This window comes from Winogradskyella sp. PG-2, assembly GCF_000828715.1.
Classification (GTDB): Bacteria; Bacteroidota; Bacteroidia; order Flavobacteriales; family Flavobacteriaceae; genus Winogradskyella.
The window spans coordinates 1775759-1891101 of sequence record NZ_AP014583.1; the positions used below are offsets into that span (position 1 = coordinate 1775759).

121 protein-coding genes, 1 tRNA gene and 1 pseudogene (2 of these 123 running past the window's edge) are annotated in these 115343 nt (G+C 31.9%); 81 read left to right on the forward strand and 42 right to left on the reverse strand.

All coding sequences use genetic code 11. From position 1 onward, the window contains the following. From WPG_RS07855 to WPG_RS07870, 4 genes are all read left to right on the forward strand, one after another. A protein-coding gene (locus WPG_RS07855) for a DUF3575 domain-containing protein (protein ID WP_144374438.1) crosses the window boundary here: on the forward strand, nucleotides 1-37 show its end. The gene continues 551 nt to the left of window position 1, outside the view; 37 of the gene's 588 nt are visible here — the last part of the coding sequence; the start codon falls outside the window, past its left edge; its stop codon occupies nucleotides 35-37. 94 nt (nucleotides 38-131) lie between these two features. Beyond that, the gene (locus WPG_RS07860; RefSeq protein ID WP_045471088.1) at nucleotides 132-470 is read left to right on the forward strand and encodes a hypothetical protein; all 339 of its coding nucleotides are present in this window, start codon (nucleotides 132-134) and stop codon (nucleotides 468-470) included. A 65-nt stretch (nucleotides 471-535) separates the two neighbouring features. Next, nucleotides 536-1810, forward strand: a complete 1275-nt coding sequence (locus tag WPG_RS07865) for a hypothetical protein (protein WP_045471090.1) — start codon at nucleotides 536-538, stop codon at nucleotides 1808-1810. Nucleotides 1811-1824: 14 nt separating this feature from the next. Continuing rightward, entirely contained in the window at nucleotides 1825-2427 is a 603-nt protein-coding gene (locus WPG_RS07870) for a DUF6705 family protein (RefSeq protein ID WP_045471092.1), read from the forward strand. Nucleotides 2428-2543: 116 nt separating this feature from the next. Here WPG_RS07870 and WPG_RS07875 read toward each other — a convergent pair whose 3' ends face one another. Next, on the reverse strand, nucleotides 2544-4082 hold the full coding sequence (locus WPG_RS07875) for a glycine--tRNA ligase (protein ID WP_045471094.1): 1539 nt from the start codon (nucleotides 4080-4082) through the stop codon (nucleotides 2544-2546). A gap of 62 nt (nucleotides 4083-4144) precedes the next feature. Continuing rightward, nucleotides 4145-5029, reverse strand: coding sequence for a hypothetical protein (locus tag WPG_RS07880; RefSeq protein WP_045471096.1), 885 nt, complete (start codon nucleotides 5027-5029; stop codon nucleotides 4145-4147). Nucleotides 5030-5111: 82 nt separating this feature from the next. Here WPG_RS07880 and WPG_RS07885 point away from each other — a divergent pair, with 82 nt between their 5' ends. Further along, nucleotides 5112-5777 (forward strand): ComF family protein, encoded by a 666-nt coding sequence (locus WPG_RS07885; RefSeq protein WP_231850272.1) that lies wholly within the window; start codon nucleotides 5112-5114, stop codon nucleotides 5775-5777. Nucleotides 5778-5832: 55 nt separating this feature from the next. Beyond that, nucleotides 5833-7443 (forward strand): Ig-like domain-containing protein, encoded by a 1611-nt coding sequence (locus WPG_RS07890; protein ID WP_045471100.1) that lies wholly within the window; start codon nucleotides 5833-5835, stop codon nucleotides 7441-7443. On the opposite strand, the gene WPG_RS07895 is transcribed toward WPG_RS07890, so the two are convergent. The 3 genes from WPG_RS07895 to WPG_RS07905 all read right to left on the reverse strand — a co-directional run bounded on the left by WPG_RS07895 (nucleotide 7427) and on the right by WPG_RS07905 (nucleotide 9911). Beyond that, complete coding sequence (locus WPG_RS07895; protein ID WP_045471102.1) at nucleotides 7427-8221, reverse strand: amidohydrolase; 795 nt, start codon at nucleotides 8219-8221, stop codon at nucleotides 7427-7429. The genes WPG_RS07890 and WPG_RS07895 overlap by 17 nt on opposite strands. Nucleotides 8222-8412: 191 nt before the next feature. After that, nucleotides 8413-8712, reverse strand: a complete 300-nt coding sequence (locus WPG_RS07900; RefSeq protein WP_144374439.1) for a hypothetical protein — start codon at nucleotides 8710-8712, stop codon at nucleotides 8413-8415. A gap of 56 nt (nucleotides 8713-8768) precedes the next feature. After that, nucleotides 8769-9911, reverse strand: a complete 1143-nt coding sequence (locus tag WPG_RS07905) for a methionine aminotransferase (protein ID WP_045471106.1) — start codon at nucleotides 9909-9911, stop codon at nucleotides 8769-8771. 188 nt (nucleotides 9912-10099) lie between these two features. On the opposite strand from WPG_RS07905, the gene WPG_RS07910 reads away from it, so the two are divergent. The 4 genes from WPG_RS07910 to WPG_RS07925 all read left to right on the forward strand — a co-directional run bounded on the left by WPG_RS07910 (nucleotide 10100) and on the right by WPG_RS07925 (nucleotide 14795). Next, nucleotides 10100-12907 carry a TonB-dependent receptor gene (locus tag WPG_RS07910; protein WP_084221549.1) on the forward strand — a complete coding sequence of 936 codons (2808 nt, stop codon included), beginning with the start codon at nucleotides 10100-10102 and terminating at the stop codon, nucleotides 12905-12907. Continuing rightward, a complete protein-coding gene (locus WPG_RS07915) occupies nucleotides 12885-13910 on the forward strand; it encodes a phytase (protein ID WP_045471110.1) in 1026 nt (341 codons plus the stop codon). The genes WPG_RS07910 and WPG_RS07915 overlap by 23 nt, the downstream gene beginning before the upstream one ends. A gap of 102 nt (nucleotides 13911-14012) precedes the next feature. Then, nucleotides 14013-14489, forward strand: coding sequence for a hypothetical protein (locus tag WPG_RS07920; RefSeq protein WP_045471112.1), 477 nt, complete (start codon nucleotides 14013-14015; stop codon nucleotides 14487-14489). 57 nt (nucleotides 14490-14546) lie between these two features. Beyond that, complete coding sequence (locus tag WPG_RS07925) at nucleotides 14547-14795, forward strand: hypothetical protein (protein ID WP_045471114.1); 249 nt, start codon at nucleotides 14547-14549, stop codon at nucleotides 14793-14795. A gap of 1 nt (nucleotide 14796) precedes the next feature. Here WPG_RS07925 and WPG_RS07930 read toward each other — a convergent pair whose 3' ends face one another. The 4 genes from WPG_RS07930 to ahcY form a co-directional block, all read right to left on the reverse strand. Further along, nucleotides 14797-15270, reverse strand: a complete 474-nt coding sequence (locus WPG_RS07930) for a hypothetical protein (RefSeq protein ID WP_045471116.1) — start codon at nucleotides 15268-15270, stop codon at nucleotides 14797-14799. A gap of 317 nt (nucleotides 15271-15587) precedes the next feature. Beyond that, nucleotides 15588-15968 (reverse strand): hypothetical protein, encoded by a 381-nt coding sequence (locus WPG_RS07935; protein ID WP_045471118.1) that lies wholly within the window; start codon nucleotides 15966-15968, stop codon nucleotides 15588-15590. 98 nt (nucleotides 15969-16066) lie between these two features. Beyond that, a complete protein-coding gene (locus WPG_RS07940; RefSeq protein ID WP_045471120.1) occupies nucleotides 16067-16255 on the reverse strand; it encodes a hypothetical protein in 189 nt (62 codons plus the stop codon). Nucleotides 16256-16364: 109 nt separating this feature from the next. Continuing rightward, a complete protein-coding gene (gene ahcY / locus WPG_RS07945) occupies nucleotides 16365-17681 on the reverse strand; it encodes an adenosylhomocysteinase (protein WP_045471122.1) in 1317 nt (438 codons plus the stop codon). A 133-nt stretch (nucleotides 17682-17814) separates the two neighbouring features. Between ahcY and WPG_RS07950 the strand changes: the two genes are divergently transcribed. From WPG_RS07950 to WPG_RS07985, 8 genes are all read left to right on the forward strand, one after another. Continuing rightward, nucleotides 17815-18444, forward strand: coding sequence for a 4'-phosphopantetheinyl transferase family protein (locus WPG_RS07950; RefSeq protein ID WP_045471124.1), 630 nt, complete (start codon nucleotides 17815-17817; stop codon nucleotides 18442-18444). Continuing rightward, a complete protein-coding gene (locus tag WPG_RS07955; RefSeq protein ID WP_045471126.1) occupies nucleotides 18441-19166 on the forward strand; it encodes a geranylgeranylglyceryl/heptaprenylglyceryl phosphate synthase in 726 nt (241 codons plus the stop codon). Before WPG_RS07950 ends, WPG_RS07955 begins: the two co-directional genes overlap by 4 nt. A gap of 1 nt (nucleotide 19167) precedes the next feature. After that, nucleotides 19168-19428 carry a hypothetical protein gene (locus WPG_RS07960; protein WP_045475326.1) on the forward strand — a complete coding sequence of 87 codons (261 nt, stop codon included), beginning with the start codon at nucleotides 19168-19170 and terminating at the stop codon, nucleotides 19426-19428. After that, nucleotides 19412-20044 carry a nicotinamide riboside transporter PnuC gene (pnuC, locus tag WPG_RS07965; RefSeq protein WP_045471128.1) on the forward strand — a complete coding sequence of 211 codons (633 nt, stop codon included), beginning with the start codon at nucleotides 19412-19414 and terminating at the stop codon, nucleotides 20042-20044. The genes WPG_RS07960 and pnuC overlap by 17 nt, the downstream gene beginning before the upstream one ends. Further along, a complete protein-coding gene (locus WPG_RS07970; RefSeq protein ID WP_045471130.1) occupies nucleotides 20005-20583 on the forward strand; it encodes an AAA family ATPase in 579 nt (192 codons plus the stop codon). The genes pnuC and WPG_RS07970 overlap by 40 nt, the downstream gene beginning before the upstream one ends. Further along, entirely contained in the window at nucleotides 20570-22126 is a 1557-nt protein-coding gene (locus WPG_RS07975) for a DUF4301 family protein (protein WP_045471132.1), read from the forward strand. Before WPG_RS07970 ends, WPG_RS07975 begins: the two co-directional genes overlap by 14 nt. Nucleotides 22127-22128: 2 nt before the next feature. Beyond that, a complete protein-coding gene (arfB, locus tag WPG_RS07980) occupies nucleotides 22129-22533 on the forward strand; it encodes an alternative ribosome rescue aminoacyl-tRNA hydrolase ArfB (RefSeq protein ID WP_045471134.1) in 405 nt (134 codons plus the stop codon). A gap of 339 nt (nucleotides 22534-22872) precedes the next feature. Continuing rightward, nucleotides 22873-25089: a TonB-dependent receptor gene (locus WPG_RS07985; protein ID WP_045471136.1), complete on the forward strand. Its 2217-nt coding sequence runs from the start codon at nucleotides 22873-22875 to the stop codon at nucleotides 25087-25089. On the opposite strand, the gene WPG_RS07990 is transcribed toward WPG_RS07985, so the two are convergent. Next, nucleotides 25086-25526 carry a hypothetical protein gene (locus WPG_RS07990; RefSeq protein ID WP_144374440.1) on the reverse strand — a complete coding sequence of 147 codons (441 nt, stop codon included), beginning with the start codon at nucleotides 25524-25526 and terminating at the stop codon, nucleotides 25086-25088. The genes WPG_RS07985 and WPG_RS07990 overlap by 4 nt on opposite strands. Before the next feature lie 138 nt (nucleotides 25527-25664). On the opposite strand from WPG_RS07990, the gene greA reads away from it, so the two are divergent. Further along, nucleotides 25665-26138: a transcription elongation factor GreA gene (gene greA / locus WPG_RS07995; protein ID WP_045471138.1), complete on the forward strand. Its 474-nt coding sequence runs from the start codon at nucleotides 25665-25667 to the stop codon at nucleotides 26136-26138. Nucleotides 26139-26235: 97 nt separating this feature from the next. Beyond that, nucleotides 26236-26628, forward strand: a complete 393-nt coding sequence (locus tag WPG_RS08000) for an HIT family protein (protein ID WP_045471140.1) — start codon at nucleotides 26236-26238, stop codon at nucleotides 26626-26628. A gap of 3 nt (nucleotides 26629-26631) precedes the next feature. Here WPG_RS08000 and WPG_RS08005 read toward each other — a convergent pair whose 3' ends face one another. Beyond that, on the reverse strand, nucleotides 26632-27654 hold the full coding sequence (locus WPG_RS08005; protein ID WP_231850273.1) for a sensor histidine kinase: 1023 nt from the start codon (nucleotides 27652-27654) through the stop codon (nucleotides 26632-26634). 260 nt (nucleotides 27655-27914) lie between these two features. Here WPG_RS08005 and WPG_RS08010 point away from each other — a divergent pair, with 260 nt between their 5' ends. From WPG_RS08010 to aat, 3 genes are all read left to right on the forward strand, one after another. Further along, nucleotides 27915-28784 (forward strand): flavin reductase family protein, encoded by an 870-nt coding sequence (locus tag WPG_RS08010; protein WP_045471144.1) that lies wholly within the window; start codon nucleotides 27915-27917, stop codon nucleotides 28782-28784. 43 nt (nucleotides 28785-28827) lie between these two features. Beyond that, a complete protein-coding gene (locus tag WPG_RS08015) occupies nucleotides 28828-29205 on the forward strand; it encodes a DUF3127 domain-containing protein (RefSeq protein WP_045471146.1) in 378 nt (125 codons plus the stop codon). 294 nt (nucleotides 29206-29499) lie between these two features. Further along, on the forward strand, nucleotides 29500-30123 hold the full coding sequence (aat, locus tag WPG_RS08020; RefSeq protein ID WP_045471148.1) for a leucyl/phenylalanyl-tRNA--protein transferase: 624 nt from the start codon (nucleotides 29500-29502) through the stop codon (nucleotides 30121-30123). Here the strand turns inward: aat and WPG_RS08025 are convergent. From WPG_RS08025 to WPG_RS08035, 3 genes are read right to left on the reverse strand one after another with little or no spacing between them, the layout of a single operon-like run. Then, complete coding sequence (locus WPG_RS08025; protein ID WP_045471150.1) at nucleotides 30120-30806, reverse strand: DUF2490 domain-containing protein; 687 nt, start codon at nucleotides 30804-30806, stop codon at nucleotides 30120-30122. The two genes, aat and WPG_RS08025, sit on opposite strands and share 4 nt — an antisense overlap. After that, nucleotides 30787-31371 carry a hypothetical protein gene (locus tag WPG_RS08030; protein ID WP_045471152.1) on the reverse strand — a complete coding sequence of 195 codons (585 nt, stop codon included), beginning with the start codon at nucleotides 31369-31371 and terminating at the stop codon, nucleotides 30787-30789. Before WPG_RS08030 ends, WPG_RS08025 begins: the two co-directional genes overlap by 20 nt. A 2-nt stretch (nucleotides 31372-31373) precedes the next feature. Continuing rightward, nucleotides 31374-31937 carry a DNA-3-methyladenine glycosylase I gene (locus WPG_RS08035; protein ID WP_045471153.1) on the reverse strand — a complete coding sequence of 188 codons (564 nt, stop codon included), beginning with the start codon at nucleotides 31935-31937 and terminating at the stop codon, nucleotides 31374-31376. Nucleotides 31938-32024: 87 nt separating this feature from the next. On the opposite strand from WPG_RS08035, the gene WPG_RS08040 reads away from it, so the two are divergent. Then, nucleotides 32025-32642, forward strand: coding sequence for a thioredoxin family protein (locus tag WPG_RS08040; protein ID WP_045471155.1), 618 nt, complete (start codon nucleotides 32025-32027; stop codon nucleotides 32640-32642). On the opposite strand, the gene WPG_RS08045 is transcribed toward WPG_RS08040, so the two are convergent. The 3 genes from WPG_RS08045 to WPG_RS08055 form a co-directional block, all read right to left on the reverse strand. Continuing rightward, the gene (locus tag WPG_RS08045) at nucleotides 32639-33373 is read right to left on the reverse strand and encodes a hypothetical protein (RefSeq protein WP_045471157.1); all 735 of its coding nucleotides are present in this window, start codon (nucleotides 33371-33373) and stop codon (nucleotides 32639-32641) included. The two genes, WPG_RS08040 and WPG_RS08045, sit on opposite strands and share 4 nt — an antisense overlap. Nucleotides 33374-33456: 83 nt before the next feature. Beyond that, nucleotides 33457-34152, reverse strand: a complete 696-nt coding sequence (gene truB, locus WPG_RS08050) for a tRNA pseudouridine(55) synthase TruB (RefSeq protein WP_045471159.1) — start codon at nucleotides 34150-34152, stop codon at nucleotides 33457-33459. After that, nucleotides 34152-34943, reverse strand: coding sequence for an undecaprenyl-diphosphate phosphatase (locus WPG_RS08055; protein WP_045471161.1), 792 nt, complete (start codon nucleotides 34941-34943; stop codon nucleotides 34152-34154). Before WPG_RS08055 ends, truB begins: the two co-directional genes overlap by 1 nt. Before the next feature lie 154 nt (nucleotides 34944-35097). Between WPG_RS08055 and WPG_RS08060 the strand changes: the two genes are divergently transcribed. Genes WPG_RS08060 through WPG_RS08070 form a run of 3 tightly spaced genes read left to right on the forward strand, consistent with a single transcriptional unit; the run spans nucleotide 35098 to nucleotide 39249 of the window. Continuing rightward, entirely contained in the window at nucleotides 35098-36414 is a 1317-nt protein-coding gene (locus WPG_RS08060) for an amylo-alpha-1,6-glucosidase (RefSeq protein WP_045471163.1), read from the forward strand. Then, a complete protein-coding gene (locus WPG_RS08065) occupies nucleotides 36411-38117 on the forward strand; it encodes a sodium:solute symporter family transporter (RefSeq protein ID WP_045471165.1) in 1707 nt (568 codons plus the stop codon). Before WPG_RS08060 ends, WPG_RS08065 begins: the two co-directional genes overlap by 4 nt. 7 nt (nucleotides 38118-38124) lie before the next feature. After that, nucleotides 38125-39249, forward strand: coding sequence for a glycerate kinase (locus WPG_RS08070; protein ID WP_045471167.1), 1125 nt, complete (start codon nucleotides 38125-38127; stop codon nucleotides 39247-39249). Between the two features lie 2 nt (nucleotides 39250-39251). Here WPG_RS08070 and WPG_RS08075 read toward each other — a convergent pair whose 3' ends face one another. From WPG_RS08075 to WPG_RS08085, 3 genes are all read right to left on the reverse strand, one after another. Beyond that, entirely contained in the window at nucleotides 39252-39506 is a 255-nt protein-coding gene (locus WPG_RS08075) for a DUF3098 domain-containing protein (protein ID WP_045475328.1), read from the reverse strand. A gap of 1 nt (nucleotide 39507) precedes the next feature. Further along, nucleotides 39508-39867 (reverse strand): hypothetical protein, encoded by a 360-nt coding sequence (locus tag WPG_RS08080; protein WP_045471169.1) that lies wholly within the window; start codon nucleotides 39865-39867, stop codon nucleotides 39508-39510. Nucleotides 39868-39944: 77 nt separating this feature from the next. After that, entirely contained in the window at nucleotides 39945-40823 is an 879-nt protein-coding gene (locus WPG_RS08085; RefSeq protein ID WP_045471171.1) for a cell division protein FtsX, read from the reverse strand. 126 nt (nucleotides 40824-40949) lie between these two features. On the opposite strand from WPG_RS08085, the gene WPG_RS08090 reads away from it, so the two are divergent. The 5 genes from WPG_RS08090 (at nucleotide 40950) to WPG_RS08110 (ending at nucleotide 47306) form a co-directional block, all read left to right on the forward strand. Further along, nucleotides 40950-43988, forward strand: coding sequence for a leucine--tRNA ligase (locus WPG_RS08090; protein WP_045471173.1), 3039 nt, complete (start codon nucleotides 40950-40952; stop codon nucleotides 43986-43988). A gap of 8 nt (nucleotides 43989-43996) precedes the next feature. Beyond that, the gene (locus tag WPG_RS08095; protein WP_045471175.1) at nucleotides 43997-44266 is read left to right on the forward strand and encodes a SemiSWEET family sugar transporter; all 270 of its coding nucleotides are present in this window, start codon (nucleotides 43997-43999) and stop codon (nucleotides 44264-44266) included. A gap of 217 nt (nucleotides 44267-44483) precedes the next feature. After that, nucleotides 44484-45584, forward strand: coding sequence for an alanine dehydrogenase (gene ald, locus WPG_RS08100; RefSeq protein WP_045471177.1), 1101 nt, complete (start codon nucleotides 44484-44486; stop codon nucleotides 45582-45584). 113 nt (nucleotides 45585-45697) lie between these two features. Beyond that, nucleotides 45698-46393 carry a zinc metallopeptidase gene (locus WPG_RS08105; RefSeq protein WP_045471178.1) on the forward strand — a complete coding sequence of 232 codons (696 nt, stop codon included), beginning with the start codon at nucleotides 45698-45700 and terminating at the stop codon, nucleotides 46391-46393. An 82-nt stretch (nucleotides 46394-46475) separates the two neighbouring features. After that, nucleotides 46476-47306, forward strand: a complete 831-nt coding sequence (locus WPG_RS08110; RefSeq protein ID WP_231850274.1) for a DMT family transporter — start codon at nucleotides 46476-46478, stop codon at nucleotides 47304-47306. Nucleotides 47307-47311: 5 nt separating this feature from the next. Here the strand turns inward: WPG_RS08110 and WPG_RS08115 are convergent, their stop codons facing one another. Next, the gene (locus WPG_RS08115; protein ID WP_045471182.1) at nucleotides 47312-47782 is read right to left on the reverse strand and encodes an Lrp/AsnC ligand binding domain-containing protein; all 471 of its coding nucleotides are present in this window, start codon (nucleotides 47780-47782) and stop codon (nucleotides 47312-47314) included. A gap of 80 nt (nucleotides 47783-47862) precedes the next feature. Next, nucleotides 47863-49227 carry a saccharopine dehydrogenase family protein gene (locus WPG_RS08120; protein WP_045471184.1) on the reverse strand — a complete coding sequence of 455 codons (1365 nt, stop codon included), beginning with the start codon at nucleotides 49225-49227 and terminating at the stop codon, nucleotides 47863-47865. Nucleotides 49228-49308: 81 nt separating this feature from the next. Here WPG_RS08120 and WPG_RS08125 point away from each other — a divergent pair, with 81 nt between their 5' ends. Next, nucleotides 49309-49698 carry a DUF423 domain-containing protein gene (locus WPG_RS08125; protein ID WP_045475331.1) on the forward strand — a complete coding sequence of 130 codons (390 nt, stop codon included), beginning with the start codon at nucleotides 49309-49311 and terminating at the stop codon, nucleotides 49696-49698. A gap of 64 nt (nucleotides 49699-49762) precedes the next feature. Beyond that, nucleotides 49763-51379, forward strand: a complete 1617-nt coding sequence (gene pckA, locus WPG_RS08130; RefSeq protein WP_045471186.1) for a phosphoenolpyruvate carboxykinase (ATP) — start codon at nucleotides 49763-49765, stop codon at nucleotides 51377-51379. Between the two features lie 74 nt (nucleotides 51380-51453). Here the strand turns inward: pckA and WPG_RS08135 are convergent, their stop codons facing one another. Both WPG_RS08135 and WPG_RS08140 read right to left on the reverse strand, forming a co-directional pair. Next, the gene (locus WPG_RS08135) at nucleotides 51454-52203 is read right to left on the reverse strand and encodes a uroporphyrinogen-III synthase (RefSeq protein ID WP_045471187.1); all 750 of its coding nucleotides are present in this window, start codon (nucleotides 52201-52203) and stop codon (nucleotides 51454-51456) included. Nucleotides 52204-52218: 15 nt separating this feature from the next. Continuing rightward, complete coding sequence (locus tag WPG_RS08140; protein ID WP_045471189.1) at nucleotides 52219-52869, reverse strand: DUF4271 domain-containing protein; 651 nt, start codon at nucleotides 52867-52869, stop codon at nucleotides 52219-52221. A gap of 146 nt (nucleotides 52870-53015) precedes the next feature. On the opposite strand from WPG_RS08140, the gene WPG_RS08145 reads away from it, so the two are divergent. Genes WPG_RS08145 through WPG_RS08155 form a run of 3 tightly spaced genes read left to right on the forward strand, consistent with a single transcriptional unit; the run spans nucleotide 53016 to nucleotide 55583 of the window. Then, entirely contained in the window at nucleotides 53016-53738 is a 723-nt protein-coding gene (locus tag WPG_RS08145; protein ID WP_045471191.1) for a polyprenol monophosphomannose synthase, read from the forward strand. A gap of 5 nt (nucleotides 53739-53743) precedes the next feature. Continuing rightward, nucleotides 53744-55090, forward strand: coding sequence for a dihydroorotase (locus WPG_RS08150; protein ID WP_231850275.1), 1347 nt, complete (start codon nucleotides 53744-53746; stop codon nucleotides 55088-55090). A 1-nt stretch (nucleotide 55091) separates the two neighbouring features. Further along, nucleotides 55092-55583, forward strand: coding sequence for a DUF4296 domain-containing protein (locus tag WPG_RS08155; RefSeq protein WP_052471190.1), 492 nt, complete (start codon nucleotides 55092-55094; stop codon nucleotides 55581-55583). On the opposite strand, the gene WPG_RS08160 is transcribed toward WPG_RS08155, so the two are convergent. Continuing rightward, nucleotides 55580-56593 (reverse strand): SDR family oxidoreductase, encoded by a 1014-nt coding sequence (locus WPG_RS08160; protein ID WP_045471195.1) that lies wholly within the window; start codon nucleotides 56591-56593, stop codon nucleotides 55580-55582. The two genes, WPG_RS08155 and WPG_RS08160, sit on opposite strands and share 4 nt — an antisense overlap. An 83-nt stretch (nucleotides 56594-56676) precedes the next feature. Between WPG_RS08160 and tyrS the strand changes: the two genes are divergently transcribed. Next, entirely contained in the window at nucleotides 56677-57975 is a 1299-nt protein-coding gene (tyrS, locus tag WPG_RS08165) for a tyrosine--tRNA ligase (protein ID WP_045471197.1), read from the forward strand. Between the two features lie 235 nt (nucleotides 57976-58210). Here the strand turns inward: tyrS and WPG_RS08170 are convergent, their stop codons facing one another. The 3 genes from WPG_RS08170 to WPG_RS17380 form a co-directional block, all read right to left on the reverse strand. Continuing rightward, nucleotides 58211-59191: an acyltransferase gene (locus tag WPG_RS08170; protein WP_045471199.1), complete on the reverse strand. Its 981-nt coding sequence runs from the start codon at nucleotides 59189-59191 to the stop codon at nucleotides 58211-58213. A 74-nt stretch (nucleotides 59192-59265) separates the two neighbouring features. Next, nucleotides 59266-60180 carry a T9SS type A sorting domain-containing protein gene (locus WPG_RS17375; protein WP_052471191.1) on the reverse strand — a complete coding sequence of 305 codons (915 nt, stop codon included), beginning with the start codon at nucleotides 60178-60180 and terminating at the stop codon, nucleotides 59266-59268. 172 nt (nucleotides 60181-60352) lie between these two features. After that, on the reverse strand, nucleotides 60353-62389 hold the full coding sequence (locus WPG_RS17380; RefSeq protein WP_084221550.1) for a T9SS type A sorting domain-containing protein: 2037 nt from the start codon (nucleotides 62387-62389) through the stop codon (nucleotides 60353-60355). Nucleotides 62390-62619: 230 nt separating this feature from the next. Here WPG_RS17380 and WPG_RS08185 point away from each other — a divergent pair, with 230 nt between their 5' ends. Further along, nucleotides 62620-63306, forward strand: coding sequence for a response regulator transcription factor (locus WPG_RS08185; protein ID WP_045471201.1), 687 nt, complete (start codon nucleotides 62620-62622; stop codon nucleotides 63304-63306). Continuing rightward, the gene (locus WPG_RS08190) at nucleotides 63306-64349 is read left to right on the forward strand and encodes a sensor histidine kinase (RefSeq protein ID WP_045471203.1); all 1044 of its coding nucleotides are present in this window, start codon (nucleotides 63306-63308) and stop codon (nucleotides 64347-64349) included. Before WPG_RS08185 ends, WPG_RS08190 begins: the two co-directional genes overlap by 1 nt. On the opposite strand, the gene WPG_RS08195 is transcribed toward WPG_RS08190, so the two are convergent. Beyond that, the gene (locus WPG_RS08195) at nucleotides 64332-65339 is read right to left on the reverse strand and encodes a glycosyltransferase (protein ID WP_231850276.1); all 1008 of its coding nucleotides are present in this window, start codon (nucleotides 65337-65339) and stop codon (nucleotides 64332-64334) included. The two genes, WPG_RS08190 and WPG_RS08195, sit on opposite strands and share 18 nt — an antisense overlap. Nucleotides 65340-65497: 158 nt before the next feature. Here WPG_RS08195 and trmB point away from each other — a divergent pair, with 158 nt between their 5' ends. The 7 genes from trmB (at nucleotide 65498) to WPG_RS08230 (ending at nucleotide 70113) form a co-directional block, all read left to right on the forward strand. Further along, complete coding sequence (gene trmB, locus WPG_RS08200; protein WP_045471207.1) at nucleotides 65498-66172, forward strand: tRNA (guanosine(46)-N7)-methyltransferase TrmB; 675 nt, start codon at nucleotides 65498-65500, stop codon at nucleotides 66170-66172. A 3-nt stretch (nucleotides 66173-66175) separates the two neighbouring features. Then, nucleotides 66176-66805, forward strand: a complete 630-nt coding sequence (locus WPG_RS08205) for a lysine transporter LysE (protein WP_045471209.1) — start codon at nucleotides 66176-66178, stop codon at nucleotides 66803-66805. Between the two features lies 1 nt (nucleotide 66806). Then, entirely contained in the window at nucleotides 66807-67136 is a 330-nt protein-coding gene (locus WPG_RS08210; RefSeq protein WP_045471211.1) for an MGMT family protein, read from the forward strand. Nucleotides 67137-67270: 134 nt separating this feature from the next. Next, nucleotides 67271-68410 (forward strand): Mrp/NBP35 family ATP-binding protein, encoded by a 1140-nt coding sequence (locus tag WPG_RS08215; RefSeq protein ID WP_045471213.1) that lies wholly within the window; start codon nucleotides 67271-67273, stop codon nucleotides 68408-68410. Beyond that, nucleotides 68411-68650 (forward strand): NifU family protein, encoded by a 240-nt coding sequence (locus WPG_RS08220; protein WP_045471215.1) that lies wholly within the window; start codon nucleotides 68411-68413, stop codon nucleotides 68648-68650. 66 nt (nucleotides 68651-68716) lie between these two features. Beyond that, nucleotides 68717-69778 carry an NAD(P)/FAD-dependent oxidoreductase gene (locus WPG_RS08225; protein ID WP_045471216.1) on the forward strand — a complete coding sequence of 354 codons (1062 nt, stop codon included), beginning with the start codon at nucleotides 68717-68719 and terminating at the stop codon, nucleotides 69776-69778. Continuing rightward, nucleotides 69778-70113, forward strand: a complete 336-nt coding sequence (locus WPG_RS08230) for a 2Fe-2S iron-sulfur cluster-binding protein (RefSeq protein ID WP_045471218.1) — start codon at nucleotides 69778-69780, stop codon at nucleotides 70111-70113. The genes WPG_RS08225 and WPG_RS08230 overlap by 1 nt, the downstream gene beginning before the upstream one ends. On the opposite strand, the gene WPG_RS08235 is transcribed toward WPG_RS08230, so the two are convergent. The 6 genes from WPG_RS08235 to WPG_RS08260 all read right to left on the reverse strand — a co-directional run bounded on the left by WPG_RS08235 (nucleotide 70114) and on the right by WPG_RS08260 (nucleotide 75023). After that, nucleotides 70114-71010, reverse strand: a complete 897-nt coding sequence (locus WPG_RS08235; protein WP_045471220.1) for a metallophosphoesterase family protein — start codon at nucleotides 71008-71010, stop codon at nucleotides 70114-70116. A gap of 29 nt (nucleotides 71011-71039) precedes the next feature. After that, nucleotides 71040-71735, reverse strand: coding sequence for an SGNH/GDSL hydrolase family protein (locus tag WPG_RS08240; RefSeq protein WP_045471222.1), 696 nt, complete (start codon nucleotides 71733-71735; stop codon nucleotides 71040-71042). Between the two features lie 116 nt (nucleotides 71736-71851). Next, on the reverse strand, nucleotides 71852-73030 hold the full coding sequence (locus tag WPG_RS08245) for an acyl-CoA dehydrogenase family protein (protein WP_045471224.1): 1179 nt from the start codon (nucleotides 73028-73030) through the stop codon (nucleotides 71852-71854). A 63-nt stretch (nucleotides 73031-73093) separates the two neighbouring features. Beyond that, complete coding sequence (locus WPG_RS08250; RefSeq protein ID WP_045471226.1) at nucleotides 73094-73807, reverse strand: tRNA1(Val) (adenine(37)-N6)-methyltransferase; 714 nt, start codon at nucleotides 73805-73807, stop codon at nucleotides 73094-73096. A gap of 107 nt (nucleotides 73808-73914) precedes the next feature. Continuing rightward, nucleotides 73915-74442, reverse strand: a complete 528-nt coding sequence (gene rimM, locus WPG_RS08255; protein WP_045471228.1) for a ribosome maturation factor RimM — start codon at nucleotides 74440-74442, stop codon at nucleotides 73915-73917. A gap of 65 nt (nucleotides 74443-74507) precedes the next feature. Next, a complete protein-coding gene (locus WPG_RS08260) occupies nucleotides 74508-75023 on the reverse strand; it encodes a 30S ribosomal protein S16 (protein WP_045471230.1) in 516 nt (171 codons plus the stop codon). A 215-nt stretch (nucleotides 75024-75238) separates the two neighbouring features. Between WPG_RS08260 and WPG_RS17385 the strand changes: the two genes are divergently transcribed. The 6 genes from WPG_RS17385 to WPG_RS08290 all read left to right on the forward strand — a co-directional run bounded on the left by WPG_RS17385 (nucleotide 75239) and on the right by WPG_RS08290 (nucleotide 83795). Continuing rightward, entirely contained in the window at nucleotides 75239-76528 is a 1290-nt protein-coding gene (locus tag WPG_RS17385; protein WP_052471193.1) for a DUF6252 family protein, read from the forward strand. A 136-nt stretch (nucleotides 76529-76664) separates the two neighbouring features. Then, entirely contained in the window at nucleotides 76665-81050 is a 4386-nt protein-coding gene (dnaE, locus tag WPG_RS08270) for a DNA polymerase III subunit alpha (RefSeq protein ID WP_045471232.1), read from the forward strand. Between the two features lie 32 nt (nucleotides 81051-81082). Continuing rightward, nucleotides 81083-82231 carry a serine hydrolase domain-containing protein gene (locus tag WPG_RS08275; RefSeq protein ID WP_045471234.1) on the forward strand — a complete coding sequence of 383 codons (1149 nt, stop codon included), beginning with the start codon at nucleotides 81083-81085 and terminating at the stop codon, nucleotides 82229-82231. 119 nt (nucleotides 82232-82350) lie between these two features. Continuing rightward, nucleotides 82351-82668 (forward strand): thioredoxin, encoded by a 318-nt coding sequence (gene trxA / locus WPG_RS08280; RefSeq protein WP_045471236.1) that lies wholly within the window; start codon nucleotides 82351-82353, stop codon nucleotides 82666-82668. A gap of 67 nt (nucleotides 82669-82735) precedes the next feature. Continuing rightward, the gene (locus tag WPG_RS08285) at nucleotides 82736-83665 is read left to right on the forward strand and encodes a DUF58 domain-containing protein (RefSeq protein ID WP_045471238.1); all 930 of its coding nucleotides are present in this window, start codon (nucleotides 82736-82738) and stop codon (nucleotides 83663-83665) included. A gap of 56 nt (nucleotides 83666-83721) precedes the next feature. Beyond that, a tRNA-Asp gene (locus WPG_RS08290) sits at nucleotides 83722-83795 on the forward strand. Between the two features lie 180 nt (nucleotides 83796-83975). Here the strand turns inward: WPG_RS08290 and WPG_RS08295 are convergent. Continuing rightward, nucleotides 83976-84431: pseudogene (locus tag WPG_RS08295) on the reverse strand (hypothetical protein); the annotation flags it as partial. Between the two features lie 7 nt (nucleotides 84432-84438). Further along, nucleotides 84439-84615 carry a hypothetical protein gene (locus WPG_RS18385; RefSeq protein ID WP_197539939.1) on the reverse strand — a complete coding sequence of 59 codons (177 nt, stop codon included), beginning with the start codon at nucleotides 84613-84615 and terminating at the stop codon, nucleotides 84439-84441. A gap of 481 nt (nucleotides 84616-85096) precedes the next feature. Here WPG_RS18385 and WPG_RS18195 point away from each other — a divergent pair, with 481 nt between their 5' ends. From WPG_RS18195 to WPG_RS08305, 3 genes are all read left to right on the forward strand, one after another. After that, entirely contained in the window at nucleotides 85097-85270 is a 174-nt protein-coding gene (locus WPG_RS18195) for a hypothetical protein (protein ID WP_171817167.1), read from the forward strand. Between the two features lie 287 nt (nucleotides 85271-85557). Continuing rightward, entirely contained in the window at nucleotides 85558-87432 is a 1875-nt protein-coding gene (locus tag WPG_RS08300) for a tetratricopeptide repeat-containing sensor histidine kinase (protein WP_144374442.1), read from the forward strand. After that, on the forward strand, nucleotides 87429-88097 hold the full coding sequence (locus WPG_RS08305; RefSeq protein ID WP_045471242.1) for a response regulator: 669 nt from the start codon (nucleotides 87429-87431) through the stop codon (nucleotides 88095-88097). Before WPG_RS08300 ends, WPG_RS08305 begins: the two co-directional genes overlap by 4 nt. Nucleotides 88098-88351: 254 nt before the next feature. On the opposite strand, the gene WPG_RS08310 is transcribed toward WPG_RS08305, so the two are convergent. Beyond that, entirely contained in the window at nucleotides 88352-88849 is a 498-nt protein-coding gene (locus WPG_RS08310) for a DUF456 domain-containing protein (RefSeq protein WP_045471245.1), read from the reverse strand. Between the two features lie 119 nt (nucleotides 88850-88968). Between WPG_RS08310 and WPG_RS08315 the strand changes: the two genes are divergently transcribed. The 4 genes from WPG_RS08315 to WPG_RS08335 are packed head-to-tail and all read left to right on the forward strand — an operon-like array spanning nucleotide 88969 to nucleotide 93454. After that, nucleotides 88969-89328, forward strand: a complete 360-nt coding sequence (locus WPG_RS08315) for a BlaI/MecI/CopY family transcriptional regulator (RefSeq protein WP_045471246.1) — start codon at nucleotides 88969-88971, stop codon at nucleotides 89326-89328. 2 nt (nucleotides 89329-89330) lie between these two features. Continuing rightward, the gene (locus WPG_RS17390; RefSeq protein WP_052471194.1) at nucleotides 89331-91793 is read left to right on the forward strand and encodes a M56 family metallopeptidase; all 2463 of its coding nucleotides are present in this window, start codon (nucleotides 89331-89333) and stop codon (nucleotides 91791-91793) included. A gap of 12 nt (nucleotides 91794-91805) precedes the next feature. After that, nucleotides 91806-92936, forward strand: coding sequence for a tetratricopeptide repeat protein (locus tag WPG_RS08330; protein WP_045471247.1), 1131 nt, complete (start codon nucleotides 91806-91808; stop codon nucleotides 92934-92936). Nucleotides 92937-92977: 41 nt separating this feature from the next. Continuing rightward, nucleotides 92978-93454, forward strand: a complete 477-nt coding sequence (locus WPG_RS08335) for a hypothetical protein (protein WP_045471248.1) — start codon at nucleotides 92978-92980, stop codon at nucleotides 93452-93454. Nucleotides 93455-93456: 2 nt separating this feature from the next. Here the strand turns inward: WPG_RS08335 and WPG_RS08340 are convergent, their stop codons facing one another. From WPG_RS08340 to WPG_RS08355, 4 genes are read right to left on the reverse strand one after another with little or no spacing between them, the layout of a single operon-like run. Continuing rightward, complete coding sequence (locus WPG_RS08340; protein ID WP_045471249.1) at nucleotides 93457-94194, reverse strand: Bax inhibitor-1/YccA family protein; 738 nt, start codon at nucleotides 94192-94194, stop codon at nucleotides 93457-93459. Then, nucleotides 94194-95057, reverse strand: a complete 864-nt coding sequence (locus tag WPG_RS08345) for a hypothetical protein (protein ID WP_045475346.1) — start codon at nucleotides 95055-95057, stop codon at nucleotides 94194-94196. The genes WPG_RS08340 and WPG_RS08345 overlap by 1 nt, the downstream gene beginning before the upstream one ends. Nucleotides 95058-95109: 52 nt before the next feature. Then, nucleotides 95110-96258, reverse strand: a complete 1149-nt coding sequence (locus WPG_RS08350; RefSeq protein WP_045475349.1) for a glycosyltransferase family 2 protein — start codon at nucleotides 96256-96258, stop codon at nucleotides 95110-95112. Nucleotides 96259-96260: 2 nt separating this feature from the next. Continuing rightward, the gene (locus tag WPG_RS08355) at nucleotides 96261-97229 is read right to left on the reverse strand and encodes a lysylphosphatidylglycerol synthase domain-containing protein (RefSeq protein ID WP_045471250.1); all 969 of its coding nucleotides are present in this window, start codon (nucleotides 97227-97229) and stop codon (nucleotides 96261-96263) included. A 27-nt stretch (nucleotides 97230-97256) separates the two neighbouring features. Here WPG_RS08355 and WPG_RS08360 point away from each other — a divergent pair, with 27 nt between their 5' ends. The 21 genes from WPG_RS08360 to WPG_RS08460 form a co-directional block, all read left to right on the forward strand. Then, nucleotides 97257-97895: a hypothetical protein gene (locus WPG_RS08360; RefSeq protein WP_045475351.1), complete on the forward strand. Its 639-nt coding sequence runs from the start codon at nucleotides 97257-97259 to the stop codon at nucleotides 97893-97895. After that, nucleotides 97896-98450, forward strand: coding sequence for a crossover junction endodeoxyribonuclease RuvC (gene ruvC / locus WPG_RS08365; protein ID WP_045471252.1), 555 nt, complete (start codon nucleotides 97896-97898; stop codon nucleotides 98448-98450). 66 nt (nucleotides 98451-98516) lie between these two features. Then, nucleotides 98517-99662 carry a leucine-rich repeat domain-containing protein gene (locus tag WPG_RS08370; RefSeq protein WP_045471254.1) on the forward strand — a complete coding sequence of 382 codons (1146 nt, stop codon included), beginning with the start codon at nucleotides 98517-98519 and terminating at the stop codon, nucleotides 99660-99662. Continuing rightward, a complete protein-coding gene (gene hemW, locus WPG_RS08375) occupies nucleotides 99663-100796 on the forward strand; it encodes a radical SAM family heme chaperone HemW (RefSeq protein WP_045471256.1) in 1134 nt (377 codons plus the stop codon). It begins immediately after the preceding gene. Next, entirely contained in the window at nucleotides 100793-101542 is a 750-nt protein-coding gene (locus WPG_RS08380) for a cyclase family protein (protein WP_045471258.1), read from the forward strand. The genes hemW and WPG_RS08380 overlap by 4 nt, the downstream gene beginning before the upstream one ends. A gap of 47 nt (nucleotides 101543-101589) precedes the next feature. Next, the gene (locus WPG_RS08385) at nucleotides 101590-102201 is read left to right on the forward strand and encodes a DUF4230 domain-containing protein (RefSeq protein WP_045471260.1); all 612 of its coding nucleotides are present in this window, start codon (nucleotides 101590-101592) and stop codon (nucleotides 102199-102201) included. Nucleotides 102202-102301: 100 nt separating this feature from the next. Further along, nucleotides 102302-102577: a GNAT family N-acetyltransferase gene (locus WPG_RS08390; protein WP_316929986.1), complete on the forward strand. Its 276-nt coding sequence runs from the start codon at nucleotides 102302-102304 to the stop codon at nucleotides 102575-102577. Between the two features lie 16 nt (nucleotides 102578-102593). Continuing rightward, on the forward strand, nucleotides 102594-102956 hold the full coding sequence (locus tag WPG_RS08395; protein WP_045471262.1) for an MmcQ/YjbR family DNA-binding protein: 363 nt from the start codon (nucleotides 102594-102596) through the stop codon (nucleotides 102954-102956). A 265-nt stretch (nucleotides 102957-103221) separates the two neighbouring features. Then, nucleotides 103222-103410, forward strand: a complete 189-nt coding sequence (locus WPG_RS08400) for a hypothetical protein (protein ID WP_045471264.1) — start codon at nucleotides 103222-103224, stop codon at nucleotides 103408-103410. Between the two features lie 170 nt (nucleotides 103411-103580). Further along, nucleotides 103581-103991: a response regulator gene (locus tag WPG_RS08405; RefSeq protein ID WP_045471266.1), complete on the forward strand. Its 411-nt coding sequence runs from the start codon at nucleotides 103581-103583 to the stop codon at nucleotides 103989-103991. Then, entirely contained in the window at nucleotides 103991-104530 is a 540-nt protein-coding gene (locus WPG_RS08410) for a heme NO-binding domain-containing protein (protein WP_045471268.1), read from the forward strand. The genes WPG_RS08405 and WPG_RS08410 overlap by 1 nt, the downstream gene beginning before the upstream one ends. Beyond that, a complete protein-coding gene (locus tag WPG_RS08415; RefSeq protein WP_045471270.1) occupies nucleotides 104530-106119 on the forward strand; it encodes a sensor histidine kinase in 1590 nt (529 codons plus the stop codon). The genes WPG_RS08410 and WPG_RS08415 overlap by 1 nt, the downstream gene beginning before the upstream one ends. 1 nt (nucleotide 106120) lies before the next feature. Next, nucleotides 106121-107218: an FIST signal transduction protein gene (locus WPG_RS08420; protein ID WP_045471272.1), complete on the forward strand. Its 1098-nt coding sequence runs from the start codon at nucleotides 106121-106123 to the stop codon at nucleotides 107216-107218. A gap of 90 nt (nucleotides 107219-107308) precedes the next feature. Next, nucleotides 107309-108475, forward strand: coding sequence for a sensor histidine kinase (locus WPG_RS17395; RefSeq protein WP_231850279.1), 1167 nt, complete (start codon nucleotides 107309-107311; stop codon nucleotides 108473-108475). Further along, nucleotides 108462-108779, forward strand: a complete 318-nt coding sequence (locus WPG_RS08430) for a histidine kinase (RefSeq protein ID WP_045471274.1) — start codon at nucleotides 108462-108464, stop codon at nucleotides 108777-108779. Before WPG_RS17395 ends, WPG_RS08430 begins: the two co-directional genes overlap by 14 nt. Nucleotides 108780-108788: 9 nt before the next feature. After that, entirely contained in the window at nucleotides 108789-109505 is a 717-nt protein-coding gene (locus WPG_RS08435) for a LytR/AlgR family response regulator transcription factor (RefSeq protein ID WP_045471276.1), read from the forward strand. An 819-nt stretch (nucleotides 109506-110324) separates the two neighbouring features. After that, nucleotides 110325-110711, forward strand: a complete 387-nt coding sequence (locus WPG_RS08440; protein WP_045471278.1) for a PleD family two-component system response regulator — start codon at nucleotides 110325-110327, stop codon at nucleotides 110709-110711. A 28-nt stretch (nucleotides 110712-110739) separates the two neighbouring features. Further along, entirely contained in the window at nucleotides 110740-111921 is a 1182-nt protein-coding gene (locus WPG_RS08445) for a sugar transferase (protein WP_045471280.1), read from the forward strand. A gap of 217 nt (nucleotides 111922-112138) precedes the next feature. Continuing rightward, nucleotides 112139-112873, forward strand: a complete 735-nt coding sequence (locus WPG_RS08450; protein WP_045471282.1) for a TolC family protein — start codon at nucleotides 112139-112141, stop codon at nucleotides 112871-112873. Nucleotides 112874-112891: 18 nt separating this feature from the next. Next, nucleotides 112892-115216 carry a GumC family protein gene (locus tag WPG_RS08455; RefSeq protein ID WP_144374443.1) on the forward strand — a complete coding sequence of 775 codons (2325 nt, stop codon included), beginning with the start codon at nucleotides 112892-112894 and terminating at the stop codon, nucleotides 115214-115216. Nucleotide 115217: 1 nt separating this feature from the next. Next, nucleotides 115218-115343, forward strand: partial view of a lipopolysaccharide biosynthesis protein gene (locus tag WPG_RS08460; protein ID WP_045471286.1) — the beginning only. 1227 nt of this gene lie beyond the right edge of the window; 126 of the gene's 1353 nt are visible here — the first part of the coding sequence; it begins with the start codon at nucleotides 115218-115220; its stop codon lies beyond the right edge, outside the window.

Sequence of the window (115343 nt, forward strand, 5' to 3'; positions counted from 1 at the left end):
ATTACGATTTGGTGTTAACTTTGGGTATCGTTTCTAGTTATTAAAAAAATGTTGTAGATTTAAACTTCTTGCTATTTTAAGACCCTTAAACTAATAACGTTTAAATAGAATATTAATCTAAAACGTTATTCATGAAAAACAAATTTTTATTTGCAATTCTATTACTCGGACTGCTAACTATTTATTTCGCTTGTGAAAAAGACGACAGTATTGTTAAAGAAGAACAAGGCCATGTTTCTTCTTCTTCAACTCAGGTTTTACCGACTGTTAAAACAGTTTCTTATGATAAAGCAGGTGAAATATTTAACCGCTTAACTAATAAGTATCAACTTGGTGAGTTTCTGGACTCTAGTATAGAGAGTAATGTGTTTTCTAGATCTACATTAGATACTTTAGGTATAACCATTTATACAGATAATATTAAAGAGGTAATAGCTGGTGATTATACCTCTTATACTATGCTAATGTAACACCTAATACAACAGATTCTAAGTTTTATAATCTGACTATTGAAGATAAAAATGGTGAACCGGGTATGTTTGTTACCAAATATGTACCGACTCAAGCTAGGTTAGATGATAAGAACAAAGCTTTTGAAGGTAGTGTTTCTACCCAAAGTAAAGATAGTTTTACAACTGTTGGTATTGATGATGGTGGTGGCACTAATGATGATTCTCCTGATATTCACTATAGTGAATATTATCCAGACGATTGTGACGGATGGGTAAATGAAACTACAGTTATAGCAGAATATTCATGTGGTTGTGGTCATTGGCCTGGTGATAGTACTTGCCAAGGATGTATAACTAATGAGCCTCAATGGGCTGGATATGCTTATGTAACTACCTACGAATGTATACCATATGATACAAGTAATCCAAATGACAATGGAACCGATACAACCAGTACAAATCCTGGTGGTGTAACTAATGATACTGGTCCTAGTAATGAGGAAGGTTCTATAGCTGTTTTAGTTCGTGATGAAGACGAACCTTGTGAAAACCCTCCACCAGGTGATTTAAATGGTGATTGTATTGTTAATATAAAGGATTGTGTACTAGCTGGAAATAGTCCACAAATTTGTCATTGTACCTTTAATGGAGGTACAGAAGAGGAATGCGATAAAGGTTGTAAACAACTAAAATATTCTATATCAGACCACCCAACAATAAAAACTAGGCTAAATCAACTGACACTAGCAAGTGGAAACAATGAAAAGGGGTTACGAGTGGATAAAAGACCAACAACAGATGAATATGAACCCACTCCTATTTTAGATAATAGCAGTGGGAGTAACCATATTAATATTATAGTAAATCCATATACTGCAGTAATAGCACATACACATCCAAATGATGTATTCTATAAAATGTTCTCTGCTCCGGATATTCTTAAAATGGCACAAATAGCTAAAAAAATACAAAGTGACCAAAGTATTAGTGCTAGTACTGTAGAGTTTACAGAAATTACACATATCTTAATCTTTGAAAACTCACCTGGACAGCATAGAACTTATGCTTTGCGTTTTGATGATGAAGCTACTGTAAACAAGCTTTTAAATATTTTAAATAACTCAAATCGATCCATGTTATTTAATAAAGAACTAAAGAAAGCTTATGAAAGTGATCATAATTATAATACAGCTCAGCCAGAAACAGACATTTTTAAACAACAACAACATTTATTTAATTTATTAGAGGATTATAATTTGAATATCTCTTTATATGAAGCAAATTATGATGCTAATAATCTAATAGATAATTGGGCTAAAATAAATAAAGATACACTAGAACAAGAACCATGTAATTAACAAAACGCAGAATTATGAAAAACTTAATTAGATTAATATTCATTACTATAGGTCTAGTGTCTTGTAAGGCGCAGACTATTATCAAACCTATGGGGAGTGATGAATTTTGTAGAAGAAATCCGGATTGCTATGAAAAAGATGTCAACAATGAATTTGACAAATTTGTAGGGGAATGGAAATATCTAAGCGGTAATACTGAAATAAATTTCAAATTGAAAAAAGAAGAACATTATAGAATATCTAATGAAACTAATTATGAGGATTTATTAGTTGGTGAATACCAATACATCAAAAATGGCATAGAAAAAATCAACACGTTATCTGACTTTGACAATTCTGCAATTTCTGGTTATGAGCATAATATTAGTGGTGGTGTTTTTGTATATCGTACAATAACAGAATGTATTGATAATAGTAGCAGCCAAGAAATAAAAATTGAGTTAATGATATCTAATCCAATAGACAATTTAATTGAAGGGCGTATTATTTTAAGGTATGTAAATGAAGACAATATAGAAAAGTTACAAGTCTGTATCTATGATTATACAACGCTTGCTGATGATGCAAATGCTAGAATAGATATACCAGATGGGTATTATGAGTTTTTAAAGCAATAAAAACAAAAAGCCTAACTGAAATTTCAGTTGGGCTTTTCTAATAGATATTATTTGATTTTGTTACCATCTTTATAATAAAAATGGTTTAAGAATAAATTTAACACATGTTTTTCTTACTACATCCTCATCAGCCAATGTTTCACATCAACTTCTGCTTTAATTAAATCTTTTAAATCTTCTATTTTTACTCGTTTCTGTTCCATAGTGTCTCTATGACGAATCGTAACAGTATTGTCTTTTAAAGTATCGTGGTCTACTGTAATACAGAATGGGGTTCCGGCAGCATCTTGTCTTCTATAACGTTTACCAACGGTATCTTTTTCTTCATAGATAACGTTAAAATCCCATTTAAGATCTTCAACAATTTTCTTAGCAACTTCTGGTAATCCGTCCTTTTTTACTAAAGGAAATATTGCAGCTTTTGCAGGTGCCAATACAGCAGGTAATTTTAAAACAGTACGTGTTTTACCGTCTTCTAATTCTTCTTCAACTAAAGCGTTTGAAAATACAGCTAAGAACATACGATCTAAACCTATAGATGTTTCTAATACGTATGGTGTATAGCTTGCTTTTTCTTCATGATCAAAATACTGAAGTTTTTTACCAGAAAATTCTTCGTGTTGCTTTAAATCAAAGTCTGTACGAGAATGGATACCTTCTAATTCTTTGAAACCAAACGGGAAATTAAACTCTATATCTGTTGCAGCATCTGCGTAGTGTGCTAATTTTTCATGATCGTGAAAACGGTAATTTTCTTCACCTAATCCAAGAGATTTATGCCATTTTAAACGTGCTTCTTTCCAATAATCAAACCATCCTTTTTGAGTACCTGGTTTAATGAAGAACTGCATTTCCATTTGTTCAAACTCACGCATTCTAAAAATAAATTGTCTTGCTACAATCTCGTTTCTAAACGCTTTTCCTGTTTGAGCAATACCAAAAGGAATTTTCATACGTCCTGTTTTCTGAACGTTTAAGAAATTAACAAATATACCTTGAGCAGTTTCTGGTCTTAAGTATAAGTCCATAGCACTTTCTGCACTAGCACCTAATTTAGTACCAAACATAAGATTGAATTGCTTCACATCTGTCCAGTTCTTACTTCCTGAAACAGGGCATACAATTCCTAGGTCTAAAATGAGTTGTTTAAAGCCTTCTAAATCGCTCTCTTCTTGTACTCTTGTTAATTCAACTGTAATGTCATCTATTTGTTTTTGGCGACGTAGAACATTACCATTCGTAGATCTAAATTCAGCCTCATTAAAAGCATCGCCAAAACGCTTTTCTGCTTTGGTAATGTCTTTATTTATTTTTTGTAAAATCTTTTCTCTAAAATCCTCAACTAAAACATCTGCTCTATAACGCTTTTTAGAATCCTTGTTATCAATTAAAGGGTCATTAAAAGCATCAACGTGTCCAGAAGCCTTCCAAGTTGTAGGATGCATAAAAATTGCGGCATCAATACCTACAATGTTATCATGCATTTGTACCATGGCTTTCCACCAATAGTCAAGTATATTTTTCTTTAGTTCTGCTCCATTTTGCGCATAATCATATACAGCACTTAAGCCATCATAGATTTCACTACTCTGAAATACGTAACCATACTCCTTTGCATGAGAGATTACTTTTTTGAATTTGTCGTCATTTGCCATGGTGCAAAAATAAAAAACCGCTTCAATTAACAAGCGGTTTTTAATAAATTATGAAGTTAGATTTATTTTAATTTAATACTTGTACTTGCTAGCTTTGTATTTTCATGAAACACATTGATAAAGTAATACCCTTTATGAAATGGTTGATCTTCATCATCAGCAATAATCGCAGTGCACATTTCTAAGTTGTCATTGTTATAATTAACGACTTCTTTTTTACTATATATTAAAGAGGTATCTCCAAACATAATTTCTCCTTTATCAGACACAACATTACCTTGTGGACTAACAATTTGAATGTAGATATCTTTTTTTCCTTTTAGAGTTAATGGATTTTCTGTAAGCGTAATACATACATCGATCGCATTGGTACGCTTAGCGCGCACTGTTAATTTCTTTTTACCAGATTTTAATTTATAGGAAACGGCTTTAATATTGCTAGCTTTTAATATCGCAGCATTATCAATCGTTTTGTTTAAAGAAGCATTAGTTTCTTCAAGATCGTTTATAGCTATTGTATTCTTTTTTATGGTATTAAGAGCATAGCGCTTTTCCTTCTGTAATTTTATATTAGCAGAATTAAGAGAGTCTATAGTACTTAATAGTACTTTACTCTTAGATTTTAAAACTATAAGTTGATCTTTAAACCTTGTGATTATTGACAAATCACTTTTTAATAATCTTAATGAATCTAAGGCATCCTTAGTTTCTAGCTTTGCCTCTTGGAGCTGGGAAGCCATTAAATCATAGTCTTGGCTTAAATCGTCATAACTTAATAACATTTCTGATAGCTCTTTTTCTATCAAAATTTTCTCTTGTTTTAAGAATTCTTCGTAGGATTTAATGGATTTATAATTGGTGAAACTATATATTCCTAAAACAGTTAAAACGACTAATAAAGAACTTATAATTAATCGGTAGTTAAATAATTGAGGGTTAACTATCATTATTAATTTTTCTTATTGGTGCGAAATTAAATTATATTGAAGTGTAATTTGTTTTTATTCGATGTAAGTGGTAAAAAATTTGTTGAACTTATTCTTTCCTGAAGTCTGTGAAGCTTGTAATAATAGTTTGTCAGATAATGAATTAGTTATATGTACAAATTGCCGACACCAATTACCAGTAACGAATTTTCATTTTGATAATTCTGAAGCTGTCAAAAAGATAATTTATGGTCGTGTAAAACTAGAAAACGCCACAGCGTTATTGCACTTTTCTAAAAAAGGAATTGTTCAACAGTTGCTTCATAATTTAAAGTATAGAGGTCATCAACAAATTAGTGGGTTTTTTGGAAAATGGTTAGGTGCAGAATTGAGTACTACTAAAGACTATAGAATCATAGATGTTGTAATCCCTGTTCCATTGTATAAGACTAAATTGAGAAAACGAGGTTATAATCAGGTAACAAAATTTGGGATTGAAATTGCGAAAGCTCTAAAAGCAGACTATAATGACACTGTTTTAGTGAAGACAAAATCATCAACAACGCAAGTATTTAAAGGACGTTTAACTCGCTGGAATGATGATGGAGCACTTTTTAGTATCACTGAAAGAGAATCTTTAAAAGGAAAACATATTTTATTAGTAGATGATATTATTACCACAGGTGCAACAGTAGAGGCTTGCGCTTCGGTTTTGTTAAAAATTGATAATATTAAGTTAAGTCTTGCAACGATGGCAATTGCAGATTGATTTTTTCGTTTCTTAGTTTTAAAATTGTTTCTTTGTGCTAAATTATTTTGAGTAGATGCGTATTACATTACTGCGAATTTTAACTTTTATTTTAATTGCAATTACTATTGCAAATTGTGCCAATCGTGGAACAGTTTCTGGTGGAGAAAAAGATGTAGATCCACCAGTAATTGAAAAAGCTTCACCACCTAACTTTACTACTAAATTTAAAGGAGATGAAATTAGAATTTATTTTGATGAATATGTGAAAATAAAGGATGTAAGAAAGCAATTAATCATTTCGCCTCCAATGGATACTGATCCGGTAATATATCCCTTAGGAGGAGCTAGTGAATATATATCTATTAAAATAAAGGATACCTTAAAGGACAATACAACTTATGCCTTTAATTTTGGTGAAAGTATCGTAGATAATAATGAAGGCAATCCTTATCCTTATTATCGTTATGTTTTTTCCACTGGTGATGTTATCGATTCGCTTTCAGTTGGTGGTTATGTAGTTGACGCTTTGCTAGAAAAAGCAGATGAGTTTGTATCTGTAATGTTATATGATGTAGATTCTACTTACACAGATTCTATTGTGTACAAAGAAAAGCCAAGATATGTAACAAATACTTTAGACAGTGTTACTAGTTTTAGTATTGATAATATAAAAGCCGGAACTTATAAATTGATTGCTTTAAAAGATAAAAATGGCGATTTTAAATTTAATCAAAAGGCTGATAAAATAGGTTATAAAGAAGGATTTATAACGGTGCCAAGTGACTCATCTTATAAGCTCAAATTATTTAAAGAAGACATTAATTTTAAGGCGTTGAAACCAAAACAAGATGGTGAAACTAAAATCATATTTCCTTATGAAGGAGATTTTAAAGATATGCTTATTAAAGTTTTAGGAGATATACCAGAAGGTTACCAATCTAGAATTATAAAGCACGATACAAAAGATACTCTATACTATTGGTACAAACCTAAATTTGATATTGACACAACTTTTTTTGTGGTTACCAATAAGAAATCTATAGATACTTTTAAACATCGTTTTAGAAAAGTTAAACCAGATTCTTTGGAAATAAAATCTGGTAGATCTGGTACGTTAACTTTTGACCAAGCGTTTTCAATTAAAGCTAATATTCCATTGGTAGCTATAGATACTTCAAAAATAAAATTGATAGATAGAGATTCATTAGATATAAAGTTTAGTGCTAAATACGACACTATCTATAATAGTTATTCATTTCCTATGAAAATGGACGAAGGACAGAAGTATTTTTTTGAAATGTTACCCGAAGCTTTTACAGATTTTTATGGAGGTGTAAACAAGGATACTTTGAATTTTACGTTTAGGACAAAGAAGAGATCTGAATATGGTAAAATAAGAGTAAATCTTGTAAATGCTAAGTTTCCAATGATAGTGCAACTCGTAAATGATAAAGGGGACGTGCTTTATGAGCGCTATACAACGGAATCTCCCGTAGTAGACTTTGTTGATTTATCACCGAGACAATATGGACTGCGTGCTATTTTTGATGCTAATGGCAATGGTAAGTATGATACCGGAAATTACTTGCTTGGCATTCAGCCAGAACGGGTTAGCTATGCTACAACTCCAGAGGAGGTAAGGCAGAATTTTGATTACATAATAGAGTTTATACTTTTAAATTAAAGTCGTCTCTATCACTTAAGAAATTAAGTTTTTCTCTATATTTTTTGATATGTTCTTTTTCTAAAACTACAATCTCAATAGCTTCTTTATTTGGTGGAATCGAATCCATTCTATGTCCTAAAACATCATAAGAAGCAGAGTGGCCAGGATATTCGTAGTTGTTTCCATCTAGTCCTACACGATTTACGCCAATACAATAACTCATATTTTCAATAGCACGTGCTTTTAAGAGGGCATCCCAAGCATTGATTCTTACTTTAGGCCAATTTGCAACGTAGAGTAGAAGATCGTAGTCTTCAACATTTCTTGCCCAAACAGGGAAACGTAAATCATAACAAACTAAAGGACAAATGTTCCAACCTCTAAAATTAAACATCACTTTTTCTGTACCAGCTTTATAGACTTTATGTTCGCCTACTAGTGTAAAGGTATGGCGCTTGTCGTACTGTGTAATATCACGCGAAGGTTCTACACATACTAAACGGTTGTAATAATTATGGTTTTCGGAAATAACAAGACTACCAATAATTGCAACCTGTTTTTCTTGGGCTTTACTTTTTAACCATGAAATCGTTTCGCCTTGCATTGTTTCTGCAACTGAAGTTGCATTCATAGTAAAGCCGGATGTAAACATCTCTGGTAAAACAATAAGATCAATACCAGTAGTAATAGTATCGATCTTACTATTTAGTAGGCGTCTATTTTCTGTTGGGTTTTCCCAACTTAAATTTGTTTGAATTAAAGCAACGGTGAGGGAGTTAGGGAGGGAGTTAGGCATTGTATACATTTTACGTTTAGCTTTTTCTAGTTTTTCAGTTAGCTTTTCAATTTTTTCAAGCCATTTACCTTCATCTTGTGGAGATAATCAACCTTTCTTTTTTAGCTTTTCGTATTTCTTTTGTCCTTTTTTGAGATTACTTTGGGCTTTCTCAAAATTCTTTTGAAGTTTTTCTTTTTTCTTTAGCTCTTTTACAGCTTTCTTTTGTGCCTTTTCAGCCTTTTTTTGAGCCTTTTCAGCTTTTTTCTTGTCTTTTCCATGCTTTTTGGCTTCTTTTTGAGCTTTTCTTTCATTTTTAGCTTTTCTGAAATTGTAGCAGCTTGACTCAAAACAGCTTCTTTTTTTTCAACATTTAAAGCCTCAGTAACATCTTCACCATTTAAGAAAATTTTCTCTTTTTTAACCTCATAAATCTTTCCGTCTTTCTGAACCTGTTGAGCAAATGATGTCAAAGAAAAGACTAAGAATAAAAGAATAATATAATACTTCATTGTGTTATTAGTTTTTGTGTTCATTCTTTATGACACAGAAATGTACAAAAAGTAACTTAAATTTTGCATAAAATTTCTGCTGCTTTTATTAGAGTTTCATCAGTTTTTGCAAAACAAAACCGTAATACTTTATCGTCTTTTCCGTTTTCATTAAAAACTGATAATGGTATCGAAGCTAGTTTGAAATCTTTAGTGAGTTGCTTTGCAAATTCTACATCACTTTTGTCAGTGATAGCTTTATAATCTAGAACTTGAAAATAAGTGCCTCGTGAGGGTTTAAACTTAAATCTAGAATCTGAAATTAGGTTTAAAAGCAAATCCCTCTTTTGTTGAAAAAAAGAATTCAAATCCAAATATGTATTAGCATCTTGCATATAATCCGCAATCCCTCTCTGAGCAGGATGATTAACAGAAAAGACATTAAACTGATGCACTTTTCTAAACTCAGACATTAAATAATCTGGTCCACAGCAATATCCAATCTTCCAACCTGTATTGTGAAATGTCTTGCCGAAGGAAGCAGTGATAAAACTACGTTGCTTTAGATCTGAAAATAAACAAGCGCTTTGATGTTGTTCTCCGTCAAATACAATATGCTCATAAACTTCGTCACTTAGCACAATAATATCTGTGTTTCTAGTTAGTTTTTGAAGTTGAAGCATATCGTCTTCAGACCAAACCGTTCCACTTGGATTATGAGGTGAATTAATAATCATCATCTTAGTTTTTGATGATATTTTTGAAGCAACCTCTTCCCAATCAACCTTATAGTCTGGTGCAGATAATTGAATGGTTATAGTTTTTCCACCATTAACTTCAACAGATGGTTGGTAACTATCGTAAGCAGGTTTAAAAATGATGACTTCGTCATTTTGTTTTATAAAAGTCGAAATAATGGTAAAAATAGCTTGTGTAGCACCAGCTGTAACAGTAATCTCTTTTTCGGGATGATAACTAGACTTATAGAGTAACTCATATTTATTGGAAATGGCGATACGCAAATCTAAATTTCCAGGCATTGGTGCATATTGGTTGTAACCATTATTCATGGCGTTAGCAACTAAATCATTTAGTTTTTGAGAACTTTGATAATTAGGAAAGCCTTGAGACAGATTTAGTGCATTATGCTCATTAGCTAAAGAGCTCATTGTTGTAAAAATGGTAGTGCTTACATGTGGAAGCTTCGATTTAAAGTTCATTGTTATATGCTAAATAGTTTTATAAATTACAGCATTAAAAGTTACGAAAATGCATATTTAAAGTTAATAGAAAATTAAATCAACACTAAAATGGGTAAAAGCATAAAGATATCGTAAAGAACAGTTAAAGTGATTATGTAATACTATTATTTATTTAGCGGTTAATTAATTAACCAATTTAAATTATTATGAAAAAACTTTGCGTTTTTACGTTATTTTCAATTTTAACCATGTGTTTATCCTTTGGTCAAGAAGGTAATATTCAGGGTGTTATAACAGATGAGCAAGGGCTTTTTGTGCCGTATGCAACAGTATCAATTACGAACTTAAAAAAAGGAACTGTTTCAGATTCTGAGGGAAAGTTTTTATTGTTAAATGTACCAAGTGGCACACAAACATTAAGAATAGAATATTTAGGTTTTAGCGATAAAGAAGTACAATTCGAAGTTAAGACAGATGAGACTGTTGGAGTTAAAGTGATTTTGACTTCGGAGACTGAAGCTTTAGACAGTGTTCTTTTAACAGGTTTTGTGGGTGGACAGGCGAAAGCCTTGAATACACAAAAAAACAAGCAAAATATTACTAACATCGTATCTACAGACCAAATCGGTAAGTTTCCAGATGCTAATATTGGTGATGCTGTAAAACGGATTCCTGGTATTACTATGCAAGTGGATCAAGGTGAAGCGCGTAATATTATTGTTAGAGGTTTAGCACCACAATTAAACTCTGTAACATTAAATGGATCACGTATTCCTTCTGCTGAAGGTGATAATCGTAATATTCAAATGGATTTAATTCCTGCGGATATGATTCAACAAATAGAAGTTAACAAAGCTGTTACGCCAGATATGGATGGAGATGCACTTGGTGGATCTGTAAATTTAGTAACGCGTACAGCTCCTGAAGGTTTTAGACTGTCAACTACTGTAGGTTCTGGTGTAAGCTTTATAACCGATAAAAGAATCTTAAACGGTTCATTTTTATTAGGTGATAGAAGTAAAGATGGTAAGTTTGGATGGATGGTATCCGCTTCTATTTTGGATAACGATTTTGGATCCGATAATATTGAAGCAGAGTGGACCGATGAGTTTGAGTTTTTTGATGGAACTGAAGTTGTAGAAGCTGACGTAAATCCTTACACTAACGTTTTTGAACAACGTACTTACATAGTACAACGTGTAAGACGTAGTTTTTCTGCAAACTTTGATTATAATTTTAATACTAATAACTCTATCTTTTTCAAGTCTATGTATAACTGGAGAGATGATCGTGAAAATCGTTATAGATTAGAGCATGAAATTTTGGATGGAGAAGATATAGAAGTTGGTGATTTTGATATTGTTAATAATTTGCCAACTCGTTTCCCAGTTGAAGTAAAAAGACAAACTAAAGGCGGTATTGACAGTGACAGAATTCAAAATGCTCGTTTAGAAGATCAACGTATGCAAAATTACAGTTTGGGTGGTAAACATTTAGCTGGTGGATTGCAAATAGATTGGATGGCGTCTTATGCAAAAGCATCAGAAGAAAGACTGAATGAACGTTATGCTGAATTTGAATCTGAGTATATTATTAATAATAGAATATCTGATTCTGAATTTCCATTATTTACAGCTGTAGATTCTAACGACTTTAGTAATCTATCTAATTTTGAATATGGAGAAATCACCGAAGAGAATCAGTATACAGAAGAAGATTTAAATGTTTTTGTCAATATTCAATTACCAGCAGATTTCTTTAATGAAGGTGATGGATTTGTGAAATTTGGTTTACGTGGGCGTTTTAAAAATAAGGTTAGAGATAATAATTTCTTCGAATTTAATTTAGAAGACGCTTTTCCAACACTAGCAGACGCGGATTCTAGAGATTATTCGGATTTGGATTATTTAGCTGGTAGTGAATATCAAGCAGGAATTTTTGCAGATGAAGCTTGGTTAGGCAAATTAAGTTTATCTAATGGTGAATTAGTTTTTGATGAGTTCTTAAGAGCAAATTTTGATGTTGAAGAGAATGTATTTGCTGGTTATGCAATGGCAAGTCAAAAAGTATCTAATAAATTAACAGTATTAGCAGGTCTTAGAATTGAGAATACTAGTATTACGGCTAAAGGAAATCAAATTGCAGATGAAGAAGATTTAGAAGGTACAGTAACTGAAGAAAGTTCGTATACAAATGTGTTGCCAAGCGTACATCTAAAATATGATTTAAACCCTAGAACAGTATTAAGATTTGCTTGGACAAATACACTAGCGAGACCAAATTATCAAGATTTAGTTCCTTCAGTAGATGTTGTAGGAGGAGATGAAGAAATATTTTTAGGAAATCCAGAATTAGACCCAACAACATCAATGGGATTTGATCTTATGGCTGAGTATTATTTTAAAAGTGTTGGTATACTTTCAGGAGGATTATTTTACAAAGACATTCAGGATTTTATTTATACTTCTCAATTTGAAGATGCCGATACTGGTTTCGATGTATTTCAACCACAAAATGGGGATGGGGCATCAATTTTTGGTGCGGAAATTGCATTTCAAAGACAATTAGATTTCCTTCCAGGATTTGCTAAAAACTTTAGTATTTATCTAAACTATACGTACCTTACTTCAACTGCTGATGGTATTAGAAATGAGGATGGTGACGAGCGTGGTGATTTAGATTTGCCAGGCACTGCACCTAATATGTTTAATGGTTCTTTAGCATATAATGATAAGAAATTTAATATTCGTTTATCAGCAAATTATTCGGATGCTTATATCGATGAATTAGGTGGAAGTGCTTTTGAAGATCGTTACTATGACGAGCAATTCTTAGTAGATTTTAACGTGAGCTATGCTATTAACCCTAATTTGAGAGTTTATGCAGATTTAAATAATCTTACAGATCAGCCTTTACGATATTTTCAAGGTATTAGCAGCAGAACAATGCAAGCAGAATATTACGGTAGACGTTTAACTTTTGGACTTAAGTATGACCTATTTAAAAGAAAATAATTTATTTCTGATTATTCTTTTTGCGATTGTATTTACCTCTTGCAAAAATAATAATCTTCCGATTATAGAGCCGACTCTTATCACTGAGCAAACACCTCATGATACTGATGATCCTGAGATATGGATAGATAAAACTAATCCCGATAAGAGTATAATTTTCGGTACAGATAAGGATGAGGTAAATGGTGGAGTTTATGCTTTTGATTTAGATGGAAAAATTATCAAAGAAAAATCGTTAACGGGTCTTAGTTACCCTAACAATATTGATTTAGCTTATGATTTTAAATTAAATGATTCTTTGAACATTGATATTATTGGATTTACAGAGCGTGAAAAAAATCAAGTACGCATATTTTCCGTTCCAGATATGAATATGCTAGATAAAGGTGGTTTTAAGGTGTTTGAAGATGAGCAAGACATAGCTTATCAAAGACCAATGGGTATTGCATTTTATACCAGTAAAGATAACTCAACATACTTTATTGTGAGCAGAAAAGAAGGTTCAGTAGATAATTACCTATACCAATACTTGTTAATTGCAGACTCTTTGGGCGTAACATCTAAATTTGTTAGGAAATTTGGTAATTTTAGTGGTAAAAAAGAGATTGAAGCTATTGCAGTAGATCAAGAATTAGGATATGTTTATTATTCTGATGAAGATCATTGTATCCGAAAATATTATGCAGACCCTACAAAAGGAGATGAAGAGATAACATGTTTTGGTTCTGATAATTTTGAACGTGATATAGAAGGCATTGCTATAGCAAAATATCCCAATAAAGAAGGCTACATTATAGTGTCTAATCAGCAAGCGCATAGTTTTTCAATCTTTGATAGAGTTACAAATGTGTTTATAAAAGAGGTAAATCTTGGTACTTCTGAGACAGATGGTTGTGATGTAACAACGCTCTCTTTGGGTACAAAATTCCCTAATGGTTTGTTTGTCTCTATGAATGATAACAAAGAGTTTTATTTTCATGATTTAAAACTTTTGAATCTTTAGAATCTTTAGAAGAGTTATTAAAATTATGATATCGGTAAACCCTTTCTAGAAATAGGAAGGGTTTAATTATAATTAAAACTAAGTTTTAGCGTTAAGCATTTAATGATTAGATCAATACTTTTTCTGTTACTATTTTTAATCTTTGGATGCCAGTCTAAGCCTAAAAATGAAATCGGTTTAACTGAGGTTAAGAGTGGTGTTGAAGATCTTATAATGAAAAATATTGATGAGGAGACAGGGTTAGATTCCTTAAATATAAACTTTAAACCCAAGGGAAATTACACTTCTATCATTAGTAAGATTAAAACTGATAAAGCATATTTTATAAATCTATATGAGATTGATAAAAACAAAGCTATTGATAGCGCTTCAAAATATATCTATTCTAAATTGTTGAATGATATTGTACCACATTGGTATGATACACCTTGGGATTTTAATGGACATACTAGTACACCAAATAATGGTGAGATTGCTTGTGGTTATTTTGTATCAAGTACTTTAAAGCATTTGGGTTTTAATCTCAATCGTTATAAAATGGCACAAGCGGCAGGTTTAAATGAAGCAAAACTTTTATAATCTAAATCGCAACTTAAGATATACTCAAATGTAACTTTTGAGCAACTAAAAGAGAAAGTGAATACAGCTTATTCTGATGGGATTTATTTTGTAGGTCTCGATAATCATGTTGGTTATGTTCTAATAAAAGATAAAGAACTCTATTTTTTGCATTCGAGTTATTGTGATGATAAAGTGGTATTTGAATTGGCTGAAAAAGCTCCTTGTTTTGGTTCCAATTTTTATGTGTTTGCAGAAATTACGACTAATAGAAAGTTAGTGAAAAGTTGGATTTTTGGAGAACGTTTGAGTATACCAATTAATTGAGTTAGCTTTTCAATATACTCTTCATGATTTTTAAATGATGATTTGTATGCGCATCTAAAAACTTAATAACTCTAGCAGTATTTACATTTCCAAAAAGAGGGTGTTTGAAAAAAGCATTTTTATCTAAAGTAGGTATTATTTTTATACGTTCCCTAGCCTCAGCTAGTTGTATTTTAATATCATCTATTAAAATGATTTCATTAGGAATTACAGATTTTGGAGCTTTACCTTTTCCTCTAGGTATATAATTTAGAGCAAAGACAATGCGTCCCAAAAATGAAAAATTATTTATATATTTTGTTGGGTCAGAATTTTCTATGTTCGTCACAACAGCGTTTATGACTTTTAAACTATGATCTAAATGCCATGACACATTAACCTTTGAAACATTTGTATTTACAACTTCACTATTTGGTAAATAACTTTCAATATCATTTAGTGCATTTTGCAAAGTTGTAATATCTAATGTCTTCATTTTGATTTATTTTGTTGAAAGTAAAATTAGGGTGAACCTAATGATTTAATAACTTAATATCCAAACTAAGAAATTAAATTTTACAAGTCTAAATTCTTCATTTTGATATAATTTTCAAGAGTATCTGACCACTCTTGATTTGCTATATGAAATTTTAGTCCACTTTCTTTTTTTCCAAGCCATACAAAAGTCTTTTCTTCTTTAATCTTATCTTTGGTATAAGTGTCTCGGTAGCTAAAACGAAATTTGATTATTGCTTTAGAATAGAAAGAATCAATCTCTTCAAGAGTAAATTTTTCTTGACTATAAACTAAAAGTCATCTTCTATTTTCAATTATCGGGACTTCCAGGCTTCCACTGCTTTTATTCAGTATTACATGATTTATTATTTTTTCATTGTTACCAAAAATAACTATACCTGAAATTTCAAAATCTGTGGCCATTCTTTTTCCTTCATTGCGTAAATCATACAATAGTCTATAATAGTCAGGATCGTTGTATTTTGAATATTCTACACTAATACTAACATTAGGTTTTTCAGATTCAAACCTTTTCTTATCAATTTCTAATTGCATTTGAACTTTTTCTTCAAATATTTTAGTTTGTTTTAAGGTTTTGTTTAATGCTTTGATTTGTTTTTTCACATCGCTTTCAACAGTATCTAAAGTTTTATTATACTTATCTACACTTTTACTCAATTTCAATGTTTTTTCTAAACTTTGATTTAAATTCTCAATAATAGAGTCTGCTTTAGTTTTTAAATTTTCAGTATTAACTAATGTTGTATCAATCTTGGCTACTTTCTTATTTCATCTGTTTCATTTTGTTTTTCAGATTTTATTGAAAAAAACAAACCGGATATAATCAAAAGAGTACCAACAACAGTAATAAAATATTTATCATACTTGTCGTTAGATAAATCTAAGACATATGCTAATATTGCTAGTATTGCAGCTATTATTAAAGTAATGATGACGTATTTCATAACTTAAATATAAGTAAATTTTAAACTATTCTAGAAAAGAAAAACCCTCACATTTCTGCAAGGGTTTATATTTATATTCTAAGATTCTTCGCTTTCGCTCAGAATGACATTAATAACGATAATGCTCAGGCTTATAAGGCCCTTCAACTTTAACGCCAATGTAATCAGCTTGGTAATCTGCTAATTCAGTAAGCTCTACACCAATTTTTGCTAAGTGTAATTTTGCTACTTTTTCGTCTAAAGCTTTCGGTAACATATAAACATCGTTTCCGTATGCTTCAGCGTTATTCCAAAGTTCGATTTGTGCTAAGGTTTGGTTAGTAAATGAATTACTCATTACAAAACTAGGATGACCAGTTGCACAACCTAAGTTGACTAAGCGACCTTCAGCTAAAAGAATAATATCTTTTCCGTTGATGGTGTATTTATCTACTTGAGGCTTAATTGTATCCTTAGTACTACCATGCTTTTCATTTAACCAACCTACTTGTATTTCATTGTCAAAGTGACCAATATTAGCCACAATAACTTTGTCTTTCATAGCTTCGAAATGCTCAGCACGTACAATATCTTTATTTCCTGTCGTTGTAATAATGATATCAGAATTACCAACTACAGTTTCTAATTTCTTTACTTCAAAACCGTCCATTGCAGCTTGTAATGCACAAATAGGATCAATTTCTGTAACTGTTACAATAGAACCAGCACCTTTAAAAGACGCAGCAGTACCTTTACCAACATCTCCATAACCACAAACCGTTACACGTTTTCCAGCTAACATAATATCTGTAGCTCTTCTAATCGCATCTACAGCAGATTCTTTACAACCATATTTGTTATCAAACTTAGATTTAGTAACCGAATCGTTTACATTAATAGCTGGCATTGGTAGAGTTCCATTTTTTACACGTTCGTAAAGTCTATGAACTCCAGTAGTTGTTTCTTCAGATAAACCATTTATTCCATCAGCCAATTCTGGGTATTTATCTAATACCATGTTAGTTAAATCACCACCATCATCTAAAATCATATTTAGTGGTTGTCTATCTTCTCCAAAGAATAAAGTTTGCTCAATACACCAGTCAAACTCTTCTTCAGTCATGTCTTTCCATGCATATACAGCAGTACCAGCCGCAGCAATAGCAGCCGCAGCCTGATCTTGAGTAGAGAATATATTACAAGAACTCCAAGTTACTTCTGCTCCAAGTGCTTGTAATGTTTCAATTAAAACAGCAGTTTGTATGGTCATATGTAAACAGCCTGCAATACGCGCTCCTTTTAAAGGTTGCTCGTTTTGGTATTCTTCACGAAGACTCATTAAACCTGGCATTTCTGCTTCAGCTAATTCAATTTCTTTTCTTCCCCAAGCCGCAAGCGACACGTCTTTTACCTTATTAGGTACATAAGCAATTGTTTTTGTACTCATATTCTTTTTTTCTTTTTATTTTTTAATGAAATGCCTTTGGGATTTAGCACTTAATTTGGTTAAATTCGCTTACCAAAAATGCTAAATCTGCCTAAGGCAGTGCAAAGATAATCAATAGGATTCAGAATATTAAATGCCACTGTATAAATCCATTAGTGTAAACTCACAAACTACTGTTAAAATCTGGAAGATTGAAGAATCTTATACCGAATTAGTGAGACCACTCGATTTAAAACCTCAAAGTTTAGAGCGTGTTTTAGGTATGAAAAGTGAACTACATCAACGAGGATTTTTGAGTGTTAGGCATCTACTTAGAGAATTTGGTTATACAGATCAGGATTTAGATTACGATGATAATGGAAAACCATATTTAAAAGATGGTAAACATATTTCAATTACGCATTCCTTTACCTTTTCGGGAGTCATTATAAGTGATAAAGAAGTGGGTATTGATATTGAAAAACAACGAGACAAAATCGCAGTTATAGCCAAGAAATTTGTAAACTATGAATTCAATTACTTAGATATAAAAGCTAAGGATTATATCAAGAAATTAACGGTGATCTGGGGAATTAAAGAATCTTTATACAAATTATTTGCAACGCCAGGAATGTTATTTAGAGAACACTTTTTGGTGATTCCTTTTATGTTAGAGGATAGTGAGACTATTGCTTGGATAGATTATAAAGATAGAAAATATAGGTATAATACAGCTTTTTTAGAGTTTGAAGATTTTACTTGTGCTTATGTCATTCCGGAATGAAAGGTATATATCAAAATATAATTACTTCAATTTCAAATTCTGAAAAACTATTAGCTGTTTTAATTGATCCAGATAAAATGAAGCCTAAAGTAGTTTCATCATTCATTTCTAAAGTTAATCAATCATTAGCAACACATATTTTTGTTGGTGGAAGTGAAGTTGAAGAAGGATTTACTGATGCTCTAGTTACAGAAATTAAAAAACATACAGGATTACCTATCATTTTGTTTCCTGGAGATGTAACTCAGATTACAGATAAAGCAGATGCAATTTTATTTTTGTCTTTAATTTCAGGAAGGAATCCAGACTATTTAATTGGGAAACATGTTGAAGCCGTTTCAAAATTGTCTAAAATGAATCTTGAAGTGCTTCCAACGGGTTATTTATTGATTGAAAATGGGAAACAAACATCAGTAGAACGTGTTAGTAAAACTAAGCCTATTAAACGAAATCAGATTCAATCCATTATTAATACAGCAAAGGCAGGTGAACTTTTAGGCATGAAACTAATTTATTTGGAAGCTGGGAGTGGTGCTAAAGATTCAATTGATAGTCATACAATTTCAATGGTGAAGCAAGAATTAAATGTTCCTCTTATTGTTGGAGGAGGTATAAGAAGTAAAGTAGAATTAGAATTAGCATTTAAAGCTGGAGCCGATCTAGTAGTTATTGGTACAGCCTTTGAAGAAGATGAATCGTTCTTTAATGAAATTAAAAAATAACATGAATATTTCAGTAGATTTAACCTTATCGCCGTTACAAGATGATTATGAAAAGCATGTCATAAAATTTATAAAACATTTACGAGCTTCAAAATTTACGGTATTAGAGAATCCTTTAAGTTCTCAAGTTTATGGTGATTATGATAGCTTAATGCCATTTTTAACTCAAGAAATAAAGCGTTCATTCAATGATGTCGATATTTCAGTATTGCAAATGAAAATTGTAAAAACAGACAGAAGCGACTATGAACCAGATTTTTGATTTTTTTCTAAATACTTACCAAGGCAGAGAAACCCATCTAATAATTCTCGAGGTAATTGCTTTTGTATTCGGCATTGCGAGTGTAGTATATGCAAAAAGAGAAAATATATTAGTTTACCCAACTGGTTTAATTGCAACAATTATAACAGTTTATTTGTTTTTGCACGATGAATTATTGGGTGATATGATGATGAATTTTTATTATTCCGTCATGAGTATATATGGCTGGTGGAATTGGTCTCGTAAAAAAGGAAGCAAATATGTTGTACCTATTTCTAGAACAAATACAAGAGATAAATTGATTGGATTTGGAATGTTTGTTGCAACTATGGTTGTTACTTATATTGTATATAAAGCTTATGGAACTGAAATTAATTCATCTAACTATATAGATATTTTTACGTCTGGAGTATTTTTTACGGCTATGTGGTTTATGGCAAATAAAAAGCTTGAAAACTGGACACTCTGGATTTTTGCAGATATTATTACTGTACCCCTTTATGCATATAGAGGTTGGGGAATGTTATCACTACAATATCTTATCTTTACAATCTTAGCAATTCAAGGCTATTACGCATGGAAGAAAAGCTTAAACAACAACCAAGTGACTGCATAAAAGTAGTTTTGTTTGGCCCTGAATCTACAGGGAAAACAACACTTTCTAAACAACTCGCAAGACATTATAGTTCAGTCTGGGTACGCGAGTACGCAAGAGAATATTTACAAGACAAATGGAACAATGAACGTAACACTTGTGAGCCAAAAGATCTATTGCCAATTGCTGTTGGACAAATGAAACTTGAAAACGAATTGGCTCAAAAAACAGAGTCAGTTTTAATATGTGATACAGATTTATTGGAAACAAAAGTTTACAGTGAAGCCTATTACTCAGGTACATGTGACCCGATTTTGGAGACATATGCTCTAAAAAATTTTTATGACCTATATTTTTTAACCTATATTGACACCCCTTGGGAAGCTGATGATCTCAGAGATAAACCCAATGAAAGAGAACGCATGTTCAAAGCTTTTGAGTCTACCCTAAAAACATATAACAAACCTTATGTTTTATTAAAAGGGAATAAACAAGAACGACTTAGATTAGCTATTGAGTATATTGATAACCTACTAGAACAAAAAAATGAGTTTTACTAAAAACGACATTAACCAAATCGAACGTAAAGGTTTGACTTTACAACATGTCGAATCCCAAATTGAACTTTTTAAAACAGGAATACCTTTTACAAATATTGCTGAAGCAGCAACAATCGGTAACGGTATTGTTGCTTTAAATGATAAATTAATAAAAGAGTCCACTACTTTTTTTGAAGAAAAAAAGGATGATATATCACTTGTGAAATTTGTGCCGGCTTCTGGCGCTGCAACACGAATGTTTAAATTTTTGTTTCAGTTCATAAAAGAATACAATCCCAGTAAAGAATCAATAAACGCTTTTATAAATAAGAGCAAGCTTAAAGATCTGGCTTTGTTTTCTATTGGATTAGAAAAATTACCCTTTTACAAGTTAGTATTAGAAGATCTACAATCTAAAGATATTGATTTTAACACCTTGTCTATCAGTAAAAAAATATGGCATTTTGTAAAAGCTATGTTAGATGAAGATGGACTAAATTATGGGAATTCACCAAAAGGATTATTACCATTTCACAAATATAAAAGCAACCACATTTCTACAGCTTTTGAGGAGCACTTGTATGAAGCTGCATTGTATGCCTCTGTAAATAATAAAGCAGAACTTCATTTTACAATTTCAGAACGTTTTAAAGATAAATTCAATGAAGAATTTAAACGTATTGAAGAATACGTAGAGAATGGAACAGGAGTTTCTTTTAATATTTCATTTTCATACCAGCATGAATCTACAGATACTATTGCTGTAACTTTAAAAGATGAGCCATTTAGAGAAGATGATCAATCTTTACTATTTAGACCATCTGGTCATGGTGCTTTATTAAAAAACTTAAATACACTTGATGCGGATATTATTTTTGTAAAAAACATTGATAATGTTGTTGTAAAATATTATAAAGAAGAAGTTGCTAAGTATAAAAAGGTTTTAGCAGGAATTTTGCTAAAATTACAAGCAAAGACATTTGATTTTCTACACTATTTAGATGCTAAAGATTCAACACAAGTCGAATTTAAAGCCATTGAAGACTTTTTAAGTCAAGAGATGAGCATAAAAATATCGAGTGAATATAGAAAATATACAGATTATTATAAGATTGAATATTTAAGAGAAAAACTAAATCGCCCAATCCGTATTTGCGGTATGGTTAAAAACGAAGGTGAGCCAGGTGGTGGACCATTTTGGGTAAAGAATAAATATTCTAATCAATCACTTCATATTGTAGAGTCCGCTCAAATTAATTTAAAGGATAAAAAACAAAAAGGCTTACTTAAAAATGCTACTCATTTTAATCCAGTAGATTTAGTTTGCGGTGTGAAAAATTATAAGGGAGAGAAATTTGATTTAGAAAAGTATGTAGATTATAATGCAGCGTTTATTACAATGAAAACTAAAACAGGGAAAGATTTAAAAGCTTTAGAATTACCAGGTCTTTGGAATGGTAGTATGGCCTTTTGGAATACCATTTTTGTTGAAGTACCAATTATTACTTTCAATCCAGTAAAAACAGTTAACGACCTACTTAAAGCACCACACCAAATTAAATAGCTGTGGATGTAGAACTTCTTAAGTCTGAATTATCTTATAAATTTGTTAGAAGCTCGGGTAGTGGAGGACAGCATGTGAACAAAGTGTCTTCTAAAGCGGAATTATATTTTAATCTTCAAGAATCTGCAATTTTCAATGTAGATGAAAAATTAAAGCTTTCTGAATTTTTTAAAAATAGATTAAGCAAAAATCACATTCTAGTTTTGACTTGTGACGAAAGTCGCAGCCAATTTAGAAATAAGGCGATTGTAACGGAACGTTTTTTGGAATTAATTGAAGAAGGTTTAAAGGAGGAAAAAGAAAGAAAACCTACCAAAATTCCTAAATCTATAAAAGGAAAACGCCTTAATAATAAACGCAAAAATTCAGAAAGGAAAGCGAGTCGAAAAAAACCAGAGATTGATTAAAATAAATTATCAATTATCGCTTGTCATTATTTATTTGTAGATTATATTTGCAGCGTTCTCAAAAAAGGGGTGCCTATTTAACGGCTGAGATCATACCCATTGAACCTGCGCAGGTAATGCTGTGAAGGAAACGAGCGTTAAGAAAATGTCAAGTTGACATTTTTAGCGAGTGCGATTAGGTCATCAATGTTGGTTTTTACTTCTGAATCTGATGATTATTCATATTAGGATTCAAAATAAAAATCAGTATATGAAATATTGTATAAGTACTATGCTCAAAAACTAATTATTAACCAAGAATAATGACCTCTTTTTATTCGATTATAAAACTATAGTCGTATGAAAATTTTATTCAGCAATCTGCAAAAAATCAGTAGGCAGAAAGCGACACTTTTCATTTTTTTATTATGTATTTGTTCAGTTTATGGACAAGAAAAAAAACAAGATTCTACAACAACAGAAAAACTAGATGAAGTTTTAGTTAAAGCAGTTAGAGTAGACGCTAAATCACCAATTACGCATTCAAACGTAACTAAGAAGGAAATTGCTAAACGTAATTTAGGGCAAGATATTCCTATCTTATTAAATTTTTTGCCATCAGTAGTTACAACTACAGATGCTGGAGCCGGAGTAGGTTACACAGGTATTAGAGTAAGAGGTGTAAGCCCACAATCTACAAACATTACTATCAACGGTATTCCATATAACGATGCCGAATCTTTAGGAACATTTTGGGTTAATTTAGGTGATTTTGCATCGTCTGTAGAAAGTTTGCAATTACAGCGTGGCGTTGGGACATCAACAAATGGGTCAGGTGCATTTGGAGCAAGTATAAACGTGCTAACAGATGCAGTATCAAAAGAAGCTTCAGGTGAAATTTCTAATTCTTTTGGAAGTTTTAATACTAGAAAACATACGGTGAAATTTAGTACTGGTTTAATGAATAACCATTTCGAAATCGCTGGTCGTTTATCTAATATAGCTTCAGATGGTTACATAGATCGTGCTTCCGCAGATTTGAAATCTTACTTCTTACAAGGATCATATGTCGATGATAACACTTTAATAAAAGCCATAACATTTGGTGGTAATGAAGTAACCTATCAATCTTGGTATGGATTAGAAGATTTGAATACATTAGAAAACGATAGAACTTTTAATGTGGCTGGTATTTATACCGATGCGAATGGAAATACCCAGTTTTACGACAATGAAGTTGATAATTACAGTCAAGATCATTATCAATTACACTGGAATCAGCGTTACAATAGCCAATGGTCAACTACGCTTGGGTTAAACTACACCTATGGCCGTGGTTATTTTGAACAATATAAAGAAGATGAAGATTTTGATGATTACGGATTTACAGAATTGTCCATAGGAGGTGAAACTGTAAATACAACCGATTTAATTCGTCGACGTTGGTTAGATAATGACTTTTATGTTATAAATGCAAACGCTAATTACAAAGACAATAATTTAAACTTAATTTTTGGTGGTTCTTATAGTCATTATAATGGGGATCATTTTGGTGAAGTCATTTGGGCAGAGTTTGCAAGCCAAAGTGAAATAAGAGACCGATATTATGACGGAAATAGTAAAAAGAATGATTTGTCTATTTTTTCTAAAGCAAATTATAGAGTGAATGAGAAAGTAAGTCTTTATGGTGATTTACAAATGAGAAATGTCACCTATAAAACTACAGGAAATACATCTGATTTAGTTGATTTTGAAGTTGATAAAAAGTTTACATTTTTTAACCCAAAAGTGGGAATTACTTACGATTTAAATTCAGATAATAGTTTGTATTTCTCTTATGCTAGAGCAAATAGAGAGCCAAATCGTACAGATTTTGAAAGTAATCCAAATATAGAAGCAGAACAATTAAATGATTTTGAATTAGGTTGGAGACACAATCAAAGTGGCTTTACATTTAATGTAAATGCCTACTATATGTTATACAATCAGCAGCTAGTCCTTTCTGGTCAGTTAGACGATGTAGGCAACCCAATTAGAACCAATAGTGGTAAAAGTTACCGATTAGGATTAGAATTAGAGGCGGTTATCCCAGTAAATTCTAAGTTAACATTACAACCTAATATGACGATTAGTGCTAATAAGAATAGTGAAACTATTATTCCGTTTGATGGTGTTTTACAAAATCTTGGTAAAACAGATATTTCATTTTCACCAAATTTAGTTGCTGCAAATGCGATTGTATATCAGCCAATCAAAAACTTTCAAATATCATTATTAAGCAAGTTTGTTGGTGATCAATTTATGAGTAATACAGAAGCAGAACGTTCTAAATTAGATAGTTTCTTTATTAATGATTTTAATATCAGTTACACGCTAAAAACTAAATTGGTTTTTGATTCGGTAGTGTTTACCGGCTTAGTAAATAATATTTTTAATGTAGAATACATCTCTAATGGATATTACTATACTTATGATGATACTTGGTCTAATCCAGGAACAGTTGCTACAATTGAAGGAGCCGGTTTTTATCCACAAGCAACTCGGAACTTTTTAGTAGGTATAACCTTAAATTTTTAATTACTTACGAGATAAGTATTATTACCAATAGCCTCTACTCTGTATGGTTTTAAAGTACAGGGTGGAGGATTATCTCCAGAAAAAGTACCTGTTGCTAAGAAATAGGTGTTAGCATCTTGGCAACCGCTTGTAGCTGAAACATTATCTGACGAAATAGTTAGAGCTGAGCAACCTGAAGGAGTACGATTAGGATCAGCACCATCCCAAGCTAAGAGAGTGGCAGAAGTTAATCGGTATAAGATAATACCTTCATTACCTTGACCCTCAACTCTTACAGCATTTCCGGGAAATAAAAGTTGATTAAACTGAGGTAGATTAAGATTAACAGTGAGGTTTACACCAACGTTAAGCAAAAAGTTACAGTTGTTATTGTCATCATTTTTATTGCAACCGAAAATTGTAATAAAAGAAGCTAGTAAAAGCAGTTTTTTCATCATTAAATTTTGAAGGGCAATTTACGATTATTTCAACTATACCGTAAATATTTTATATATTTGCATTGTAATCTCGTCAGCGCGAGATTTTTTTTATTCTGAATATACATCAGAATACCTAATAAGTAAAACGAATGAATTATGAGTAAAGTATCTTATTATACAGCTGAAGGATTAAAAAAATTAAGAGACGAGCTAAGTCAATTAAAAGATATAGAACGTCCTAAAGCTTCTCAGGCAATTGCAGAAGCAAGAGATAAAGGTGATTTAAGTGAAAATGCTGAATACGATGCAGCTAAAGAAGCTCAAGGCATGTTAGAAATGAAGATTTCTAAAATGGAGGAAGCTTTAGCAGGTGCGCGTGTTATTGACGAATCTCAATTAGATACGTCTAAGGTCCTTGCTTTATCTATAGTGAAGATTAAAAATCAAGTTAATGGTATGGAAATGACCTATACCTTAGTTGCAGAAACTGAAGCGGATTTAGCATCTGGTAAAATATCAGTAAATTCGCCTATTGGCAAAGGTTTGCTAGGGAAATCTGTAGGTGATGTAGCGGAAATCCAAGTACCAAATGGAACTATGAAATTTGATATTCTTGAGATTTCTAGGTAATTAAATTCTTCCAAGGACAAGAATTCAATACATATATTATTAAAAGATTCTGTTTTGCAAGAATCTTTTTATCTTTATAGTATTTTCAACTTATCATATGGCTACATTATTTACAAAAATAATTTCAGGAGATATTCCGTCATACAAAGTAGCTGAAACTGAAGATTTCTATGCATTTTTAGATATTAATCCAAATTCAAAAGGGCATACTTTATGTATTCCTAAAAAGGAAGTTGACAAAATTTTTGATTTAGATGAGGAAACTTATTTGGCGTTAATGCAGTTTTCGAGACGTGTGGCCTTAGCGATAGAAAAAGCAATACCTTGTGAACGTGTTGGGATTTCTGTTATAGGCTTAGAAGTACCACATGTGCATGTACATTTAATTCCATTACATACCATGGAAAATGCGCGTTTCACATATAAAGAAAAGTTAAATCCTGAAGAGTTTATAAGTATAGCAAATAAAATTTCGTCGTATTTAGACTAAAAATTAAACGGTCTTTAACATAATCTGAATTGTAGTACCTTTTCCAATTTCAGAACTAAGAACTTTTATTTTCCCATTATGATAATCTTCAATAATGCGCCTAGCTAAAGAAAGTCCAAGTCCCCAACCACGTTTTTTAGTGGTATAACCTGGCTCAAAAATTTTATTGAATTGTGGTTTAGAAATCCCTTTTCCGGTGTCTGTAATATTAATTAAAATTTGCTTATCATTTTGAGACAATTCTAATTTTAGATGACCTTTTCCTTTCATAGCATCAATCGCATTTTTCACTAGGTTTTCAATGGTCCAACTGTAAAGTTGAGCATTGAGATTAACATTGATTATACGTTTAGGAATATTACTTTCAAAATTTATAAGTTTAGATGATCTTGCTTTAAGATAATCGTAAGATGATTGTGTAGCTTCAACAATATCTATTGTTTTTAAAGTAGGAGCAGAACCAATTTTACTAAAACGTTCGGTTATGGTTTGTAAACGATCTATATCTTTTTCTATTTCTACAATATAGTCGGGATTCACATTTTCGGATTTCAATATTTCTGTCCAACCAACTAATGAAGATAAAGGTGTTCCGATTTGATGAGCAGTTTCTTTAGCCATACCTGTCCAAAGCTTATTTTGAGTTGCAATTTTAGAACTTCGGTAGAAGAAATAAGCGACTGCGCCAAATAAGAATATGATAAGTAATAAAGCTAATGGATAGTATTTTAATTTATTTAATAATGGCGAGTTACCATAGTAAAGTGTCGATAGAACTTTGTCTTTATAACGTATTACAATAGGTTGATTTTCCCGTTCAAATTTCTTTATTAGGTTCATAACATAAACCGTGTCTTGAGCCTTTTCCTCGTCAATATTATTGTGCTCAAAACTACCATCACTATCAACCTTTATCATTGGAGTGGTAGTGTTACTCTTTAAAATTTCTAGAGGTAATTCTCCAATATCAGCATCTAAATTAGTGGTCTTTTTTAGTTCCTTTTGAGCAAAGGACCAATTCTTCATTTTACTTCGCTCTTCAGCTTTAAAGTTTTGAAAAAACATATACGTATTCCAAAGGATAAGAGAGATGGTGATAAAGGAAGCAATAATAATAATCCAGCGGATTATATTTCGGTTTAAACTCAAGGTCATTGGTTAGTACAATTTCTTTTATACTTTTTAAATATAATGTAAAACTGTTAATAATATTGTGCTCTAATGTTTATAAAATGATTTCGCTTGCAGCTTATTATAATTATATTTGTTGAAAATCAGTTGACTACATGATTTCCTTAAATCCTAAAGACCTTTCTACCGGTAGATTACATGGTTATTTATTAAGTGCTGTAGCGCCTAGACCTATAGCTTTTGCTAGTACAATTGATACGGATGGGAATTCTAATTTGTCGCCTTTTAGTTTCTTTAATGTATTTAGTGCTAATCCACCAATACTTATTTTTTCACCAGCAAGACGAGTTAGAGATAATAGTATAAAGCATACTTTAATAAATGCTGAAGCTGTTAAAGAAGTAGTAATTAACGTGGTGAATTATGATATTGTACATCAAATGTCTTTGTCTAGCACAGAATATCCTGAAGATGTAAATGAATTTGAAAAAGCAGGATTAACCATGTTATCTTCAGATAAAGTAAAGCCATTTAGAGTTGCAGAATCTCCTGTTCAGTTTGAATGTAAGGTTAATGAGGTTGTTCATTTAGGAACTGAAGGAGGTGCAGGTAATTTAGTGATATGTGAAGTTGTAAAACTTCATATAGCTAATGAGGTTATGAATGCAGATAGTACTATAAATCAAGAGGCTTTGGATTTAGTAGCCAGAGCAGGCGGAAGTTACTATAGTAGAGCAAAAAGAGGTTTCTTTGAAATTCCTAAGCCTTTAAAAACTATGGGAATTGGCGTTGATGGTTTACCAGAGCATGTTAGAAATAGCATGATTTTAACAGGGAATAACTTAGGTATGTTAGCCAATGTAGATACATTGCCTAGTGAAGACGAAGTCAACCAATTTATAAAAGATATAAGTGAACGTTATCCTGAAATTGAAAACGCTACACATAGAAAAAAACATAAACTTGCTCAAAATTATTTGAGCTATGGAGACGTAGAAAGTGCATGGAAGTTATTACTTTCGTAGTCTCAAAAAAATACAATTACTAATAATTATAGATTAAGCAAAAATGGAAGTACAAGGACGTATTAAAGTAGTAGGAGAAACACAAACCTTTGGGAGTAATGGGTTTAGAAAAAGAGAAGTAGTAGTGACTACAGAAGAGCAATACCCACAACATATTATGGTTGAGTTTGTTCAAGATAAAACAGATTTATTGAATAACTATCAAGTAGGTCAACAAGTAAAGATTAATATTAACTTAAGAGGAAGAGAATGGGTAAACCCACAAGGAGAGACTAAGTACTTTAACTCAATACAAGGTTGGAGAATTGAAGCATTACAATCTGAAGCTGCTGGCGGAGATATGCCTCCAGTACCACCAACTGAAGCTTTTGAACCTGTAACAGATTTTAAAGATGGTGATCACGACGATTTACCATTCTAATTAAAAAGACTACGATTAAAAGGAAGGCTTGTCTTAATTTAAGGCAAGTCTTTTTTGTTTCTATTATAGTAATTAGAAGACTGCTAAAAATTAAAAAAGTCCTGATGGTTAATCAGGACTTAATATTGTGGTTTTAGGTTTGACCTCTACTAACAAACTTAAAAAAAAGCAATGATGAACAAAATTTATTTCATAAAGGTCATGTCAAATATCAATAAAATTCTTATACTATCAAAGCTAAAAGCCTTATTTAACAGCATAAATGTTAAAAAAATGTTATAGAAATCCAAGTTTATGCACTTTTTAACTCAAAAAATAGAATTCCCTAATGTTACTGAAGCCACAATAGATGGATTGCTAGCGGTTGGTGGTGATTTATCGGCAGAACGCTTACTATATGCCTATTCCAATGGTATCTTCCCATGGTTTGAAGTCGAAGAGCCTATACTTTGGTGGTCACCAGACCCACGATTTGTACTATACCCTAAGGATTTGAAGATTTCTAAAAGCATGAAACAGGTTTTGAGAAAAAATCATTTTAAAGTCACAGAAAATAAAGCTTTTAATAAAGTGATTGAGAATTGTGCCGAGGCAAAACGTCGAGGGCAAAAAGGAACTTGGATTACTGATGACATGTTAGAAGCTTATATTAAACTACATGAATTAGGGTATGCCAAGTCAATAGAGGTTTGGCAAAATAACGATTTAGTTGGTGGTTTATATGGTATAGATATAAAGAATCAAATTTTTTGTGGCGAAAGCATGTTTGCTAAAGTTAGTAATGCCAGTAAAGTTGGGTTTATCACTTTTGTTCAAAATTCTAATTACAAATTAATTGATTGTCAGTTACATACTAATCATTTAGAGAGTCTTGGTGGGAAGCATATTAAAAGGTCAGAGTTTTTAAAATTCCTTTAAATTTTTAAACTTGCTGAAGTTAAAAAGAACAATCTCTCTTCTGTATTTATATTAAAAGCTTCGAAACGATATTCTAGTCCTATTTGAAGTTTTAATTTTTCTGAAATGAGCCAACCAAATTGTGCAGTCGTTCTATGATCTATTTCTGATTTTATTTTAGAACTTTGACTAAGTAAAGCTTCCATGGAAGTTACAAGATAAGATTCACCAACATCTAGTTTTTCACCATTTAGCGGAAAGTCTATAGCAAAACGATATCTAGATCTAAAAATAGTGAGACGCTCTAGAATTCTTTGTTCAAAACGAAACCTATGTGCAAATCTAGTTGCCAAAACTTTTTTGGTATAATTAAATTGCTGTGTTAAGCGCAGTTCATTACTTCCACCATCAAAGGTTTCTCTAAAGCGGTATTGAATCCCAAGACTAAAACTATTATTGTAGTTGAGCTTAAAGGATGAGAATTGAGCTAAGTCTATTTGTCTATTTTCAAAACCAAATTCATTATCTCTATATAAATAATAGCGAGAACGTACAGCAAAGTTGATCTTATAATTCCCGGAAATAGTTTTGTTTATAGCGAATCCAGATTCACCAAGAGTCTCAAAATTATTTTGAGAAAAACTGCAATAGCTATAAATTAAAGCAGCTAAGAATAATAGTCGATTAATACAAGGCGTGCTCATATGAATCAGGATTTATAATCTTAAAACTTAAAAACAAGCCATCTTTATCGAATGTAAATTCTCTGATATCGCGTTTAGAACCTGTTTTTACTTCTGTAATGATCTCGTAATTCACTTCCGACTTACTTTCTTTTGACAGAACTTTGTTTAAGAACTCAGTTGGGTCTTGTGTAGAGTCATAAACATATTGTTTTTGTAGTTTAATATGTCTCGCTTTTTTGTAATTGTTTTTAAAATAGCTTTCAATTTGAGACTTTATATTTTCTTCTAATTGTTTTAATTTTATTGTTAACTCAATATCTTCAATAATTCCTTCAAGATTCAATTCTAAGCTGAAACGTTGCTTTTTGTATTTAAATTTTGCTTCAAAACTTTCTTTGGTACCATCAGTTTCTTTATGATAGCGTAATCGTTTACAATTTTTAGGAAGTGTTTTTATAACAGTGATAGCATCCTTTGGAAACTTATTTAAGTCTACACGCTCCTCTTTCTCATTTTTAGCTTGAGAAAAAGCCAATGATGATAATAGAATACTAAATGTTATAAGTAGTACTTTAGATTTCATATTTAGACTTCGTTATACCTAAAACAAGAGGTCTCATGATCATTTACCATACCTGTAGCTTGCATATGCGCATAGACAACAGTAGATCCTACAAATTTAAATCCACGCTTTTTTAAGTCTTTGCTTAAGGTATCACTAAGAGGAGTATTAGCAGGAGCATCCTTATAATTTTCAAGTTTATTCAGTATTGGTTTTTCATTTACAAAATCCCATATATATTTTGAGAATGATCCAAATTCATCTTGAATCTTCATAAAAGCCTGAGCATTTGTTATAGTTGCTTTTATTTTGAGCTTATTTCTTATAATTCCGGCATCTTGTAACAGTGCATCAATTTTTGCTTGGTTGTAAGATGCAATTGTTTTATAATTGAAATTATCAAAAGCCTTTCTAAAATTTTCACGCTTTCTTAAAACGGTTATCCAGCTTAAACCAGCTTGAAAGGTTTCTAAAATTAAATATTCGAATAAAGTATCGTCATCATAAACAGGCACTCCCCATTCTTCATCATGATAAGCTTCGTATAAAGAGTCGCCAACGCACCAACCACATCTATGTTTTTCCATAACTGTAAGGAATTTAATTTAGTGCTACTAATGTAACAACTGTTGCATAAAAAATAGCAATAGAACCTTAATTTTGTACTAACGACTATGGAAGTTTTAGAAACACCTATGATAAACGATATAATTTCAGATAGCCTTAAAAAAGGCACAACATATTCAGAATACCGCACTTTAGTTTCTGATTTAGTTGAAAATAAAACAACAACAGGAAATGAAAAAACAGAGGTATTAGTAAATTATACTATGCTTAACGATAGACGAATGAAACGTTGGGATAAAACTGTAAAAGTTTCTGATGAGATAAAAGAAAAAATTGAAAAATTCAACAGAAAAACGACTTGGTTAGTGATTACTGAAAGTTGGTGTGGAGATGCTGCACATGTGATGCCTGTAATAAACAAAGTAGCAGAACTTAACGATAAAATTGATTATAAAGTGGTGCTTCGTGATGAAAATGATGCTCTTATGAATCAGTTTTTAACTAATGGAGGAAAAGCAATCCCAAAGTTGATTATGATTGATAATGAAACGAGTGAGGTGATTAACACATTTGGACCAAGGCCATCCATTGCTACTGATTTAGTAAATAACTATAAAGCAGAACATGGGAAATTAACACCAGAGTTTAAAGAGGATTTACAGCGCTGGTATAATAAAGATAAAGGTAAATCTACACTCGAGGATTTAGTAAATCTATTAGATTAACGCTTACCTTTAAATAAAAATGTAATGGTTCCTATTTGGTCTTTTCTTGTGGAGGCATCAAACTGAACTGATTTTGCGTACTGAATAGCGGAATCAATTAAACATTGATTATTAGAATTGGAAGATCCGTTGATGTAGGCTTCAAACACATTTCCGGTTTGGTTTACTCGTATGCTAACGACAATTTTGCCTCCTTTTTCGCATAAGTATCGTGGTATTTCGTAATAGCCAAGTGTTCTACCTTTTAAAGAATAAGTAAGCGTACTTTTTGACTTAGCATGCTCACCAGCTATTTTCTTATTCTCTAATCTTTTATTTAGTTCTTTTTGAAGCTTTTTATAAGATTGGGTCTCCTCAGAGTTTAATGCATAAGCATTACCATTAGCATAAGATTTATTAAGATTAGTTTCTTCTTGTACTTCACTTGATTTAGCTTCAGCTATAGCTTTTGTGGTACGTTCAAAATCATTTGCACTAACGGTTTTGAAGTTACGCATCATTTCTTTGTATTCCTGGTCTTCATTAAAGGCTTTGTTAGTGGACTCTGCTTTTAAATCTTCAATTTCTTGGAGTTCTTTTTCTGTCTTTTCAGATTCTGGTTCTAGTAGATAATAACTTTCAGTTATGAGTTTACCCTTTAGTTTTAATTGCATGCTGAATAAACCTAAAACAACAATACCTGTTACAAAAAATGTAATTATAGCTGCTTTATGTTGTTCAATCCAATTCAATTAGGTCATCTTTTATCTGAATGTTATATACGAATATAACAACGAAATAGTTTAAAATAAAATCTTAAACGCGTGTTAAATGCCTATTTAGAAGGGAGATTTTCTATAAAAACTTCTGGAGTCATGGCACTTTCAACTTTAAAATCACCTATCCTAGTGCGTCGTAATTCTGATAAATGTGCACCAGAATTTAAAGCTTTGCCAAAGTCGTGAGCTAGCGAACGAATGTATGTACCTTTACTACAAGCGACTCTAAATCTTAACTCTACACCCTTTATTGAAGTGATTTCAAACTCGGTAATCTCAACTTGTCTAGACTTAATTTCAACTTTTTCACCTGCTCTAGCAAATTCATATAAACGTTTTCCATCTTTTTTAATGGCAGAGAACAATGGTGGAAATTGCTCAATCTTACCAATAAATTGATCCGTAGTTTTATGAATCAATTCTTCAGAGATATGCTCAGTTGAGAAAGTCTCGTCTATTTCAGTTTCTAAGTCAAAGGAAGGAGTTGTACTGCCTAAAACAAAAGTGCCTGTATATTCTTTTTCTTGACCTTGAAACGTATTAATTTGCTTTGTCATTTTACCAGTACAAATCACTAATAAACCAGTGGCTAAAGGATCTAATGTGCCAGCATGTCCTACCTTAATTTTTTTAATTGAGAATGCCTGCCTTATGGCCCAACGTAATTTATTAACAGCTTGAAAAGATGTCCATGTTAGGGGTTTGTCAATTAATAAAACTTGACCGTTTTTAAATTCTTCTTCGGTTGTCATTAGAGTTGTGACCAGATTATAGCAATAACACCTACAATGATACAATAGATGGCGAAGTAGCTAAGTTTGCTTTGTTTTACGAGCTTAATCATCCAAGTACAAGCAATTAAGCCAGATACAAATGCCGCAATAAAACCAAAACTCAATGCTGTAAAATTGGAGCTGTCATAGGTTAAATCTCCACTAAGAATATCTTTTGCAATTTTCCCAAAAATTAATGGTACCACCATTAGAAATGAAAAGCGAGCGGCTTTGGTTTTATCATTTCCTAAAAGAACGGAAGTGGAAATTGTAGCGCCAGAACGTGATATACCTGGAAGCATAGCAATGGCTTGAGAAATACCAATTATAAATGCATTAGAGAACGATACTTTTTTTTCTGTATTTTTTGCTCTGTCAGCCAAGAATAATAAAACTGCTGTTACAATAAGCATACAACCTACTAATAGAATGTTCCCGCCGAAAAGTGCTTCTAGTTGTTCTTCAAAAAATAAACCAACTATAACGGCAGGTATCATAGATATCGCAATTTTAGAAATAAACTGCAAATCTTCATTCCACTGAAACTTAAAAACACCTTTTAGAATTTCTAAAATGTCTTTTCTAAAAACTACAATAGTGCTTAATGCAGTGGCAAAATGTAGTACTACAGTAAACATTAAACTTTCTTCTGGTACTGAGTTATCACCAAGAATTGCTTTTCCTAGTTCTAAGTGTCCGCTACTAGAAACAGGTAAAAACTCAGTTAAACCTTGAATAATTCCTAATAATACTGCGTCTAAAATTTCCATAGCACAAAAGTAGCATTAATAAGAAACGATAGACAAAAAAATATTAAAAATCATTTTATACCCAAGATTAATATTTGTCTATAATTAAATTCGATTAATATATTTATTCTAATTTTAGAAAACTTTCAGACGACTAAGGATTCAATTAGAATATATGATAGATAAAAATTTAGTAAAAGGAGCAATAAATGTTCTCAATTCTAATTTTAATGACCAACAAGGATTTACAATTCCTTGCGAAGGTCTATACCCTTTTCAATGGCATTGGGATTCTGGTTTTATTTCTATCGGTTTTGCACATTATGATCCAAATAAAGCTAAAAGAGAAATTGAAGCTTTGTTAAGTGGGCAATGGGCTAATGGTTTTATTCCGCATATTGTTTTTCATAACGATAGTGACACGTATTTTCCTGGTCCAGATTATCATCGCACAGATTTGCATCCAGATTGCCCAAAGAATGTGAAAACAACTGGAATTACACAACCTCCTGTGACTGGGTTTGTACTAAAAGAACTCTATGATATAGTAGAGGACAAAGCTGATATGTTAACCTTTATAAAGCAAAACATAGATAAGATTTATAAGAATCATGAGCATTTTTATAGGCATAGAGATCCAAATAAAGAAGGTTTAGTTTATATATATCATAATTGGGAATCTGGTACAGATAATTCACCAATTTGGGATGAAATATGGGAAACCATGGATCCTCCAAAATATAAATACGAGAGAAAAGATACAACACATGTAGATGCTGCTCAGCGACCAACCAATAGAGAGTATGATAATTATATCCATCTTTTAGAGATTGCAAAAGCACATAATTATGATGATGCTAAAATTGCAGAATTATCACCATTTTTAGTGCAAGATCCTCTTTTTAACGCGATGCTTATAAAATCTAATACAGCATTAATTGAGCTCTATGAATTGATAGGTGGTCACGAAGAGAAAAGAACCACTTTAAATCAATGGCAAACAAAAGCAAAAGCAAGATTTAATGAGAAGTTGTTTAATAAAGACTTAAATGCTTATGTGCATTACGATTTACGAAATGAGAAGCAATTATCTCACATAACTTCATCATCCTTTACGCCACTTTTTGCTGGTATACCAAGTAAAGAACGTGCCACTCTTTTGGTAAATACTTTAATGACTAAATTTGGAGAAGAAGAAAGTTATCTATGCGCTTCTTTTGATCCGCAAAGTGATAAGTTTAATCCTGTAAAATACTGGCGAGGTCCGGTTTGGATTAATTTAAATTGGCTACTTTTTAGAGGATTGAAATCCTATGATTTTATAGACATTGCAAAACGAATAAAAGCCGACACATTGACTTTAATTGAAGAACACGGTTTTTACGAATATTTTGACTCTAGGAAATTGGAAGGTAAAAATGGCGCTTATGGCGGCAATAATTTTTCTTGGAGTGCCGCATTAACAATCGACTTATTAAAAGACAAATTATGAATTGGCTAGACTACACAGTAATTGCAGTTTACCTTATAGGCTTTATGGCTATTGGTTACTTTTTTAAAGAGAATAAAAATTCTGAAGATTACTTTTTAGGAGGAAAAAGTTTAGGCTGGTTTCCTCTAAGTTTATCCACAATGGCAACACAATTATCAGCCATTAGTTTTATTTCTGCACCAGCTTTTGTAGGCTTAAAAGCTAATGGGGGTATGAAATGGTTAACCTTTGAGTTTGCTGTTCCGTTAGCGATGATTGGAATTATGTTTTTTATAATTCCACCATTATATAAGTCTGGGATTGTAAGTATCTACGAATATTTGGAACGTCGTTTTTCTAAATCTACTCGAAAACTTATCAGTGTTGTTTTTCAAATTAGTCGTGCTTTAGGAACAGGTGTTATGGTATTTACTATGGCATTAATTATACAAGCTGTTGCTGGTATAAGTTTTCACTGGACCCTTCTAATTATTAGTGTTGTAACTTTAGTCTATTCTTATCAAGGAGGAATGAAAGCCGTAGTTTGGGGTGATGCTATACAAATGATAATTTTGTTTGCTGGGCTTATTATTTGCTTAATTATTGGATATGGTTTATTAAAAGATACCGGAACTTTCGAAGGTTTCGATGCTGACCGACTTCAAGTGATTGATTTTTCTAATCTAGGTTTATTTAGTGGTGAGGATTATGGATTTTGGCCAATGTTTATTGGTGGATTGTTTTTGTATTTATCGTATTATGGTACTGATCAAACACAGGCGCAACGCTTATTATCAGCGAAGAATGAAGGTACTATTAAAAAACTATTACTAGCTAACGGTCTGCTGCGATTCCCTGTAGTTTTAGTCTATTGTATTATGGGACTAATTATTGGGTATTTAGTAACCAGCATACCTGAATTTTATGAAAGTATACAGCAAACAACGAAGGTTCATTATCCAGCAGAATTTGCTAAAAGCGGTTTGAAGCCCGATTTAATGATTCCTGTTTTTATTACTAATTATCTCCCAAATGGACTTATTGGAATTCTGATGGTAGGTATTATGTCTGCAGCGATGTCTTCATTAAGTTCAACTATAAATTCATTAAGTGCTGTTACTATTGAAGATTTCTTTAATAGTGGTGAAGAGAAGTTATCTGAGAAAAAATATATGTTCCTATCAAAAGGGTTAGTAGTTTTTTGGGGAACTATCTGTATAGCTGCAGCTTATCTTTTTGGTAATAGTCAGAGTACAGTAATAGAATTAATAAATGCTATATCATCCTTGTTTTTTGGACCAATATTAGCAGCCTTTATAATTGCAATTTTCTTTAAGAAGGTCAATCATATAGGAATGAATTGGGCAATTGTAACAGCAGTAGCTGTTAATTTGATTTTCAAATATCTACCAGAGATAGTGTACTTTTTTAGCCAAGGTAGTTTTTATTCTGGAGAGGGTTCAATTCATACAGCGCTTGTAGAAATAGGAATTAATAATGTGCCAGATTTATTTTGGATTTGGTATAACTTCACTGGGTTTATTATTGCTGTTATTGTTGCCATTATAGTTAGTAAACTCACTAAAAAAGTACCTACGAAACAAATGGAACTATCGTATAGTTTTAATCATAAGGACCTCTTACAAAAAGAGAGTGTAATTCTCATTTTCTTTTTTGTTTTCATATTCATTTTTAGTTATTTCCTTCCAAGTATTTTAGGTTAGTTAGATTATGAAAATCATTCTGGCACCAGATAAATTTAAAGGTTCACTAACAGGTATTGAGTTTTGTAATATTATAGAACCTATATTATCGTCTAACCTAAATGCTGAGGTAATTAAATTACCATTAGCTGATGGAGGTGATGGTACTATAGAAGTCATAAATTATTATTTAGATGGGAAAACGATTCAAGCTAAGGTCAATAATCCCATTTTTGAATCCGTATTAGCCTCTTATTTGTATTCAGAAAACTCTAAAGTAGCTTTTATAGAAATGGCTGAAGCCTCTGGCATGAAGCTTCTCGATTCTAAGCATCAGAACTGTATGTATACATCAACCTATGGTACAGGCGAATTAATACTAGATGCCATAGATAAAGGAGCAGAATACATTATTTTAGGATTAGGCGGCAGTGCTACCAATGATTGTGGTATAGGTATGGCAACGGCTTTAGGTTATCGCTTTTTAGACGAGGAAAACAAAGAGGTTAAACCTATCGGTAGTCAGTTAATTAGTATTAATTCCATTGACAATACTTTGGTAGATAAACGATTAAAATCAATTAATTTTCAAATAGCCTGTGATGTTACCAACCCTTTGTATGGGGAAGAAGGTGCTGCATACATTTACGCCAAACAAAAAGGGGCGAACGATTCAGAAATTGAATATTTAGACAATGGATTGCAAAATATTTCAAAGGTATTAGACCATCATTTTAATATAGTAACTCAAAAAATAAAAGGAGCAGGTGCAGCTGGAGGTATGGGAGCAGGTTGTGTCACGTTTTTAAATGCCGAATTATCACCAGGTATAGAATTAATAAAGGAGATGGCACAGTTCGATTCTAAAATTAAAGGAGCAGATTGGATTATTACAGGTGAAGGTCAATTCGATGATCAAACACTATCAGGAAAAGCGCTCAGTGGTGTTATAAACTCTGCAAAGAATGATGGAATTAATGTTGCTGCTTTTTGTGGTAATATAGATTTAGAACGAGATCAGATAAACCAAATGGGTATAACGTATTATGCTGCTATAATGGATAAAGCCAAAAATTTCGAAGATGCTATTCTAAACACAAAGTTATATCTAAAGGAAATCACAGAAGTATTTACTCAAAAAATTAGTCTGTAATATTATTTCTTATTTGGGTTTAAAAGAATAGCATAGACCTGAATACCAAAACCAATTAAAACTAAGGTTGGAGCTAAACGAATACGTCTCCAACTAAAAATAGAAGGGTCAAATACATTTGGGTCGTCACTTCCACCACCAGCCATCAAAATGAAGCCGATAACAATAAATGCTAATCCAATAAATAGCCATTTGTAGTTTTTCTTGCCAAATATAAATTCAACTTTATTATTGTCTTTACGTTTTTTTTCTCCCATCTTAATTAAATTCTGTAAAAATAATCTCATCACCTAAAGCCATTTGCGAAATATGCTCTGAAGTGATACCACCCATTATCTTAGCTAAATGCAAAGTAACGGTTTTATTTAAAACTTTTGTCTTAAGAGAATCTAAATTTAAGCCTTGCTCTAATCCTCTATTAATATAATAGAAATCACTACCATCATCGTAAAAAACAATATCGTAGCTCGTACCTTCTTTAATTTTGGTGATTTTCACTTCAATGGTTTTACAATCTTCTGGCTTCGTATTTTGAATAACACAGGATCTTAGTAAAAAAAACAAAGCTAAGAGTAGAGTTAAGCTTATAGCTACTGTAGTAATGGTTGATTTTTTCATCATTGGTGGTTTTAAAGGCTAACGAAAATCAACATAATTTATTTTACCCAAAATGGTTACGAAGTTTGAGGAAGCAGTTAATAATACAACTGATCCGTTTTCAAATTCAAAAAACGTTGTGTCGCAATAAAGGTGCTAATCGAAGTGATTATAATACCAAGTAAGAAAATACCAATAAATAAAGCCACAATTAAAACGGTATTTGTCAATAGTTCTAATTCCAGAAATGTAAGATCCAAATAATATAAAACTAAAGCCATTCCAATTAAAGCTATAATGGCTCCTATGATTCCTAGTTGTACACTTTTCCAGACAAAAGGTCTACGAATAAAGGTTTTTGTAGCACCTACCATTTGCATTGTTTTAATAATAAAGCGCTTTGAATAAACGGCTAACCGAATAGAACTATTAATTAGTAGAACAGCAATTAAAGTGAATAATGCACTAATAATTAACACCCAAAATGTAATTTTTTTTACATTATCATTCATTAATTCTACCAAATCATTATCATATCTAATCTCTTCAATAAAAGCTTTGTTAGATAGACTTTCTGTGATTTCTGTGAGTTGCTCAGTAGTGACATAATCTGCTTTTAAATGCAAATCAATAGAGTTTTTTAATGGGTTATAACCCACAAAATCCATAAAGTCTTCACCAGTTTCAGCTTTCATAAAGTCAGCAGCCTCTTCTTTAGAAACATATTGTGCCACTTTAGTGTAATCTGCCATCGCTAAACTCTTTTTTAGCTGATTGACTTCAACTTCCTTAGCGGTATCATTTAAATAAATAGTCATCACTACTTGTTCCTTAAAGTGATCCGCTACCTTTTTAGAGTTAATAACTAGCAAACCTAAGCAACCTAAAAGAAATAAAACCAAAGCAATACTAATCACTACTGATACATAGGATGATATTAGTTTGCGTTTTTGGTAATTGTCAAAAGATGATGCCATGGATTAATGCTAATTAGTGCTGTAAAAATAATAAAGAATTTACATCTGTGCAGTATTACAGCGTTTAGTTTTTTATTGTGTTGTAATACCTTTAAATTTGCACCTTATTTCAAGGAAAATATAACGATGAGGTACGATTTCAATCAAATCGAAAAGAAGTGGCAAGACTACTGGGCAAAAAACGAAACGTTTAAAGCATCTAATACAAGTGACAAACCAAAATATTATGTTTTGGACATGTTCCCTTATCCATCTGGTGCAGGTCTGCACGTTGGTCACCCATTAGGCTATATTGCTAGTGATATTTATGCACGCTACAAACGTCATAAAGGTTTTAATGTCTTACATCCTCAAGGTTATGATAGTTTTGGTTTGCCAGCTGAACAGTACGCTATACAAACGGGTCACCATCCAGCTATTACAACCGAAACTAACATAGCGACTTACAGAAGACAATTAGATCAAATTGGGTTTTCTTTTGATTGGAGTAGAGAAGTACGTACATCTAATCCTGAATATTATAAATGGACACAATGGATTTTTATTCAGTTGTTTGAATCTTGGTACAACAATGACTCTAATAAAGCGGAACACGTTGACACCTTAATTAACGTTTTTAAAGTTGAAGGAAATGCAACGGTTAATGCAGCATGTGATGATAATATTGAACCATTTACAGCTGAAGATTGGAATAGTTATTCTTCTGAACAACAACAAGAAATCCTTTTAAAATATAGACTGACTTATTTAGCAGAGACTGAAGTAAACTGGTGTCCTGCATTAGGAACGGTTTTAGCTAATGACGAAATTGTCAATGGAGTTTCCGAACGTGGAGGTCACCCTGTTGTGCGTAAAAAAATGACCCAATGGAGTATGCGTATTTCTGCTTATGCAGAACGTTTATTGCAAGGACTTGATACGATTGATTGGACAGATGCTTTGAAGGATATTCAGAAAAACTGGATAGGAAAATCTGTAGGAGCAAGTGTTACTTTTAATGTTATTCCAGCTGTCTCGTCGAGCGCAGTCGAGACGTCTCATAAGATTGATGTCTTTACTACAAGACCAGATACCATTTTCGGAGTTTCATTCATGACCTTAGCTCCAGAACACGAACTGGTTTCAAAAATTACAACTGAAGCACAAAAATCAGACGTTGAAGCCTATATAGAAAAAACAGCTAAGCGAAGTGAACGCGATCGCATGGCAGATGTAAAAACCATATCTGGAGTCTTTACTGGAGCTTATGCTGAGCATCCATTTTCTAAAGCACCCATTCCAATCTGGATTGGTGATTATGTATTAGCAAGCTACGGCACAGGAGCAGTAATGGCTGTACCATGTGGTGATCAACGTGATTATGATTTTGCGAAACATTTTGGTATTGACATTCCTAATATTTTTGAAGGAGTAGATATTTCTGAAGCAGCTTTTGCTTCTAAAGACAATGTAAAAATTGCAAATAGTGATTTTCTAAACGGAATGAACTACAAAAAAGCAACCAAACGCGCCATTTACGAATTAGAACAAATAGGCCAAGGCGAAGGAAAAACCAATTATCGTTTGCGTGATGCCGTATTTTCTAGACAGCGTTATTGGGGAGAACCATTCCCAGTGTATTACGTTAATGGGATGCCACAGATGATTGACAAAGCACATTTGCCAATTGTATTACCCGAAGTTGAGAAGTATTTGCCAACCGAAGAAGGTGAACCACCTTTAGGTCGCGCAGATGTTTGGGCTTGGTGTACAGAAACAAACATTGTTGTCAGCAATGATAACATAAATAATACAACGATTTATCCTTTAGAACTGAACACCATGCCTGGTTGGGCAGGTAGTTCTTGGTATTTCTTCCGTTATATGGAAGATGCAACCAATAGAGGAGAAGCTTTCGCAACAGAAGATGCATTGAAGTACTGGGAAAATGTAGATTTATATATTGGAGGAAGCGAGCATGCTACTGGCCATTTATTATACTCACGTTTTTGGGTGAAATTACTTAAAGATAGAGGATTTGTAAATGTGGAAGAACCTTTTAAAAAGTTGATTAACCAAGGGATGATCTTAGGGGAAAGTGCTTTTTTATATATAGTTGAAGGTCGTTTAATTAATGAAAGTGATAATGAGTTTTCTTTTTGTCAAATTATTATTAACAAAGAATTCTTTGATTGTCTTCATCAAAAAGAAGGGTCGCTTGAAAAATTACAGAATACTTTAAGTGATTTTCTGAATGAAAAAGTAAATATTCACCAAGAATTTAATACAACATATAAAGATTATTCAAAAGCATATAGAGCTTTTAAAACAACAAATATTGATGTTAGTTATGTTAATATTCAAAATGAAATTGATTTAGTTAATCTTTCTAAAGATAAGAGATTCGATGCACTGCAAGGAGCACATTTTTATAATGGTGAAATAGTTGTTGAAAATCAAGATATTACAATTGACACAAAAATTAAAGTCTCTCGAGAAGTAGAAAAAATGTCTAAATCTAAATACAATGTTGTCAATCCAGATAATATCGTTGCAGATTATGGTGCAGACAGCTTAAGACTTTACGAAATGTTTCTTGGGCCATTAGAGCAATACAAACCATGGAATACAGCTGGTATAACAGGTGTACACAATTTCCTTAAGAAGATGTGGAAACTATATGTTGGTCAAGAGGCTTTAAATGTAAATGATACAGAGCCAACAAAAGACAATCTAAAGACATTACATAAAACCATAAAGAAAGTAGAGGAAGATATTGAGAACTTTTCGTTTAATACGTCTGTGTCTACCTTTATGATTGCAGTTAATGAATTAACGGCTCAAAAGTGTACAAGTAAAGACATTTTAGAACCATTATTGGTTTTAATATCTCCTTATGCTCCACATATTGCAGAAGAGTTATGGTCGCAATTAGGAAATAATGAGACTATTTCCACTGCAGCATTCCCAACATTTGAGGCAAGTCATTTAGTAGAAAGTAGTAAAAATTATCCAATCTCGTTTAATGGTAAAATGCGTTTTACAATGGAGTTGCCAATGGATATGAGTAAAGACGCTATAGAAGCTGCAGTTATGGCTAACGAAAAAACTATAGCGCAATTAGATGGCAGAACTCCGAAGAAAGTCATTGTAGTTCCTGGTAAAATTGTAAATATTGTTGGTTAATAAGAAATATGGAAAACCTAGATTATATTGAAATAATTGGACTATGTGCAGCAGTATTAACTACAGCTGCTTTTTTACCTCAAGTCTATAAAACATGGAAAACAAAAGACGTTTCTAGTTTATCGCTACCTATGTTAACTATGTTCTTTATAGGAGTTGTTCTATGGCTTATTTACGGCTTTTTATTAAACAGACCAGCATTGATTTTTGCAAATAGTATTACATGTGTTTCTGCTTTCTTGCTATTTTATTTCAAAATTAAATATAGAAACAGGTAGAACTTTTATATATCAGATTTCATTTTATCGAATCTATTTATCGTTCGTCTAATACTATATTCTTCTATAAGTGAGAGTTTTATTATGGAATATTCAAAAATGATATTTCAAAATAATAATTCCATAAAAATGATGACAACTTTATATCCAAATTTGGATTGCTAATTTTTTTAATGGTATTTGTATGAGTTATTAACCTCAATAAAATCTACTAGAAATGAAAATTGGAGTCCCAAAGGAAATCAAGAACAACGAAAATAGAGTAGGAATGACACCTGCTGGAGTTTTCGAGTTAACAAGGAATAATCACACTGTATTTGTACAAAAAGATGCTGGCTTTGGCAGTGGCTTTTTTGACCAAGATTATAAAGATGTTGGTGCAACTGTATTAGATACTATAGAAGAGGTCTATACGGCTGCAGATATGATTGTAAAAGTAAAAGAGCCTATTGCAGAAGAATATCCTCTAATAAAGTCGCATCATGTAGTATTTACTTATTTCCATTTTGCTTCTAGTGAGCCATTAACAAAAGCTATGATTAAAAGTGAAGCCGTTTGTATTGCGTATGAAACGGTTGAAGATAAAGATGGCTCTTTACCATTATTAACACCTATGTCTGAAGTTGCAGGTCGTATGGCAATTCAACAAGGTGCAAAATATTTAGAAAAGCCAATTAAAGGTCGTGGAGTCTTACTAGGCGGTGTTCCAGGTGTACCACCAGGTAAAGTATTAGTACTAGGAGCAGGTGTTGTTGGAATTCAAGCCGCTAAAATGGCAGCAGGTTTAGGTGCTCATGTAACGATTATGGATATTAACATGAAGCAGTTACGTTATGTCAATGATGTTATGCCAAGTCATGTAGTTACAGAATTTTCAAGTGAATATAATATTAGAAAACGTATTAAAGATCATGATTTAATTATTGGTGGTGTATTGGTTAAAGGTGCTAAAGCTCCAAAATTAATCACTAGAGATATGCTTAAGGATATGCGACCAGGGACTGTATTGGTAGATGTCGCAGTAGATCAAGGTGGTTGTATAGAAACTACAAAAGCAACTACGCACGAAAATCCTACATTTATTATTGATGATGTGGTGCATTATTGTGTAGCAAATATGCCAGGCGCTGTACCTTATACATCAACATTAGCATTGACCAATGTTACCTTACCATATGTATTACGATTGGCAAATCAGGGCTGGGAAAAAGCATGTGAAAAAGATGAAATGCTGGCAAAAGGTTTAAATATTGTTAAGGGTAAAATTGTCTATGAAGAGATAGCAGAAGCCTTTAATTGGTCAGTAGATGCCATGTAAACTGCAGTTCTGACATATAGAATATGACAAAAGCCAAATTTTAGCTCTTAACTATAATTTGGCTTATTTTTTGCTATTCATTTAGTACATTTACAATAATAAAAATTAAAATTATGGGAGGATATTATATACTAATAGGAGCAATAGCATTAGTAAGTTGGTTGGTTAGTAACCAATTAAAACGCAAATTTGCTAAGTATTCTAAGATACAATTACGTAATGGATTATCAGGTCGTGAAATAGCGGAAAAAATGCTAGCTGATAATGGTATTTATGACGTTGAGGTGATTTCTACACCAGGAAAATTAACAGATCATTACAATCCAAAAAACAAAACTGTAAATTTAAGTGAAGCTGTATATAATCAGCGAAATGCAGCTGCCGCTGCCGTAGCAGCACATGAAGTTGGCCATGCTGTTCAACACGCACAAGCTTATAGTGCATTAGGGATGCGTTCTGCATTAGTACCTATAGTTAGTGTAACATCTGGTATGTCTACATGGGTAGTATTTGGTGGATTGATATTAGGTGCGGCTGCAGGAGTTGGATTTGGATATTGGGTTGCTATTGCTGGTTTGGCGATGATGGGATTTGCTACCTTATTTAGTTTTATTACTTTACCAGTAGAGTACGATGCAAGCAACAGAGCATTAGCTTGGTTAAAGAATAAAAACATGTTGTCACAAGAAGAATATAAAGGTTCTGAAGATGCATTAAAATGGGCAGCTAGAACGTATTTAGTTGCAGCTATTGGATCTTTAGCTATGTTATTATATTGGGGATTACAAGTCTTTGGTGGAAGTGACTAAAACTTAAAATGTATTAAGCATAAAGCTCTGAGTACTCAGGGCTTTTTTTATTGTAATTTTGTGCTGTTAATTTCTTAGTGCTGTGAATAGAGGAATCATCTTCATGCTTATTGCTACATTCGCCTTTTCGTGGATGAATTTAATGGCAAAATACTTACAAGATTTTCACCCAATCCAAGTTGTTTTTTTTAGAACTTTTGGAACCTTTATTTTCATTTTCCCGTATATGGTTTATAAAAAAGTTCCTATTGCTGGAAAGTATGTGTTTTGGTTGAGCATAAGAGGCATATTGAGTTTTATCTCGCTGGCTTTGTTTTTTAAAGTTGTTCAAGATATTCCGCTAGGCTCTGCTGTGGCTTTGCGTTATACGGCTCCAATCTTTAGTGTTATACTGGCTTTTTTCTTCTTAAAAGAAAAAGTAAAGTTTTGGCAATGGATTAGCCTAATTATAGCTTTGATTGGAGCTTTTATAATGAAAGGAGTTGATTTTAGGATAGATACAAGCAGTTTTACCCTAATTATGCTATCTTCTTTATTTGTAGGAGGTGTATTTGTTATAATCAGATTTTTAGGGCCAAAAGAGCATTATCTAACCATCATTAATTATTTTATGGTTTTTTCTATAATAGGAAGCCTTTTCTTTATCAGTAAATGGAGAATGCCTATTGGCGAAGAATGGTTATGGATAAGTTTAATTGGGACCTTGGGTTTAGTAGGACAAGTATTTTTAACAAAATCCTTTCAACTTGCAGAGACAAGTGCAGTTGCACCGCTTAAGTATATGGAGTTAGTGTATGCCTTGCTTTTTGGTTTTTTATTATTTGGTGAAACCTATGGTTTATGGCCAATAATTGGGATGCTATTAGTTGTCCTTGGAATGCTTCTTAACATTATAATTAAACGTAATAAATAAACACGTTATATCTTAATCTGTCGATTAATCTGTTGTTGTAATGAAATAAAAGTTTCAGTCCTAGAAACTCCTTTTATACTTTGAATTTCAGAATTTAGCACATGCATCAAATGCTCGTTGTCCTTGGATAAGATTTTAATAAATATACTCCACTCACCAGTAGTATAATGACATTCTATAACCTCTGGCACTTTCTGTAGCTGTTTTACAGCCTCAGGATTACTTACAGCCTTATCTAAATAAACACCTACAAAAGCCATAGTGTTATAGCCTAATACCTTTGGATTAACAATGAATTTTGAACCTGCTAATAGGCCAGATTTTTCAAGTTTTTTAAGACGTTGATGAATTGCAGCTCCTGAGATTCCTACATTTCTAGCAATTTCTAGAATTGGAGTTCTAGCATCTGCCATTAAGGCTCTAAGTATCTTTTTATCAATACCATCAATATAAATGCCTTTATCATTAACCTTCATGAGTAATTCTATTTAGAATTTGAAAGTTAAAAATAAGAAAACGATTTCAAATTGAAGTTTTAATGCATTAAAACTTCAGTTCAAATGTTTAAAGGGTTGTAACCTAAATAAGGGACTTCATGTTCAGAGAAATTAACACCATAGGTTTTAAGCTCTTCTAATATTGGATTATAGACTTCTTTTGTAATTGGGATTTGAACACCAGGTGTTTTTATTTTGCCATTAAGAATAGCTATGGTTGCAATGGCAACTGGTAATCCTACAGTTTTTGCCATTGCAGTATAAGTTTGATCCTCACCTACAGTGACCATTGTAGAGTCAATTTGATGTTTTTCGCCATTAAGTTCATAGCCAAATTTATGATACATAACAATCATATCCTTGTCTTCTTTACTTAATGTCCAACTATCCATTAGTATTTTTTGTAAAATTTTAGCAGGTGTCGCTTTATCTAGTTCTACCATTTTGTTAGCATTAAAAATATCTAATTCTAAAAACTTATCCCAAACGATATCATCTTGATCAATTTTTAAAGCATGTCTAAATTTAAGTTCTACTGAATCTGTTGGACTATATGGTAAAAAGGCGTTTACAAAATCGCGATAACTCATATTAGCACTATCGTCAATGGTATAACTATCGTCAGTCATACCTAATTGAACGAAAATATTCCAAGCACGACTAAAGCCCACGCGTCTCATAGTACCACGATATAAAGTTTTAACGTGATCTAAGCCATAAACATGTTGATATTTTAATGAATCTCTATTAGCATAAGCTTCAAAACGGCCATATTTCTCAACTTCTAAAAATTCAGTACGTCTAAATAACCTGTGATATGGAATGTATTTAAATTGATCTTCTTGTAAAAATTTTGCTGCTCCACCTTGTCCTGCAACAACTACATTTCTTGGGTTCCATGTAAACTTATAATTCCAAAGGTTGTTATCACTTTCAGGAGCTACTAAACCACCAGTGAAAGATTCGAATAAAATCATTTTACCACCCTTGTCTCTTATTTGATCAATGACTTGCATGGCACTCATATGGTCAATACCAGGATCCACACCAATTTCATTCATAAAAACAAGATTATTGGCTTTTGCATCATTATGCAAGGCTTGCATTTCTTTACTAACATATGATGCAGTTACCATGTGTTTTTTGTAGGTTATGCAGTCTTTTGCAACTTCAATATGAAAGCGTGCAGGCAACATAGAAATTACAATATCTGCACTTTTAACTGCTGCTATTCGAGATTCAGTATTAAAGACATCTAGATGAACAATATCAGCTTTTGCGTCATTTCCCACAAGCTTTGTTACATTGTCAACATTAAGATCACCAATGGTAATATGAAGATTTTCAGACTGAGATTTGTCGAGTAAATATTTTATAAGGTATGATGATGATTTTCCAGCACCAATGATTAAAATTTTTCGCATAATGGGTTTATATGACTAATTTTGTATGGCACGAATGTAATAAATCCAAAAGGTATTACAGACCGAAATTTTACTTTAATTATGAACAAAAAGTTATTAGTTACAGGATCAGTTTTAGGAATTTTAGGAATTATATTAGGTGCTTGGTCAGCCCATGGCTTAGAGAAATTTGTTGATACTGATGCAGTTAAATCTTTTGAAACTGGTGTACGATATCAAATGTACCATGCTTTTTTACTTTTAATTCTAGGAAGCACCTCTTTTATAAATTTAAGGTTCAAAAAAATCATATTCTATTTAGTAATTATAGGTCTCATTTTCTTCTCAGGTTCTATTTATGGTCTCGCCACAAATGACCTTACAAGCTTTAATTTTGAGAGTATTGCGATGATTACTCCAGTTGGTGGATTATCTTTAATTATTTCATGGTTGATTATGTTAATCGGTATTTTGAGAAATAAGGTCGATTAATGCTAATTCACAATGTCGTTTTGAAATAAAATGATAATTTTGCATCCTAAACAACACAAAAATTATGGTAAACCATACATCATTAACGAAAACGATTTCGTTAGATCAATACGGCATAAAAAATGCTAAAGTTAATTATCAGCTATCTTCAGACGAGTTACATGCTGAAACAATCTCTAAAGGCCAAGGGGTGGAATCTTCTTCTGGTGCCTTAGCGGTTAATACTGGTGAATTTACAGGGCGTTCTCCAATGGACAGATTCATTGTAAAGGATGCCATTACTGAAGACAAAGTTTGGTGGGGAAATATTAACATTCCCTTCGAGAGTGATAAATTTCAAAAGCTTTATGATAAAGTTGTAGACTACTTATCTGATAAAGAACTTTATGTTAGAGATAGTTATGCGTGTGCAGACGAAGATTACAAACTAAATATTAGAGTAATTAACGAATACCCTTGGAGTAACATGTTTGCTTACAACATGTTTTTACGACCAACAGAAGATGAGTTAAAAGATTTTTCGCCTGAGTGGACTGTAGTAAATGCACCAGGTTTTATGGCAGATGCAGAAATTGATGGTACACGTCAGCACAATTTTGCGATTTTAGATTTTACTCGTAAAGTTGCTTTAATAGGTGGTACTGGTTATACAGGCGAAATTAAAAAAGGTATTTTCTCTGCTTTGAATTTTATTCTGCCAGTTTATAAAGATACATTACCTATGCATTGTAGCTCAAATGTTGGCAAAGATGGTGATACTGCGATTTTCTTTGGTTTATCTGGTACAGGAAAAACAACACTATCAACAGATGCTAATCGTAGCTTAATTGGTGACGATGAGCACGGTTGGACTAAAGAAAATACGGTGTTTAATTTTGAAGGTGGCTGTTATGCTAAAGTAATTAACCTATCTCAAGAACAAGAGCCAGAAATTTATGATGCTATAAAGAAAGGAGCTATTCTCGAAAATGTGATTATGGATGATAACGGAGTAGTTGATTTTGCAGATACTTCTATTACGCAAAATACAAGAGTTAGCTATCCTATTTATCACATAGAGAATATTAGAAAACCTTCAGCAGGTAAAAACCCAAAAAATATATTTTTCTTAACAGCAGACGCCTTTGGTGTTCTTCCTCCAATTTCAAAATTAACACCTAGTCAGGCTGCTTATCACTTCATTTCTGGTTATACTGCTAAAGTTGCAGGTACAGAAGCAGGAGTTGTAGAGCCTGTTCCTAGTTTTTCAGCTTGTTTTGGCGCACCTTTTATGCCATTACATCCTACTGAATATGCAGATATGTTGAGTAAAAAGATGTTAGAAGCTGGTGTAAATGTGTGGTTAGTAAATACAGGTTGGACAGGTGGTCCTTATGGAGTAGGCACACGAATGAAATTAAAATACACTCGTGCAATGATTAATGCGGCTTTAAATGGGGATTTAGGCTTATATAATTATGATGATTATCATATTCACTCTGTATTTGGAGTAGCCCAACCAAGAAGTTGTCCAGGAGTACCAACAGAAGTATTGAGCCCAAGATCAACATGGAATGATGATGAAGCATATTACAAAATGGCATTTAAACTATCTAATGCGTTTAGAGAAAACTTTAAGAAGTTTGAATCTTATGCATCAGAAGAAATTAGACGTGGAGGTCCACAGCGTTATGCACATTAAATAAATTAAGAGTAATAAAAAAGCGATTCTATTTATTTAGAATCGCTTTTTTTTGTAATCTCTATTATTAAGAGTTATTTCCCTTTGTTAACAGAATCAATATATTTCTGTAGAGCCATAGTCATTGAAGGGGTTTCTGGAGTTGGTGCAGATATATCCACTCGCAATCCTTTTTCTTTTACCGCTTTTACAGTGGTATTTCCAAATACAGCAATACGCGTTTCGTTTTGCTTAAAATCCGGGAAATTATGAAATAACGATTCTATACCAGATGGACTAAAGAATACTAATATATCGTAAGTAACATTTGATAAATCAGATAAATCGCTTATTACAGTTTTATAGAATGTAGCTTGCTTCCAGTTTACCCCTAAATCGTCTAGCATTTCAGGAATAATTGGTTTTACCTTATCTGTTGTAGGTAGTAAAAATGTTTCGTCCTTGTATTTTTTAATAAGTGGAGACAATTCAGCAAACGTACGTTTACCAACGTAAATTTTACGTTTTCTGTAGACCACATATTTTTGTAAATAGTAAGCAACAGCTTCAGACTGACAAAAGTATTTCATAGAATCAGGCACTTTAAAGCGCAATTCATCAGCGACTCTAAAGAAATGATCAACAGAATTTCTACTCGTTAATATGATTGCTGTAAATTTACTAAGGTCAATTTTTTGCTGTCTAATGTCCTTAGAAGATACACCTTCAACATGAATGAAGGGTCTAAAGTCCACTTTTACTTTTTGCTTTTCTTGCAAATCAAAGTATGGAGAGTTCTCTATTTTAGGCTCTGGTTGCGATACTAAAATTGTTTTCACTTTCATACGTAAACCATTGTTTTAAGCGTTATATTCCCTAATGACCTTATATAAAAGCACATAAGGGCCAATTTCGAGAGCGCAAAGATACAACAAAAAATAGAAAAAATTGGGATTTATTATTTTTTGATAGTTTTTGAAAGAAGTTAAAAAACCTATGAGATTAATGAGGCAAATCAAGATAAAGGTTGCTATTATAACAACATTTGCATTAGTACTTGTATATAGCAGAAGTAAGTTGGCAATTAAAAATATAATACCTGAATAATTTTTAAAGGTTGTTTTTTGAAATAAGTAGTTGTCTATGAGGCTATCAATTTCAAAGAGACTACCTATAAGGCGCTCTAAGAGTACTTTAATTATAATAATAGTTGAAATGGCAAATAATAGCTTTAAAAATATGGTAAGCTCAAATGTTAGCGGAGATACGAATGTGGTATAGCTGTAGTAAATAAATATACTTGATGATAAAGCTAAATTTATAAAAAGGAAACTATCAAATTGATCGACAAATTTTTGATCTTTTGTATATATTTTAAGGTATTTAGAATTTCCTATAACATATAAGAAATCATTAAACCTCATCGTATTTAAAAATTTAGCTGCAACAATAGCAAGTAAACCTATAATTGTGAATATAGTGAACCACTCATGGGTAATCAAATTTCGCATAGTGCTAAATTATAAAGAAAAATAGGCTTAACATAATTAGTTAATCATATCTATCAAAAAAGTTAATTACAATAGATAATCCATTAAAAACTTTACATTTGTTGAAATTCTAAAAGTCGCTTAAAAGCACATTTAAATGTTGGTTAATGTCTGACGCAATAGTAATCATACCTACTTACAATGAGATAGAAAATATAGAGTCTATTATTAGAGCTGTGTTTTCGCAAGACAAGGATTTTCATGTCTTAATTGTAGATGATAATTCACCTGATAAAACTGCAAAACAAGTCAAAGAATTACAAAAAGAGTTTTCTAACCAGTTATTTTTATTAGAACGTGAACAGAAAAGTGGATTAGGTTCGGCTTACATTTCAGGGTTTAAATGGGCTCTAGAAAAAGCCTATGATTATATTTTTGAAATGGACGCAGACTTTTCGCATAATCCAGATGACCTCCTAAAACTATATAATGCTTGTGCAATAGATCATGCAGATATTTCAGTTGGCTCTAGATATGTAAAAGGAATTACAGTTGTTAATTGGCCTATGTCTCGAATTTTATTATCCTATGGAGCATCTCGTTATGTGAGACTCATAACACAAATGAAGGTTAAAGATTCTACAGCAGGATTTATTTGTTATAAAAGAATTGTTTTAGAGACCATTAACCTTAATAAAATTAAGTTTGTTGGTTATGCGTTTCAAATAGAAATGAAATTTAAAGCCTTTAAAAAAGGTTTTAAAATTGTTGAAATTCCTGTTATCTTTAAAGATAGAACTAAAGGAAAATCAAAAATGAGTGGAAGTATAATTTCTGAAGCTATTTTTGGAGTGATAAGTTTAAAACTAAAAAGTTTATTTACTAAGTAGAACGAATGATGAAGCGAAATACCCTCATAAAAAACGCTAAAATAGTCAACGAAGGAAAAATTGTTGAAGGTGATATTTTAATAGAAAATAATATTATTAAAGAAATAGAATCTTCTATTAGTGCAAAATCAGCAGATATTGTTGTTATTGATGCTGAAGGTAATTATGTGTTGCCAGGTATGATAGATGATCAGGTACATTTTAGAGAACCAGGTCTCACACATAAGGGAAATATAGAAACCGAATCTAGAGCAGCTTTGGCAGGAGGAATCACCTCATTTATAGAAATGCCAAATACGAACCCACAAACTACAACTGTTGAGAATTTAGAACAAAAATTTGATATAGCGGCAAAGTCCTCATATGCTAATTACTCATTTATGTTTGGTGGGACTAATGATAATTTAGATGAAATCTTAAAGGTAGATTCTAAAACTGTCGCAGGTTTGAAATTATTTCTGGGCTCATCTACAGGAAATATGTTAGTTGATGATCCAAAAGTTATTGAAAAAATATTTTCAAGTACAGATATGGTAATTTCCGTCCATTGCGAGGATGAAGCGACTATAAGAGATAATTTAGCAAAATACAAGTCACAATATGGTGATGATATTCCAATGGAAAAGCATCCTATTATAAGAAGTGAGGAAGCTTGTTATTTATCATCATCAAAAGCTATTGAATTAGCAAAAAAGACAGGAGCCAGATTACATGTATTTCATTTATCAACAGGAAAAGAAACTAGTCTTTTTTCAAATAAAATTCCTTTAAAAGATAAGAAGATTACAGCAGAAGTTTGCATACATCATTTATGGTTTTCTGATAAGGATTATGCTAAAAAGGGAAGCCATATAAAATGGAATCCAGCAGTAAAAACAGCAACAGATAGAGCCCAACTTTGGGAAGCACTTTTAGATGATCGAATTGATGTTATTGCCACTGATCACGCACCTCATACATTAGAAGAAAAAAATAACCCTTATACAAGTGCTCCTTCAGGTGGACCATTAGTACAGCATGCCTACGTTGCCTTATTAGAAGCATATCATCAAGGTAAAATTTCTATTCAAAAAATTGTAGAAAAAGCATGTCATAATCCAGCTATATTATTCGATGTAGAGAAACGCGGTTACGTTAAAGAGGGTTTTTACGCAGATTTAGTTATAGCGGATTTAAATAATCCATGGACGGTAAATAAAGAAAATATTCTCTATAAATGTGGGTGGTCTCCTTTTGAAGGAAGTACATTTAAAAGTAGGATAACACACACCTTTGTTAATGGTAAACTAGCGTATAACAATTTTAAAGTTTTAGATGTTAAAGCAGGACAGCGATTAACTTTTAATAGATAGTATGATTAAGAATATAAGAGTTATAATAGTATTATGTCTTTTGGTTTTTGCATGTAATAAAGATGACAAACCAAAACGACCAGATAACCTTATACCAAAGGATAAAATGTCTAATATTTTGCACGACTTATATATTATAAATGGAGCTAAAGGCGTAAATAGAAAATTGTTAGAGGCTAATGGTTTTATGCCAGAAACGTATCTACTAACTAAATATAATATTGACAGTATACAATTTGCTGATAGTAATGCTTACTATGCTTTTAATACAGAGGAATACAAATCAATTGTAAGTGAGGCAAAAGCTAGACTTGAAAAAGAGAAAGTAGAATTTGAAGAACTTCAAAAAATAGAGGGGCAAGCAGCTAAAATTAAACGAGATTCAATATCGAGGATAAACAAACGCAAAAACGACTCTATAAATAAAATTAATAAGCGCAAAAAAGATTCAATTAAAAAATCTATTGACAGCTTATACGTAACGAAAAATTAAATATCATTTAGGTATAATTTACTAACCTCATTAATTGATTTATTAATAGGTTTAAATTCAAAATTTAAAACGTTTTTTAGCTTAGAATTATCATACTTTGTAATACTTATTGCAGATTTTGCGTTTTGCTTAGATAAGCTCCTTCGTTTACCTAAAATTTTAAATTGTAACCAATCTAATCTCCAAGCTATTTGTAATAACCATGGTTTAGCTTCTTTAAGAGGCGGTTTAACATTCAATGCATTTGCTGTTTTGGTCTGAAACGTTTTAAAACTCAAATTTTCAGATACTAAAATGAAACTTTCGTTTTTAATAGAACTTTGCATTAGTTGATACATAATACTAACGACATCCCAAACATCAACATATCCAGTAATTCCGTTAACGAAATAACGCATACCATTATAAATTTGCTTAAATAAATTCCCACTGCTTCCACCTTTCCAAAAGCCTCCACCCAAAATAATTCCTGGATTTACTATCACCGTATCTAAACCTTCCTGTGAGCCACGCCAAACTTCTAATTCTGCGCCATACTTTGTTATAGCATAAACGCTATTGTCATCTTCGGGATTCCAAGCTGTTTTTTCATCAATTAGTTTTTCGGGATTATTATGGTGACCAATAGCAGCTATTGAACTGACATAACATAGTTTTTTAATACGATTAGCGATGCATAGGTTTACAATATTAGCTGTCCCTTTAATATTAACCTTACGTAAGATTCTGTATTTATCAGGTTCAAAAGATACAAAGGCAGCACAATGGTATACATTAGTAATATCTATAAAAGCCTCTTGGAGTTTTGGAATATCATTAATCTCAGCTTCAATCCATTCAATTTTATTAAAAAGTGCCTCAGGATTATCAGAAAAATATGAGAACACGTGTTTAACACGAGCTAATGTCTTTTCTCGCCTAAAGGTTGCTCTCACATGCTCATTATTACTTACTAATTTAAAAAGCAAGTGTGATCCAACTAAACCTGTTCCCCCAGTTACTAAAATCATAAAGCTAAATTACGCTTTTTTAGAATTGTCTTTTGTCTTTTAAAGCGGAAACATATCTTTGCGGAAATTTAATTATAACTATAATGGGAAAGCATTTTGTAGAAGAATTGAAATGGAGAGGAATGTTACACGATAGCATGCCAAGAGTTGAGGATCATTTATCTGAAGCAATGCGAAGTGCTTATGTTGGTTTTGACCCAACTGCAGATTCTTTGCATATTGGTAATCTTGTACCTATTATGTTATTAGCACATTACCAACGTTGTGGACATAAACCAGTAGCTTTAGTTGGAGGTGCAACAGGCATGATTGGTGATCCATCTGGGAAGTCTAGTGAAAGAAACTTATTAGACGAAAAAACGCTACGTCACAACCAAGATGCCATTAAAAGGCAACTTTCACATTTTTTAGATTTTGAAAGTGATGATGCTAATGCTGCAGTTTTAGTGAATAACTACGACTGGATGAAAGAATTTTCATTCCTTGAATTCATTAGAGATGTAGGTAAACATATTACTGTCAATTATATGATGGCTAAGGATTCTGTAAAGAATAGAATTTCTAGTGAGTCTTCGAATGATGGTATGAGCTTTACTGAGTTTACATATCAATTAGTACAAGGCTATGATTTTTTGCATCTATATAAAGACAATAGTTGTACTATTCAAATGGGTGGAAGTGATCAATGGGGAAATATTACGACAGGAACAGAGTTAATTAGACGAATTGGTGGAGGAAAAGGTTATGCTATAACATGTCCTTTAATTACAAAAAGTGACGGTTCTAAATTTGGTAAATCTGAAGGAGGAAATGTGTGGCTAGATGCTAATAGAACATCACCATATAAATTCTACCAGTATTGGTTAAATTCTAGTGATGAAGATGCTGAAAAATATATTAAAATTTTTACATTTTTAACTCAAAAAGAGATTGAAAACTTAATTGCAGAGCATTCTGAAATGCCTCATTTAAGAGTTTTGCAAAAACGTTTAGCAGAAGAGATTACAACAATGGTACATTCTAAAAATGAATTTGAAAATGCTGTAAAAGCATCACAAATTTTATTTAGTAAGTCCTTTAAGGAAGATATTAAAACATTAGACGAAAAAACCTTTTTAGATGTTTTTGAAGGCGTGAAGCAAACTGAACTACCTCAGATAGATTTAGTGTCTGGTATCGATATGATTGCTGCTTTAGCTGCAAAAACAAACTTTTTAAGTTCTAATGGTGAAGCAAGAAGAGCTTTAAAAGAAAATGCTATTGCGATTAATAAAGTAAAAGTAAAAGAAGATTATGTATTGACTTCTGAGGATTTAATTAATGATAAGTACATTATCATTAGTAGAGGTAAGAAAACAAACTTTATCTTAAAAATCATTTAAGATTTTATACAAAAAAGTGCCCGAAATCTCTTTCGGGCTCACTAACCAGTCAATCAACTTAGAGACGTTTAAGTTAATTTTTCTTTTTCATAGAATTATTAAACTTTGTCGTCTCTCGATTTAAGACGTCTTTTTTCGTAAACCTTTCAGATTATTTTTAATCATTTTTTTAAGGTGCTATTTCACAAAAGAATTTTTGAGTAAGTAAGACTTCTCCACAAGAATTAATAGCTTCTTATAAAGCCATTAAATTACATCCTCTAATATCAGAATTATCGAATCTCCCTATAATTTCAAACACGCCATTTTCATCAACTTTGCCCAAATCTTGGGTAGCTATAAAAGCGCAAGAATTAAGATTTGCTAAGTCAATCACATTAATGCCACCAGTTTTATTTGGTTGCTGAAGGGTTAAAGCATCTTCGGTATCTCTAGTTAATATTTTCATCCAAGGTACAGATTCAAAAACTCCATTCCCTTTTGAATAAGCCTGACTCAGAAGTTCAGTCATGCCATACTCACTATGAATTTCTGTGACTCCAAATCCAGATTTAAGAATAGTATGTAATTCTTGTCGTATGATTTCCTTTCGTCTCCCTTTCATGCCGCCAGTTTCCATAATAGTAGTATGCTTTAGATGAAACTGAAATTGTTCAATCAAATCTAATAAAGCAAAAGAGACTCCTATTAATAATGTTTTTTGACCTCTGGTTTCTAACTGATTCAATGTGTGCGCTAAATCCTTAAGATTGTTTAGGTAAAATCCACTTTCAGGTTGCTTAGATTTTTTAATCAAATCATTGACCATATATATTAATGACGAGCCATCACGCTCAAGATAAGACGGTAATAAAGCCAATACAACATACTCTTCAATATTGTTATAAAAATGCTTAAAACCATTTAAATAGCTTTCTTCATAAAGTTTAACATCAGTAACTATATGCTTGCTAGTTATACTTCCTGTTGTGCCAGAACTCGAAAAGATTTTTTGGACTTCACTTTTAGAGCTCAAAATGGTCTGGCTTTTAAAAAATTGAATTGGTAAAAAAGGAATTTCTTCTATACTTTTTATATCAGATGGATGCTTGTAAAGTAAGTCGCAAAATGATCTATAAACAGAGTTATTTTCAAATTGAAATCTAAAAATGTCTATAGCCAAAGCATTAAATTCAGCTTCAGATTTAATATTAAAAATAGCATCTTTAGAAATCATTTTGTAAAAATATGGAAAATAAAAAAGCGCAGCCTCAACTTTAGACCGCGCTTTTAAAATGCAATAAATAATGTTTATCTAATCACTAATTTCTTAGTCGTAGAAGCATTATTTTGTGTAATCTTAACAAGGTAAATACCTGTGTTTAAGTTTGACACGTCTATAGAATTATTTGAGATAGTCGCATTTTTAACCTGCTTTCCTAACATATCAAAAATCTGAATATTCATTTCATCACTATTTGATGAAGCAATATTCACAATTCCTGTATTTGTTGGATTAGGGTATATTTTAAATGTACTTATTTCGAATACTTCATTAGACAAAGAGGTTTCGTTAAACGATTGTGCTACTTTTAAGTTATCTATAAGAATAGTTTCATCGTCAGCTGAGTCTGATTGTCTAAGTGCAAAAGAAACAATACCTGCATTAGTACCAGGAGCATCATTAGCAATAATTGAAGAGTCGGTTTCTGTTGAAGCATCAAGCCACAATTCAGAAACAATTTCGTCTTGATCAAATTTAACAGTTACTCGATATGTTGTACCATATGTTAAATCAGTTGGCCATGTCACATCAGCCTCAGTAGAAATTGTAGAAATGCCTATGACATAATCACCACCATTTAAGGGCTCTGAGAGATCAACACGTGCAAAAAAACCAGATCCACTATCTTTAAAGTGAGCAAAATATTCATTATCTGTGCCAGTAATTGGGTTTCCAGGATCTTGTACAGTCATATCAAAAGCAAAATAGATATTCCCTGGGACTGCCCCAAATGGGAGGTTAATATCTTCACTGGATGCATGAGAAATAGCTGCCTGACCAGATATTACTAATAAATTACCATTAGGACCACTATGGTTTGTCCATGTGCTATTACCAAGTAAAGGGCCATCAGGATATGAGAAAGTCTCAGTCGCAATTAATTGTCCAAAGGATAAAAGAGAAGTTAACAGCATTAAACAAGTATAGTATAATTTTCTCATGATGTGTATTTAAAATTGTAAAATGAGAAAAGCATTAATAGAATTTAGAAAAATTAAATTTATAAAAGACGTCAAGAATATATCTATATACTTTCTCAAAACACTAAAATACGTATAAAAAAAGTATCTCGATTATTATCGAGATACTTTTGCTTTATTCAATCAAAAAAGTTTATCTAATCACTAATTTCTTAGTCGTAGACGCATTATTTTGTGTAATCTTAACAAGGTAAATACCTGTGTTTAAGTTTGACACGTCTATAGAATTATTTGAGATAGTCGCATTTTTAACTTGCTTTCCTAACATGTCAAAAATCTGAATATTCATTTCATCACTATTTGATGAAGAAATATTCACAATTCCTGTATTTGTTGGGTTAGGATATAATGAGAAATTAGTTGTTTCGAAGTCATTTGTAGATAATACTGTTTCAGCAAAAGTCTGTGCTATAACTAAATTATCTACTAATATACCTTCATTTTCAGATGAGTCAGATTGTCTAAAAGCAAATGAAGCAACAGTATCACCAGGATCAGCTTCGTCAGCACCTATAATTGATGTGTCACTTTCAGTAGCAGCATCAACCCAAAGTTCTGCTATATTAGTATCTTGATTATATCTAACGGTTACTCTATAAGAACTGCCATAAGTTAAATCAGTAGCCCAAGTTGCATCGGCTGTGTTTTGGTCAGAAGAGATACCAACGGTATAATCTCCTGCGCCAGAAGGAGCAACAATATCAAGTTGAGCAACAAATCCAAAACCATCGTCCTTAAAATGAGCAAAATATTCAAAATCACTTCCACCATCTCCAATCGGTACTCCAACATCTGGAACCGTCATGTCAAAGGCAAAAAACAATTCTCCAGAAACAGATGTAAATGGTAAGTTGATATCCTCACTTGGTGTTCCATGTTGTACTAGAGCTTGTCCAGAAATTACTTGTAAGTCACCATCGTTGCCACTATGGTTAGTCCATTCGCTATTTCCTAGTAAACTACCATCTGCATAAGAAAAAGTTTCAGTAATAGGTAAAGTCAGTTGTGGGTCGCAATTAGGACTGTTAATACTTCTAGAAAAGTCACAACTACTGTTGCCAGCATCTCCCATGAAAGTAACGGTAAAATCTGTGCCTTCAGTTATACCAGTAATCGTAATTGTTCCAGCTGCGACGCTTGTTGGGTCATCGCCGCCCACAGTACCATTTCCTCCTGTATCAACTATGTAAGTTGAAGTTCCACCACCTGTGTATTCTATCGTTACATTATAAGTATCTGTTGTAGCAGGAGTAATAGCGTCACATGTTTCTGTAATAGTTCCAACTTGTAAATCACAAGGATATGCTATGCTAAAGTCGATCGAATCAGTGTCTAAAACGCCACCATCAATTAAATCTAAACTAACGGTGTATGTGTCACCATCTGCAGTAGGAGAAATTGTAAATGGACTAGTAACTCCATTTGTTGTAACAGGTGAACCTGCGTTAGTAGTTACTGTAATATTTACTGTTGCACCAGGAGCATTTGCAACTGTGAATTCTATATCAACAGAAGTTGTTCCAGAGTCAAGTGCCTGATTATTATTAGGAGACGTAATTGATACTGTAGGATTAGTATTAGCTGTAGTAGAATAAGATCCAAATGGAACTATGTTACTCAAAGCCGAAGCTGAATTACAGAGCCCTTCATTATCAAGTATATTTAACGCACCATAAGTGAAATCTGTTACTACAAATGCACCTCCGTTAGCTGCTACACCATCTACACGATAAACGTAAGAATCTAAATGTTCCCAATCTAGACCTGTGGCATCCTCATTTTCAACACCAAATCTATCAATAATTGTATCTCCAGCATCAGTAAGTTGCCATGCATCATCACCATTTCCATTGACACTACTATTTTCTATTACATTGGTAGTAATACCAAATTCAGAATCAATAGTAGCACTACTATTGGTGATGTAAGCAAAAGCATCAGAAATAGTACCTAAAGAAGATATATCAATAATACCTGTAAATCCATTTCCATTTGATTGTCTAACTAAGTTCCAACCTGTAAAGTCAATAGTACCATCTACATAAATTTCGACAGTTCGTCCTGCTTGACTAGGACAGGAAGAATCCACGTAACTAGTAATAACAGCTTCTTGTCCAAAAGACAGAGATGTTATAAGCATTGATAAGCATAAAAAGTAAAGTTTTTTCATAATCGATTATTAAAAAATTAGTTCATAAATATACTAACAAATAGTGAGTTTGTATAGAAGAGTTTATTAACAAATGTCTTTTTTACAATAAGTTAACATAGTAACTGTTAGATGGTTTTAATTTACAGTAACTTAGAATTTAATGTTAGCGAATTGTTATCAATTAGGAATTCTCATTAAGTTAAGGTAGATATATTTTATATTTACGAAACCTTAAAATTGTATTTACATTGAAGAAAAAGGATATCAAAATATTATTGGTAGATGATGAACCAGATATTTTAGAGATTGTAGGTTTTAATTTATCTGCTGCTGGTTACCAAGTAATTACTGGTGAAAATGGAGTTGAAGCGGTTGAAAAAGCAAAAAAACATAAGCCTCACTTAATTATTTTAGATGTAATGATGCCAGAAATGGATGGAATTGAAGCTTGTGAGCGAATAAGAGAGCAATCTGATTTGAGTGATACAATTATTACATTTTTAACTGCCAGAGGCGAAGATTATTCTCAAGTTGCTGGTTTTGATGCAGGAGCTGATGATTATATAGCAAAGCCTATTAAACCTAAAGTCTTAGTGAGTAAAGTAAAGGCACTTTTAAGACGTCTTAAGAACTCTGAAGACGCAGCAGATGCTATTGTTAAGATTGGGGATTTGGTAATTTATAAAGAAGAATATAAGATTACCAATAAAGGAGTAGAAATTACGCTACCAAGAAAAGAGTTTGAATTGTTATCTTTGTTAGCAACCAAACCTGGTAAGGTTTTCAAGCGCGAAGAGATTTTAGACAAAGTCTGGGGAAATGAAGTTGTTGTTGGTGGAAGAACAATAGATGTTCATATTAGAAAGCTTCGCGAGAAAATTGGCGATAAATCCTTTAAAACCGTAAAAGGCGTTGGTTACAAGTTTGTGGACTAATGCAGAAAAAAAACCTTAGGAAAACTTATAAATTTGCATTGCGTACTTCGCTTTATGTAACTTTATTTACAACACTCTTGGTGAGTGTTTTTTTATACTACTATCATACGTTTAATTGGCAGATTGTACTTTTTCCTGTGATTTGCTTTCCTCTATGTTTTATTATTGTTCAGTATAGAGTAGAGCGTTTTATTTATAGACGTGTTAAAAAGATATATGATGATCTTACACTTTTAGAGTCTACCAGTTTAAGACAGCAACCCATTACCACAGATATGGGAACACTTACCAAAGAAATTGATAAATATGCAAGAGATAAAAAAATTGAAATTGAAACTTTAAGAGTTAGAGAAGAATATCGTAAAGAATTTATTGGTAACGTATCTCATGAATTAAAAACACCTTTATTTACTGTGCAGGGCTATGTGGATACCTTATTAGACGGAGGTATTAAAGATGAAAAAATAAGAAAGAAGTATCTCACTCGTGCAAGTAAGGGTGTTGAACGTCTATCTTATATTCTTAAAGATTTAGATATGATTACCAAACTAGAAGTTGGTGATCTTAGATTAGACAAAGAAGAGTTTGATACTGTTAAACTTGTACAGAGCGTGTTTGATCTTTTTGAAATGAAAGCCGCTAAGAAAAATATAACATTGACTTTTGATATTGATTATACAGAGCCTATAATGGTTAATGCAGATAAAGAACGAATTCAGCAGGTGCTAACCAATTTAGTAGTTAATTCTATTAAATATGGAAGAGAAAAAGGGACTACAGAGATTAGTATTGAAAATCTAATAAAAAACAAAGCTATTATCAGAGTAACAGATAATGGTGAAGGCATATCTGAACAAAATTTGACACGCCTCTTTGAACGATTCTATCGTGTCGACAAAAGTGGATCTCGAAAAGAAGGTGGTTCAGGGTTGGGTCTATCTATTGTAAAGCATATTATTGAAGCTCACGAAGAAAAAATCTATGTAGAAAGTGAATTAGATGTTGGTAGTGAGTTTTCTTTTACCTTAGAAAAGACTAAATAATTTGTTGTAATTAACCACGTATTCTTGCGATTCAAAACCTGAATAATTTTCAACTTCTGATAGCATTTTTATATTAAACTCATTTTGAGTTGAATATGGTACTATACTTTCATCATTCAATTTTTTAGCCAAATATTCTTGTTCAAACTGTCCAGGTGTAGGTATAAAGAAGGCTTTCTTTTCAAGTTTTGCTAAATCCATTATTGTGGTATAACCAGATCTGCTTAAAATAAGATTACTTTCATTTATAGCTATTTCAAGTTCTGTACTAGTCATAAAATTATAAATAGTTATGTTTCCAAGAATTTCTTTTTGTTGATTAGATTCAATCTTCCCTTTAATAAGAAGAATTTTGCCTTTATAATGTTCTAAATCACTTAAAAGCTTTTCTTCTAAAAAAGTACGCTGAGGTTCTGGACCAGATAATAAGACAAGAAGATCGTATTTAGCTTTTGTATCAATTTTTTTAAATCGAGTTAAAGGCCCTAGATATTTTACGTCTTGTGGAAAACCTTCTATATGACCTAAATTTCCACTTAAATTTTTAGTACCAATATGATCTGGCACCCAACATTCATGAAACTTAGAAATTATCTTTTGATGTAGTTTAGAGCTTAACCAAGTCGTACTTCCACTTAGAACCCGTAATTGGTGTGTTATAAATACAGAAGGTATTTGTTTATGTCTTACGCCAAATCGATTATCTGAAATTATACCAGAAATTGCTTCACATTCAACAATAGATTCTATGTGTTTTTTCTCCTTTTTTATAGTTTTTAAAAGATGTGGAGAATCTTTTATCAATTTTAACTTAAAACTATTAGCCTTCTTTGCATAAGTAATATTGTATGACGGGAGTTCAATAGATTGTAGTTCAGGAAATTCTTTTTTTAATAGCTCTAAAGCAACTCCATCACTAGCGATAATGGGTAAAAAGCCATGCTCTATTAAGGAGTTAATAATAGGAATACAACGTGTTGCGTGCCCCAATCCCCAATTTAAAGGAGCGACTAAAATACGTTTCTTGTTTCGAGCAGAATCCAGAATCCTTTATTATTTTAGAGATGTCATTAATAAACAAAGATAAACCTAAAATGTTTCCTTAATTTTACCAAATTATTAATATTACGAAGAAATAATAAGTACCAGTGGGAAGTAAAAATAAACTTAAACGCTTTAAAGAAAACGAAACGTTTAAGAACGTATTCCAACCCTCCAGAGATGAATTAGTTAATGCTAATTATCATTTAAAAGGAAATTGGAGAAAAGACGTTTTTAAAAATGATAAGCCATTAGTTTTAGAATTAGGATGCGGAAAAGGAGAATATACAATTGGTCTAGCAAAGCGTTGTCCTGATAAGAATTTTATTGGCATTGATGTAAAAGGAGCTCGTTTTTGGAGAGGTGCAAAAACTGCAATTGAAGATAATATCCCTAATGCAGCTTTTATTAGAACTCAAATTGAACTTATAGAATATGTTTTTGCAGAAAATGAAGTAAATGAAATTTGGATTACGTTTCCAGACCCTCAGATTAAATACAAGCGCACAAAACATAGAATGACCAACCTCCAGTTTTTAGAACGTTATAAAAAAGTACTAAAAGCTGATGGATTGATGCACTTAAAAACTGATAGTGAATTTATGCATGGTTATACACTTGGATTACTTCATGGTTTAGGATACGAGGTCTTGTATGCTAATCATAATGTATATAAACTCGAAGGAAGTCCAGAAGAAGTAACTGAGATTCAAACCTTTTATGAAAATCAATATTTAGAGAAAGACAAAGCAATTACGTATATTAGATTCAAAATCAACTAAAATTTGAGTATTACAGTCGTATTCTTCCTCGGACTCTTCGTGGCACTTCTAGGAGTCATTCCTCCAGGATTGCTTAATATGACAGCAGCAAGAATAAGCCTAAAAGAAGGTGCAGGACGAGGAATTATGTTCTCTACAGGAGTTTCAATCGTAGTTTTTATTCAAACATATATAGCTGCAATTTTCGCAAGATATTTATCTAATCGGCCAGATATAGTAGAAATTCTACAGCGTGTGGCTTTTGTTATTTTTGTACTTATTACCATTTATTTTTTAGTGCTAGCTTCAAAGCAATCTGAAGCTAAAGTAGAAACTGAAATTAAAAGTAAACATGGTCGTTTATTACATGGTATGTTGCTTTCTGCTCTTAATGTATTTCCTATTCCGTATCAAGCCTATATGACTATTACTTTAGCATCTTTTGGTTGGATGAATTTTGAACGTACTAGCCTTATTACTTATGTTACTGGTGCATCTATGGGTACGTTTGTAGCACTTTATTTTTACATATTTTTCTTTGATAAAATAAAAGATAAGAAGTTTACATCTCAAAAAAGTATGAATTTCAGTATTGGAATAATTACCGGACTTGTAGCGCTTATCACTTTCATTAATATTTTAAGAGAACTTTAAAATGAAGCCTGAAACTTTAGGATTTTTTGAAAAAGTATATGACGTTGCAAGACTAGTGCCTTTTGGAAGAGTAACAAGTTATGGCGCCATAGCTAAATATTTAGGGGCTGCAAAAAGCGCAAGAATAGTAGGATATGCTATGAATGGTTCTGGAGGAAAAGACGTGCCAGCGCATCGTGTTGTAAACAGAAAAGGCCTTTTAACAGGAAAGCATCATTTTGAAGGGACCAATTTAATGCAGCAACTTTTAGAGAGTGAAGGAATTGAGGTTGTAGATAATCAAATCCAAAACTTAGAAACTGTGTACTGGGACCCAACAAAAGAATTATGATTTTAAAACGTATTTAAAAGCATAAAATAGCTCTATTTAGAATCTAAATTGAGGCATTAATCAATTCAATTTTAACCCTTCAAAATTTAAACTTTTAGCAGTATCTTTGCATTTAGAATTAATCTAGATAAGAAGTGAAGCTTAATAAACAAGATATATTAAACGCGCTAAAAACTATAACCGCTCCTGGTGAAGGGGAAAATATGGTAGACAGTGGTGCAGTAACCAATGTAGTGACATTTGCAGATGAGGTTATTGTAGATATTACGATTAAAAACCCAAGCCTTCAAGCAAAAAAGAAAACAGAAGTAGAGATTTTGCAAACTATTCATAGAACTGTTTATGAAAAGGCAAAAATAACAGTCAATATTAAAGTTGACGCTCCGAAGAAACCAACTACAAATGAAATTAAAGGGAAATCGATTCCTGGGATACAGAATATTGTAGCTGTAGCTTCTGGTAAAGGCGGAGTAGGCAAATCTACAGTAACAGCAAATCTAGCTGTTACCTTAGCGAAAATGGGTTTTAAAGTTGGTGTTTTAGATGCGGATATTTATGGGCCATCAATCCCTATTATGTTCGATGTAGCTTCAGAAAGACCATTATCAGTTAATATTAATGGAAAGTCTAAAATGAAACCTGTAGAAAATTACGGTGTTAAAGTATTGTCTATAGGGTTTTTCACAAAACCAGATCAAGCTGTAATTTGGAGAGGACCAATGGCTTCAAAGGCTTTAAATCAAATGATTTTTGATGCAGCTTGGGGAAAATTAGACTTCTTATTAATTGATTTACCACCAGGAACAGGTGATATACATTTAAGTATTATGCAAGCACTTCCTATTACAGGATCTGTTGTAGTAAGCACACCTCAAAATGTAGCTTTGGCAGATGCAAAGAAAGGTGTCGCAATGTTTCAACAAGATAGTATCAATGTTCCTGTTTTAGGGATTATAGAAAATATGGCATATTTCACTCCTGCAGAACTACCAGAAAATAAATATCATATATTTGGTAAGGAAGGAGCAAAAAATCTAGCTGAAGATTTAGAAGTTCCATTTTTAGGAGAAGTGCCATTAGTGCAAAGTATTAGAGAAGCTGGTGATATTGGACGACCTGCAGCATTACAAACTGCAACTCCAATAGAAGAAGCTTTTGAAGCCATAACTCGAGAAGTTGTGCAGCAAGTGGTAAATAGAAATGAAGATTTACCAGCTACAGAGGCGATAAAAATTACGACAATGGCAGGTTGCTCTGCTGTAAATAAAAAGTAAATGAGCTCAGAAGAACTTAAATTAAACGTTGAAAAAGCATTAGATGAAATTCGTCCATTTTTACAAAGTGACGGTGGCGATATTAACTTATTATCTATCGATGATGGTAGATTTGTTAAGGTACAACTCGTAGGTGCTTGTACATCTTGTAGTGTAAACCAGATGACATTAAAGTCTGGTGTTGAGATGACCATTAAGAAATATGCTCCTCAAATTGAAAGTGTTATTAATGTAGAATAGTAAATGTGATATTTATCATCATTCAAATTAAAATACGTTACTAGCTTTGTTTCCAACTTAAAATTTATGATTACAACAGATATACTTATAATTGGTGCAGGTCCTACAGGATTGTTTACAGTTTTTGAAGCTGGTCTCTTAAAATTAAAGTGTCATTTAATAGATGCGTTACCACAACCAGGTGGTCAGTGTTCTGAAATTTACCCTAAAAAGCCGATTTATGATATTCCTGCTTATCCAGAAATTTTAGCAGGTGATTTAACTGATAAATTACTGGAGCAATGTAAGCAGTTTGAGCCAGGTTTTACATTGGGGGAACGGGCTGAGACAATTGATAAACAAGAAGATGGTACATTTATTGTAACCACTAATAAAGGAACAAAACACCAAGCACCTGTTGTAGCTATTGCTGGCGGTTTAGGAAGTTTTGAACCAAGAAAACCTTTAATTCATAACATTTCAGATTTTGAAGATAAGGGTGTAGAATATATTATTAAAGATCCAGAAATATATAGAGATAAAAAAGTAGTTATTGCTGGTGGTGGTGACTCGGCTTTAGATTGGAGTATCTTTTTAAGTGATGTTGCTTCTGAAGTGACTTTAATTCATAGAAGAAACGAGTTTAGAGGACATTTAGATTCTGTTGAAAAAGTACAAGAATTAAAGAATAAAGGGAAAATAAACTTAATTACTCCTGCAGAGGTCATTGGTATTGTTGGTGATAGAAAAGTTAACGCTATAGTTGTTAAACGGTCACAGCATATAGAAAAGGAGTTTGAAGTTGAGTGTGATCATTTTATTCCTTTATTTGGTTTATCGCCTAAGTTAGGACCTATTGCAAATTGGGGACTAGAAATAGAAAAGAATGCAATCAAGGTAAATAATGCACTAGACTATCAAACTAATATTCCGGGTGTTTTTGCCATAGGTGATGTAAACACTTATCCGGGAAAATTAAAATTGATTCTTTGTGGTTTCCATGAAGCTACATTAATGTGTCAGGCAGCTTATAAAATCATTAATCCTGGAAAACGCTATGTATTAAAATATACAACAGTAAGCGGAATTGATGGTTTCGATGGTACACGTAAGGAAGCACCGAAAGCGGTAGTTAAGAAGATAGAATAGTGGAACAACAAGATATAAACATAACAATCATAGATAGAGAAGGTGAGGTCCATAAAATTGAAGCACCAACAGATATGGCTATGAACCTTATGGAAGTTGTCCGTTCATACGAATTAGCACCAGAAGGAACTATTGGTGTTTGTGGAGGCATGGCGATGTGTGCCTCTTGCCAATGCTATGTGTTGAGCGAAACCGAATTACCAGAAATGCAAGATGATGAAGAAGCAATGTTATCTGAAGCCTTTCATGTAAAAGATAATTCACGTTTAGGTTGTCAAATACAAATGATACCAGAAATGGAAGGCTTGGAGGTTGAGTTGGCACCAGAGAGTTAATTATTCTGTCTTGTAATCAATTAATTTAGTTGGTCCTTCAAGCAAGAATCGATCAATTTTTAAAGTACCATCTTCTGTAGTTACAATTTGCCATTTAATTAAAGATATTTTCCCATTTTCAATTTCAATACCGGTAATACTTCTTGGGTGAACACAGCTACCATCATTAAAAAAAGCAATATCACCAGGTTCTGGAAAACGTGGTCTATGTGTATGACCCGCAATGGTAATTAAATTTTTATTATCAATGATCCATTTTTTGGTGCGACGTTCTACTTTAATCAATTCTTTATAATTTTTAGCTGGACTTGTAGGATCTGCAATTCCCATCACGTTAAGAGGTTTCCATAGAATCCTAACCATAAAGCGACTCCATTTCCAAAAGAGATAATTCCACCAATCGGCTTGGTGACCATGACAGAGAAATAATTCTTGTTTTGTTTCCAAATGTTGTAAAACAATCCCTTCATTATATTTAATGTTGCAAAAGAGTTCAACATCCTCTCCAATTTTTGGGTCGAAATAAGTTGATAAATGTTTTTCGACATATTTAGGATCGCGATATACCATATCATGGTTTCCCCAAATCATATGTAAACGACCTTGTTCATGAAACAAGCGCATCAGCATATAGACATTTTTGTGCGTATTTAAAATAGATTCAAAAGATAAGTTTTCCCATAATTCATCACCATCACCGAGTTCGCAATAACTGAATCCTTCTGAGTAGTAGTGTTTTAAAGCATGAAAGTAAATGTTTCGATTATTAGCAAAATCGTCAGCAAAACTATTGTCCCCGCGATGGCAATCACTAAACAATATAAATTTAGAATTGTCGTCAAACGTAATATGTTTGGCATTTTTATAAGCACGATCTAATCTAGTTTTTGAAGACATGGAAAGCGTTTCAACTAAAATAATAAAACTTATCGAATTTTTTCAATAGCGACAGGAAGTATACGTTCTACAAACATTGTATAGGCTAATTCCGAAGGATGTAAGCCATCAGAAGCTACAAGATTAGTGTTAATTAAACCATTTCTTGTAATGTCTGTAATATTTATAAAAGTGATATTATTTATAGCACAATAATTTTCTGCAAAAGCGTTATACATGTTAATTTCCTCAGTTGTTGTCTCAGAAAGCCCAAAACCTTGACCAAAAGGCGTGTAAGCATAATCTGGTATGGAAACCACAATTATATTATTTTGGTTTCCATTAGCTAGAGTTGTTGCAGTAGTTACCAATTCGGGAAATTCTTCTTCGTAAAGCGAAAACGGTTTGCTTTGAAATTGGTTGTTAACACCAATTAGAAGTGTTACTATATCATTATCATTACTAAGATTTTCATTATTTATTGCGCTTTTAAGGTTTGTAGTTGTCCACCCTGTTTGTGCAATAACCTTTAGACTAATTGTATCTTGTCTGGAAATTTTTGTTATTAAACTATCCTTTAATTGCTCTGGAAATCTACAAGTTTCGCAAACACTCTGCCCAATAGTATAACTATCACCTAATGCTAAGATCTTATAAGATTTTGGAATTGTAATCTGTTGATCATCATTAACTCGACAAGAAAATACAACGATAAGTAAAATGACAATTAAGCCTAACTTTTTCATAATTGTAAAGATACAATTTCATAAAAACAAAAAAATGCTCCTGAAATTTAGAAGCATTTTCCTGTCTTTTTACATATAAATTATCTTGATTAAGATAATGAAATAAGCCTTATATTTTATTTGAAAGCATTTAAACCTGTAATATCTAAACCAGTAATAAGTAAATGAATATCGTGAGTGCCTTCATAAGTAATTACACTTTCAAGATTCATAGAATGACGCATAATGCTATATTCCCCTGATATTCCCATACCTCCAAGCATTTGTCTTGCTTCTCGAGCAATATTAATTGCCATATCAACATTGTTACGTTTTGCCATAGATATTTGTGCTGAGGTTGCAGTACCTGCTTCTCGCATTACACCTAGTCTCCATGCTAACAATTGTGCTTTAGTGATTTCGGTAATCATCTCAGCTAATTTTTTCTGTTGGAGTTGAAATTGTCCGATTGGTTTTCCAAATTGAATACGCTCTTTACTATAGCGTAATGCTGTGTCATAGCAATCCATAGCAGCTCCAATGGCACCCCAAGCAATACCAAAACGCGCTGAGTCTAAACAACCAAGAGGTGCACCTAGTCCAGATTTGTTAGGTAATAAGTTTTCTTTAGGCACTTTAACATTATCAAAAATAAGTTCGCCTGTTGCAGAAGCTCTTAATGACCATTTATTGTGAGTTTCTGGAGTTGAAAACCCTTCCATTCCACGTTCAACTATAAGACCATGGATACGACCTTCTTCATTTTTGGCCCAAACCACAGCAACTTGACAAAAAGGCGAATTACTAATCCACATTTTTGCACCATTTAAAAGATAATGATCTCCCATATCTTTAAAATTCGTTACCATGCCTCCTGGATTAGAACCAAAATCTGGCTCTGTTAACCCAAAAGAACCAATCCACTCACCAGATGCTAATTTTGGTAAGTATTTTTGGCGTTGTTCTTCATTGCCATATTTCCAAATAGGATACATTACCAAAGATGATTGTACTGAAGCTGTACTTCGTACACCAGAGTCTCCACGTTCTATCTCTTGCATTATTAAACCATAAGAAATTTGATCCAATCCTGCTCCACCATATTCTTCAGGTATATAAGGTCCAAAGGCACCTATTTCAGCTAAACCTTTAACAATTTGAGTTGGGAATTCTGCCTTTTGCGCAGCTTCTTCAATGATAGGTGAAACATCTCGTTTTACCCATTCTCTGGCTGCATCTCGCACTAATTTATGCTCTTCAGAGAGTAGTTCATCTAGATTATAATAGTCTGGCGCTTCGAATAAATCTGGCTTCATATTTTTTGTTTACAAAGTTTGAAACAAAAGTAACGAAAACGTTTTCATAGAGCAAAAGCTATTCTACATTTTAAGGTAAAAATCTTTGGCAAGATTCACATAGTCCTCTGTGTATTGATGACGAGCAGTTTCAATAATTAATTCGTTGTTTTCTACTTTAGTATTTTTATAAGAGAACTCTAGTAAACTTCTTTTAATTTTAGAATCAGGATTTCCTCTGACATGAAGTGATCGATTAAGAAATAATCCAATTTTTGAAGCTAAATTGATAAAATTTTGTTCTTCTTTAAAAGGAATTACAACAGAGAATATACCATTGTCTGAAAGTAAATGAGCAACAGCGTAAATTAAATGTTTAAATGGCATTGCATCATTAAAACGTGCTAAGTCACGTGCTACATTTTTACTTTTAAAATCTTCTGAATAAAAGGGTGGATTACAAATAATAAGATCAAATTGATCATCAACTTCTTCTACATATTCTAATAAAGAAGCGTGAAAGCAGAATAAACGATCAGACCAAGGAGAGTTTTCAAAATTCTCAGAGCATTGTTCATATGCACCTTCGTCTATCTCTATTGATTCAATAGTTTGTGCTTGACTTCTTTGAGCTAACATTAAAGATAATATACCTGTGCCAGCACCAATATCGAGAATAGAAAATGGATTATTTTTTATAGAAGTCCATGCTCCGAGTAATACACCATCTGTACCGACTTTCATAGCACAGCGGTCTTGATTAATTGAAAATTTTTTGAACTTGAACGGTTTATTCATAAGTATTGTCATTCCTGCGAGGCAGGAATCTATTTCTTTATAGATTATATATTGGATTAGCTACGCTGAACCTAAAGGTTTGTCTGCTTTCACAGGAATGACAAATATTATTCAAGATATAAATCAATCAAGCCTTCAGGTGTTTTAACGTCTATGACTTTATTTTCTCTGTCAACTTTTACAATAAACTCATCGTTCATTGGAATCAGAATTTCAATACCATTTCTATCAATTTCAAAAAGCGCTTGTGCAGTAGAGTCATTAATCCCAGTTATTGTACCAACATCACCAAAATTTTGATCTTTAATTTTAAAACCTATCACTTCATGAAAATAAAATTTATCTCCATCTAATTTAGGTAATAAATCAAGCGGTAAATACAATTCGGTTTTCATAAGTGAATCAGCATCAGCTTCAGTATTTACATCTTCAAATTTTAAACGCAGTAAATCAGATTTATGTAATTGAGAAGATTCAATAAAGAAAGGGACTAAATTTCCTCTTAGATCTATAAAAATGCCATCTAAGTTATTGTATAAATCAGGTTCGTCAGTATCAAGTTTAGCTAAAAGTTCTCCTTTAAAGCTATACTTCTTTACAATTTTACCTAAATAAAAACAGTCTTCTTTTTTCATCGATAATTTGAAATAAAAAACCCAGACACAATCGGTCTGGGTTTAAAAGTATAAAAATAATTTTTTTATTCTTCTTCCTTAGAAGCTGCTGTTTCTTCAGTTGCAACATCTTCTGCTACTTCTTCTTCAACAACTGGTGCAGCTGCAGCAATACGTGCTTCATTTACTGCTTTTTCTGCTTCTAATGCTTTAGCTTTTGCATCAGCATCAGCTTTAGATAAACCATCAGCTTTTGCTTGAATTTTAGCCGCTTTTTCTTCTAACCAAGCATTGAATTTTGTTTCAGCTTGCTCTTGAGTTAATGCTCCTTTTCTAACACCTCCAGCTAAGTGGTGTTTAAGCATGGCACCTTTGTACGACAAAATTGCTTTTGCAGTATCAGTTGGTTGAGCACCATTTTGTAACCATTGTACAGCACCATTAACATCTAACTCGATAGTTGCAGGATTTGTGTTTGGATTGTAAGCACCTAGTTTTTCTAAGTATTTACCATCTCTTTTAGCGCGAGAATCCGCTGCTACGATCCAGTAATAAGGTTTTCCTTTTTTACCGTGTCTTTGTAATCTAATTTTTACAGGCATAATAATTAATTAGTGAGGTTCACGACCTCTGTTATTAATGAGGGCGCAAAGATACTATATTTTTTTAATTCTCAATGTTTTAATTCACTTTAACCAAAAGAATTCTATTTTAACTAAAAGAAAAATGAAGATAGGTTCAATATTAAAAATTATTATACTTTTGATTACCTTGTTTCGTTATATTTGAAGCAAAGAAAAAGTACCATTTTAGAAATATGAAAAAACTAATCCTCTTATCTCTTGTTTTTTTTACAATATTTAGCTGTGGTGACGAAGTGCAATTTAATACACCTGCATTTCAAGGAGATCGTGCTAATCAACTCTGGAGAGCTAAAGCATTTTCTGCTAGCATTGAAGCGAACGGATTTTTAACTATCACAGGAACTAATAATATAGAAACAGTAAATCTTAGAGTTCCTTCAGTTATTGAAGGTAGATATAGAGTAGGAAATGTTAATGCAATGGAGGCTGAATATGTTGATGCATTTGGAACTGTTTATTCTACAAACAACAGACCAGATCCAACAGTGTCTGTTTACCCAGAAATTGGTGAGATTAATATTGACGAAATAGACTTAGTAAATAAAACGTTTACAGGAACCTTTAGATTTTTGGCTTTTGATGCATCTGGATTAAATTCTGTCGGTTATACAAATGGTATTTTTTACAGAGTGCCTTTAACTTCAGGTGAAATTCCTGCTGATCCAATAACATGTATAGATACCGAAATAGATACTGAAACTGCTTTGTTAGCTTACGAAGCCTCTTTTGCTTCGAGTTTAGAGTTTATTGTCAGTGCAGATTATCGAGCAGCTTGTGAAGCATATGCAGCTGCATTGAACAATCAGCGAAATTATTGTGGTGATTTAGACGGTTCAATACAAGCTATTATTGATGGTTTAGGGAACTGTGATTTAACATGCGACCAAGCTATAGCAAATAGAGTAGAGGCTGAGTCACAATATACAGCTGCTACCATTGGTGATTTTAATGATAAGTGCGCACAATATTTGTTTTATCTACAAGAAGAAATTCAGTTTTGTGGGGATGTAGATGGAAGTATTCAAACTAAAATTGATGGATTAGATTGTGGTGATGATGATGGTGATGGAGTGCCAAATGCTTTTGAAGATTTTAATGGCGATGGTGATCTTACTAATGATGATACAGATGGTGATGGTACACCAAACTATTTAGATACTGATGATGATGGAGATGGTGTTTTAACTGCAGACGAAGCCGTTGACGTAGATGGAAACCCAATTGATACAGATGGTGATTTAGATGTTGATTATCTAGATAACGACGATGATGGTGATGGGCTATTATCAAATTTTGAAACTGGTGATACAGATGGAGATGGTGTTGCAGATTACTTAGATGATGATGATGATGGTGATACTATATTAACAATTAGTGAAAATGCAGATCCAAATGCAGATGGCAATCCAGTTGATGCTATAGATACTGATGCAGATGGTACACCAGATTATTTACAAGCCTAGGTTTTTATAAAATATAATAGAAAAGCGACTCAATTTGAGTCGCTTTTCTTGTTTACAAGTGTTCATAACTTCATTTTATTAAAGCATGATTATTTCTTAATTTTAAAGTTCCGATTTTTTACTGCAAAAGAACTTTATGTACTTAATATTTGACACTGAAACTACAGGTTTACCAAAGCGTTGGGATGCACCAATTACAGATACAGATAATTGGCCAAGATGTATTCAGATTGCTTGGCAACTGCATGATGCGATGGGAAATTGTATTGAGCATCAAGATTATTTAGTTAAACCAGAAGGCTTCAATATTCCTTATGATGCAGAAAAAATTCATGGTATTTCAACCGATTTAGCACAAGAACAAGGTGTTTCACTTTCTGAGGTATTAGAAAAATTCAATGAAGCCTTAGCAAAGACCAAATATGTAGTCGGACAAAATGTAAAGTTCGATTTAAATATTATGGGAGCTGAGTTTGTACGAGAAAACCTTGCAAATCAACTTCAAGAATTACTTGTTTTAGATACCTGTACTGAACATACTGCTAGTTTATGTAAGATTCCTGGTGGACGCTATGGAAAATTTAAATTACCAACCTTAACAGAATTACATCAATATTTATTTAATACACCTTTTGGTGAAGCTCATAATGCTACGGCAGATGTTGAAGCAACCACGCGTTGTTTTTTCGAATTAATTAGAAAACAACAATATACCAAAGAACAGCTCGATGTTCAGCCAGATTATTTTCAGAGGTTTTCTGAGGAAAACCCAGATACGATTCAACTTATTGGATTAAAACACATTAACCTAAAACGTGCAAGTGCTAAGATTAATGAACGACTTCAAAGAGAACAATCAGAAGCCATCCCAACTGAAACAAATAAAGAAGCGGTTTCAAAATTAACAGAGGTTGATTTTGTACATCTGCATAACCATTCTCAGTTCTCCATTCTTCAGTCAACCATTAGCATCAAAGATTTAGTAGCTGCTGCAGCCAATGAAGATATGCCAGCTGTAGCATTGACTGATCATGGAAATATGATGGGAGCATTTCACTTTGTAAGTGCAGTTGGAAATCATAATAAAAAGATTAAGGCACAACATGCTGAAGCAGAAGAAAATGGTGAAGAGAAGAAAGGGAAGCTTATAAAACCAATTATAGGTTGTGAATTTTTTGTCTGCGAAAAGCATGATGATAAAACCAGAAAAGATAATGGCTACCAAATTGTCTTAATGGCTAAGAATAAAAAAGGCTATCACAATCTAGCAAAGCTTTCATCTGTAGCTTTTACAGATGGTTTTTACTATGTGCCACGAATTGACAAGCAACTTATTGAGCAATATAAAGAAGACCTGATTTGCCTAACAGGAAACTTATATGGTGAAGTACCTAGTAAGGTCTTAAATATTGGTGAGAATCAAGCTGAGGAGGCTTTGTTATGGTGGAAAGAAACTTTTGGTGATGATTTGTATATGGAGCTCATGCGACACAATCAAGAAGATGAAAATCGTGTGAATCCTGTATTAATTCAATTTGCTAAAAAGCATGATGTAAAGTTGATTGCTTCTAATAACACTTATTATGTTGAGCAAGAAAACGCTAATGCCCACGATATTTTACTGTGTGTAAAGGATGGTGAAAAACAAGCGACTCCAATAGGTCGAGGTCGAGGGTATCGTTACGGTCTGCCAAATCAAGAATACTACTTTAAGTCTTCTGAAGAGATGAAGACTCTTTTTAGAGATATTCCAGAAGCCATTGTCAACATTCAAGAGCTAGTTGATAAGATTGAACCTTATGAATTAGCACGAGATGTATTATTACCTGCTTTTGATATTCCAAATGAATTTAAGCATGAAGATGATGAAGCTGATGGAGGTAAACGTGGTGAAAATGCTCTTCTAAAACATTTGACTTACAAAGGTGCTGAAAAGCGATACGGCGACATTACACCAGAAATAAAAGAACGCCTCGATTTTGAGTTAAGTGTTATTGAGAATACAGGTTATCCAGGATATTTCTTAATTGTTGAAGATTTTATCAGAGAAGCCAGAAACATGGATGTATCAGTTGGTCCAGGTCGAGGTTCAGCAGCAGGTTCTGTAGTGGCATATTGCCTTTGGATTACAAATATAGATCCAATTAAGTACGATTTACTTTTTGAGCGTTTCTTAAATCCAGATCGTGTGAGTATGCCAGATATCGATATCGATTTTGATGATGAAGGTCGTGGTCGTGTTATGGATTATGTAATTAATAAATATGGTTCTAATCAGGTTGCGCAGATTATCACTTATGGAACCATGGCAGCAAAGTCATCCATTAGAGATACGGCCAGAGTATTAGATTTACCACTTGGTGATGCAGATCGAATTTCGAAGTTAATTCCGACGATGTCTAAGCTAGGAAAGATATTTGGCTTATCCGAAAAGGACTTGACTAAAAAGTTTAGAGCTGAAGATTTAGATAAAGTCAATGAGCTTCTCAATATTTCGGATGGTGAAGACTTACAAGCAGAAACTGTAAACCAAGCAAGAGTTTTAGAAGGTTCGGTTCGTAATACTGGTATTCACGCTTGTGGTGTGATAATTACACCTGGTGATATTACCAATTATGTTCCTGTAGCTTTAGCCAAAGATTCTGATTTATATGTCACACAGTTTGATAACTCTGTAGTTGAAAGTGCAGGCTTATTAAAGATGGATTTCTTGGGATTAAAAACACTAACCTTAATTAAGGATACCGTTAAGATTGTAAAAGCAAAACATGGTATTGTGCTAGATCCTGAAAGTTTTCCGCTTGATGATGAAGAGACTTATGCATTATTTCAACGAGGTGAAACGGTTGGGATTTTCCAATATGAATCTCCGGGTATGCAAAAGCACATGAAAAATCTAAAGCCTACGGTTTTTGATGATTTAATTGCCATGAACGCCTTGTATCGTCCTGGTCCTATGGAATATATACCAAGTTTTATTGCACGTAAGCATGGTGACGAAGAGATTGATTACGATTTACCAGAAATGGAAGAGTACTTAAAGGAAACCTATGGTATTACGGTTTACCAAGAGCAGGTAATGTTATTGTCTCAAAAATTGGCAGATTTCACCAAAGGTGAAGCCGATGTTTTGAGAAAGGCAATGGGAAAAAAGCAGATTGCGGTTCTCGATAAAATGAAACCTAAATTTATTGAACAAGCTGGAGCAAAAGGCTTAGATAAAGATAAACTAGAAAAAATCTGGAAGGATTGGGAAGCCTTTGCGAGTTATGCCTTTAATAAATCACACTCTACTTGTTATGCTTGGATTGCATATCAAACCGCTTATTTAAAAGCACACTATCCTGCAGAATATATGGCTGCTGTGTTGTCTAATAATATGAATGACATTAAGTCTGTCACTTTCTTTATGGAAGAGTGTAAACGCATGCGTTTACCTGTTTTAGGACCAGATGTTAATGAGAGTTATTACAAATTTTCGGTAAATAAAGATAATGCAGTTCGTTTTGGAATGGGAGCGATTAAAGGTGTTGGTCAAGGAGCAGTAAAGACAATAGTTGAAGGAAGAAAAGAAGAAGGGAATTATAAATCTATTTTCGATTTAGCAAAGCGTATTGATTTACGAGCTGCCAATAAAAAAGCCTTTGAAGGATTAGCAAATGCTGGTGGATTTGATTGTTGGGCAGATACACACAGAGCACAATATTTTGCGCATGATGGTGATGGGATTACGTTTTTAGAAAAAGCGGTGAAATATGGTGCAAAGCATCAAGAAAATGAAAACTCAGCTCAGATAAGTATGTTTGGAGAAGCTAGTGGAGTTCAAATTGCAGAACCATTGGTGCCTCCTTGTGAAGATTGGGGAACAATGGAGAAACTATCTCGCGAAAAAGAAGTTGTTGGCATATATATTTCTGGACATCCATTGGATGATTTTAAAATTGAAATGAAAACCTTTTGCAATGGTAATATTGCCTTATTTAACGATTTAGATTCTGTGTTGAATAGAGAAGTTACCTTTGGTGGAGTTGTAACAGATGTACAACATCGTGTGAGTAAACAAGGAAAAGGCTGGGCATTATTTACCATTGAAGATTATACGGATAGTTTTGAGTTTAGAATCTTTGGGGAAGACTATTTAAAGTTTAGGCACTTCTTTGTGATTAACTCTTTTGTCTATGTAAGAGCCTTTATAAAAGAAGGTTGGGTGAATAGAGATACGGGTAAAAAAGGTGATCCAAGAATTCAGTTTAATAGCTTTCAGTTACTGCATGATGTTATGGATACCTATGCTAAAAAGCTGTCCATACAATTAAATATTGATGATTTAAGCGAAGGCAAAATTTCTGCTTTGAATGACTTATTGCGAATCCATGATGGTAATAATACTCTCAACTTTGTGGTTTATGATAACAAGGAAAAAATAAAAGTACAAATGCCAAGTAGAAAGCAGAAAGTGAAAATCTCTCAAGAACTTTTGCATGAACTCAAAGAACATAATGTTAGATATAAGTTGAATTAACAAATTCCCGGGTGTATAATAATCTCATGATTATGAAAAAAATGATATTAAGTACTTTGATAATTCTACTTTTTCTTAGTTGTAAAGAAGAGAAGAAAACGCCAACTATCGAAAAGGATAAAACAGAAGTCTTCCAATCCATCTTAGATTCAATTTATGCAAAAAACAAAGATGCTGTTGGGTTGATGGTTCATATTGAAGCACCAGATAAAAAGATATCTTGGAGTGGAGCAGTTGGTATTACAGATAAAAATACTAATACACCTTTAAGTGAAGATCAACCTGTTTTGATTGCAAGTAACACTAAAACTTATGTTAGTGCAGCGATTTTGAGATTGGTAGAAGAGTCTATGCTAGATTTAAACCAAGCTATTGATACATTAATTTTTAAAAAGACTAATGCTTTACTAAAAACTGATGGTTATAACACATCACTAATTAAAGTAGTTCAATTATTAAGTCATACCAGTGGTATTCATGATTATGCGACTACTGATGCTTATATGGAAATGATTAAAAAAGATCCTAAGCACAGATATTCTAGAGATGAACAGATTAAATTAGCCATGACTTTAGGCGATCCTTTGGGTGAAGCTGGTGATATTTTTACTTACGCTGATGTGAATTATTTATTATTGACTGAAATTATTGAAAGTATAACAGGAAAGCCATTTTATACCTCAATTAGAGATTTAATTTATTATGATAAGCTTGGAATGCAAACCACATGGTTTTCTACTTTAGAAGATTATCCAAAAGATTTAGAACCACTAGTCCATCAATATTGGACTTCCGAAGGTTTTGATAGTTATGAAATAGACCATTCTTTTGATTTGTATGGTGGTGGAGGCATAGCATCTACTTCTAAAGATTTGGCTGTGTTTTGTCAGAGTTTATTTAACAATAAAATATTTGAGTATTCAAGTACGCTAGATTTAATTTATACTAAAGCAAGTCCTAAAAAACCTATGGAAGGTAACTATTATTTAGGTTTATTTGGTGTTGATTTTGATGGCGTAAAAGGTTATGGTCATGGGGGTTTTTGGGGAACAGTTGTGAATTATTTCCCAGAATTAAATGCTAGTATTTTTATTTTAGATAGAGATAAGCGAATATTAAGTCCAGATATTAATAGATTGATGCTTAAAGAGCTTAAAAGCTATTATAAAACCAAGCAATAGTGTCATAATCAAATCAAATACTGCCAATGTAAGGTTTGGCATTTTTTTTGACTAATTTTGTGTACTTGTTAAGACGCAGGTATGTTAACTAAAGTAGAATACAATAAATAATAAATATTATGGCATTAGAAATAACAGATGCAAACTTTGAAGAAACAGTATTAAAGAGTGATAAACCAGTAATGGTTGATTTTTGGGCAGCATGGTGCGGTCCTTGCCGTATGGTTGGACCAATCATTGATGAAATTAGTACAGAGTACGATGGTAAAGCTGTAGTTGGTAAGGTAGATGTTGATGCTAATCAGGAATTTGCTGCTAAGTACGGGGTGAGAAACATACCAACAGTATTAGTTTTTCAAAATGGAGAAGTTGTAGGTCGTCAAGTTGGTGTTGCACCTAAAAATGCATACTCTGATGCTATTGATGCACTTTTATAGAATAAGATTCTAAAAGAAATGATAAAAGGTTTGTCTATAAGGCAAACCTTTTTTAGTTTCGGTACTCATGGATTTACAATTAGAACTCAATAAAGCAGGTGGTTTTAAAAACCTAGAATTGTCAGCTAAACAAGTGGTTGAAGGTTTTATAGCTGGGATGCATAAAAGTCCATTTCATGGGTTTTCTGCTGAGTTTGCTGAACATAAAATTTACAATCAAGGTGAAAGCACTAAGCATATAGATTGGAAGCTTTATGCCAAAACAGATCGTCTGTACACTAAGCGTTATGATGAAGAGACGAATCTGAGATGTCATCTTATTATAGATAATAGTAGTTCTATGCACTATCCTGAATCAGCTGGTTCTACGATAGATAACTTAAATAAAATTTCGTTTTCAGCTTTGGCAAGTGCATCTTTAATGCATATTCTTAAAAAACAACGTGATGCTGTTGGTTTGAGTGTCTATAGTGATATTTATGATTTCTATTCACCAGAAAAAGGTAGTGAGCGTCATCATAGAATGCTGATGACCAAATTAAGTGAAGCGGTTATTACAAAACCAGAGTCGAAAACAACAGAAACTTATCGCTACTTGCATCAGATTGCTGAGAAGATTCATAGACGATCATTAATCTTTGTGTTTACAGATATGTTTCAGACCTCAGAAGATGATGAAAAGTTATTTGAAGCCTTAAGACATTTAAAACATAACAAGCATGAAGTAGTTTTGTTTCATGTATTTGATAAAGCCAAAGAACTGACTTTTGATTTTGATAATCGACCAAAACGTTTTATAGATATAGAAACAGACGAGTATATTAATCTGTATGCTGATAATGTAAAAGACAACTACGAAAAAGCGGTAAGAGACTACTTTAATAATCTAAGATTAAAGTGTGGACAATATAGAATTAAGTATGTTGAAGCCGACATCAATGCTGGTTTTAATAGCATCCTAACCTCTTACATGATAGAGCGTCAAAAATTTGTTTAGATTTTTGTTTGCCAAATTAAAAATGCAATGTATATTTGCCCTCGCAATTATGCAACGGTCTGGTAGTTCAGTTGGTTAGAATGTCGCCCTGTCACGGCGAAGGTCGCGGGTTCGAGTCCCGTCCAGACCGCTAAAATTGCAAAATTAAAGCTTCAAGAAATTGAGGCTTTTTTTGAAGCATTTGTAAGATGTTGTGTTGTTTTCAGAGAGATCTGAGACGTAGTGATATCAAACTTGATTTGATATTCCAATGAAAGGCTTTCCTTTTTTCTTTATAGAAAATCGGGATGCTTTTTTGTTTTACAGAGGATTATTGTTTGTTTATTTTCCAAGATTCAAAATCTTTTTTATTGTCTTCAGAGGTTAAAGGGTATAGTCCTATTATAGATCTCCCTTCTAGTACTTTTTCTGTTACATATTCCTCATACAATTCCATTTTAGAAGCTGTGTCTGCTACTTCGTCTGCTAAATGTGCAGGAATAACCATAACACCATCATCATCTCCTACTATAACATCACCAGGAAAAACGGCGACATCTCCACAACCAATAGGTACATTAATATCAATAGCATGATTCAATGTAAGATTTGTTGGAGCAGTTGGAGTATTATGATAAGATGAAAAAGGTAAACTCACAATGATACTTGAGTCTCTAAACCCTCCGTCAGTAACAACACCTTCAACTCCACGTTTCATTAATCTAGTTATTAATATAGAACCTGCTGAAGCCGCTCTAGCCGATTTTCTACTATCCATAACCATAACAGCACCTTTAGGGCATTCTTCGAAAGCAACTCTTTGTGGACTTTGGGTCTTTAAATACTGTAATAGGGTTTAAATCTTCTCTAGCTGGTATATATCTTAATGTAAATGCTTCACCAACCATATTAGGTCTTCCTTTTGCTAAAGGTTTTGCACCTTGTATAAATTGATGCTTTAAACCCATCATAAACAATATCGTGGCAATAGTTGGTGTACTGGTTCTTTTTAATTGTTCTTTAGTAGAATTTAGTATATTTTTTGGATTTAAAGATCATATAATTGCATGATATTATGTGTAAATATAGATTATATGGTTTTAAAAAAAAGAACATTTTAACCCCTGAAATTGAGTTTTAAACAGGCTGCGGGTAAAATAAATGCATTTAATCGATAAAAAAATGCATTTAATCGATGATATTTTTTAGTTTATTATATTATGTTCTATATTTGAACTCCTTCTTAAGACCTCAAATCGCTTACTAAGGAAATTTTAGTTCATTTTACTATTAGGCACGAGTTGTCTAGAAAAACATCCCTCGTTTTTATTTTAGTATAGTTTTAGGCGAAAACCTAAGATAGTTAATAATCCATTCCCTTCCCTCAGCGTTGTAACGATAGTCGTTACACATTAATATTGACTATTACTCAACCTTAAATTGAATATACTTATGAAAACCTTAAAAATTACTTTAGCCTTAGTTGCTGTACTTGTTTTAACTGTGTCTGGTGTGCAATCTGAAAATACTTCAGACTCAGCGCAAAATGAAATCAATCAACCAACTAAAATAGATTTACTTGCTCACAGAGGAAAAACAAAAATGAAAATACCTACAACCGGATAAAACAAATATATTTGTATTTATTTAGCCCATCTCGTTAACGATTTGGGCTTTATTGATTATAATCAACTTACCTTAACAATATTTATATAAAAAATTCTAAATTTGATTATATCAATACCCCCTTTTTTGTGAAATATATATTCATTAGTTTTATTTATGCTTTTTTGTCATTTACTCAGGTTAGTAGCCAATCAAATGATAGATTAATTGACTCGATTAATAAATTAAGGGAATTTTCTATAAGTACTTCTATCTCACCAAAGGAAAGGCTTGAGTTTTCCAAAAAAGTGATAAAATTAGCGAATCATATAAATATTGATTCTATAATTCTTCGCGCCAATAGAGATTTAAGTTACAATTACTTAATTAATGAGGATTTTGATATGTTTAAAGAGATAAGTCTAAGGAATTTAGAATTAGCGCGAAAACTTAAAGACTCGTCTGCTGTAGCTTATACAAATAAGAATTTGGGTTGGTATTATTATGCTATTGATGATGATAATACACAATCTTACAAATATTTAATAAGAGCATTGGATTACTTTAATCTAAAAGGAATATTAAATGAGAAAGCTGAGATATTAGCAAGTATAGCAACGATTCAAGATTTAGAAAAGGACTATTTAGGTAGTGAGCAAAATGCTATTGAGGCTCTAAGATTGTTAAATAATTTAAATGCAGAAGATAAAAATGAGGATAAATATCGTTTACTTAATCTTCTCGGAGGTCTATCTTATAAACTTGAAAATCATGAAAAATCTATAGAATATCATACAAAAGCGTTAAATCTTGCAAAAAAAATTGAAGACAGGATTGATAGATACTCAGAATCATTAAATAATCTAGCATTAACTTATAGAGCCAAAGAAAATTATGTTAAAGCTTTAAATTTTTATGAAGAACTTATTAATGACAATAAGCTACGAAAAAATGATATTACATTTTATGCTTTGATTCTTGACAATTATGCTTTTACAAAATTCATGCAAGGGAATTATGATTTTGATGTATTAGAAAAAGATTTCAAGATGGCACTTAAGATTGCGGATAGTATTGATGATTCTTATACCAAACTTGCTGCTTCTATAGATTTATCTAAATTTTATAAAGCGAATGATAGAAAGGATTCTGCTTTGATTTATGCTAAAGAGAGTTATAAAATATCACGTGATATTCCAATCAATGAATTATATCTAGAATCAATGATTTTACTCTCTGATTTAACTAAAGGTGAAGAGAGTAATAATTATTTAAAAGCTCATATTAAATTGAGTGATAGTCTTTTAAAAAAAGAAAGAAATAACAGAAATAAATATGCTAGGATAAAATATGATACCGACCAAATTGAAGCTGAAAACGAACAAATTTCAAAAGAAAACTTTTACTTAGCTATATTATCAATTGGCTTATTATTTTCAGCAATTCTTATATATGTTGTGATATCTCAACGTTCTAAGAACAGAAAACTTAGATTAATACAAGTACAACAAAAAGCCAATGAGGATATTTATAACCTTATGCTTGGTCAACAAGATAAAGTAGATGAAGCTAGAGCCAAAGAGAAAATTAGAGTGTCTAAAGAATTGCATGATGGTGTTTTAGGGAGACTTTTTGGAACTCGTCTTAGCTTGGATAGTATGAATTTTAAAGATGGCAAAGAAGCGATGATGACCAGAGCCAATTATATTGGCCAGCTAAAAACCATCGAAGAAGACATCCGTAAAATATCTCATGAGTTAAATACCGATTTTGTTTCGGGTACCGGTTTTATGGAAATTGTTTCGGAACTTATTGAGAATCAAACCCAAGCTTATGGTTTAACCTTTGACTTTAATTATACCGATGATATTAGTTGGGATTTAGTATCTAATAAAACTAAAATAAATATTTATAGAATTATCCAAGAATCAATGCAAAATATCTATAAACATGCTAATGCTAATGCCATAAAAATTAGTATTTCATTAGAAAAAGATGTAATTTGCTTAGAAATCATCGATGATGGAGAGGGATTTGACACATCGAAAAGCAAAAAAGGCATTGGTTTAAAAAATATGACTTCTCGTGTGGAGGATATTAATGGTAAAATCACCTTTACTTCTCATACTGGTGATGGAACAACTGTTAATGTTAAGATTCCCTACACAAACCAATCAACATGAAACATATTAACATACTCATGGTAGATGATCACCCAATTATTATTGAGGGCTACCAAAATGTATTAATGGCGACTAAAGCCGATGATCAGACTTTACTCATAGATACAGCTAATAATTGTGATACTGCCCAGTTGATGATTAATAGAGCCTCTAAGGATACACCTTATGATGTCTGCTTTTTTGATATAAGTTTACCAGCTTCTGAAGATGGGAGATATGCATCTGGTGAAGACTTAGCGCTCTTAGCTAAGAGGGTACTGCCAGATGCTAAGATTATTATACTTACTATGTTTAATGAATCTTTTAGAATCCATAATATTATTAAAGAAATAAATCCTGATGGATTTCTTATTAAAAGTGATTTAACATCAATGGAATTGGCTGATGCCTTCCAACAGATTTTAAAATATGCACCTTATTACAGTAGTACAGTAAGTAATTATGTAAAAAAGACCATTACTAGCGAAATTTATGTAGATGATGTCAATCGTAAAATTTTACACTTATTATCACAAGGCATAAAAACAAAAAGCTTAAATGAGTATATACCACTTTCTACAAGTGCTATAGAAAAGCGAAAAAAACAGCTAAAATTATTGTTCTCCGTAACTGATGGAAAAGATGAATCTTTGCTTCAAGAGGCCAGAGAAAAAGGATATTTATAGGAATAGGTAAAATAATTACGCTTTTAAATGTTTCTAAAAATACTTGTATCTACTGCCAAACCTATAAACTACGGTTTTTCCACAACATGTCTATGGTTTTTCCGCAACAATAAATGAGTCTTGTAACTTACCTTTACATCAAGTCAACAAGAATTAATTAATCCCTCTTAAGTAATTGTTGAGTTAATAGCAAGAAAATTGAAACCTAGCGACATCTTATGTAACTAGGTTTTTTTCTTACTTTATATTTAGGTTTATAACCAACTCGCGTTATGTTCTGATAGTTTTGCTATAAAGAAACCTAAAAAAACAATTGCTACTATAAATTTTAAAAAAGTTGATGCTATAAACCCTAAGAATGATCCAAAAGCTGCCTTCAATGCTTTTTCCATGTCATTTCTATGAATCATTTCTCCAATTAACGCTCCTGTAAAAGGACCGATAATAATTCCGAATGGAATAGGTGAGAGTAATCCAATTATTAAACCTAGCGTAGTTCCTATCATTCCGTCACGGCTTCCACCAAAACGTTTTGTTCCTAGAGCAGGAATAATGAAGTCTAATACATATATAAATACTGCAACTAGAAGTGTAGATATTAAAAAAGTTTGACTCATTTCGACACCATCAGTAAAGTGTAACACTAAAAGACCAGCCCAACTTGTTAGTGGACCAGGTAGAATAGGTAGAAAACTACCAATAATTCCTAAAATGATTAAAAGTAGTGCAACAAGCACCAAAAAAATTTCCATATAAGTAATTTGAATTCACTTTATAAGACGCAATAAGTAGACCAAAGTTACAGTTTAAACTAAAAAATTAGTTTAAACTAATTTTTTAGTTATATTTGTGTAACTAAAACCTTAGTTTTATGAAACAGTTAACAAAAGCAGAAGAAGAAATAATGCAAGCCTTATGGCAGCTAAAAAAGGCCAATGTAAAGTCTGTAATTGAAATTTTACCTGAACCTAAACCAGCATATAATACAGTATCTACAATTGTAAGGATTCTTGAATCCAAAGGTTTTGTGGATTATGAAAAACAAGGGAAAGGTCATATTTATTTTCCAATAGTACATAAAGCATCTTATAGCAATCAGTCTATAAATAAAATTGTAGATAATTACTTTCAAGGCTCTTTTAAGAGTATGGTGTCTTTCTTTGTACAGAAAAATGATATTGATGTCAAGGATATAGAAACGTTGTTAAATGAAATTAATAAAAAGAACTAATCATGTTATATACCATCATTCAAATTATAGCATTTCAGACCTTGTTTTTATTGGTTTACGATTTGTTTTTAAGACGCGAAACCTTCTTTAATTATAATAGAACTTATTTACTTTTAACTTCAGTATTATCATTGGTATTACCATTTGTAAAGTTCCCTAAATTAAAAAAAATAACAACAAACGATGTTGTGATTCAGTTACCTGAGGTTTTTATAGGTACCAAAGTACCTACAGCAAATGAAATTTTTATAGCAGAACAAGCAGGTATTATTATAGAGCAACCACAAACTCCAATTTGGCAGAGTATAGCTTTATTTGGTATTGCTTTAGCAGCATTAATTTTCCTTTTTAAAATCGGAAAACTTTATGTATTAAAATTTAGAAACCCAAAACGATGGCAAGGAAATGTGTTAATTGTAAAGCTTATAAAGAGTAGTGCAGCCTTTTCATTTTTCAATACTATTTTTCTTGGTGAGCGCATTCCTGAAAGAGAAAGACCAATTATTTATAAGCATGAACTAGTGCATATAAAAGAATTACACACTTTAGATTTACTCTTTTTCGAAGTCCTTAGAATCATCTTATGGTTCAATCCATTGTTAAATATCTACCAAAATAGAATAAAAGAATTACATGAATATATAGCAGATGCTAAAGCTTTGAAGCAAAATGGAAAAGTAGAGTATTATCAAAGCTTACTTAATCAGGTATTTGATGTGAAAAATGTGTCTTTTACAAACACATTTTTTAAAAAATCATTAATCAAAAAACGAATCGCTATGTTACAAAAATCAAAATCCAAACAGCGTCAACTTATAAAGTATACATTATTACTTCCTTTAGTTTTTGGCATGCTAATTTATACCTCCACTGAGGTTAGAGCTCAAGTAAAATCAGTTGTTGAACAAGAGATTAATTCAGACTTTTCGAATGTTGAATCGTATACACCTACCAGTATTCAAGTAAAACCAAAGGTTAAGCAAAACGTGAATCAAGAACTCACAGATGCCGAATTGATAAAAAAGTATTACAATGAATTAGTGGCAATGAAAAAAAATGGAGCGTCTTTTCTTGAAATTGCAAAATATGCTGACATTGGTACTGAAAATTCAGAAAAATACTTACTTTCTAAAGGAGAGTTTTTAAAATCTAAAGCCTTTATGCAGTATGTTGTAGAGCATATGAGTGCAAGAAAGTCAGAAAAAGGAACGTTAACAACAGAAGACTTTCAAACATTTGAAAAATTAACTTTTGATAAACACAAAACGTATCTTGACTATAGAGCATGGAAAAAAACGGATGAGGCAAAAGAACACTGGGAGTCTTATTCTAGAGATGGAGTGCTTAGGCTTTTTGTTAAAGAAATAGGAAACCAATCGGCTGAAGAAAAAGAACTTTTCGACCGTTTATTAAAACAATTAGAGAATGATGATTATGAAAAAATAATAATGACAGATGGCAAATCTACATTTGTTGTAAATGATTATAAAAGTCCTGAGCAAAATGAAGTAATTGAATCTATTGAAGTCCCATTTTCAGTGGTAGAGGAAGTCCCAACATTGGTTGAATGTAAAGATTTAATGAGTAATGTAGATCGCAAAGATTGCATGAACCAGTTTGTAAACAAACACGTTAATAAGAATTTTAATACAAGTCTAGCTGATAGTTTAAGTTCAGGTAGAAAACGCATTTTCATTCAGTTTAAAATAGATACTCTAGGTTATGTTAAGGCTATAAAAGCCAGAGGACCGAGTAAAGTATTAGAAGAAGAAGCCAAACGCGTTATTAAAACTCTGCCTCAATTTACACCTGGAAAGCAAAAAGGGAAATTGGTTGTTGTGCCTTATTCTTTACCTATTGTTTTTCAAGTAGCTGGTACTAATTCAACTGAAACAAAAGTATCTTTAGAAGAATTGGTTGCTCAAAGAGATCGAGTTTTAAAGAATTCTAGTGAGGATAATCCAGTTGTAATAAGATTAAATCGTCAGATTGAGGCTGTAAAGAAGAATAAATCCGTTAATGATAAAGTAGATGAATTAACAAAATATTTAAAGGAAGAGTTAAATAAAACTCAAAAAGATTCTATTCAGCTTCAAAATATTCCATTTAGTGTTGTAAAGGTCGCTCCTGTGCATCCAGATTGTAAAACGCTTACTGATGAAGAACAGAGAAAATGTACAACCAGTAAAGTAAACATGCATGTAAATAAAAACTTTAATACTAATTTGGCTAATGAACTTGATATTAGGGGAAGGCAGGAAATATTTATTGCTTTTACAATTAATAAAGAAGGTTATGTTACTGATGTTAAAGCTAGAGCACCTCATAAAGAATTAGAAGCTGAAGCCATTAGAGTAATTAAAAAATTGCCTCAGTTTATTCCTGGTAAACATGATGGTGAAAACGTAGATGTTCCTTTTAGTATACCTGTAACTTTTCAAGTTAATAACACAAAAAAAAATTAATTGCAATTGTCTATGAAATATAACTTTTGGTTATTGTGTTTAGTTCTCAACCTTAGTTTAAGCTCCCAAAACTCAACAGATAAAGCCGATAATTTATATGCTAGTGGCAACTATTCCAAAGCTATTGAAATCTATAAATCGTTAAAAGACTTAAATGAGATTTATGGAAAAATAGCTAAAGCCTACATTGCTATTGGTAACTACGGGGAAGGACTGGTTAACTATAAAAAAGCAATAGACGCTAATCCTGAGAATACACTTTTAAAATATGAATATGCCAAGTTACTGACCAAGACTAAAAAATATGATGAATCACATCAACTTTTTAAAGTCTTAATTGCTTCAGATAGTTTAAACCCTAATTACCATTATGAGTTGGGTATTGTTTTAGAAAAACAGAAAGATACTTTGGCTATACAAGAATTTATAAAAACTTTTGATTTAGATCTTACTCATCAAAAAGCCATTTTTAAGATAGCAAAATATAATATTAAGAAACGAAAATTTGAAACTGCACACCGTTTTATAGACAAAGGCCTTGAGAGTTATATAAATAATATAGAATTGGTGAGTCTCAAGGCTCAAGCTTATTATTTTCAAGACTATTATACACATTCTGTAGTTTGGTTTAAGAAGTTACTCGACTTAGGAGAGAAGTCTGAATTTATACATGAGAAATTAAGTTTAAGTTATGCACAGAATTCAGATTATGAAGATGCTATTTATCACAGAAAACAAGCACTAAAGTATAGCCCTAACGATGCTAATGCAATATTTGTCATTGGAACTTACTATCAAAGTCTAAGCAATTTCGAAAAGGCAGAAGAGTATATTTCTAAGGCATTAAAACTTCAAGACCAATCCCTTTCAGATGAATATCAGCGGTTAGGAGTTATTTTAAACCGCCAAAAAAAATATGAAAAAGCCATTAAGGCATTTCAAAAATCTTTTAAAGAAGATCCTACGAATATTATGTCAGAGTTCTTTATTCTTAGAACTAAAGACGAATATTATGCAGATATAGATACAAAGATTAAAATGTATGAAGACTTTATTAAAAGGAAAGAGAAAAGTCCTTTTGCATCCTTTGCCCAAAGTAGACTTGAAGAACTAAAGCAAGAAAAATTCTTAGAGGAAGATTAGAATTTAAAAATATCGTATTTTTCACAATTAGAATTTTACGAATGAGGCCAATTATTTTTCTTTTAATCTTATTACTAGCAACATCTTGCAGTTATTTTGAAAAGAAAAAAGTCAATTCAGAAGATTTACTCCAAGAAGAATTACAAACCTTTAATTGGAAGGAAGTAGATACATATCCAACTTTTAGTAGTTGTGATTCTATTACAATAAAAGCAGATAGTAAAGCTTGTTTTCAGAATACATTGGTTTCTAGTGTGAATCAGTTTTTAGAAACTCAGAATATAGTTGTTACAGAAGATGTAAACGATATGATTAGACTTCAACTCACTATTGATAACAAAGGTGTTTTATCAATTGATGTATTAGATTTTAAACCAGAAACTGAAGTTCAAATTCCGCAAATAGATAGTTTATTGCGACAAAGTTTAAAAGGGATTCCTAAAATATTTCCTGCAATAAAAAGAGGTCAACAAGTAAAGACTACTTTTGAGTTACCAGTAATTGTAAAGATTAATTGATTTTAGAAACGGATTGCAAATTTCTGCATCAATCGTAAGACCTCTATATACAACCAAATAAGTGTCGCTAAAAGTCCCCAAGTAGCCAACCATTCTTTATATTTTGGTGCTCTATTTTTATAACGTTCTATGTAATCAAAATCTAATAATAAAGCAAAAGAAGCCACTATTGCAGCTAATACATTAAACGCTATAGCAAACCATGACGTTCCCCATATATAGGTTTTAATGCTAAAAAAACTTAAAATCCAAGATATAAGATATACAACCATAATACTAATGGTGGCAGTTATAATAACACTGCGTAGTTTTTTAGTGACTACAATAATTCTTAGTTGGTATAATAACAGCATTACAAAAAAAGTAACAATGGTAACACCAATGGCTTGGTATGGTAATTCAGGAAAATTACGATGGGCATAAGCCGAAAATCCCCCTAAAAAGAAGCCTTTAGCTATTACATAAAGTGGGACTAAAATATGAGCCCAATTTTTTCGTACAGAAATTAGAACACTAATAACAACAGCACCTAACATACCGCCTAAAGTATACCATTTCATTGAAGTGCCAGTTTCATTTAATTTCCATAAATAGGCTGTAATTGCTGCAATAATTAAAATCCCAAACATGGATTTTATAAATATACCTCCAACAGACATTGTCTTAGCAGATGATTTTCTGTCATCCCAGAAATAACTATTAAAAACAGGATTTGAAGTTTTAAAGTTTCGTAAACTCATTATAAATTGAATTTATAACCGATAGCAATATCCGTAGAAAAATTACCTTGATTATCCAATAATAGGGCAAATAGTTCGCCATAAATTATCGTGATAAAACTGTTATCACTGATTTTAATATCAGAACCAATACCAAAAATTAGCGGTACATCAAATGAGGTGTCATTTATATCAACTATTTCATCATTTTCACCAATAAATTCAATCCGAGATAGGTTAACAGTCGCTAGTTTTACTTGACCATAAATTGAAAACGAAGGTTGGTTAATTACTCTATAACGATATCCTAAAGAAAATTCGGTTGTTGCATAAGGAAAGTCATCATTATCAAAAGCATGTCGTGCTTGTAAAAAACCTGAACTTCTTGGCAAAACATTAGCTTCATATATTTCTAATTCAAAACCAATAAGCGGTGTTTTTATATTATCTGGGTTTCCAACAAAAGGATTGTTAGTGATACCTCCAGAAAAGCCAAGCCTAAATTCTACATTACTCTCGGTAGAATCAGAAACATAAGTTGAATCTACAGACGTATTGTATTTGTCAATATAATTCCTAAGACTATAGAGTGTTAATTTTAGTTTATCTGCAGACTGTCCGTTAGTGAGGTCACTTAAGGTAGATTTATATTCTTCTTGGTATTTGTTGTTATCACCCTTTGTGTTTTTAAGCTCTAAGATTGAACCATCATCTGTTCTAACAAAATAACGATATTCATTATCAATAATATTCCAAAGTAAGTCTAGTTTACCATCAATTTCTGTCTTAAGTTCTAAGGTTTCTCCATTAATGGTATACCGTTCTTGACTATAATTAAATTGAAAAATGAAGCCAATAACAAGTAATAAAAGTAACTTTTTCATTTGCTGTTTGGATTTGGTTTTAGTAAAGCTACCAAAAATATTCAATACAATATCATTTCTTAAATGTACGACCTTTCCATTCATAAGATTTGAAAAGCGATAAGATTACAATATAAATGCTAAAAAAAGGATAAATTATACTTGAAGATATATAGGAAATAAGTAGCGTTTCTTGTTTGAAAAATCGAGATGTTTTAAATAGTAATAAAAAGTCAATACTAAATTTAATAACAAATAGGGCTATTGCAATTTTGGAGGTTAAGTAACCAAAAATCACTAAGGGTATTAACAGGATACTAGCTAAATTACCAAGTAAAATAATACTACCTATAATTTTTGAAAACGCATTAGTAGAGCGACTTGTTTTTGATGCCCAGCGTAAGCGCTGTTGAATCAATTCAGTACCAGTATTCACAGGATTAGTAGCTACTATAGCTTTTTCAGATTTAAGATAACTCACTTTTTTAATATCTTCTTTTATGAATTTTTCTAAAAGAAAAATGTCATCTCCACTGGCTATATTTAAGTTGCCTTCAAAACCATTTAAATTAAGAAAAGTAGATTTTCGATATGCAAAATTTGCTCCATTGCATAAGAACGGTTTCTTCAGACCAAAACCACCAATGGTAGCACCTTGTAAACTCAAAATATCTAAAATCTGAAAGCGATTAAAAAACGAATTTGAGTTGCGGTATGTTACTGGTGCTACTATACAATTAGGATTTTTAGTTTGAATACATTCATCAAAAACATCGAGCAAATATTTAGGTAATACACAATCGGCATCAGTGGTTATAATCCAATCGGATTTTGAAATTACTATTGCTGAGGTTATTGCATCCTTTTTTGGCGAGTTTGAAGTTCTTTTATTTTGAATTATTTTAATATTGTCATTTCGATGGACATCTTTTTTTGATGATTTTACACCGAGAGATTTTTTGATTACTGAAATAGAGTCATCCTCAGATTCATCGTCAACCAGAATAACCTCAAACAAAGACTTAGAATAATTTAACTGAGAAATTGAAGTTAATAATTTCGGTAAATTTTCAACTTCATTCCTAAAGGGAATTACAAGAGAAAATTTAGTTTTAGCTTTCAAATCTTGAATCTTAAAATAGTCGACTTTATCAAAGCCATAAATCATTGAGCCAATCCCTAAAAGATAAATAATAATTATTGTTATGACTAGAGTTGACATAATCATACTTCGTTACTAGGAAGTTTAAAGTTTAAAACAAAATAGCTCCCAAATAAGCTCGGAATCACAAAATTAAGTAGCCACATTAAAGTTACAATGCTCAGTATAGTAAGTTCATTGACTTCTACATAACCAAATAAAAATACAGCAACACTTCCTTTTATAACGACATCGAATATTGAAATAGATGGCAGAATAGAAGCTAAAAAATGCATGCTAGTGATAACAACCATAGCTTTTGCATAGTCTGCATTTACACCAAATATGGTAAGCAAATAATAAAATTGAAATGAAAATATTAGATACCGAAATAAGGATAAAGACAAGTTTATAATGTGTGTTTTTAAATCCATTTTTTTAATAAAACCAAAAACACGTTCAAATGAAAATCCTTTTATTCTATAGCGTTTTTGTTTTACTCCTAAAACAGTAAATAAACTCACCATAAGTAATATAAATCCAAACTTTATAATACGGTAATAATTGATGTCAATTTGATAGCGATTTACAAAAATCATAAAACCAATAATACCAAAAACTGTAGTAATGGTCATTTGTGCCATATTGCCTAAAAGGTTAAGAAGTACAATTCTGGTTCTCTGTTGCTTAGCATAATACACAGCTTTTGCTCCATAATCACCAATACGGTTTGGTGTAATTAATGAGGCTGTTAATCCTCCTAAACTTTGTTCTAAAGCTTCTTTAAATGAGATTCTCTTTATTGTTTTAACTAAACCTTGCCATTTTAAAATTTCAAAAAGCCAGTTAAAAATGCTTAAAAAGAGTAAAAAAACGATGTTTTTGTACGAAAATGTATCATTTTCTTTCAAAAACGTAATAAATTCACTGAATTGTAAGTTCTCGTTTTCAGAGAGTTTGGAGTATATAAAATAAAATGCACCAACAACAATACTTAACTTAATAAGTACAAAGAAGAATTGTTTAGTTTTGTAAGTCACATTATAATACATTGTACAAATAAAATCAAAAACTTACAGATGCAACATTATTTTAAACAATACCTGTTCTTTTTTATAATTGTTTTTGCGACTTTTAATTGTAATGCGCAATTTAAAGATACTAGTAAATGGAAAGCTCTTTTTGCGCTAGGTTTTAATTACCCAACCACTGATGGATTTGTTGATGGTGCATATGGTAAACCTGTCAATTTTCCTACTGTAAAGCTTGGAGTTCAGCATATGTTTAAAAGTACTTATGGAGTAAAACTAGATTATGGTTTTAATCGTTTTAAGAATGATGATAATTCACCAGAATTTAAGTTAAATTACTCACGTATTAATGCACAATTTGTTTTTGATCCATCAGGATATATAGGATTTTTACCACAGCGAATTAGAACTGTTTTACATGCTGGACCTGGTATATCTTTTGCAAAGCCGTTAGGCAATTTAGGAGATAACAAGCAAACATTTCTCAACTTTTTAGGTGGTTTAGAGGTCCATTATGCTGTCAGTGAAAAAGTTTCTGTTTATACAGATATAGCCTACATTTATGGTTTAACATCTTTAGATAATTATGATCCTGTGCTTAGTGGATTAGGAGCCTTTAATGGTAGTGTTTTTAACCTTACCTTTGGTGTAGCCGTTTCATTAAGTGGTTGTCAGTTTTGTGATTAAATGAGTAAAGAAAAAATTATACTAGGCATAGATCCAGGAACAACAATTATGGGTTTTGGACTTATAAAGGTTGTGGGTAAAAAAATGGAATTTATGCAGCTTAATGAATTGATGCTTAAAAAGTATGATGATCATTATCTAAAACTGAAACTCATTTTCGAACGCACAGTAGAACTCATAGATACCTATCATCCAGATGAAATTGCTATTGAAGCTCCATTCTTTGGTAAGAATGTGCAGAGCATGCTAAAACTTGGTCGTGCTCAAGGTGTTGCAATGGCTGCTGGTTTATCTCGAGAAGTACCCATTACAGAATACGCACCTAAGAAAATTAAAATGGCAATTACAGGAAATGGTAATGCTAGTAAAGAACAAGTTGCTAAAATGCTTCAAAGCATGCTTGGTTTAAAAGAATTACCTAAAAACTTAGATTCTATGGATGGGTTGGCAGCAGCAGTTTGCCATTTTTATAATCAAGGTCGTGTACAAATTGGAAAGAGTTATTCTGGTTGGTCTGCTTTTGTTAAGCAGAATGAAGGTAGAGTGAAGAAGTAGTTCAATTGTTTATCTGTATTAATCGTGGATTTGTAATTCCGCACGTGATGTGGAATCTATTTTAATATGAAAAAGATACTTATATACTTATTATGTGTAATCTTATTTGGATGCTATAATAATCAGAAAACAGAATTAGTCTCTACTACCGAAAATCAAGATAAACCTTTTGATAATGTAGAATGTTACGAAGTTGGTATGAAATGGAATGGTCATCTTAAATACACTTCAGGTCCTTTTTATGAATTAAATGTAATAGAAAAAACTACTGATTTAAAAAGTTTATTGGTCAGAAAGGATACCATCACTATTTTAAAAATTAATTCTCTTAAATTAAAAGAACTCCCTGAGGAATTACTTCTTTTTACAAACCTTGAAGCATTAGATATATCAGATAATCCATTTCAAAATCTAGAAAAATTAATTAGTGATTTAAGTAAATTTCCAAGACTTCAACTATTGGCAATGAACCACTGTGGTATAGTTGAGCTTCCAGATAATTTGTCACGATTAAATAATTTAATAGGTTTAGCATTAAATCAAAACGAAGGTTTAAAAAATATTAGCAAAGTTCATCAACTTGATAAGTTAAAGTATTTGGATATTAGTGGAAATAAAAAATTAAAAGATTTACCTGATGATATAGGAAGCCTTAAATGTTTAGAACAAATAGTTATGGGAGGCTCTGGTATTATAAGGTTGAGAGATGAGTTAACATATTGTATTAACCTTAGAGAGATAACTGCCAATGCTTGTAAAATTAAAGAACTGCCTATAAACATAGGAAATCTCAAAAAACTAAAAAAATTAAATTTAGGAGCAAATAGAATAGAATTAATACCTGAGTCAATAGGAGAATTAAGTGAATTAGACTATTTAAGTTTAGGAACGAATGACATATTTTATCTACCAGAATCAATTTCTAATCTTAGAGAATTGTACTCAATTAGCTTAGAACTTAATAGATTTAGAGCCTTTCCTAGAGAGGTCTTAAAATTGAGGAATCTCCGATATTTAGATTTGCACAACAATAATTTTAAAGATGTTCCTATTGAAGTTGCAGATTTACCTAATCTAACAAGAGTTTATGTTGATCATGAATTAATTTCTGATGATAATATTGAAGTATTAAGAAATAGAAATCCAGATTTGGAGGTAGAAAGCCGTGATGCTTTAAGACTTGTTCCAAATGAACCTAAGCGTAAAAACTAAATGGCAGGCATCTACATCCACATACCATTTTGTAAACAGGCTTGTCATTATTGCGATTTCCATTTTTCTACATCGTTAAAAAAGAAAGATGACCTGATTAATGCATTAACCAAAGAATTAGAACTTCGTAAAGAAGAATTTAAAGATATAACTATTGAAACTATTTATTTTGGCGGAGGTACACCTTCTTTACTAACAAATAACGAATTACAATTCTTAATTGATGCAGTTTACAAACACTATAAAGTTTCAAATAATCCTGAGATTACTTTAGAAGCTAATCCTGACGATTTATCTAAAAATCGAATAATAGAATTATCTAAAAGTCCAATTAATCGCCTTTCAATTGGTATTCAATCTTTTTTCGAAGCAGACTTAAAATTAATGAATCGCGCGCACAATGCTGAAGAAGCGAAAGCTTGTTTAGAAGAAGCAACAAAACACTTTGATAATATTTCACTCGATTTAATTTATGGTATTCCTGGATCCACAAATGCCCAATGGAATGAAAATATTGAAACTGCTTTAAGTTATAATGTTCCTCATATTTCGAGTTATGCATTGACAGTAGAACCAAAAACTGCACTGGCATCATTTATAAAAAAAGGAATAATTGATAATGTTGATGATGAACAAGCTCATGAGCAATTTCATATTTTAAAAGAGAAGTTAGAAGATGAAGGTTTTATGCATTACGAACTCTCAAACTTTGGAAAGGATAATTTTTTTAGTAGAAATAATTCAGCCTATTGGAAAGGTAAATCTTATATAGGTATTGGACCATCAGCGCATTCCTTTAATGGTAAACAACGTGGTTGGAATGTGAGTAATAATTCAAAATACATAAAGGCGATTCAACAAAATGAATTACCAATAGAAATAGAGATCTTAACACTTACAGATCAATACAATGAATATGTAATGACTGGATTGCGCACTATTTGGGGAGTCTCGTTTCTAAAAGTAGAAAACGATTTTGGCATAGTTTTTAAGGATTACTTAATTGAACAATCAGAAGTTTTTATAAACCAACATTTATTGTATATTGATGATGAGCATTTACGAGTTACTAAAAAAGGACAATTTTTGAGTGATGGTATTGCTTCAGAACTGTTTAAACTTAATTTATCTTGATTACTACAATACAATACAATTCCAGAAAACTAAAAATAGATTTATCTCAGCCATTAGATATTTCAATACCATTACGAGGTAACGCACCTAACGTTAATGTCTGGTATATCGGTCCACCAAAAATTGAAGCAGCCGTTATAGATGGTCAGACAGTAAGTGTGGCTGAAGGCGCTGTCGTAAACTTTAATAATATAACATTTAATCCACATTCGCATTGTACACACACTGAAACAGTTGGTCATATTACGGAAAAAGTATATTCGATTAATAAACACCTCGAACAATTCTTCTTTTTAGCTGAAGTCGTTACGGTTGCACCAGAAAAATTAGATGATGATTACGTGATTTCTAAAAAGCAATTACAGTTTGCAATAGGTAATAAAAAACGAGAAGCTATTATTATTAGAACCTTACCAAATACTAATAGTAAAAAATCTAGACAATATTCACATACCAATCCTACCTATTTGCTAGAGGATGCAGCCATTTACTTGAGATCTAAAGGTATTAAGCATTTGCTTATAGATTTACCGAGTGTAGATAAAGAGAAAGATGGTGGTGAACTTTTAGCACATAATGCCTTTTGGAATACAAAAGGAAACTTGAGGTTAGATGCAACAATAACTGAGTTTATTTATGTCTCTAATAAGATTGATGATGGTTGTTACATGCTAAACCTTCAGATTGCGCCTTTTGAAAATGATGCAGCTCCAAGTAAACCAATTTTATATAAAATATTAGAATAACCATATGTGACTAGAATTTTAAGCTAGTGTCACATATATAAAGACATATGGGAACATTTTTTATAATCATAGTAAGCATTTTGGTAACCGTAGGTTTAGTTACTATTTACAAACATTGGAAAACTAAACAAACTACAAATGCACAATCTATTTTACTTTTAGATAAGATAAAAAGTGTTTGTAAGTTTATAACCGTAGAAGGTGACTTTGCAGAGATTTATCATTACGAAGATGTGAAAGAGAAGTTTTTAAAACTCATCTCTAGCAAGAAAAAAGCATTGGTAGTTATTAATGCAAAAGCACATGTGGGGTTTGATTTGAGTAAAGTAAAAATGAGCTCAAACTCTAAATCTAAGACTGTAACGTTATCTCATTTCCCTCAACCAGAAGTCTTATCTATTGAAAGTAATATTAATTATTACGACAAGCAAGATGGTATGTTCAATAAGTTTGAAGCTTCTGATTTAACAGAATTGAGTGCTAAAGCTAAAGAGCATATTATGGATAAGATTCCAGAAAGTGGTCTTTACAATGTAGCTAAACATGAAGCTCTAGAAGCTATTCAGCTCATTGAAAATTTAGTAGAAACAATAGGTTGGACACTAGATTATACCGCTTTAAAGATTGAATCTTCCGAAGTTAAAAAATTAGAAGAGTGATAGAGATTTCTAAAGACAAGACTAAGTTACAAGTAGAAGTAATTCATCAATTTTAACTGAAACTTATTGGGCAAAAGGTAGAACTATTGACGAGGTAAAAATGTCGATATCACATTGTCTTTGTTTTGGAGTTTATATAAATGATAAACAAATTGGTTTTGCCAGAATAGCAACTGATTATGTTGTGTTTGCTTATCTAATGGACGTGTTTATTCTTCCGGAATATAGAGGGAATGGGTATTCTAAATTACTTTTAAAAGCCATAAATGAAGAACAACAATTACATAATTGTAAAATGTGGATGTTAAAAACGGCTGATGCACATACTTTATATAAGCAGTTTGGCTACACAAACTTAAACATCCAGAAAAATTAATGGAACGAATCTTAACATGAATATTGAAGATTACAGAAACTACTGCATTAATAAAAAGGAAGTTACAGAGCACTTCCCTTTTGATAATGATACACTAGTCTTTAAAGTTTGTAATAAAATGTTTGCTTTAGCTTCATTAAAAAGATGGGAAAATGGTGAAGCATTTATAAACTTAAAGTGCGATCCAGAATATGCACAAGTGTTAAGAGCAGAATATGATAGCATTAAACCAGGTTATCACATGCACAAGCAACAATGGAATAGTGTATATATTCATACTGGCGAACTTTCTCAAAGACTGATTACAGAATTAATCGACCATTCTTATGATATGGTTGTAAAAAGACTGCCTAAGAAATTCCAGTTTAAGCTACAATAATTTTACTTAAAGTTATAATTTTACCATCTAACGATTCAACAGGTTTACTTATCGAAAAACTCTACATGTAGATTACGCTTTCTTTTAATTTTGTCTCAAGAATTATCAACCAAAATGAATTGATAGATTGTGAGTGTAATTGCTATTTAATCCATTTCATTAATTATAGATTTATCCGCTTATTTATTCAGGAAAAATCAGTTAAGTTTCAACGATTTTAAAGAGTCATATCTATTCATAAATGATACTTTAACCAAAGGGGCATGTGAAAGAAAGTAGTAATGATCTTACCATATCAGAAATTAAAACTGATCAAATTAAAATAGAATTGAATAAAAGTCTTAAACACTTAGAATTTATTAACCAATTAGAAAACTATATAGAGTTATTAGGTGAAAGCGTTTTAACTGTTGAGTTTTTAAAAGAGTTTGAGGAAAGTAAGAGAAAAGCATAACTATCAATTATAAAGACGACTAATACTTTTGACCTTGCAGCTTAAAAATTAAATTTCCATTCGTCGACACTTGGCTGCAATCTGTCGAAACATAAATACAATTAACCGAAAATAGATCTAATCCATTAGCAATAAACGTTAATTTGTTTTCATTAGACAAAAAACGCAAAATGAAAACCCTCAACATACTATTAATCGAAGATGACATTATAGAAGTGATGAAACTCAACAGAGCAACAAGTTCTTTGGGGTTAAATCATAAAATTAAAGAAGCTAATAATGGAGAAGATGCACTAAGTATATTAGAGCAAAAAGACAGTTTACCAGATATTATATTACTAGATTTAAACATGCCAAAAATCAATGGTACTGAATTTCTAAGGATACTTAAGGCAGACCATCGATTGAAGTATATTCCAACGATAATACTTACAACATCAAATAACCAACGTGATTTATTAGAATGTTATAAGATAGGTATTGCTGGTTATGTCTCAAAACCTTTAAAATATGAGGATTATGTTTCCAAAATAGAAAAATTATTAGGATATTGGAGCATAAACGAATTAATTAAGTCATAATGAAAGGAATGATTTTTACTGAATTTTTAGAGCTTGTTGAAGAAAAATTTGGACTAGTAATGGTTGATAAGATTATAAATCAATCTAATTTGGATTCTGAAGGAATTTATACAGCTGTAGGTACATACGAATTTTCTGATATGTTACAACTTCTTACACATCTGAGTAATAATACTGATATTTCAATCGATGATTTACTGCTGGTTTACTCAGAGCATTTGTTTAAAGCCTTGTTAAAAACACACCCTAATTTGGTAGATCATTACAAAGATCCAATGGATCTGTTGGCTTCAATAGAGAACCATATACATGTAGAAGTGCAAAAAATATATCCTGAAGCTCAATTACCAACTTTTGAAATAGAAGATCGTACAGAAACCAAAATGATAATGATTTATAAATCAGATAAAGCATTGTACATGCTTGGTAAAGGTTTGATGTTAGAAACATTTAAGTCATTTAAAGTACCTGTAAATATTGAGGTTGAAAAACTTAATAAAATTGGTACAGAGGTGAGATTCACGATTAATAGGAGCTAATGAGTCAAGAGGAGATTAATATTCTCAAAAGAGCACTCAAGCGCGAAAAGGCATCTAGAAAAGCTGCTGAAGAGATTTTAGAAGCAAAGTCTGCAGAGCTTTATGAGGTTAATAAAAAGCTTGAAGCTTCCCATAATGAGCTAATTTCTTTATATAATAAAACAAATTCTCAATTACAAGGTGTATTTGAAAACATAGTTGATGCTTATGTTATTATGGACCTTTGGGGCAATATTCTAAAACTGAATGATGCCGCAGTGGAGTTACTAGGTTTTGAGACTACCAAAGATGATGGTAACCTTATGAATCTTGTCGATCCAAACGATAAGGATATGATTACTCCTTCATTTAAAAAATTAATAGAAGCGGGTTCTATTACAGATTTTAAAATTACTATTTTAACTAGCAAAAAAACAAGAAAGTTTATACATATTAACGCCAGTATTATATACGAAAATGATAGAGCGGTAGCTGCACAGGGCATTATTAGAGATATAACTTTAGAAGATAAATACCAAAAAGCTTTAGAAGCAGAAAAACAAAAGTATAGCAGTATAATTGCTAATATGAATTTAGGATTAGTTGAGTTTAATAGTAATGATGAAATTCAGATGATAAATCAGAGTTTTTCTGAGATGTCTGGTTATAAAGAAGATGAGTTGATTGGTAAAACAGGATGGGAAATGTTTCCTGATGATTGTGGTTCGGACATAATTAAAAAAGAAAGTAAAAAACACGCTAAAGGTGAGTCTAATTCCTATGAAGTTAAAGTAAAAACAAAAAATAGAGATACTAGGTATTGGTTAATTAGTGAAGCACCTAATTATGATCTCAATGGTAATATAATAGGCTTAATAGGTATTCATTTAGATATCACCGATCTAAAAAGTTTACAATTTCAAAAAGAAAGTCTTCTTTCTAAGTTAGAAAAAAGTAATGATGAGTTGCAAGAATATGCACATATAGTTTCACACGATTTAAAATCGCCTCTGCGAAGTATTGATGCTTTAATTCAATGGATTAAAGAAGATAATAAAGACCAACTAAATGAAGTTACACTTCAAAATTTTGCACATATAGAAGGGACTTTAGAAAAGATGGAGCAACTCATCTCTGACATATTAGATTATTCGAGTATTGGGTCCGAAAATAATGAAAAGGCTGATGTGAATACTAAAGAATTAGTAAATGAATTAGTGAATATTTTATATGTACCAGATCATATTAAGATTTCTGTAACTGAAGATATGCCAATTGTAAAGGGCGATAAAATAAAGCTTCAACAATTATTTCAAAATTTAATTAGTAATGCTGTAAAGTTTATTGATAAACAAGAGGGGAAAATAGATATAAATGTAAAAAAATTACCAAATCATTTTGAATTTTCAATAACCGATAACGGTATGGGTATTGAGAATCAGTTTCATGATAAAATTTTTAAAATTTTTCATTCTTTAAATAATAGTAAAGAATCTACAGGTATTGGTTTATCTATTGTAAAAAAGATTGTTGATTTACACAAGGGAAGTATCTGGCTTGAAAGTGAACCAGGTAAAGGTTCAACGTTCTATTTTACCCTAAAAAAATAATATGCTAATTACAACAACGAACATTACTGAAATTGTAGACGCAATTTCAAACCATGTTAATGGCGAAGCTGCTTTAATTTCTGTAGGCGAACATACAGAAATTGATATAGAAAAGTTGGTTATTACTTTAGATAATGCCAACTTAAAATTCATGGGTGGAATTTTTCCGAAAGTAATTCACGGAAATTCTATTTTTGATAAAGGTATAGTTTTGAATACCCTTAACAATGTCGAAGAACTATTCTTAGTAAAAGACATTAGCAAAAAAGATTACACCATCCCACAAATTAATTTTGATGAAAGTATTGCATATAGCATTATTACTTATGTAGATGGTCTTACATCTAATATCTCTCATTATCTAAGTAGTTTATATGAAAACTATGGAATGCAAACCAATTATTTTGGAGGAGGAGCAGGTAGTTTGTCATTAGAGCAAAAGCCTTGTGTATTTTGTAATGAAGGTCTTTTTCAAGATGCAGCTGTAGGTTCTTTAGTGCGTATGCAATCTAGAATAGGAGTGCGACATGGATGGAATAAAGTTGATGGTCCTTTTATTGTAACAAAGGCCGAAGGCAATATTATAAAAGAGATTAATTGGAAAAACCCTTTTGAAGTCTATAAAGAGGTTGTAGAAGCTCATTCTAATAAACAATTTAATGATGATAATTTTTTCGAAATAGCTAATGGGTATCCTTTTGGTATTGTAAAAGATCATGCGGAATGTATTGTAAGAGATCCTCTAATGGTTAACGAAAAAGGGGAACTAGTTTGCATCGGTGAGTTAGAGGATAATACACTTGTAGATATACTTAATGGTAGTGAAAGCTCTTTAATAGAAGCAGCTCAAAATGCAGCTGAAGAAAGCCTCTTATTAGCAGAACAACCAAAAAAAGCAATTATTATAGATTGTATTTCTAGAATTTTATTTTTAGAAGATAATTTTGATAAAGAGCTCAATGCTATTACAAAAACGATAAGTGATAAGTTTCCTGATGTATCCGTTGGTGGAGCATTAACGCTTGGAGAAATATCGTCTTATGGTGAAGGGTTCTTAGAGTTTTATAACAAAACAGTTGTTATTGGTTTATTTGAATAGATGAAACGAGCATGATAAAAATTTTGTCACACAACGGAATGATTAATAGCGAACAGCATCTGACCTTAAAAAGGCAGTAATTATGAACAGATGAAATTAGAAAACAACATATTAGAGATTCTTCCCCTTTACGAATATGCTATGGCTATTGGTAAATCTGTAGATTATAAAGAAAGTTGTGATTTATTTCTAAAATTAATTTTAAGACGTAAGAATTTAAATGCTGCTTGGATTCTCGAAAGAAAAGACAATCAGTTGAGATCCACATACTCTATTCCATTAGGAAAAAAAGTTACTATAGTATCAGATAAGAACATTAACAAACTTATAGAAAGCGTAAAAGATCATAAGCTTACTGAGGTAGATGCCAGCATTTCTGAGTTGGTGCCAATAGATATTAATACAGGTTATTTAGCCATATTTAATCTAAAAGAGCAAGGATATTTATTTCTATATTCTAAATTAGAAAGACTTAAGCAAAAGGACTTATTACAGTTACAACCAGTAATTAATAAATTTTTAATAAGTCTAAAGGCTTGTAAAGCGTTTAAGAGACAACAAATATTATTAAATAATTTAGAGTTGCGTAATCAAGAGTTAAGTGATTATGCACATATGGTTTCTCACGATTTAAAATCACCATTGCGAAGCATTGATACATTAATAGCATGGCTTAAAGATGATTATATTGATAAGCTCGATGATCAAGGACAACAAAGTCTTAATCTCATAAGAAATAGTGTTGAAAAAATGGATACTCTGATTAATGGAATTTTAGAATATTCTACAATCGGTAAAAGTACAATTGAGGTCTATGATGTGGATTTAGATAACCTCGTTGACGATATTTTAGACATTATTTATATACCAGATACTATTGAAATTAGAAAAGAAAAATTACCATTAATAAAAGGTGATAAATATCGATTACAACAGTTGTTTCAGAACCTAATAAGTAACTCAATAACTTATAATGATAAAGAATATGGTATTGTTGAGATTGGTGTAATAGACAAGAATGATTTTTGGGAATTTTATATAAAAGATAATGGAAAAGGTATTGAAGAAGTATATTTTAAAAAGATATTTGAGACCTTTCAAAGGTTAGAAAGCAATCAAGATTCTACAGGTATTGGATTGTCTATTGTAAAGAAAATAGTAGATCTTTATGGTGGTGATATTTGGTTAACTTCTGAATTGAAAAAAGGAACCACATTTTTCTTCACCCTAAAAAATAATTATAATGGAACAGCCTAATCTGTCTTATATAGAGAGTATGTCTGGAGGCGATAAAGCCTTTGAGCAAAAGCTTATAGACATCATAAAAAAAGAGTTTCCAGAAGAGAAAAAAGTTTATTTTGATAATGTAACAGCAGAAAATTTTAAAGAAGCTGCAGAAAATGTGCATAAACTTAAACATAAAATTAGTATTTTAGGGCTTACAAAAAGTTATGACGTTGCCGCTGGTTATGAGTTTAATCTCTTAGATAAGAGTAGCATTGGTAAAGAAGATTTTGAATCTATTTTGCAAAGCATGACGGATTTTTTAGAGACCATATAAGTTTGTTTTATGAATTGTATTATCATCGATGATGAAGCTACAGCAAGAGTAATTATTAGTCAATTGTGCACTAATATAGATAGCCTAAAAGTTTTAGAAGAATTTCCTAATGCAATGCAAGCCATTAAGTATTTAAATCAGAATGTCATTGATTTAATATTTTTAGATATTCATATGCCTGACTTTACAGGTTTCGATTTTATTGATACTATTAAGAATCCACCTAAAATTATTTTAACAACTTCTGATACAAACTTTGCAATTCAGGCATTTGGTTATGATTGTATTGTAGATTATTTAGTAAAGCCTATTACGCCTAAGCGTTTTCAAAAAGCGATTCATAAGGCAGAAGCGATTAAGCCAAGTATAGAATCATTAAAAGAAAATGTATCTGGCCAAGTAGAGACCAGTTCTGGTAATGATTTATATGTTAATATAGATAGGCGATTAATTAAAATAGATATACCAAGTATTTATTTAGTTGAGGCCAAAGGAGACTACATTCAAATTAAAACTGAGGATAAAAACTATACTGTACACTCAACACTTAAGAAAATTGAGGATAAACTACCGGACAGCTTATTTTTAAAAATACACCGTTCATACATTATCAATGTCGATAAAATTATTGATATAGAAGACAATAGTGTATTGATAAAGAAAGATGTAATTCCTGTAAGTCGTTCTAATAGACCAGAATTAATGAAACGTCTTAATTTATTGTAAACTATTCAAAGAAACATATTAGTCTCCTAACTACATGTTACGTTCATTCGACGAAAAATAATAAATTACCTTTGAATTAACTATATTTTTGAAGTAATAATCATATGTAATGGTTTTTAAAATTGATAGCTAATTTTAGGGCAAAAGATTTATCTTTTGCCTTTTTTGTTAAATGTAGTTATGTAACAATAGATGTATTTACTATTTGACGTCATAATAAAGTTAACTCACTTTTATTAAGACTTATCCATTGAATTTTATGGTTTAAGTATATTTTCCGAATTACTTTATCTAGCAGTTAATTCTGCACCGAACGATATATGAATTTACACTTTAAACCATTCGACGACAGTAATTAGTTATCCAACGTCTTATTACTTTATTTTAACGAATAAAAATTAAATCGTTTTTAATTAATGATAAATTTGAAAGATCAAGGTGGTGTAAAATTAAATTAGGTTAATATAAATGACGTACCCTTAATTAATACTAGAAAGGCAAAAGAGAAATCTTTTGTCTTTTTTATTTCTAAAACCATCCAATTAGGACATAATTTAAAGTGACTCATAATTGCGCATTTAAAATACGAATTAGTAATTTTTAATTAGAATGCTACATTAAAATCTAAATACTAATTGAATTCAAATGCTTAAATAACTTGACTCAGGTTAAGCTTACTTAAACTATGAATATTTTCATTTCGACTATACTGAATGTCTATCCGACGAAAAAAATAAAAATATAGTCAACTCTGAAAGTAAATTTGTAACATAAATTAACTATTAACAATAGGTCTAAAAGAATAATTAAAAAAATATAATGAAAAAAAAGATATTAGTAATTGATGATGAGTTAACAATGACAACTATGCTTGAGTTTTTTTTATCAAATAAATATGAAGTAAAAGCTGTTAACTCAGGTGAAGAAGCAGAAGCTTGGCTCGAAAAAAAAATACCTGATTTAATAATCAGTGATATTCAAATGAGCGAGATGGACGGTTTTACACTTTTACAAAACATAAGATTAAGAGGCTATACCAAGCATACACCAATCATTATGCTTTCAGGTAAACCAGAAAGTAAAGAGCGTATAAAATCCTACAGACTAGGTGCGCAGGATTATTTAACAAAACCATTCAACCCAGAAGAACTGGATGAAGTGGTTAAGAAGAATTTATACCCAATTCATTATAGTAACGTCTGGTAATTAAGAAATTAAAAAAATTTTTTGAACAATGAAAATACTATATATAGGCAGTTATACTCAAGATATACAAAGAATCAAAGAAGAGACTGAAACTTTAGTGATTCAATGTAGTAATGGCTTAAAAGCCATAGAGATTTTAAATACTCATGATGATATTTTGGCTATAATCTGTGAGTATAATTTACCTGAAAATAATGGGATAAACTTTTATAAGAAGCTTTTAAATGAAGAAATCTTATCAAAGAGACCATTCATTTTACTAGTTGAAGAGCATAATAATAGAATCTACAAGGAGGCATACAATAGTGGAATTGACGATTACTTTGTTGCTAATTCTACAAAAACAGAGCAAATTTTGATTAGAGCGAAACAATTATCTCATCGTTGTAAAGGTTTAAATTCAGCTAGTTCTGTTCAACCTGTAAAATATAAGTTCCCATTAACAAAGAGAGTTTTTGATGTTGTTATTGCTTCAATAATTTTATTATTGCTTTCGCCATTATTATTGATTACAATTATTGCTATCAGAATAGAGTCAAAAGGGAAGGTGTATTATATATCAAAACGCGTCGGCAGGAAAACGTTTGATTTTTATAAACTAAGATCAATGCGATCAGGATCAGATAAGCTCTTAAGTCAACTTGCTAAAGAGAAAAACCAATACAATAAGTCTGAAACCCAAACTAAAGTTAATTTAGAAGAAAAATGTCCTAGATGCGCTAAGCTACCAGCTGGGTATCATTGCTCTGCTGTAAAATATAATGAATTAGATAAGGTTTGTGATTATTGGCATACACACCAAAAACAAAAACAACAAAACAATAATTCAAGCTTTATCAAGATTATTGATGATCCTAGGATTACAAGATTAGGTAAAATAATTAGGAATACGAGTATTGATGAATTACCTCAACTCATAAATGTTATAAAAGGGGATATGTCTCTAGTAGGTAATAGACCACTGCCAGTATATGAGGCAGAGTTACTGACTCAAGATCAAAAGTCTAAACGTTTTTTAGCACCAGCAGGAATTACGGGGCTTTGGCAAGTAGAATTACGTGGAAAAGGAGGGGATATGTCTGAAGATGAACGTATATCTTTAGATAATCGTTATGCAGATTATTTTGCAGGTGACAACTACTCACTATGGTTAGACTTAAAGATTCTTTTTAGAACAGTTCCAGCATTATTTCAAAAAAGTACAGTATAATTTTTTTCAAAGTTACTTTTAGCTGCTATTTCATTTTGTTTAAATAGCGGTTTTTTTTATTTCTCTTCATTTTGCAGGACTGTAAAAATGTTTAATCAACAGGTACGTTTAATTCATCTACACTTAGCGTTCATCCATCGAAATATAACAGAATTTACTCTAGTGACATTGTAAGTTTGTTTTGAAGAAATACAATAACAGATAAATATTTTGAGCTATGACATATATTTCAAAAACTTTATTAAGCTTAATATTATTTGCGCTATTAAACGCTGTTGCTTACGCTCAAGATACAATAGTAGATAGTAAAAAGCCAGAATCTTTTAAACTATTAATACCAATGCTTAATGTTCTTATAGATTCGGCTTTAACAAACAACGGAATGCTTGGTTACAGGAAAAATGAAATTGAAGTGAAGAAAGCTAATCTTAAAGCAAAGCGCAGAAATTGGACAAGAAATTTTGGAATCCAAGCAGATACTAGGTATGGTACCTTTGACAATTTTTCTAATAATATTAGTGGTCCCAATACGGTAACTTTAGCAAGTACAACTACACAAACTAACTATGGTGTAGGCTTATACTTAAAAATTCCCGTATTTGATATTTTCAATAGAAAGTCTGATATAAAACAAGCAAAGGCTGAAATATCTCAAGCCGAAAGCTTGGTGGAATTTCAAGAATATGAAATTAGAGAAACAGTAATTAGATATTACGAAGATTTAGTTCTAAAGGAAAACTTGCTCGAAATTCAAGCCACCAACCTCAGTGATGCTAAGGTAAATAATGAAATGGCAAAAAAGGAGTTTACTAATGGGCAAATGGAAATATACGAGTACATAAGAATATCAGATATCACAGCTGGTGTAGCAACAGAATTTGAAAAAGCAAAGTCAAACTTACTTTTGGCGAAAAAGCTATTGGAGAATTACACGGGTGTGAAAATCAATTAATTTTATAAGCAAAAAACAATGAAACCTATTGATCTAATAAAACTGATATTAAAGCATAAGACGATTCTTATAGTAATGCCATTGATTTTTGGGGTATTAGCAGTGTCGATTACACTAAACCCAAAGAGAAGCTACTATTCCGATACCATGCTGTATACAGGCATAGCTTCGGGATCCTCCATAGAAATGGATAAAACGTTTAATTATCTAGCAGCTAATAATGCATTTGATAACCTTATTAACATCATTAAATCTAGAGACACGCAAGAAGAAGTTGCAATAAGATTATTAAGTCTACACTTGTCCTTAAAAGAGGCAAATCATAAGTTTATTTCAGAAGAAGCATATGAAGAACTACAGGCAATTCTTCCAGAAGATATTAAAAGCCATTTGTCCAATCAGATAAAACTTGAACAAGACGGCAATTTAAACTATGAAGCTACAGTGGCATACCTAACAGAAGTAATGCATAATGATAATTCTAATTTTGTGTATTCACTACTTAGTTTTCACCATAGATACTATTCTATTGAGGCAATTTCAAAAGTAAAAATAGAACGTATTTCTTCAAGTGATTTGGTAAAATTGAGTTATGAGGCAGATGATCCTGGAATTTGCCAACAAACACTAAAAATCTATATAGAGGTCTGCACCAAGATGTATAAGAACCTTAAAGAAAATGGTTCTGATGCTGTTGTAAAATACTTCGAAGAACAACTGATGTTGTCCGAAACGAAATTGAAGGCTATCGAGCAGAAGATGCTGAAATTCAATCAGGATAATAACATTATAAATTACTATGAGCAAAGTAAAGCGGTTGCTATAGTAAAAGAAGACATGGAAGTGGTCTATAAAAGAAACATGGCTCAATTAGCGGGTTCACAGGCTTCAATAAAACGTTTGGAGGAAAAATTGGCAATACAGGAACTTATTCAAGAAAAGAATAATGCTATTGTAGAAAGCAAAAAGCAATTGGGGGATCTGAACTATAAAATAGGTATGTATTCGGCTAAATCTAATGGAGATGAGCGTTCTATTCAAAACATAGAACAATTAAAAAAGCAGGTTCAAGCCCTTCAGAAAGAAATAAAAACTAATGTGGACGAGCTGTATTCGTTTCAAAATTCAACAGATGGTGTACCTATTAAAAAAGTATTGCCAGACTGGGTGGATAAAGTTGTTGAGACCGCAGACTTAAAAGCTAAGCTCTCGGTTATGGATACGCAGAATAAAGCCATAGAAAAACAATTTGCAACATATGCTCCAGCTGGTGCTAATTTAAAGCGAATAGAACGAGAAATAGAGGTAGTAGAACAAGAATATCTTGACATTTTACATGGTCTAAATCTAGCTAAGCTTAAGTTTCAAGATACACAACTGTCCAGTAATTTAACTGCTGTAGATCCGCCGTTTTATCCATTGAAGCCTATTCCTTCTAAACGAAAAATTATCATCGTTGCAATTGTACTAATTACTGGTGTTATTATCCTTGCATGCATTTTACTTATGGAAATATTTGACGATACATTAAAAAATGAAGAAAAAGCAAAAGAGATTTTAGAAATTCCATCTATGGGAATGATTCCTAAGCTTTTCAGAGCAAAGCCACATTTAGATTTAGTAAGAATGCAAGATCGTTTGATGGAGTTTATAATGCAGGATTTTAATAGAATATTCAAAGAGACGAGCATTACGAAGACACCTAAAATAATTACAATTTTTAGTACAAGAAATAATGAAGGTAAAAGCGTTATTGCTTCTAATATTGCTAAAAAATTAAAAGCGTCAGGAGATTCCGTTATGGTGTTAAACCACTCGAATGAAGATAGGTCTAAGACTAGTGTTTCTAGATCGGCCTGGTTATATAAATTCTTTGGTTATCAAGATCCAAGAATAGATTGTAACCATCCGTTCTTGTCTTCTGCAAATGATAATTTAAGTACCTCTGAATACAAAATATATAATGTGGACGAAGCTTATAAAGGAATTACGGATTATCAAGAATTTATGGTCAATGTGTCAGAAAATAACATTCGTAGCTTAGACCATATTTTAATCGAATTGCCAAATTTACTAGAGTTTAGCTACCCTTCAGAATTAATAGCAAATTCTGATTTAGTATTAATGGTTTGTCGTTCTAATAGATTATGGTCTAAGGCAGATAATAACATTCTGGATAATTTAAAAGCAATTGCGGGCGAAAAATTACAGTTTATTATTAACGGTGTTGAGATTAAGGAAGTGGAGACTGTTTTGGGTGAGTTGCCAAAGAAGCGTTCTAAGACTAGAATTAGATTAAAGAACATGTTCCGTTTTCAGTTCTACTCGAGTAGTCATATTTAAGATGAAGAAGCTGTTCAATAAAATAATCAGAGAAGATAATTTCTTGTCCTTATCAGGAAACCTAACTATCGCACTATTGGGTTTTGGTGGTTTTGCTTTACTAGCAAGAAGTTTAGAGACACAAGAA

Bases quoted from the DNA above. Each gene is read 5' to 3' on its own strand.
- WPG_RS07940 (WP_045471120.1), bottom strand. From the start codon at position 16,255: ATGAAATACGTCATCATTACTTTAATAATAGCTGCAATACTAGCAATA.
- tyrS (WP_045471197.1), top strand. From the start codon at position 56,677: ATGGGAAAGCATTTTGTAGAAGAATTGAAATGGAGAGGAATGTTACAC.
- WPG_RS17385 (WP_052471193.1), top strand. From the start codon at position 75,239: ATGAAAAAACTAATCCTCTTATCTCTTGTTTTTTTTACAATATTTAGC.
- WPG_RS08015 (WP_045471146.1), top strand. From the start codon at position 28,828: ATGGAAGTACAAGGACGTATTAAAGTAGTAGGAGAAACACAAACCTTT.
- WPG_RS07985 (WP_045471136.1), top strand. From the start codon at position 22,873: ATGAAAATTTTATTCAGCAATCTGCAAAAAATCAGTAGGCAGAAAGCG.
- WPG_RS08370 (WP_045471254.1), top strand. From the start codon at position 98,517: ATGAAAAAGATACTTATATACTTATTATGTGTAATCTTATTTGGATGC.
- WPG_RS08275 (WP_045471234.1), top strand. From the start codon at position 81,083: ATGAAAAAAATGATATTAAGTACTTTGATAATTCTACTTTTTCTTAGT.
- WPG_RS08405 (WP_045471266.1), top strand. From the start codon at position 103,581: ATGAAAACCCTCAACATACTATTAATCGAAGATGACATTATAGAAGTG.
- WPG_RS08025 (WP_045471150.1), bottom strand. From the start codon at position 30,806: ATGAGCACGCCTTGTATTAATCGACTATTATTCTTAGCTGCTTTAATT.
- hemW (WP_045471256.1), top strand. From the start codon at position 99,663: ATGGCAGGCATCTACATCCACATACCATTTTGTAAACAGGCTTGTCAT.
- WPG_RS08435 (WP_045471276.1), top strand. From the start codon at position 108,789: ATGAATTGTATTATCATCGATGATGAAGCTACAGCAAGAGTAATTATT.
- WPG_RS17390 (WP_052471194.1), top strand. From the start codon at position 89,331: ATGTTATATACCATCATTCAAATTATAGCATTTCAGACCTTGTTTTTA.
- WPG_RS08085 (WP_045471171.1), bottom strand. From the start codon at position 40,823: ATGGCATCATCTTTTGACAATTACCAAAAACGCAAACTAATATCATCC.
- ahcY (WP_045471122.1), bottom strand. From the start codon at position 17,681: ATGAGTACAAAAACAATTGCTTATGTACCTAATAAGGTAAAAGACGTG.
- aat (WP_045471148.1), top strand. From the start codon at position 29,500: ATGCACTTTTTAACTCAAAAAATAGAATTCCCTAATGTTACTGAAGCC.
- WPG_RS08430 (WP_045471274.1), top strand. From the start codon at position 108,462: ATGGAACAGCCTAATCTGTCTTATATAGAGAGTATGTCTGGAGGCGAT.
- WPG_RS08040 (WP_045471155.1), top strand. From the start codon at position 32,025: ATGGAAGTTTTAGAAACACCTATGATAAACGATATAATTTCAGATAGC.
- WPG_RS08035 (WP_045471153.1), bottom strand. From the start codon at position 31,937: ATGGAAAAACATAGATGTGGTTGGTGCGTTGGCGACTCTTTATACGAA.
- WPG_RS08170 (WP_045471199.1), bottom strand. From the start codon at position 59,191: ATGATTTCTAAAGATGCTATTTTTAATATTAAATCTGAAGCTGAATTT.
- WPG_RS08385 (WP_045471260.1), top strand. From the start codon at position 101,590: ATGGGAACATTTTTTATAATCATAGTAAGCATTTTGGTAACCGTAGGT.
- WPG_RS07895 (WP_045471102.1), bottom strand. From the start codon at position 8,221: ATGCCTAACTCCCTCCCTAACTCCCTCACCGTTGCTTTAATTCAAACA.
- WPG_RS08220 (WP_045471215.1), top strand. From the start codon at position 68,411: ATGAGCTCAGAAGAACTTAAATTAAACGTTGAAAAAGCATTAGATGAA.
- WPG_RS17395 (WP_231850279.1), top strand. From the start codon at position 107,309: ATGAAATTAGAAAACAACATATTAGAGATTCTTCCCCTTTACGAATAT.
- WPG_RS08145 (WP_045471191.1), top strand. From the start codon at position 53,016: ATGTCTGACGCAATAGTAATCATACCTACTTACAATGAGATAGAAAAT.
- ald (WP_045471177.1), top strand. From the start codon at position 44,484: ATGAAAATTGGAGTCCCAAAGGAAATCAAGAACAACGAAAATAGAGTA.
- WPG_RS07900 (WP_144374439.1), bottom strand. From the start codon at position 8,712: ATGAAGTATTATATTATTCTTTTATTCTTAGTCTTTTCTTTGACATCA.
- WPG_RS08260 (WP_045471230.1), bottom strand. From the start codon at position 75,023: ATGCCTGTAAAAATTAGATTACAAAGACACGGTAAAAAAGGAAAACCT.
- WPG_RS08225 (WP_045471216.1), top strand. From the start codon at position 68,717: ATGATTACAACAGATATACTTATAATTGGTGCAGGTCCTACAGGATTG.
- WPG_RS08420 (WP_045471272.1), top strand. From the start codon at position 106,121: ATGCTAATTACAACAACGAACATTACTGAAATTGTAGACGCAATTTCA.
- trxA (WP_045471236.1), top strand. From the start codon at position 82,351: ATGGCATTAGAAATAACAGATGCAAACTTTGAAGAAACAGTATTAAAG.
- WPG_RS08075 (WP_045475328.1), bottom strand. From the start codon at position 39,506: ATGGGAGAAAAAAAACGTAAAGACAATAATAAAGTTGAATTTATATTT.
- WPG_RS08330 (WP_045471247.1), top strand. From the start codon at position 91,806: ATGAAATATAACTTTTGGTTATTGTGTTTAGTTCTCAACCTTAGTTTA.
- WPG_RS07890 (WP_045471100.1), top strand. From the start codon at position 5,833: ATGCGTATTACATTACTGCGAATTTTAACTTTTATTTTAATTGCAATT.
- WPG_RS08210 (WP_045471211.1), top strand. From the start codon at position 66,807: ATGAAGCCTGAAACTTTAGGATTTTTTGAAAAAGTATATGACGTTGCA.
- WPG_RS08080 (WP_045471169.1), bottom strand. From the start codon at position 39,867: ATGAAAAAATCAACCATTACTACAGTAGCTATAAGCTTAACTCTACTC.
- WPG_RS07950 (WP_045471124.1), top strand. From the start codon at position 17,815: ATGCCACTGTATAAATCCATTAGTGTAAACTCACAAACTACTGTTAAA.
- WPG_RS08355 (WP_045471250.1), bottom strand. From the start codon at position 97,229: ATGTATTATAATGTGACTTACAAAACTAAACAATTCTTCTTTGTACTT.
- WPG_RS08350 (WP_045475349.1), bottom strand. From the start codon at position 96,258: ATGTCAACTCTAGTCATAACAATAATTATTATTTATCTTTTAGGGATT.
- WPG_RS08135 (WP_045471187.1), bottom strand. From the start codon at position 52,203: ATGAAAGTGAAAACAATTTTAGTATCGCAACCAGAGCCTAAAATAGAG.
- WPG_RS07860 (WP_045471088.1), top strand. From the start codon at position 132: ATGAAAAACAAATTTTTATTTGCAATTCTATTACTCGGACTGCTAACT.
- WPG_RS17375 (WP_052471191.1), bottom strand. From the start codon at position 60,180: ATGAGAAAATTATACTATACTTGTTTAATGCTGTTAACTTCTCTTTTA.
- WPG_RS07865 (WP_045471090.1), top strand. From the start codon at position 536: ATGTTTGTTACCAAATATGTACCGACTCAAGCTAGGTTAGATGATAAG.
- WPG_RS08090 (WP_045471173.1), top strand. From the start codon at position 40,950: ATGAGGTACGATTTCAATCAAATCGAAAAGAAGTGGCAAGACTACTGG.
- WPG_RS07955 (WP_045471126.1), top strand. From the start codon at position 18,441: ATGAAAGGTATATATCAAAATATAATTACTTCAATTTCAAATTCTGAA.
- WPG_RS08345 (WP_045475346.1), bottom strand. From the start codon at position 95,057: ATGAAAAAGTTACTTTTATTACTTGTTATTGGCTTCATTTTTCAATTT.
- WPG_RS07910 (WP_084221549.1), top strand. From the start codon at position 10,100: ATGAAAAAACTTTGCGTTTTTACGTTATTTTCAATTTTAACCATGTGT.
- WPG_RS08390 (WP_316929986.1), top strand. From the start codon at position 102,302: ATGTCGATATCACATTGTCTTTGTTTTGGAGTTTATATAAATGATAAA.
- WPG_RS18385 (WP_197539939.1), bottom strand. From the start codon at position 84,615: ATGATGGGTTTAAAGCATCAATTTATACAAGGTGCAAAACCTTTAGCA.
- WPG_RS08395 (WP_045471262.1), top strand. From the start codon at position 102,594: ATGAATATTGAAGATTACAGAAACTACTGCATTAATAAAAAGGAAGTT.
- WPG_RS08305 (WP_045471242.1), top strand. From the start codon at position 87,429: ATGAAACATATTAACATACTCATGGTAGATGATCACCCAATTATTATT.
- WPG_RS08095 (WP_045471175.1), top strand. From the start codon at position 43,997: ATGGAAAACCTAGATTATATTGAAATAATTGGACTATGTGCAGCAGTA.
- WPG_RS08140 (WP_045471189.1), bottom strand. From the start codon at position 52,869: ATGCGAAATTTGATTACCCATGAGTGGTTCACTATATTCACAATTATA.
- WPG_RS07990 (WP_144374440.1), bottom strand. From the start codon at position 25,526: ATGATGAAAAAACTGCTTTTACTAGCTTCTTTTATTACAATTTTCGGT.
- WPG_RS18195 (WP_171817167.1), top strand. From the start codon at position 85,097: ATGAAAACCTTAAAAATTACTTTAGCCTTAGTTGCTGTACTTGTTTTA.
- truB (WP_045471159.1), bottom strand. From the start codon at position 34,152: ATGACAACCGAAGAAGAATTTAAAAACGGTCAAGTTTTATTAATTGAC.
- WPG_RS08440 (WP_045471278.1), top strand. From the start codon at position 110,325: ATGAAAAAAAAGATATTAGTAATTGATGATGAGTTAACAATGACAACT.
- WPG_RS07880 (WP_045471096.1), bottom strand. From the start codon at position 5,029: ATGATAGTTAACCCTCAATTATTTAACTACCGATTAATTATAAGTTCT.
- WPG_RS08315 (WP_045471246.1), top strand. From the start codon at position 88,969: ATGAAACAGTTAACAAAAGCAGAAGAAGAAATAATGCAAGCCTTATGG.
- ruvC (WP_045471252.1), top strand. From the start codon at position 97,896: ATGAGTAAAGAAAAAATTATACTAGGCATAGATCCAGGAACAACAATT.
- WPG_RS08125 (WP_045475331.1), top strand. From the start codon at position 49,309: ATGAACAAAAAGTTATTAGTTACAGGATCAGTTTTAGGAATTTTAGGA.
- WPG_RS07915 (WP_045471110.1), top strand. From the start codon at position 12,885: ATGACCTATTTAAAAGAAAATAATTTATTTCTGATTATTCTTTTTGCG.
- WPG_RS07875 (WP_045471094.1), bottom strand. From the start codon at position 4,082: ATGGCAAATGACGACAAATTCAAAAAAGTAATCTCTCATGCAAAGGAG.
- WPG_RS08010 (WP_045471144.1), top strand. From the start codon at position 27,915: ATGATTTCCTTAAATCCTAAAGACCTTTCTACCGGTAGATTACATGGT.
- WPG_RS07960 (WP_045475326.1), top strand. From the start codon at position 19,168: ATGAATATTTCAGTAGATTTAACCTTATCGCCGTTACAAGATGATTAT.
- WPG_RS08285 (WP_045471238.1), top strand. From the start codon at position 82,736: ATGGATTTACAATTAGAACTCAATAAAGCAGGTGGTTTTAAAAACCTA.
- WPG_RS08410 (WP_045471268.1), top strand. From the start codon at position 103,991: ATGAAAGGAATGATTTTTACTGAATTTTTAGAGCTTGTTGAAGAAAAA.
- WPG_RS07970 (WP_045471130.1), top strand. From the start codon at position 20,005: ATGGAAGAAAAGCTTAAACAACAACCAAGTGACTGCATAAAAGTAGTT.
- WPG_RS08335 (WP_045471248.1), top strand. From the start codon at position 92,978: ATGAGGCCAATTATTTTTCTTTTAATCTTATTACTAGCAACATCTTGC.
- WPG_RS08240 (WP_045471222.1), bottom strand. From the start codon at position 71,735: ATGAAAAAGTTAGGCTTAATTGTCATTTTACTTATCGTTGTATTTTCT.
- WPG_RS07870 (WP_045471092.1), top strand. From the start codon at position 1,825: ATGAAAAACTTAATTAGATTAATATTCATTACTATAGGTCTAGTGTCT.
- WPG_RS08115 (WP_045471182.1), bottom strand. From the start codon at position 47,782: ATGAAGGTTAATGATAAAGGCATTTATATTGATGGTATTGATAAAAAG.
- dnaE (WP_045471232.1), top strand. From the start codon at position 76,665: ATGTACTTAATATTTGACACTGAAACTACAGGTTTACCAAAGCGTTGG.
- WPG_RS08160 (WP_045471195.1), bottom strand. From the start codon at position 56,593: ATGATTTTAGTAACTGGGGGAACAGGTTTAGTTGGATCACACTTGCTT.
- WPG_RS08005 (WP_231850273.1), bottom strand. From the start codon at position 27,654: ATGAAGAATTGGTCCTTTGCTCAAAAGGAACTAAAAAAGACCACTAAT.
- WPG_RS08000 (WP_045471140.1), top strand. From the start codon at position 26,236: ATGGCTACATTATTTACAAAAATAATTTCAGGAGATATTCCGTCATAC.
- WPG_RS07905 (WP_045471106.1), bottom strand. From the start codon at position 9,911: ATGAACTTTAAATCGAAGCTTCCACATGTAAGCACTACCATTTTTACA.
- WPG_RS07930 (WP_045471116.1), bottom strand. From the start codon at position 15,270: ATGAAGACATTAGATATTACAACTTTGCAAAATGCACTAAATGATATT.
- WPG_RS08250 (WP_045471226.1), bottom strand. From the start codon at position 73,807: ATGAATAAACCGTTCAAGTTCAAAAAATTTTCAATTAATCAAGACCGC.
- greA (WP_045471138.1), top strand. From the start codon at position 25,665: ATGAGTAAAGTATCTTATTATACAGCTGAAGGATTAAAAAAATTAAGA.
- WPG_RS08105 (WP_045471178.1), top strand. From the start codon at position 45,698: ATGGGAGGATATTATATACTAATAGGAGCAATAGCATTAGTAAGTTGG.
- rimM (WP_045471228.1), bottom strand. From the start codon at position 74,442: ATGAAAAAAGAAGACTGTTTTTATTTAGGTAAAATTGTAAAGAAGTAT.
- WPG_RS08070 (WP_045471167.1), top strand. From the start codon at position 38,125: ATGAAAATCATTCTGGCACCAGATAAATTTAAAGGTTCACTAACAGGT.
- pckA (WP_045471186.1), top strand. From the start codon at position 49,763: ATGGTAAACCATACATCATTAACGAAAACGATTTCGTTAGATCAATAC.
- WPG_RS08445 (WP_045471280.1), top strand. From the start codon at position 110,740: ATGAAAATACTATATATAGGCAGTTATACTCAAGATATACAAAGAATC.
- pnuC (WP_045471128.1), top strand. From the start codon at position 19,412: ATGAACCAGATTTTTGATTTTTTTCTAAATACTTACCAAGGCAGAGAA.
- WPG_RS08150 (WP_231850275.1), top strand. From the start codon at position 53,744: ATGATGAAGCGAAATACCCTCATAAAAAACGCTAAAATAGTCAACGAA.
- WPG_RS08155 (WP_052471190.1), top strand. From the start codon at position 55,092: ATGATTAAGAATATAAGAGTTATAATAGTATTATGTCTTTTGGTTTTT.
- WPG_RS08120 (WP_045471184.1), bottom strand. From the start codon at position 49,227: ATGCGAAAAATTTTAATCATTGGTGCTGGAAAATCATCATCATACCTT.
- WPG_RS08415 (WP_045471270.1), top strand. From the start codon at position 104,530: ATGAGTCAAGAGGAGATTAATATTCTCAAAAGAGCACTCAAGCGCGAA.
- WPG_RS08360 (WP_045475351.1), top strand. From the start codon at position 97,257: ATGCAACATTATTTTAAACAATACCTGTTCTTTTTTATAATTGTTTTT.
- WPG_RS08030 (WP_045471152.1), bottom strand. From the start codon at position 31,371: ATGAAATCTAAAGTACTACTTATAACATTTAGTATTCTATTATCATCA.
- WPG_RS17380 (WP_084221550.1), bottom strand. From the start codon at position 62,389: ATGAAAAAACTTTACTTTTTATGCTTATCAATGCTTATAACATCTCTG.
- WPG_RS08455 (WP_144374443.1), top strand. From the start codon at position 112,892: ATGAAACCTATTGATCTAATAAAACTGATATTAAAGCATAAGACGATT.
- WPG_RS08055 (WP_045471161.1), bottom strand. From the start codon at position 34,943: ATGGAAATTTTAGACGCAGTATTATTAGGAATTATTCAAGGTTTAACT.
- WPG_RS08450 (WP_045471282.1), top strand. From the start codon at position 112,139: ATGACATATATTTCAAAAACTTTATTAAGCTTAATATTATTTGCGCTA.
- WPG_RS08340 (WP_045471249.1), bottom strand. From the start codon at position 94,194: ATGAGTTTACGAAACTTTAAAACTTCAAATCCTGTTTTTAATAGTTAT.
- WPG_RS07920 (WP_045471112.1), top strand. From the start codon at position 14,013: ATGATTAGATCAATACTTTTTCTGTTACTATTTTTAATCTTTGGATGC.
- WPG_RS08060 (WP_045471163.1), top strand. From the start codon at position 35,098: ATGATAGATAAAAATTTAGTAAAAGGAGCAATAAATGTTCTCAATTCT.
- WPG_RS08190 (WP_045471203.1), top strand. From the start codon at position 63,306: ATGCAGAAAAAAAACCTTAGGAAAACTTATAAATTTGCATTGCGTACT.
- WPG_RS08245 (WP_045471224.1), bottom strand. From the start codon at position 73,030: ATGAAGCCAGATTTATTCGAAGCGCCAGACTATTATAATCTAGATGAA.
- WPG_RS07975 (WP_045471132.1), top strand. From the start codon at position 20,570: ATGAGTTTTACTAAAAACGACATTAACCAAATCGAACGTAAAGGTTTG.
- WPG_RS08235 (WP_045471220.1), bottom strand. From the start codon at position 71,010: ATGTCTTCAAAAACTAGATTAGATCGTGCTTATAAAAATGCCAAACAT.
- WPG_RS08310 (WP_045471245.1), bottom strand. From the start codon at position 88,849: ATGGAAATTTTTTTGGTGCTTGTTGCACTACTTTTAATCATTTTAGGA.
- WPG_RS08065 (WP_045471165.1), top strand. From the start codon at position 36,411: ATGAATTGGCTAGACTACACAGTAATTGCAGTTTACCTTATAGGCTTT.